Source organism: Shewanella japonica, assembly GCF_002075795.1.
Lineage (GTDB): Bacteria > Pseudomonadota > Gammaproteobacteria > Enterobacterales > Shewanellaceae > Shewanella > Shewanella japonica.
On sequence record NZ_CP020472.1, the window covers coordinates 737,057 to 852,399 of the forward strand.

Here is a 115,343-nt window from a genome sequence, read left to right on the forward strand (position 1 = left end):
AGTCGAGCCATCAGTGACTTTATAGTCAATTTCAGCAGGGCCATGGTAATTAGGGTTTGGAGTAAAATCATATCCTCCAGAAGCATTTGCTGTGACTGCACCATGTGCCGATGTCGGTAAGCCACTGACATGCAATGGGCCATCAACATCAGATAAATGTTCCAATAATTGTGCTTCTGTAAAGTGGGTGGAGGTATCTTCATCCGTTACACCTAAGTCACGAACTCCACTATCGATCAATAGATCTTCAACTGAAGCAATATTTAAAGAGCCTGTTGCAGGGGCTGAATCGACATGGCCATCGTTTACGGTGTAACTGAAATGAACATCGCCATGAAAATCTTTAGCTGGGATAAATTGAAGCTTACTGATATCTCCAACATCGATAATCTGATTTACTGATACATCATGACCATCAAGTACAAATTTACCTTCCGCTAAACTCGGCAGATTGGTTAAGCTTATAGAATGAAGTGTGTCGCCTGAATCAACATCGCTAAAACCAAACTGGCTTGCCTGCATTTGGTAACTGACATCTTCAGTACCATGGTTAAGAGTTTGCATGGTGACAGTAGGGGCGTCATTGCTCCCGGTCACTGTTAAGGTGGTGGTTTGTTGTACGCTGCCGCCTTTACCATCTGATATGTTATAAGAGACAACTATGTTTTGTGTTTGCCCTTGAGCTAAATGCTGAAAGCTTTGGCTAGTCGCATCGATATTGAGTGTATGGCCATCAGTACCAAGGTATAAGCCGTTTGGTGCCAGAGCAGTCTTTGATTGTCCTTCAATCTGATACTCGATATGAGTCAGGGTTAGGCTATCACCATCAGGATCGCTGGCTCCTGCGAGTAAATTTATTTGGTGAACGTTAAGCTGATCTTCTGTAACCGAATCAGTAACAGCAGAAGCGACAATTGGGGCATCGTTAGTGCCTGAAACTGTAATAGTTGTAGTTTGTTGTACACTGCCGCCTTTGCCATCTGATATGGTGTAAGAGACAATAATATTTTGTGTTTGCCCTTGAGCTAAGTGTTGAAAAGTTTGACTTGTTGCATCGATATTTAACGTATGACCATCGGTACCAAGGTATAAGCCAGTTGGCGCTGTTGCAGTTTTGAGTTGCCCTTCAATCTGATATTCAATATTAGACAAATTTAGATTGTCACCATCAATATCGCTTGCTCCTGTTAGCAAACTTATCTGGTGGACGCTAAGCTGACCTTCCGTTACTGAGCTTGTTATCGGGGAGCTGACAGTAGGGGCGTCATTGCTCCCGGTCACTGTTAAGGTGCTGGTTTGTTGTACGCTGCCGCCTTTGCCATCTGATATGTTATAAGAGACAACTATGTTTTGTGTTTGTCCTTGAGCTAAATGTTGAAAGCTTTGGCTTGTGGCATCGATATTGAGTGTATGGCCATCAGCACCAAGGTATAGGCCGTTTGGTGCCAGAGCAGTCTTTGATTGTCCTTCAATTTGATACTCGATATGAGTCAGGGTTAGGCTATCACCATCAGGATCGCTGGCGCCAGCGAGTAAGTTTACTTGGTGAACGTTAAGCAGATCTTCGGTAACCGAATCGGTAATAGCAGAAGCGACAATTGGGGCATCGTTTACTGGTGCAAAATACAGATTATTGGTTGATTCTGTTGAATTCGTAATGCCATCGTTAACAGTAAATTTAAATTGCACGTCACCGTTAAAATCTTTAGCGGGAATAAATTGAAGCTTACTGATATCTCCAACATCGATAATCTGATTTACTGATACATCATGTCCATCAAGTACAAATTTACCTTCCGCTAAACTCGGCAGATTGGTTAAGCTTATAGAATGAAGTGTGTCGCCTGAATCAACATCGCTAAAACCAAACTGGCTTGCCTGCATTTGATAACTGACATCTTCAGTACCATTGGTTAGATGCACTTGGTTTACAGTGGGTGCATCATTAGTCCCCGTGACATTAATATGAAGATCGTAGGGTGTACCATCTTTACTATGTACGCGATATATAACAACTTCAGTTTGACCTTGTGCTAGATGCTGCAGGTTGGCGTTATCAACGCAGTAGGCCCAACTACCAGCACTGTCAATGCGTAGCTGACCACCAAACGGGTCATGAATTTTTGTTTCTCCAAATTGACTGTATCTAAACGCGTTTTCACCACTATCTGGGTCTGTAACATTCAGTGTACCTGTGGCTATCTCATTTACTGTGCCATTAGTATTGCTGCCATGAGGCCCGTCTTCAATGATGCTACCTGTATTAACTTCTGTGATAACTGCGCTATCTTGAACTGCCGTTAATACTGTCGTTGCGCTGGTGTGGGTGGTACCTCCATGAGCATCTAAGACGTCATAGGTGAAATGTACTTGGCCGTTATAGTCTTTTTCCGGTGTGAATGAAAAGCTACCGTCTTGATTGTGTTTAATTGAGCCATGGTCTGCATGCAGATTCTCAATGGTCAGTTGTCCTGCGTCATTATTATCGACATCAATTGTATTGGATAGGAGTTGTGCTGCAGTGATGGTTTGGCGAGTATCTTCTGTGCCAGCATTGAGAGTCACCTCAGATGAACAGTAAGGGCGATCATTACTACCGTGAATGGTGATCACTATATCGTGAGCTGTACCATCTTTTGAATAGATAGTTACTGTGTCGGTGAGTGTTTCTCCTTTACCAAGTTGATCAATTGCTGTGCCTCTATTAGTCGCATGTCCACCTTTAATTCGGATGTTGCCAGCATCTGCATAATATGACCATGTTCCATCTTCTCGCAGCATTAAGTCACCGTATTTACCGGCATAATTAAATCCTAGGCCGCGAGAGTCAAAGGTTGCCTCACCTGCATCAAGATCGGTAATGGTCAGTGCACCACTGACATAAAGCGGACTGCGTCCAAGAAGGCTCATACCTGGTTGAGCTTGATCTGGTGACATATCAAGCCCTGCGGTGCCTTCGGTGACATCACCAGTATCAACGCCACCAATAATCGCTTTATCATCACTGCCATTAATTGTAACTGTAATGGATTTTTCTGTGCCATCTACGGTGCGGACGATGATGGTATCTGTGAGCGCATCTTTGCTGGTGAGCGCCTGAATATTAGGGCTATTATTATCAACAACGTATTGCCAATGGCCGTCATTATTTATTGAAAATTGACCGTAAGCAGCGTGATTAACATCCACAATAAATTGGGATTCACCGTGATCGATATCAGTGGCGACTAGCTGGCCTTGTGCGACTAGATTTCCTCGGTGGCTATGAATGTCTTCTTGAAGCACTGCAGAGGTATCGCCGGTGATCTTAGCGATGTCATTGCTGCCATGTATATTGACTTCAATTTTGTGGCTGGTGCCATCAATTGAGTGGACCACGAATACTTCTTTAAGCGCTTCTGTTTGAGACAGTTGCTGTATCTGAGGTTGATTGTTGTTAGCAATGTACTGCCATTGACCATTATTACTGATAACAAGTTGACCGAATTGCCCTTGCTGTAGTCCTGAAGGGAATAAATCTTGGCCATTATCTATATCGGTAATGGTCAATTGACCTTTGGTTATCAGTAGGCCTGAACTCAGTTTGTCTTCAACGACAACACCCGCATCTACCCCATTTATATTGGCTAAGTCATTGGTTCCAAGTATTTGTATTTGAATACCATGTGGAGTGCCATCGTGACCTTTAATAAAGAACAAGTCATCAACGGTTTCGCCACTTTTAAGACTTTGAACTGCTACACCTTGATTATTGAGCGCATAATGCCATAGCCCTTTGTCGTCGATGTGTAATTCGCCATATTTGCCTTGTAGCGTTTCAGGCTTGAAATGCTCATCGCCAGTATTAGGGTCGAGAATGTTCAATTGTCCTGTCGCTGTTTGTTTAGTGCCGTCTTCTTTAAATAGCGCAACATCAGTACCTGTGATGATCGCTGGCGTGTTATCACCGACAATGGTGGTTGAGATAGTATGCTCGGTACCGTCTAAGGATTTTACGGTAAAGCTTTCGGTTAGCTGCTGCCCATGGGGTAACTTGATCACATTAGCATTGTAATGATCGACTGCATATTGCCATTCACCATTTGGCTTAATCGTTAAAAAGCTCCCATAAGCACCTGCTATTACTTGTGATTGAAAATGTGCTTCTCCTGTATCAACATCAGTGATGTGAAGTTGACCATTAGCGTACAAAATATTTGGTGCGCCAGAAGCATTTGAAATTACCCCAGTATTTGTGCCTGAAATAACTGCATTATCATTGGTACCATGAATATGAACACAGAGAGTTTGTTCGGTGCCATCAGCAGTTTTGATTATCACCGTATCGGTAATTTCATGCCCTGCATTAAGAGATTGTATTGCCGCTTGTTTGTTGTTTGAGGTGTATGTCCAAGCGCCAGAAGGGTCGATAGTAAAATGGCCATACTGACCAGTGAGAGTACCAGCGATAAATTGGGCTTCACCTAAGTCGGGATCTAAAACATTTAGCTGACCATCTGCTCTCAACTGTCCTTGGAAAAGGTTTTTATCTTCAGTGACATCTAATGTGGATGAACCTGAGATAACTGCTTTATCATCTTGACCTTTGATGATGACTTTTATTTGATGTTCGCTGCCATCGATAGATTTAACAACTATCGTATCAATTAACGACTCACCTGTTTTGAGTTGATTAATTGCAGGTTGATTATTATCAGCGGTATAAGTCCAATGACCATTATTATTGATGGTTAATTCGCCAAATAAACCTTGTGAAGCATTGGCCTGAAACTGGTTATCTCCAATATCAGCATCTTTTACTGCCAACATACCGTCTGCATGTAAAAAGCCAGCGTGTAGGTTTTTATCTTCAACAAGTGAAACGCTTGATACACCACTGATGAGGGCTTTATCTTCGGTTCCATTAATATTTATCTTAAGAACTTTCTCTGTGCCATCAATCGCATGCACATATAATGTTTCAGTTAGCGTGGTCCCAGCTTTTAAGCCTTGAATGGCGGCGCTGTTATTATTAGCAGTATAGACCCAATGGCCAAGCTGATTAATCGATAAGTAGCCGTAATTACCTTGATAGCTATCGGCAACAAATTGGTTTTGGCCGTTATCACTATCAGTAATGGTTAACGCACCATCAACCCTTAATAATCCTGAGTGAACGTCTTTATCTTCAGTGAGTGTTGCAGTTGAAGTGCCTGCAATCACTGCTTTATCTTCACTACCGTTAATGGTGACGGTGACTTTTTGTGATGTACCATCAATGCTGTGAACGATGAAGGTATCGGTGAGTGACTCACCAGAATTAAGACTTTGAACAGCCAGTTGGGAGTTATCAGCAGTATAAACCCAATGACCCAACTCATTGATACTCAGTTGACCAAACTGGCCTTGCAGTGATGCCGCTTGGAATTGATTTTGACCACTATCAACATCGGTCACAGTCAATGCACCATCGACCCTTAATAATCCCGAGTGAACGTCTTTATCTTCAGTGAGTGTTGCTGTTGAAGTGCCAGCAATCACGGCTTTATCGTCAGTACCGTTAATGGTGACGGTGACTTGTTGTTCAGTGCCATCGACGGAATGCACCAGCAATGTGTCAGTTAATGATTCACCCGTTTTTAGACCTTGAATGGTCGCTTGTGAGTTATCAGCGGTGTAAACCCAATGGCCTAAATTGTTGATACTCAAGGTACCAAACTGGCCTTGAATCGGTTCGGCGTTAAATTGTGCTTGGCCGTTATCACTATCAGTAATGGTTAACGCACCATCTACCCTTAATAATCCCGAGTGAACATCTTTATCTTCGGTGAGGCTGGCCGTTGCAGCGCCCGCAATCACGGCTTTATCGTCAGTACCGTTAATGGTGACGGTGACTTGTTGTTCAGTGCCATCGACGGAATGCACCAGCAATGTGTCAGTTAATGATTCACCCGTTTTTAGACCTTGAATGGTCGCTTGTGAGTTATCAGCGGTGTAAACCCAATGGCCTAAATTGTTGATACTCAAGGTACCAAACTGGCCTTGAATCGGTTCGGCGTTAAATTGTGCTTGGCCGTTATCACTATCAGTAATGGTCAACGCACCATCGACCCTTAATAATCCCGAGTGAACGTCTTTATCTTCAATGAGTGAGGCCGTTGCTGTACCAGAGATAATAGCTTTGTCATCAGTGCCACTAATAGACACAATAATTTTATGGTCGGTACCGTCTGCGGAGTGAACGATCAAAGTGTCAGTTAATGATTCACCTGTTTTCAATCCTTGAATCACAGTTTGGGAGTTATCGGCTGCATAGGCCCAGTGACCTTGCTCGTTAATTGATAAAGTACCAAACTGACCTTGCACAGTATTGCCTATGAAGTGAGCTTGATTTTTATCTAAGTCAGCAACAGAAAGCATCCCCTCGACGTGTAAATCACCTTGATTGAGGTCGTAATCTTCTTTCAGGAAAGCGAAAGTTTCTCCCCCCGGTGTTGGTGCTGTTAACGTATTGGCATTACCTGAAGAGTAGATGATGTTTGCGATTACAGCTTTGTCATCAGTACCATTAATCGTGATGGTAACCTGTTGCTCGGTACCGTCTATTGTTCGAACGAATAAGGTATCAGTCAGTGACTCGCCTGTCTTTAGCTCTTGAATTGCCGTCTGTAAATTGTCAGCAGTGTATGTCCAATAGCCACTGGAATCGATACTGAGCTGACCAAATTGTCCTTGTAGCATACTCGCCGTAAATTGGTTTTCACCTGAGTCAGGGTCGGTAACAGTAAGCTGCCCTTGGGTATGCAGCATACCTTGGCTATCTTGGTGGCGATCTTCAGTGAGACTGGCACTGTCTACCCCTTGAATTTGCGCAATCTGGTTGCTGCCATGGATATCAATAGTGACTTGCTGGCTAACACTTTGACCAGAGCTGTCGGTGACATTGACGATGAATTGTTCTGTCGCTTTGTCGCCTTGATTCAATGCTTGAGTGCTGGCTGACTGGTTGTCTAATCGATATAGCCATTGGCCTGTGTTTGGATTAATCGTTAATTGTCCGAATTGACCTTGTCCATTTAAAATTGACCAGCTTGCATTGTCATTATGGTCAACATCGGTGGCCACCAATTGACCTACGACAGAGTCAAGAGTGCCTTGTTCATTGAGCGAGCCGTGATGGTTACCGGTTACGGTTGGGAGATCATTAGTACCTTCTACATTGATGATTACCAGACTATCGACTTGATGACCTTCTTTGTCTGTTGCAGTCACGACAAATTGTTCAGTGTGTCTTTCGCCCTCACTCAATGAGTTGGTATTAACTGACGAGTTATCGAGATGGTATTGCCATTGCCCAGTGGCAGCATTGATTTGCAAACTGCCAAATTGACCTTGGTTTTTTGCTGATGACCAAGTCACTGTTTGGCTATTATCACCATGAGCACTCAACATACCTTGAGCCGTATCTGTTGAGCCATCTTCTTTGACTTGTGGAATTTGCTGTTGACCATCTACCGTAAGTGGCTTTTCATGAGTGCCAGTGCCAGTGCCAGTGCCAGTGCCAGTGCCAGTGCCAGTGCCAGTGCCAGTGCCAGTGCCAGTGCCAGTGCCAGTGCCAGTGCCAGTGCCAGTAATTGGTGGTTGGCCATGGGTACTTGGAGTTTGTGATCCTGGATGGAGTGGCGTTGGCTGAGTGACTTGGGCGTACGTTGTAGGGTTGGGAGTAGTTGAATCTTGATCGGGCTGCTGATCATTCTTCTGAGTAATATTCGCTTGGGCTGCTCGAAATTGACTGATATCTTCTGTTGCAGTATTGCCTGCTTTAAACGGCTCAGCATTGCCAATTCCTGTTGTTTCGGTTGAACCTGTCTCTTTGATTAGTTTATTTTCAGGCGTTGCTTGGGTAACCTCTAAAGCGTCATCTGACTGTTCTGACGATGCAATTTGGCGAGTGGCAGTGTTAGTCTTTGTCGCTTCGGTGGTTTGATTGGTTACTGGCGATTCAACACTCTGTGGGATTTGATCAGAGGGTAAGTTTGGTTTTGTTTTACCATGCGCCAGTGAAGAGCTAACCGATTTATCGGCAACAAGATCCTGATTAATACCTACAGTTGTTTGTGGGGTATCTCGAACTTCTTTTGCTAGGAGTTTTTTGGCTTCAACGTCAATTTTATTGGCCGCAACCTTTGCTTTTTTATCTCGTTTAATTTGTTCAGTTTGCTTAGCCGTGTTGGGCTTATTGACCTGTTTAGTATCCGTTTTTTGCTCACTATTAGGTGGAGTCTTGCCTTGGTTGTCTTGAGTCATGCTAACCTCTACCTCTCACCGAATGCTTCATTAATATTAGTAAACACGGGTTTCCATAAATATTGGAAAACACTTTTATCCCCAGTCACTATGTCTGCTTCTCCTGTCATGCCTGGGATTAATTCAAATTGACCAGGCGTGTCAAAAAAGTAGGGCTTTTCGATGGACAGTTGCACCTTGTAAAAAACGCCGCCTTTTTCATCTGAGTCAGTGCTGGGTGAGATGCGTTTGACAATGCCATCAAGCGCGCCGTATCGACTGTAATCAAAGGCATCAATTTTGATACGAGCACTTTGACCCACTCGAACAAAGCCGATATCTCGTGGGGACAGTTTAATTTCCATTAACCCTGTTTTAGTCATAGGAACTATCACTGCAACAGTGCCTCCTGGTTGAATTACACTACCAGTAGAACTTGTAGGAATGGATTGGATAATACCGTCAACAGGCGCTGTCACTGTATTTTGAGACACCAAAGAATCAGAAGATTTAAGCCTTGCGATAACCCCCAATAACTCTGCTTGAGTGTCTGTTCGTTTTTCTCCGACATCTTTAAACAGTGAGGCTTGTTTTTGCTTGAGTTGACGTTCTAAGTTAACTAGATTTTTGGAGAGTACTTGCTGTTTACTTTCCATTGATTTTAGCTCACGCATGTAGGAATCAAGCTTTTGTTGTGACTCTAAAATACGCAACTTAGATACCGCTTGTTCAGCAGTAACGGACAGCATCATTTTAAGAGTTTGTTCAGCTGTTTGTATTTGATCACTCAATGGCGGGATTTCTGCTTTAAGACCGTCAAGTTCAGCTTGGGTTTTGGCAATATCGGATTCTGATAATTGCTCCATTGCAACACGCTCTTCATTCATACGTCTTAAAGCGGAAGTATGAAGTCGTAGTAACTCAGGGTACTCGATAGCAAATTCGCTAAAGTCGGCCTCTCTTTGCTCCGTAAAGGCATCATAACGCTCAATTCGCATGATTAAATTGGCACGTTTACTGGTGAGTTCTTCTTCTGCTGATAAGCTATCAATAGAGACAAAGCTTGCTAAAATATCGCCTTTTTTGACGACATCACCCTCTTCAACAACGACAGAGGCAATGGTGCCACCAGTACGGCTTTGGATCACTTGTCGATGACCTAGTGGCACGACTTGTCCTTTAGATTTTGATATTTCTTCAACATCAGTAAAAACAGACCAAATAAGCATACATAATATTGATCCTGTGATGATTAAAATGACATTGCGGATCATTTTTCGTTCAGCAGGTGCTTCAATCGCTTCAGCAAATTCATGCTTAGGCCATATTCGATTAGCTAATTGACGATTATCCATTGATTGAAGACTCCTGTTCGGCACTTGAGGTGGGCTGCTCTTGGGGCGTTTTATCTGGAATAGGGCCCGCGTAAACCACTGCACCTTTATCTAAAATGATGACTTTATCTGCTTGTTGAATTAAGTCTTGATCGTGGCTAGTAAATAAGACGGTTGAATGTCCTTTTAGGTTGGTTAACGTATTAATCAGGGTGGCTTTTGATGTCGGGTTTCGGTGTGGTAATGGTTCATCAAGCAGCAAAAGTGGAGACTGTTTGACTAGCGCTCTAGCGAGATTAATATAGCTGCCTTCAATGGCCGAAAGCATGGCATTGTTTTCGCCCAAAAGGTCAACAGATAAATCATTATTGATGCTGTTAAAAAAGCTTTGTCCGCCAGCATCAATTAGAGCTTGAATAATTTCTTGGTCTGTAGCGTTAGGTTTAGCAATACGAATATTTTCGGCCAAGGTGCCAGGGAAAATATCCGGTTGTGAGGGACTATAACCAGCCCATTGTCTAAAAATGGCAGTATCATATTGTTTTAAATTTTTACCGTTGATGGTTACAAAGCCTGCTTGGGCATCTAATACGCCTAATGCACTGAGTAGTAAAGTGGATTTACCACAAGCGTTTGGTCCAATAATAGCCACTAATTCACCCGGTTCAATCTCTACATTTACCCCTGCTAGTGCAGGTTCACCTTCTGCGCTGTATCGAAGCGTGACATGCTGAAAAGCAACTGCTGGTGGCTTGCTATTATCTGGTGTATCCAACCTAAGTTCTGACTGCTCGGTATTGGCCTGCATGAACCGATCAAACTGTTTGACCGCAATATCCATCATGGTGAATTTTTGTTTAGAGGAAAATGCTAATTGAGCAGGACCGGTAATACGCCAAATCATCATCACGCAGGCAATTAATGCCCCCGGAGAGATGCTCTGATCTAACACTAAAAATATGCCAGTAAATACCGTAATTAATGCGGTAAAAAGACTAAGTGAATGAGCAACTGCTGCATTTAAGCCATTTCGTTTAGCGTATAAAAAATTCTGTCGGCTATTTTCTCTTGCTTGGCGAATAAACTTTGTTTGCCAGCCTTCGGTGTCACCAGCGGCCTTTAATTGCAGTAAGTTTTTAGATAATTCGCTCATAGCATTTTGATATTCGCCACTGATTGTCGGAGAAGCAGCCTGGACATAACGAGTTAATAGTTTCATCACAAGGTAATAGAGCAGCAACATACCAATAGGCACTAAAACTAACCAACCGCTTAAAAACATGATGGCGAGTAAGGCGATGAGGGTGAATGGTAAATCCACCAAGCCTCCACCGCCGGGGCCTGACAGTAACATCCTGACCTTTTCAGCATTTCGCATTCGGGCAATATGATTGGAAATACCGACTCGTGATAGCACCATAAGAGGCATGTGCAACAAACGATAAAAGGTTATTTCAGATAAGTCCCTGGCAAAGCGGTTGCTGGTTGTAGCCAGTATTTGTGCCCGTACTAAACGAGTGCTGACTAAAACACCAATTGCCAAGACACTGCCTAATGCGATGCTAGGTAGTATTGACGGTGTTTGCCCGCCAATGACTCGATCATATACGGCCATGGTAAATAATGGCACGGCCAGACCTGTAATACTTGAAAGTAAACTGAGCCAAAATACAGGTCGGTACCATTTTGTCCGTTTACTCATTTGCGCGGCAAAAGCTTGCACGTTTTTTTTACTGCTCGGTAATGATTCAACCAGAAAAACATTAGCTTTGTCATTGAGTTGGGTTAAGTCTATTGGTTGCCATGTATTCTCACCTTGCAGTTTCTCGAAAACATTTCCTTGGCGCCTGACAATGAACCCAGCTTCGTTTTCTGGAATCACAAGAAATGGATGAATCGCAAGGTGAAGATTTTTAGCTGAAGGGTGAATGACTGAAAAGCTAATTTGGTGCTTTTTAAGCAAGCGAGAGACTTCAAGAGTGTTAAAGTCATTGTGGCTATTATCACTGGCGATATTACTGGCCTGTGTATATAAGCCAAGCTGCTTGAACAGGGTGATAATGAGTGGTTTTAATTCTAATGATGCTTGGCTCATGAGCGGTTCTCCTTATTAGCTTGGCTAACCGCTTGGGAAGGCGTTTGCTCTGAAGAAGGTTCGCTATGGCCGATGATATCAATGTTTTGATCGCATATTTGGCTAAGCGCTACATAATGTGATGCGGTCACTATAGTCATGTGCTGTTTTAGCTCTTTGAGTAAAGCTATTAAACGATTTTGCGCATCGGCATCTAATGAAATCATCGGTTCATCTAGAAGCAGTATTGAAGGTTGCTGAACCACAGCTCGCACTATGGCGATAAGTTTTATCGCCCCTTTGTTGAGCATTTGGCTATCACTGTCTGCGACGAGCGTTTGATAACCGTTAGGCAGTTGGGCAATGGCATTAGTTAAACCTAGGCTATCTGCAACAGCCATGGCTTGTGGTTCATACTCAGCCCGAAACATGGTCATGTTTTCTAATAAGCTTCCCGCAAATAGTGTCGGCCAAGGCGCAACGTAAGTGACTGATTGTCTAAATTCTGTGGCATTATGCTGATAGATTGGTGTGCCATCAATTGTCACCGCACCTGAAGTAATCTGCTGAAATCCTGCAATCATGCTTAAAATATGGCTTGCATGACTTAGCGGATTAGATTGAAGATTCACCAAGTTATTAGGTTCAATTTTCGTGGAAAAATTATCAATTACAGTCCCGAGGTTTTGACTACACACGGTCGTAAATTGGATTGGGCCAAAAGGAAGCTTTTGATGATATAGGGTTTCGCCTGTAAAAGGCTCAGCGGGAATTTCAGTTAAGTCATTAACGTGTGACATCGCCGTTTGAGCACTAACAAGTCTTGAGCGTAAACTAATGATGGCACTTAATGGGGCAATAGCTCTACCTGCTAAAATCGAACAAGCGGCAAGCCCACCCGTTGTGAGAGAGCCATTTAACACTTCCAGACAACCAAGCATGACAAGTATCAACGTGGTTCCCTGAGATGCACCTTGAATGACTTCTTGGAGTTTTGCTGATAGCCAGTCTACCCGTTGTTGGTTATCTAATCGTTGATAATTGATATTGTTATAAATACCAGACAGTCGGTCTTCAAGAGATAAAGCTTTGGCTGTAGTTAAGCCAGACAGCACTAAAATCAGCATTCGAGTTCGCTCAGCATCTGACAGTGCTAAATCATGGGTGGCTAAGGCTAATTGCTTGCCTATGTAATAAACTAATGCGCCTACAACAACCCATACGGCTATTGGAATAAAGACTAAAGGGCCGCCTATATAGGCGACTAAGGCAAGGAAAATCAGGACGAAAGGGAAGTCCATCAAAGCAACAATAGCTTGTCCAGAGTAAAGTTCTCGCATACTAGAAATACTGGCGAGGCCGTTGGCAATACGACCAGTACCCATGGCTTCAACATGGCGATAATTAGCTTTCATGAGCTTATCAACGACATCAGATGTTGTTGATAACTCGAAGTTGGCTGCTGATGCTGCAAGAATCCAACTACGACCATACCTAAGTAACAGTTCAAGCAAAATAGCGACGGCGACTCCTGATACTAAAATAGTCGCAGTCCCGTAACCTTGATTAGGTAAAATTCGGTCATAAATTTGTAGCATGGTGAAAGGCAAGGCGAGCGACAATAAATTAATAAAAGTCGACGATAAAAAAAGCTCTGGAAAGGCTTTATTTTTGGAAAGTAAACTGAAGTTTTCCCGCATTTATTCAACTTCCTTATAAACACTAACTGTTATCCATAAAGCGTAGTTCACTTTGTGAGAATTACCTCCAAGTTAAATGCTAAAGGTTATTAATTCAACAATTAACGTTTGTTATAGTTCGAAAGTTGAACGTTGGGAAAAGGGCGTGTTTGATTGGGAATAATTATGTTGGTTGTTCGGTTTATAGAGTTATAGATTGAGATAAAGGTGGAAGGGGCAATGGAAAGGAATATTTGTAGCACTCTATATAAAAAACTGCCCTCTTTGCATTGGGCAGTTTTCAAGTTTAGACCTTCTTTATTCCTCAAGTCGAGTTATTTAGTCTGTTGTTGCATGTTTCTTAATCGACTTATTTTTCATTGGATCGCCTTCATAGCCTAATGCTTTCCAATCCATGCGAGTGCCTTTATTGTGACAATCATTGCAGTTTAAAGCTTGCTCTGTTGGGGCAACCATATGATTGATACGCCACCACATCTCAGTTTCAGCAAAGCCATATTCGCCACTGTATTTTATGCCTTTATCTAACATCGCTTGATTGGCCTGCATACCAAGTTCAGCAGCTTTATTCCAATCAAAGGTTTTCCAATAACCGCCTTTACCAAAGACCTTAGCTGTGATGAAAATGTTTTGTTTGCTGTCATAAATCTGCTTACCAGAATGCACTTTAAATGGATATATCTTGGCTTTTTCATCATTGATATCACCGAGAGGGTAAGTCAATTTAGTGACCACCTTAGGATCCATTTTATCGCCAGCCATATAGGCATCAGCCTTACCGTTATACCAAGCATATTGAGGTTGAACATTTTTAGCCCAAACAAAGTTACCTTTCTTTTTCATGTAGGTATGTTTGCCGTACTCATCTTTAGTTTGCTCAATATCTTGTCCTGCCGTTGACCAATCCCAGCTCATTTTGGTGGGTTCATTTTTAGCAAATTCAGGAATATGACAGGTTTGACATGCGATGCTGCTGGTATGGCTATTGAGTCGTTTATTGTCATGTGGAGCGGCTTCATGGCAATTTTCACAACCAATATCACTCATGCCTCCTGGTGATACTCCCATGGCATTACCTGTGATTTGATGACTCTCAGTTGTATGACAAGTTTGGCATTGGAAGTCATTTCCATCAGTATCCATATGCACATCAGTGACTTTATCAGGGTAAGACATAGAAGAGTCTAAATCGCCATGTTTAACCCCATCGCCACCGCCGCCATAGAAGTGACAACTACCGCAATTATCTCGAACTGGGGCGCCGACATTTTGGGCCACTCGTTCAAGATTAACTTTGGCGAGCACTTCGCCTGCACCTGCAGGATCTTTAACATAAGTACCTGTTGTGTCGTGACAAATTAAACAGTCTACTTTGGTCATGTCATTGAAATCAAAGCTATCATCTTTCCAGCCGTAACCGGCATGACAACTAGTGCATCGAGGCTCATTGCCTGAGACGGCGATACAAAAGTTATTAATGGCATTTTTTTTGCCACGTTTGACGGTGCGCCCTGGCAGTTGTTGCTCAAGCTCCCATGTCCAATGAGAAGATTTCATCACGTCTTTAGCATGATCTTCATGACATTCGATACATTGACTTGTGACTTCACTGCCTTGAGTAAAAGGCCCTTCTATATAGTCTTTATGTGGATTAGCAGCACTGGCAAATAAGCTAAAGCAACATAATCCACCTGAAATTAAGCTGATTAAGAGTGTTTTCATATAGGACTCCAACCCTCAGTGATCGCTGAGGGAAGTTAATAGCATTAGAAATTAACGGTAAGAGATGCATTAACGTCGTAAGCGGTATCGACGACTGGCAGCATTGAGTAGGCTGTGCCTGCAACAACATCATCCACTTTTTGTGGTTTGCCAACAGGCGTGCCGCTGCCTGTATATTCAAAGTCGTAATAGAGCCCTGCGAGTTTAATAAACATTCTCGGATTGATATCAAACATGTAATAGGCTTCAGCCACATGTCCTCTGGTAGCCAGTTTGCTGCCAATAGGGTCATCTTGAGCTTGGGTGAAAGGAGTCCAATATTCAGAACCATAGTTATATTCAAGGCCAACTTTACCGTAAGGTGCTGGGATTTGTACGCCGACATAAATTCCGTAGCCGTCTTTGGCATCATTTTCTTCAGCGGCTGAAGGCATCATGATAATTTCACTAGAATCTGCATTTAATTGAGCTTCAAAAACAGCATCAGTTAGCATGCCGCCAAACATACCAGCATTGCCATTACCATCGGCGCGGGTCCATCCTCCAGATACGAACCACTTCACGTCATTATCTTCTTCGCGAGCGAAGCCAATGCCACCTAAGAACATATCGCCAATGACATCACTAGGCTGCACTCGAGTAACGAAGTTGAAGTCCTCAAACTTTTGCATGTCTTGATACATGGTTGGGGCAAATATTTCAGCCAATTGAGTTGGAAAAGCCATAGTGCCTTTAAAGCCATCATTGACATCTTTTGCGCCAAACAAGGTGAGTTGAAGGAAGTTTTTACCGTCGTTAACGACATCAATATTAAAGCCACCTAAGTGAGTGTCTTTAGTGACGATATCGCCAAACATTTCGCCATTTCCCCATTGGGATTCGAATCCTTGACCGTAACAAAAGCGAACCACTTGGCCTTCAACACCAGTGATATCACTTAGGTGATAACCCATAGTGGCGCCATCAAAATTAAAGTTAACTAAATGACCAGAAGGTGTGCCGCCGCGTTTTTCATTTTCCCGGTACTGGGTTGGTGGGCCATAAGTTGAAGGTCGACGTCCTATGGATAAATACAGTGGTGAACCATTAATATTTTTCCAATCAAAATAGGCGCGTTCAACTCTTAGCCAGTCGCCGCTTGGGTTGCCGCTATTGGTGCCATCCATAGTAAACGACCGCCAAGAGTCAAACACTTGTACTCCTGTTGAATCTCCCCAGTTCTTAAACATACTCAGACGACCAGCAAAGCTGACGTTGTCCCATACTTTGGCTTTAAGGTTCAGTCTTAAACGAGTGGTGTAATATAGGTCGTTATCAATATCTTGTACGGACTTGGGCGACAATACGTAAGGCAAGTTGCCTTGAAGCTGTCCATTTTGAAAAGCCGTCGCTAAGTTGGGGTTAGCCGCCATCATTTTTGCCAATGGTGAGTTAGCATCATCGGGCATTCCAAACTCGCCGGACATCGCCTTGGCACCAAAATCGTTAAAGTCGACATTAATGGCAGGGTTCCAAGTGACATCTTGGTAGTGAAGTGAATGAACTTTAGTTCTAAAGTCGCCAGTGATTTCTATTCTATCTAATGCTGTGTGACGCTCATTTTTATCGACTCGGTTGTTGATATCATCAAGTTCATCATTGATATCGACAAGCTGTTGTTTAAGCTCTGCTATTTTTTGTGCATCGGTTTTATTAAGGCTATCTCTTTGTATATCAACATCATTAGCATAAGCGCTTGCTGATAACATCAAAGCATTAGCAACTAATAGTGAAATTAGAGTACGCATAACATCTCTCCTTTCGAATGAGCAGCTCTTACATAAACTGCCTTCGATTGATGTTGGAAATCCTCTGTTTTGCTGAATTTAGGCAGCATTAAGCCCTGAGAAAATTCCCACCTTTCATTAATTTATTGAATTAAAAGTGTTTTATAGTATAACTGGGTTACCTAACCACAGGTTTGTGGTTGGTCTGAATCCGCTGCATGGTCATATAGGAACTGTTGGATATCTAATAGTTCTTGTTCATCCAAGGCATTGAATACTTCAGCTTTTGCTTTGTGTTTATTACGCTTAAAAAAACGGTCCCATTGGCTCATTGTTTTGCTCATTGGGGTTATCTCTCCACCTTCATCGCCTACGCCATGACAAGCCTTGCACTCTTTTTTATAGAGGTGTTTGCCTTTTTTAGGATTACCTCCATCAGCAGCTTGAACTTGTGCTCCAAAACATAAAGCGAGGGTGACGCATACGAGTATTTTATTTATTGTTTTCATCATCATTTCCTTTGTCTTACCTTGTACTGAGTTAATGGGCTTGGATATTTATGTATCTGGCTTGTTATTAAATTTAACAGTTGTCAAAAAAGGAATTGTTGAGTTCGATCAAGTAAATTAAAAAATCTAATTGATAAAAATATAATTGATAAAAATCTAATGCTTTGAGGTGTATATTGTTTGTTATTGATAAATAATGGTATTTTTCTTTTTGTTAAGAGGGGGAGTATTGTTTAATGCTTGCAATCGCTTTTGAAGGCAGGTTTTAGATCACACTTTTAATATTTAACTATCTCTAAAGTGATATTTGGTGGTTGCATAAAAGTAAATATGGAGAAGGATACAGCAGAAAGTGTGCACTGTTTTAGTTACAGTGCACATTGATCAATGTGTCTATTGATGTTGTCGGTAAGCTCTTATGGTTGCTGACGTGTTGCGGCAAGCGCGATTTCACGAACACAAACGCTTTGTGGCATTTCGTAGGCAAATACAGCCGTTTCAGCAATGACTTCTGGTGCGACTACGCCGCCCATGTCTTCTTTCCAGTCTGCGTAGCCATCTTTAATCGCTTGATCTGTTGTGTGGCTTAATAATTCAGTTTCTACCGCTCCTGGTGCAATGGTCACCATGCGAACATCGTCCATAGCAACTTCTTCACGGATATTTTCCGTTAATGCATGTACAGCAAATTTAGTTGCACAATAAGCCGCATGATTTGGAAAGGTTTTACGGCCAGCAATTGAACTTACGTTGATGATAGTACCTGTTTTACGGGCTTTCATACTGGCTAAAACAGCATGAATACCATTCAGTACGCCCATTACGTTGATGTTGAGCATCTTGCTCCATTCTTGTGGATCTTGCACATCTGCTTGACCTAGTAACATCACACCAGCGTTATTGATTAAACAGCCAACAGGGCCGTATTGTGTTTCAGCTTCAGTAATGGCTGCTTTCATCGCTTCAGTATCTGTCACATCAACGCTAATTGCTAAGCTATTTTCAAGTTGCAATGCCTGCATGGGTTCAAGACGGCGAGCCAATAATAGTAATGGATGTCCCTTAGCGCTGAATGCTTTGGCCATTGCTGCACCAATACCTGAAGATGCACCAGTAATTACGATAAGTTCTTTCATGATTTCGACCTCTCTTTGTTAATGAGAGAATTATAGAGCGCGATTTATTGTTGATATATAATCGATAAAGAACATAATTGTTTACGTATGACTTCTAATGAGCCAGCGCTAGCGATGACTCATTGACGTATATAGGCGGTGGTTACTGCAGAACTGATACCATCTTATCTGCAAATGGATATTGAGAGTTAAATGAATACAGAAATAAATTTAGTGGATATCCGTGCTTTTGTGGTGATTGCAGAACAAGGTAACTTTACTCAAGCTGCGGAAGTATTGGGCTGTTCACGCTCGCACTTATCTAAACAATTATTGAGTTTAGAAACATTTCTAGGTGTCAGTTTGATTATTCGCACCACCAGGACGCAGCGCTTGACAGATCAAGGCGCGATGTTTTTACAGCAATGCCAGCAAGCATTACATCAAATTGAGCAAGCTGTGGCCACCACAGTAGATAGTGCGGAAAAATTATCAGGTAATATTTATATCAATTGTGTGGGTGGTTTTTTAGGGGAAGACATTATCGTTCCCTTAGTGAATGACTTTATCCAACTATATCCCGATATCACTATAGATCTCGATTTCAGTAGCCAACGAGTCGACTTAATTGAAGATCATTTTGATGTGGTATTTAGAATGGGGGATTTATCGGATTCAGGATTAATAGCACGAAAGCTTATTGATATTAAAAACTGTACCTTGGCGTCACCTGCCTACCTTGAAAGATTTGGACAGCCGACACATCCGAGCCAACTCAATAAGTATGCTTGTATCGTTGGTTCGATTAATCATTGGCGTTTTAGTCAACAGGGAGCTGTGAAAGAGCATATTGATGTTGCGATTAAAGGTAAGTTTCGGTGTAAAAATGGCCGAGCAATGAAGATTAGCGCATTAGCTGGTAATGGTATCGTCAGGTTGCCATATTTATATTGCCATCAAGAGATACAAACTGAGAAATTAGTCGAAGTATTTACTGATTGGCAAATACCCGATACACCGTTTTATGTGCTTTATCACAAGGACAAATTTCAACCTGAGCGCCTGAAAAAATTTATACAGTTTACCCATGAAGGTTTCAAATCTTATCTGCCTGATTTATAAAAATTTAGTCAATGCAGTTAGTTGAAACAAGGTAAAAATGAAAATTTAGTTTGCTGATATGACATCCTTTTTTGATTATTTCTACTATCTTTATTAAACAATAAAAATAGGAAAACTTGGATGCTATCAAGACTAGCGCTACCTTTCTGTTTACTCTTGCTTGCCAACAATGTGCAAGCTAGCGGGCTTTATTTTGAAGCTCGCAGCGACAGTATGGGCGGTACTGGTGTTGCTGTCTCTAATCGAGTTGGCGCTAGTTTCATTAATCCTGCTTTATTGGCCATTCTTACTCCACATAACACCTATACCAATGATGAAATCAACAAGACCCAAGCATTTTCTTTATTACTGCCAACAGTTGGCGCGGAAGGTTCTGATAGCGATAATATGATTGATAAGTTTGATTCGTTACAGGACTCTTATGATGGCCTTGAAACGGCAATCAATAACGGTGACTCCGCCGAGGTTGAAGCCTTTCGAGACGACTTAGTGTTAGATTTAGAATCACTCAAAGGCAATGTGGCGAATGTATCAGCAGGAATTGGTGCAGCTTTGGTGATACCAAATCGACGTATGCCGATGGCGGTTTTTTATAAAAGTTATATTGACGCAGTGGGTGTGGCCGATATTGCCCAGTCAGACATTGATACTTTGAACGTGCTTGACCCTAATAACCCGCCAACTGAAATCACTGACCTAGATTCTCAAGGCGTCGTGCTAGCTGGTAGTGTGACTGATTTTGGTGTGGCACTCAGCTTTCCTTTGTCGATTGTAAATATGCCTGTCAGGGTAGGGGTTTCACCGAAGTTTCAACGAATTGATACTTACCATTACTCAGTTAATGCTAACAATTTCGACGCTGATGATTTTGATGACGACAAATATCGTAACGATGAAAATCTCTTTAATTTGGACGTTGGTGTCGCATTTGAACCTATTGAAAAATTAACTATTGGGCTATCTGCCAGAAACTTATTCAGTCAAACCGTCAAAACGGTTGAAGCGCAAGGACGAGAGTTTCACTACCAAGTGGAACCATTAATTACCGCAGGCGCTGCCTACGATTGGTCATCGGTAACCTTGACCACAGATATTGATTTAGTCGACCAAACCCGATTTAAAGAGTTTGATCCTGTGCAGTATTGGCGTGTAGGCGGTGAGCTAAAAGCCACTGATTGGCTCTCGTTGAGAATGGGTTATCGACATGACTTAAAAGACAACAGTGTTGATATATATTCATTTGGTACAGGTTTTGCGATTGGGCAAGCATTTAAGTTAGACATGAGTGGTAGCTATGGTGAAGATGACGCCGTAGGGGCAGTATTACAAACCTCTTACCACTTTTGAGTGCTGACTTAGCAGATCGTCAGCGACTTTAATTATGGCGTGATTAACTGATAGATAAAGCTAACGTTGACTTAATTGTTAGCACGATAGCACTCAGACCACACAGCACTAATGTTGCCATTCTGGTTTTTTCTTTGTCGACTTTATTGGTTAGCTTTCCTGCCACTAGGCTACCCAAAAACACCGACGGCAATAACATCAATGAAAGCCAAACATGTTTTAGCTCAACGAGTCCCGCCACAATGAGTATTAACATCGCAATCATAGAACTAAAGACAAAAAATATAGATAAGGCTGCACGAAACTGTGGTGCGTCTTTTCCGGCAAGTAATATTGCTAGAGGTGGGCCACCAATTGCAGCGATATTGCCAAATACTCCTGATAAAACCCCTGCTATAAACAAAGTGATCTTATTTACTGGTGCGGTAATTTTATAGATGCTAAGAATGACTGCAGCAGCCACAATAAAGGCTATCGCTAGCCCTAATACTGCTTGTGGGGCAAAAATTAATAATCCAGCACCAAGAAAACCACCAGGGACTCGACCGAGCAAGGCGTATTGTAAGCCATTAAACTTGAGCGGGGTTCGCTCTCGCAATAACGTTATTAATGCAATGGAAAATCCACATGCAATAACTGGAACAGGAACAAGTTGAGGGTCAATAATGTAAAGCAGTGGACTGGCGACCACAGCTAAGCCAAAACCTATTAGCCCCTGAGTTAGTGCGCCCAGAAATATGATAACCGATGCAAGCATCAAGGTTTGCGGATCGATAAATGCCATTCTGTGCTCGTTGACTTAATTAAGGTCGGTGCAAATTTGGTACGACAAATTTTATGCGAATAGAAATGCAGAATAAAATTGAGCTTACATAAAAGTAAGCTCAATAGTGATTATTCGTCTAAATCTTCCCACTCGATGCCCATTTTATCCATGAGAGCTTTAGCCTCACTTGGAATGCTATCTGGGCCTTCTTTAGATAAATCTTCATCGTTAGGGAGTGGTTGACCAGTATATGCGTGCAAAAATGCTTCACATAATAGTTCACTGTTAGTGGCATGGCGCAAGTTATTCACCTGACGACGAGTACGTTCATCAGTTAGTACTTTAAGCACTTTTAACGGAATGGATACCGTAATTTTTTTAACTTGTTCGTTTTTTTTGCCATGTTCGGCATATGGGCTGATATAGTCGCCATTCCATTCAGTCATTAACTCACCTTTATACGATAGATTCGTGGCAGATTTTAACTGCTTATTTATTACAGTCAAATTATTGCTGCTATTCTATAACGAATGCAAATAGATTTCTTTATGTTTAGACGTCTAAACGTCTAATATGTGTTGACGATCTAACTTTGCTTAGGTACATTTAGCCATCTAGACATCTCTACGGTGTGTACTCTATAGTGTGTCAATCTTGAGGAGCTTACAATGAAAAAACATCGCGCAGCTACATTAGCAGTTCGCCAAGGTATCGAATCTGATACTCAGTATGGCGCGGTAGTCCCGCCGATTTACCTTTCAACAAATTATTCATTTGATGGACACACCAACCCTAGGGAATTCGACTATAGCCGCTCAGGTAATCCGACTCGTTGTGTACTAGGAGAGGCAATCGCTAAACTAGAAAATGGCGCGACAGGGATTGTAACTTGTACAGGAATGGCCGCGATTACCTTAGTGACCAGTTTACTTGGGCCTGATGACTTAATCGTGGTACCGCATGACTGTTATGGTGGTAGTTACCGACTGTTCACAAATCTTGCCAACAAAGGCCAGTTTAAATTATTGGTTGTTGATCAAACTGACGAGAAAGCACTCACTGAAGCGATAGCGCAAAAGCCTAAAATGGTCTGGTTAGAAACACCTTCGAACCCACTTTTGCGGGTTGTGGATATTAAAGCCATCGTTGAAGCTAGCCATGCTGTTGATGCACTTGTTGTAGTCGACAATACTTTTTTATCTCCAATTTTACAGCAGCCATTAGAACTTGGTGCTGATATCGTGATGCACTCAACGACTAAATACATTAATGGCCACAGTGATGTTGTTGGCGGCGCCGTTGTCGCTAAAGATGCAGAGCTTGGTGAGCTATTACATTGGTGGTCAAATACCTTAGGGCTAACAGGTTCTGCATTTGACAGTTACTTAACACTGCGTGGTATTAGAACTTTAGCCGTGCGGATCCGTGAGCATCAAACTAATGCTCAGCGTGTGATTGACGTGCTGCAATCTAGTGATGTCGTTGAAAAAGTGTACTATCCCGGTTTAAAAGACCATCCAGGTCACGATATTGCTGCCAAACAGCAAAAAGGCTTTGGTGCTATGTTAAGTTTTGAGCTTAAAGGTGGCGAAGCGGAAGTGGTTGCCTTTTTAAATGCATTATCGATTTTCAGTGTTGCTGAAAGCTTAGGCGGGGTGGAAAGCTTAGTTGCCGTCCCAGCAACAATGACCCACAGAGCAATGGTGCCTGAAGCACGTTATGAAGCTGGTATTAAAGATACATTACTGAGACTATCTGTCGGGATTGAAGACGCAGAAGATTTAGTGAATGACATCAATGCCGGGCTCGCAGCAGTTGCCGCATTATAGTTCCGTGTCAGTCAGCGTTTTGCACAAAAGTTTAGTGGTTTAAGGAGTACAAAATGACCCGCAGTCATTTACATAAGTTTGGTGGTTCAAGTCTTGCTGATGCAGATTGTTATCGCCGTGTCGCCCATATTTTGTTGACTCATGGAAACTGCGACGATCTTGTCGTCGTGTCAGCTGCGGGAAAAAGCACTAACTTTTTATACAAGCTGTTGTCGCTTCGGGAAACGGGCGAATTATGGCAAGAAGAATTACAAGTTCTCATCAGCTACCAGCAAAACTTAATTGAGCAGCTGCTCTCTAACGAACAAGCCCGAGATTTACGTGAGCGTCTATCAACGGATAAGGCGCAACTCATCAGCCTGTTATCACTTGAACAGCGCAATGAATTCGAATTAAACCAAGTGCTCAGCTTTGGTGAACGTTGGTCTGCGCGCTTAATGGCTGCGCTTTTACGTGAATCAGGCGTTGCTGCAATCAATGTTGATGCTTGTTCAATTCTCGTTGCTGACGAAGGCTTAGTTCCTAATATTCGATTAGCGCAATCACGTGAAAAAGTGCAAGCACTGCTTGAAGCGCACCCCAATGAGCGATTAGTCATTACTGGTTTTATTTGCGCTAACCAGCAAGGTGATACTCTGTTACTTGGACGAAATGGCTCTGATTACAGCGCAACCTTAATTGCGAGCTTAGCAGATATAGAACGAGTAACTATTTGGACTGATGTTGAAGGGGTGTTTAATGCAGACCCTAATAAAATCAATGATGCCAAGTTACTCAATAGTATGTCATTAGCGGAAGCGGATAGATTGGCTCATTTAGGTTCTCCTGTCCTTCACAGCAGGACATTACAACCTTTATTTGATACCAATGTCAGTTTGGCTGTTCGTTCTAGCTATGCATCTCATACTGATTTTACCTTGATTGCGCCGCAAAGCTCTTCGGCAAGTGCGCCGGTTGTAACGAGTTTAAATGAGGTCGTACTGTTTAAAATTAAGCTGCAATCACCAACAGAAAACCTGATTGAATTATTAGCGCAACAGGGGATCCTTCCTTTAGCTCATTGGACATCTGCCCACCATAAAGTTGAACTTGCTTTTACTGTTGAAAATCAAAAGCAAGTGCACACCTTACTTGAATTACACGCCCAAGCGCTTAATGTCAGTGATATTCATGTGAGCGATGAACTTGGATTAGTCGCCTTGGTTAGCGCTGATGCCGAGCACTATCGTCGCAGTTTTGCTCGCTTACTAAGTCGCGATGCAAAACCGCTTTATCAAGATGATTTAAGCTTAGTGACCTTAGTGCCAAAATCTCAGGTGAGCTTACTCACTCAAAAAGTACATCGCCGCTGCGCAGGTCCACGCATGCGTATTGGCGTGCTGCTGTTGGGAGTCGGTAATATCGGTGAAGCTTGGATTGATTTATTCCAACGATCTTCAACAGCACTTAATCGTGAGCTTGAAGCCACTGTGCAATTAGTGGGATTACTGAGCTCTAAAGAAGCGCTTATCTGCCCTGACGGAATTGATCTTACTCAATGGCAAGATAAGTTTGATACGACTGCTAAACCTTGGGATTATACGAGTCTATTTGATCAACTAGAGCATCTCGATTGTGATGAGTTAGTCGTGCTAGACATCAGTGCCAGCGCCAGCTTAACTTTACAATACCCTGAATTATTTGCCCGTGGAATTCATGTTGTTAGTGCTAATAAACTTGCAGGTTCAGGGCCATTACCATTTTACCGAGAGTTGAAACAACAGCTGAGTAACCGCAGACTATTTTGGCGTTATAACGCAAGTTGTGGTGCAGGTTTACCAATACAACACGCCCTGAATGATTTGCGTAATAGTGGTGATAGTATTGAGGCGGTTGGCGGTATTTTCTCAGGCACTTTGTGTTGGTTGTTTGAGCATTATGATGGTCAAAAATCTTTTTCAGAATTGGTGATTGAGGCAAGAGGGTTAGGGATTACCGAGCCCGATCCACGTGACGATCTTTCTGGTCGTGACATGCAACGTAAGCTATTGATTTTAGCTCGTGAGATTGGCTTTGAAATTGAATTAGAGGATATTGTCTTAAACTCACTGGTGCCTGCTGCATTGGCAGACTTATCTTTAGATGATTTTTTAGCACGTATCACGGAACTTGATCAGAGTATGTTGCAGCAGTTCACTACAGCGGCAGAGCAAAATAAAGTGCTTCGTTATGTCGCCTCTTTGGACAAGGTTGATGGCAAAATGCATGCTGAAGTAGGTATCCAATGGGTCGATGCAAATCATCCTTATGCCAATTTAACCCCTGGTGATAACGTTTTTGTTATACGAAGTGCATTTTATCAAGGTAATCCTCTAATTATTCGTGGTCCTGGTGCTGGCAGAGAAGTCACAGCGGCAGCCGTTCAATCCGATCTGGTACAGATTTGTAAGGATTTACTGCAAGAGTAACTTTTAATTGCTTGTTCACCTTATGGTTAGTGTAAATGAAAGGCTTATTTCTAAATGAAGTAAGCCTTTTTTGTTGGGGACAGTAATGCAGTGGTTGGACCTTGTGCTACCCAAGTGCGTTATTTTCTTTAATGTTTTTGAGATATCGCAGTAAACCAAGTCATTATTAATGAAAAAATTCAGCAGTATGAACTTAATTATCTGCATCTTGCTTTTGTATAAAAAACATCCTATCTAACTGTCCCGTCCTGAGATAAGTTGACACTTTGGAGACTTATCTATGAAACCTTCAAGCGCAATCAGCGTTAAACGAACACAGCGTGATTACACATTAGGCTTTAAATTAGCCGTCGTCAGCCAAGTAGAAAAAGGCGAGCTAACCTATAAGCAAGCTCAAGAGCACTACGGTATCCAAGGTCGAAGCACCGTCCTTACATGGTTGAGAAAGCATGGTAGATTAGACTGGACACTCCCTACTGAGCACTCTCTTATGTCTAAAAGTAAAGAAACCCGCGCCCAGAAAATTAAACGATTAGAGAAGCAAGTTTCTAACCTAGAAATGAAAAATATGATTTATGGCGATATGGTTGAACTGTTAAAAAATGAATATGGTATCGATTTAGAAAAAAAGTACTTAGCCGAGCGCTCTGGATTGCCAAAGAAAAAGGCACGGTAAAGCTAGCGGCAGCGAGTCGGCAATTTAATTTATCAAGACAAGCGATTTACCAGTGGAAACAACGTGCTGAAACAAGAACCGAAAGGCTTAAACCCGTTGTGTCGATGGTGAAGTATTGGCGCCAGTTTATGCCAAGATTGGGGACACGTAAGCTCTACCAGCTCATCAAGCCACAGTTGGTTGAGCAAGGCATAAAACTCGGTCGGGATGGGCTATTTCAATACTTGAAACAGCGAGATATGTTGGTGAAGCCGAGAAAAAACTACACCAAAACAACGAATAGTCATCACTGGCTTAGAAAGCATCCTAATTTGCTTAAAGACAAGATTGTTGAACGAGTAGAAGAAGTGCTAGTTAGCGACATCACCTACGTGAAATCAGATGAAGGAACACATTACTTATCGCTGGTGACAGACGCATATTCTAGAAAAATAATGGGGTACGAGTTAAGTCATGAGATGAAAGCGAGCGATGTCGTCAAAGCGCTGGATATGACGGTAAAGAGTCGTCAAACAACAGGTCATATCATTCATCACTCAGACAGAGGGATGCAGTATTGCTCAGAGGAATACCAAATGGCATTAGCAGTGAACGGTATGACGCCATCAATGACGGATGGGTATGACTGCTACCAAAATGCACTGGCTGAGCGTGTGAATGGTATTTTAAAGCATGAGTTTTTGCTTTATCGCTGCCGAACGATGGAGGAGCTCAGGACCTTGGTCAAGGAATCGGTAGCAATTTACAATGAATTACGACCGCATCTTAGTTTAGGGATGAAAACCCCAAACGAGGTGCATGAAAAAGCCAGTAGGGAGTACCAACTGGCTTAACAAAAACCGTCAACCTATTTTAGGACTAGACAAACTGTTCTTTTATTGACTATATTGAGTAAAGCATAGGAAATGGATTATTCACAAAAGGCTGATATATGAATAAAAATCTCTGGTTTTCCAAAGTTCACTCATGGCGTTCCACCAATAAAGTTACTTCGCAATGGGCACAAAGTGCAAACTTTAGTGTATCTAGGCTTTGGACGGCGCTAATTGGCAGTACGTTAAGCCTTAGTGTTTCAGCCAGTATTCCTGAAGCGTCACCTAAAGAGCTCCTTGAAACCGTACCAGCAGCGGCTCAAGTATGCCTAAGTTGTCATGGCGTAAACGGTGAAGGTTTGGGGGTAGCAGGCCCTAGATTAGCAGGCCTTTCTAGTGAGTATATGGCCCAGCAACTTTCTCATTTTCAGTCTGGTAAACGTCAAAATTCGACGATGATGGCAATGGCTATGACGGTGCAGGGCGATACCATTAAATTAGTCTCAGATTTTTTTGCTGCAAAACCAGTCGCTGCAATTAGTTTGCAGTATCGAGGCGATAAAGTTGTCATTAGCGATATAGGCGAGAAACTGGCTTTTCAAGGTGATTGGGAGCGAGAGATCCCAGCATGTACCAGTTGCCACGGTCCGTCAGGTATTGGTGCAGGTCAATTTCCGCGGTTAGCTGGCCAAGAACCCTCCTACTTTAAAAATCAATTATTGGCATGGCAAAAAGGCACCCGTACAGGGGATGTCGACAACATGATGGGCAATATTGCTAAAAAGCTCACCGCTGCAGAAATTGATGCATTAACTCAATACTTTTCGGCTCAGAAATAAGGACATACTATGAAGCTATATTACTTTTCGGTGGCTGGTGTGTTGCTCAGTATGGGATTATCAGCGACGGAGTTACCCGATAGACAAGCTCAACTTCCTTCTGTTCCAAAAGATGCTAATGCCCAATATTTAACACCGAGTGCGTTATCTACGATTCCTAAAGGGGAGTTTGGAGACAAAGTCACAAAGGGGTATCAGTTGTTTGTGAATAGTCAGCAGATGCGCAATCAGTATGTTGGCAATGAATTGAACTGTGTAAATTGCCATATGAACGCCGGAAATAAAGCGAATGCTTCGCCACTTTGGGCGGCTTATATGGCCTATCCTGCCTATCGTAAAAAAAATGACAAAGTGAATAGTTATCAGGAGCGTATTCAAGGTTGTTTTACTTACTCAATGAATGGAAAAGCCCCTGAATCAGGTAGCGATGTGTTAGTTGCTCTGTCGGCTTATTCATATTGGTTAGCGATGAGTGGCTTGATGAATCAATTTAATCTTACTGGTGATGTACCAGTATTGTCAGATGCTGAGTTGCTAAAAGGAGGTAATCGTCCTGAGTTTCCATTACCTGAGGTTATTAGCGCGAAGCTTGATCAAAAAGCGTTAACGATGCTGCCTGGTCGTGGCTTTCCTAAGTTAGATAAGCCGGAAAAGCCCTACTCAATAGAGCGAGGTAACTCAATCTATCTTGCACATTGTCAGGCTTGCCATGGTCAAGATGGTCAAGGAGTAAAGATGGCAAAAGTAAGTGCTCTTCCGCCATTATGGGGGCCGCAGAGCTATAACTGGGGAGCAGGTATGCATCGAGTGAATACAGCGGCTAACTTTATTTATGAGAATATGCCATTAGGAAAGAGTATTCAGCTTTCAGTCCAAGATGCTTGGGATGTAGCAGCATACATTAATGCCCAGGAACGACCTCAAGATCCGCGTTTTAAAGGAAAGATAGAGCAAACGAAAGCCGGTTTTCATCAACATGATGGTTATTATGGCAAAAAGCCTCAAAATGTACTTTTAGGCGAAAAGGCTTATCCTAATTTCCCTGAGGCTAGTCAGTAAGCCTGATTGGAAAAGTCATTGGGAAAGTCATTGGGAAAGTAGAAACGCTGAATAAATGGCAACGCAGTACAGTAGCATAATAAAACGTATTTGGTTGAGGCATCACCTTTACTCAAGGCAAAGGATTATATGAGCTGCATTATTATCTACTGTGCTATTTTTATAGTGTAGTGTCACACTCTATTTCGTCATCAATCATAAAATGAATATCATAGAAAGTTGTATCGTATTATCCTTGCTTATACATCTAGCGTTGCCTGCGAACCAATCGTTACTATTCCTACTACCGAGTTAATCCTGTGAAGACACAAATTGTTGAAATCTATCATCCTCAAGAACAAGTAACTCAAGAGGGGATATCACTGAATCAAGCTAATGTTGTTGAACCTTTAATTTGTCCTATCTGCAATAAGCCAAATGCTTGTGCAGTCAGCAAAGGTTTATCTATTGAGGCGTGTTGGTGTCTTTCTCTTTCAGCTCGTGGCACCATTTCTGCTGCTGTTAAAGCGCAATTGAGGGGAAAAGCTTGTGTGTGTCAGTCTTGCTATGAGTCTCTTTGCAAAAAGTAGTGTTGCTATTTTGTTAAAATAAAATTGTGGTGTCAGGAATGATTGATATACTTAATCATTACTTTAATTAGGAAAAACACCATGATAAAAAAAATACTCCTAGTTGTTGCTATCATAATTGCAATCCCATTTATCGCGGCGATCTTTATCAAAAAAGATTACTCAGTTGAGCGAACAATTGTGATTAACCAACCTAAAGCGATTGTGTTTGATTATGTAAAACACCTCAAGAATCAAAATAATTTTAGTAAATGGGCGCAAATGGATCCCGATATGGAAAAAACCTATCGTGGGGCAGATGCAACGGTTGGATTTGTGTCAGCTTGGGCAAGTGATAATCCAGATGTTGGCGTCGGTGAACAAGAGATCATGGCGATTGTTGAGGGAGAGAGGATTGATTTCGAACTTAGATTTTTAAGCCCTTTTGAAGCAACAGAGCCTGCATATATGATCACTGAAGCCTTGTCAGACAATCAAACTCGACTTAATTGGGGGTTTAAAGGGCATCTCGATTATCCGATGAATTTGATGTTTTTGTTCATGGATTTTGAAACGATTATAGGCAATGACTTACAGCAAGGCTTAGATAGCTTAAAGTTGATTTTGGATTGAATGGGCTTAAGTTTTATTGCATTGCTTGATATTTCTAGGGTGATATAAACACCAAACTGTGAAGGCACTACAATATTAGTAGTGCCTTTTTTATTTATTTAGCCTAATCAATTGACTGATTTATTGAGATTATTGCATTTAATACCTTTGCTTTTAATGATGATGTTTCCAATTTGTGTGTAATGCAGGTAATCTTAATTTTTCTTTAAATGACTTAGCCCTATTGAGTGAAATAGCGGATGAATCAAAAGAGAAACAGCTAAAAATAATAACAAGAAATAATTAACGCATTATGAGGTTTTCAATGGAACAAGTGACGGCATTTGTAAATACAGTTAATGGCATAGTGTGGGGCGTTCCCATGTTAGTGATGATTTTAGGAGTGGGATTATTTCTGTCTATCGGACTGAAATTAATGCCAATCCTAAAATTAGGCACAGGCTTTAAGTTATTGTGGTCTGGTCGAGATTCATCCGACGATAAACATAAAGGTGAAATTAGTCCGTTTAACGCTTTAATGACTTCACTTTCGGCAACTATTGGTACAGGTAATATTGCCGGTGTTGCAACCGCGATATTTCTTGGTGGACCAGGCGCGTTATTTTGGATGTGGTGTACGGCGTTAGTCGGTATGGCTACCAAGTTTGCAGAAGCTGTCTTAGCGGTTAAATTTCGTGAAAAAGATGGAAATGGTAATCATGTGGGCGGTCCCATGTATTACATCAAGAATGGTTTAGGCAGCAAATGGGCTTGGTTAGGCACGTTATTTGCGCTTTTAGGCTCTCTTGCCGGTTTTGGTATAGGTAATACTGTGCAAACCAACTCAGTTGCTGACGCAATGAGCAGCAACTTTGGTGTGCCTAACTGGATTACTGGTTTAGTGCTGATGGTGCTTGTGGGTGCTGTATTGATGGGTGGTATCAAACGCATCGCAGACGTTGCCGGTAAACTTGTCCCTTTAATGACCCTATTTTATATTACAGCTGGCTTAGCCGTGTTAGTTGTTTATGCTGACCAAGTACCAGCCGCATTTCAGTTGATTATTCATAGTGCATTTAACCCGGTTGCTGCCCAAGGTGGTTTTGCTGGTGCCGCTGTGTGGGCTGCTATTCGTTTTGGTGTCGCTCGTGGTGTGTTCTCAAATGAAGCAGGCTTAGGTAGTGCGCCTATTGCCCATGCTGCTGCGCAAACCAATGAGCCTGTTAAACAAGGCTTAGTGGCGATGTTAGGTACGTTTATCGACACGATTATTGTTTGTTCGATTACTGGTTTGGCTATTATTGTATCGGGAGCATGGACTTCGGGTGAAACAGGCGCTGCGTTAACATCTTTTGCGTTTTCACATGCACTGCCTATGGGTAATTATATTGTTGCCGTTGCATTAGCTGTATTTGCTTTTACGACCATCCTAGGTTGGAGCTTTTACAGTGAAAAATGCATGCAGTATTTATTTGGTGATAAAGTCGTTAAGCCATTTAGATTAATTTGGACCTTAGTGGTACCGATTGGTGCTGTGAGTTCGCTTGAGTTTATTTGGTTACTTGCAGATACATTAAATGCCATGATGGCTATTCCAAACTTGATTGCATTAGCATTGTTAAGCCCTGTGGTATTTGCACTAACCCGTGAATACTTTGCTAAACAAAAGCAGTTAAATGCGCAAGGATAAAAAATGGATAAGGCATACACTGGGATGTGTATGCCAACAAAAAGGGATTTTATGAAGATAGATAACATTATAAGCGTATATACAATCTGTTTGCTGAGTGTCGTGCTTGCTGGTTGTAATGGCGTTAAATTTCGCACCAATGCAGAAGAATATGTAGTCGCTAAGGTTGAGGCTTCAACCGTTGATTTGTATTCACCAAGTGAACTTTATAATCACGAAAATGACCCATTAGGTGAAGTTTTTACTTCTTTTTGCAGTGTGTCGGCAGATCATTTGCGTTACCCGATTCCAAGTCTAAGCGCATTGAAAAACGATTTAAGAGGTCAAACGGCTGATAGGGGCGGCAATGCACTGGTTATCACTGAATGTGGTGAGCAGAAGTATCCGACTTGCACAGTATATCTGGAGTGCGCAGGCTTAGCTTATTACCTTAAGTCGTGGGATTAATTTGGCAAGCTGAGTAAGGTTAAGTGAAGTTTAAAAATCATCTTCTAAGTCGTCACCTAAACTTTTACGTAACTCTGCTTGTTCAAGATAGTCATCTAAGCGTCGTTTAACTTGACGTTTTCGTTCAATAATTTCAGCTGAACGTTTATTTCTTGGTGATACCATTGCGTCGATTTCTGTATCGTTAGGAATGCTTTCAGTAATATTAGCCATTATTCTACCCTCTATTTCATGCTTATTTGTTGTGTCCCTGTGTGACAAATAAGCTGTAAATATCAAAGGTAGCCTTTAGCCGTGCTTTGATATCATGGGTATTGAGCGCTGAAGCTTGCGATATTCTTGTAAAACAACCACGAAGAATATGCATTCAAATTGCACCCAAAGGTTTACTTACTCCTATAAATTCAATGTAGCAGTTATTTATTTTTTTGCTTAACGCAGTTATCAAAAAGTTTCTTTGACACACAAAAAACGCCACTCATTAGAGTGGCGTTTGAGGTGTAACAATTGGCACGATGCCGACCTAAGCTAGTTCGCATTGGTGCCAGATTGAATGACTATGGCTTATAAACCAAAGCTGTACGAGTAGCCTAGTACAATTTTTGCGTCGTCATCATCTAAATCTGTATCAGATGCAGTAAATGAAACAGTACCGTAATCAGTATCAGAGCTTAACGATACATTGTATTCTGAGTAGCTATCAGTACCATACCAGCTAGTAATGATATCGCCATCTGAATAACCGTAATGCACGCCTAAAGACAGTGATTCAGTTAGTGGGAATGTGAGGTTAGCTTGTGCATACATCATGTCTTTTGAATCAAGTGGATCAGAAGCAATATCATCGCCGCCATTGACAGTGTGTGAATAAGAAACATCTAACCATTTCCATGCTAAACCAACAGTGACTTCACCAAAATCAACACTACCAGGAGAATCTGGGTAGGCATAGTAAAGGTAGTTAATATCGTAGCTTAAATCTTCAGTGATATTACCGCCGTAACCTGCGTAAATATCTAACTCGTAACTTGTGCCATCACCAAAATCAACGTTTGAAGCCCAACCACCGACATAAAAGCCAGAATCAGCGGCATAATCAATACCACCCTGTACAGCTGCACCGTTATCAGTTTGGCTTACACCACGCCATAGGTAGTTTGACGTCGCGCCGATATTACCGGTGACTTCTGCTAATGCAGAACCAGATAATAATAAGCCTGTAGATAGCGCAATAGCTTTATATAAGGTTTTTTTCATTTTCATTCCCTCAAAGTTTTTATTATTCATTTCACCTGTTGCTTGATTATCGGGCAGCAAGGTTCAATGTTGATTTCATCTGTATGAGTTATTGCTAATGATGTGCCATGTTTATAAATGCTTTACTATTAATGGTTTATGTTCTCTCGCACTATGATGCAGCAAAAATGTTGCATGGTATTGAGGCAGAGGTGCACTTTTTTTGTGCAGTTTTGAGGCGAATTTCTAATAGAAAGGTGATCAATAGACATAAAAAAACCTCCGAAGTGGAGGTTTTATTTTCAAGCAGTTAATCTTAGTTAACGCTATCTTTTAATGTTTTACCCGCTTTGAACTTTGGTACAGTCGCTTCAGCAATTTGAATTTCTTTGCCAGTCTGTGGGTTGCGGCCAGTACGAGCTGCGCGTACAGAGGTTTCAAAAGAACCAAAACCTACGATAGAAATTTTGTCACCATTTTTCATGGCTTCAGTAACAGCTTCTTCAAAAGACTTTAGTGCGCGGCCAGCTTCTGCTTTAGTTAACTCAGCATTTTCTGCAATTTTTGCAATTAATTCACTTTTGTTCATGTTGATATTCTCTGCTTTCCATAGATGTGTTTATTTAAAACTAGATTAACATGCCATAAGCCATGGGGCTTTGAAAGCATTTTATCTGATAAATGTGTAGCAATAGGGCATTTTGGTGACATTTACGACGTAAATGACCCCTTTGCCCAGCTTTTGGGGCGAAAATGACGAGTGCCACAGTAAAATTAATCTTCTAATAGTTGATACAGCAGCTGCTTAACCAGTTTAGGCTCAAAAGGTTTATCGCAAAGTGCATTCACTCCTGCACTTGATACATTACTAAGATGTGTATCATTGGCTTCAGATGAGACCATTAATATTGGGATATGGGATTGCTGACTTTCGTTGCGAATATATTGGGTCAGTGCTAGACCGTCGACACTCGGCATGTTGTAGTCTGTGATGACTAGGTCAAACATCTGTTGCTGCATGAGTTCTATTGCTTGCGCCCCATCTTCAGCTTCGCTAATGATTCTAATGCCTAAGTTGCCAATGGTTCGCTTAATGACATTACGTGCCATTCGGCTATCATCGACCACCAATGTACGAATATCTTGTACATCAAAATGACTTAAATCCAGTTCATCGTTGCTGATTAAATCGATGGTTGAATTGAGCGCAGTCGCTAGGTGATCGGCATCGAATGGTTTCGGTAGAATGGCGACGACCCCTGATTGCCTGAACACTTCAAGTTGTTCGCGTCGGCACTCACTAGAAACCAACATAAATTGAATGTCATTAAATTGAGTGCTTTGCTTGATGAAACTGAGCAAGTCGGTTGCTTCGCCATCTGAAAAGTGTAAAGCGCTGATGACTAAATCTGGAGTGTGTCTTGAGATAATGTCTTTTGCATCAGTGATACTTGATGCAGTTTGAATGCTATTTACACCTTCTTGTTGTAGGCGTGCGGTGATAATTTTACGCTGAGTATCTGAAGGCTCTAGCAATAAAATTGATAGTTCACTGGGGGATAGGTGGCCCATAAATGACTTCTTCTTATTTATTATAAATGCGTCTTATGGGCGCATTTTACCTTAAGCTTCTACGTGAATATAGCTATTCTTGCACAAGACATTAACAATCAGGTTTCAAATACTGCGTGGTTTTTTGGCTAAACGCGACCCAATATTGGTACCCCAAAATGAGCACCGCACTCAATGCAATAGCTGGTACAGGTATACTCACTCCGTTGAATTCTACTTTTACATCTTCAGGGGTGATTTGATAGGCAATAATAGCTGTTGTGGATAAAGCTAACATCGCCAATGTTTGGATTGCGAGGTATATTTTTAACACTAAACTGGCCCAGTGAGTGCGTTTAACGAGTCCAAATAGCACTGGTATTACGCCAATCGTAAACAGATCGATTCCTTGAATGGCGTATGAACGTAGCAAAGCCAGAATAGACAAAAAGATGTAAAACGCCATCAATATGATAAGTCTGCGAGGGAGCGGATTGTTAACGGTACTGAATTTAGTCATGAAGTATTGTTATTGATAGTAAAGCAATGAGTTCGTTGTGGTGTAGAATAACGCGAGTTGAGATATTTTGGTGAATAGTTTCCAAAAAGTTTAGGAAAAGTGACATGACAGAAGCTGAATTTTGGGACTTAGTGACACGTACTGAGCCGCAACAATCAGAGCAGCAGTGCCACAGTGAACTGACGGCTAAGCTAACCGAGCTTGATGATGACGCATTAGCCGCATTTGATAAAATGTTCGGACAGCAGATGCGCCGAAGTTATCATTGGAATATATGGGGAGCGGCGTACATTATCACTGGTTGTGATTCTGATTATGCTTTCGCAGAGTTTAGAGGCTTTTTACTTTCTCTGGGTGAAGACTGGTATAACAAGGTAATTGCTGATCCCGATTGTTTAGGAGAACTGACTTTGTGGCCAACAAAAGATGATTATGCATACCCTTTTATTGAGGACTTTGACTTGATAGCAGGGCAACTCTATGAAGACAGAACAGGTAATGAATTACCTTTTGTTCCTTCCGGGCAGCATACTCCCCAGGGTAAAAAGTTTAGTACCAAGAAGAAAGATCTTAAAAAGAACTATCCAAAACTCAGTGCATTATTTCCATTTTAACGTTCAGAAAACCTAAAATGCAGCCATTAGGCTGCATTTTCATATCGGTAACTAACCTTTAAGGTTTAGCCTTCACACACTTCAGATTCGTCATCAAAGTCTAATCCACGATTAGCGCATTTTTTTTCCATGAAGTTATGCTCTGCAGTTTCAAGCTGCTGATTAAAGTCTTGTTCAAGTTCAGCGGTATACTCTTGTTCTGCCGAAGCCATGTGCTGGTTCATTAACTGGTGATGTTCTTGAATCGCTTGTTGGCCTTCTGCATCGACATCAAATTGATGAGCAAAGCTTGAAGAAGATAATGCCATTGTGACGAAAAAGGTCGCAGCAAGGGTTATTTTCTTAGTCATAGTTACTTTAGCGTTGTTCATAGTGATGTTGTTCATAGTATTACTCCAGTTAAAACTCGTAGGTTTATTGTTGCGCTAATTCCTTGAGCGTTAATGGCAGTGACGCAATCATCTAATGGGGTTGATATGATGCAGTACGTTTGCTTGGGATGTATATTAGCAATCACTGACTGAACAAAAGCTGAACAAAAAAGCAGCTAATAATATTTATCCCTATTTTACTTGCTTGTATAAAGGTGAATGTCTTACAGCAAAGGAAGTCGCTTTGCGTTAAGCTTATATACAGGTTGGGCTTATTATATTGAGATGCAATGAATACATTGCGACAAATTCACTGCCAGGAGACTATATATGAAAGTTAAACATTTACTTATTGCAGGCGCACTAATGTGTAATGTTGCTATCGCTGATGAAGAAGTGATTGAAAACCCAGTCACAGAAGAGGGCATCGTTAAAGTTGAATGGCAAGAGCCTAAAAATTATCGTGATTTAAAAACGGCTACAGAAGTTAAGTCGCGCTTTGAACAACGCTTTTTTGATACCATGACTAAAAATATCAATAAAGAAGCTGAGAAGATACTCAAGCCAAATCAGAAACTCGAAATGGTAGTTTCAGATGTGGACTTAGCAGGCGACTTAAGACCAACGTTCGGGGCTACCTCTGCTAATGAATTACGAATCGTTAAAGATTTGTACCCACCTAGAATGACGTTTACTTACCGTATCACTGAAGGCGATAACGTTGTTATTGCCGGAGATGAAAAGCTAGTTGATATGAACTTCATGTACGGTGCTAATTCTACAAGAAATCAACGACCATTTGAGTATGAAACTCGTATGTTGAAAGATTGGTTAAAGAAAACCGTAGAGCCAGTGCTATAAATCGCGCCATTGAGATAGCTTCAATCAATACAATAAAAACGGCTTATTAAGCCGTTTTTTGTCGCCTATCATCTAAGATGAAAACCTTACTTTGTACATATTTAGCCTGTTTTTTGGCTTCAGCACTGAGCATTGATAATTCATGATCCGTTGTATCATGGGTCATAGCAGGTGGTAGTACACCAACACATAATGAAATTAAAGGGTGATCGACCATATTACCTTGGCGATCTTTTGCATGCATCGTTTGAGTTTGCCAATGTTCTGCTGAATAAAAAGTGCGTTTACTTTGTTCAAAGTGTTCTACGATAGCTTTACCGTGAGTGAGTGCATCTTGGCAAGTGCAAATCATCACGAAGTCATCTCCGCCTATGTGGCCGACAAAGCAGCGTTCATTTTGATGATGACTTAGTAAGTTAGCCACTTGCATGATGACTTCATCACCTCGTGAGAAACCATAAATATCGTTATAAGGTTTAAAGTGGCATAAATCGAAATACGCTAAGTAAAATGGCTTTTTCTGGGATCGTAAGCGTTTTAACTCTTCTTGAATAGGAACATTTCCAGGTAAGTTGCTAAGCGGGTTAGCATGTCTAGCGACTTTAATTCTATGTTCGGTTATGCGTTGTAATAGATCTTTGGTGTGGCCAATCCCGATTAATTTATCATGTCGTAATATAATAAATTGTTGTGCAACGGTAGTGGCGGTTTCAGAGGTAAGCAGTTGGCTTACCGCTGACAAAGGTTCACTTGCATCAATCTGCAATACTTGTCTGTCCATTACTGCACTCGCCGGATGGTTTTCATGCAGAGCTCGGCCATAGGGGGTGCTAAATAATTCCAGAATATGATTGCGACTGACGATGCCTTCAGGATGGCCATTTTGAGCGATGACAATTGCTTGCAGTGCTGGTTGAGCAATAAATTGCTCACTGAGTTGCTTCAGTTTTGTCTCAGGTGGCGCGATATTGGCTGATGAACATAAACTTTCTGCTGTTTCGCAATAACGTGTTTGCGGCGGCAAAGGCATGCTCACCAAGTTTGAGTCCATGTGTGTATTGGGTTTAATGTTGGGTCTACCCAATAAATAACCTTGGCAATAAGTCACCCCTAACTGCTTTAACATGGTTAACTCTTCTGGGGTTTCGATTCCCTCTGCAATGACTTTGCAAGTCAGATTTTGGCATAGCTCCACAATCGAGCGCACAAATTCTTGCTTTACTGCCGTGCTGTCAATTTGATGAATAAAATGGCGATCGATTTTGACATAATCAGGAGACAGTTCAGACCATAAGCGTAATCCTGAGTACCCTGCGCCTAAGTCATCAATTGCTGTGAGAAAACCCTGATTTCGATAGTGGTTCAAACAGTCTTTTAATAAATCAATATCATCGGCTGGGTATTGCTCTGAAAGTTCGATAACCACATCTTCAGGCTTTAGCCCCATTTGTTTAATCAGCTGCAGGGTTAGCCCTTTAGGATGGTCAGGATCGAGTAGCGCTTTTGGCGAGATGTTGATAAACAACTTACCTTTAAGCTGACACGCTTTAAAAGCATTAATAGAAATACTGCGGCAGAGTGTTTCTAATTCACTGAGTTTATTAAGATGTTCTGCAGTTTTAAATAAAGGTACTGGAGAATAAAGCGGGCTATGTTCTGGCCCTCGGCTTAACGCTTCAAAACCATGAACCTTTTGAGTTGATATGTTGAAAATAGGCTGAAAGATAGCATTGATAGATTGTTTATATATTATTTTTTCGAGTTCTTTTTCTAAATCTATAACACTCATTACATCAGTTCCATTGCATTTTTTTCCATCAGTCTATGGCAGAAAAATGACAAAAATATGTCTTTGATAACAAATGTATGCACAAAACTAACAGATAAACTTGAAATCGATTCAAGCTCATTTTTCAAAGGAGTGGATTGTTTAAATGTGAAAATACCAAAGCGGAGTTGATTGATGCTAAAACGCAGCCCGTGGGCTGCGTTTTTAACAAATGGTAGGTGCTACTTAGTATTTTGTTTAAACAAATGCAAAGTTTGCAGTAATGCCCCAATTTTTTTTACATGAGCTTCTAACATTTCTGGAGGTATATGGCTGAGACCTTGAAGCTCTTCAAGTTCATTTGCGAGCTCTTGAACATAAGGTAAAAAGCGATTACTTTTTTGGGTAAAGCCTTGTTCTTCAGTGAAGATTGCAACAAACTTACCATGGCCAGCTTGACGCAGTTCGTCGAGTCTTTTATCGGCATCAATGGCTTGACGATATCCTGTTTGCAGACTTTCTTTTAATTGCTGGATAACTTGGGTATACGGCATGATAGCCTCATTACATCATAAAAATTAAGTTAAATTATAAGGGGCTGGCATGGGACTAACAAGTGAATTACCGTTAAAAATCACCGCAACATTATTAACGAGGCTTAGATTCATTTTCGTTGGGGTTGTACTTGCGTTAGCTTTAGCTGTTAATGCGAGTGCAGCAGAAACTGATAAACCACCTTTCTTCAAAGCCAGTTATCAAAATAAACAAATATACTTATTGGGCTCTATTCATATTGGCAAAGCCGACTTTTATCCTTTACCTTTGCAAATAGAACAAAGTTTTGTCGAGTCAGATGCATTAGTGATTGAAGCGGATGTGACTAAAGCCAATATACAACAACTATTGCAGCAGTATGGTTTTGCGAAAGGAAAACAAGCCGATATTGCGAGTTTATATCCGGCTTTTTGTGGTAAAAACCAAACCATGTGCGACGGTTTAAAGCCGCTTGCTACTTGGCTTCAGGCAAACCAAATCGGTGTTGGGCGCTTTGCTGAATTGGGGTTTTCACCTGAAGCAGGCGTCGATGTGACTTTTGTGGCTCGTGATCCGGCTAAGCCATTACTTGAGCTTGAAAGTGTTGAATTTCAGTTCGACCTCATTTCTTCTTTTTCAGATAAAACTCAAGCGCAATTATTGGATGAAGCGATTAACGCAACCGATGACGAGATGCTTGAGCTGATATCAGCATGGCGTTCGGGCGATCATCAAGCACTCGCAGATATTATGGAGCATCAAGCAGAAGAATCTGATGAGCTATTAACTAAATTGCTTTGGCAAAGAAACCACACGATGACGCAAAGAATCATCGAGATTTTACAAGATAGTCATTATCAACGCTTGTTCGTCATTGTTGGCGCTGGGCATGTCGTAGGCCAACAAGCCTTGCCCGAGTTGTTACGAAATGCAGGTGCCGATGTGATCGATTGTTGGAAAATGATCTGTAATGAGTATCGATAATGTAATGTTGTTTTCCATTTGAAGAGTAAAAATTGGCATTTTTTGACTGATGTTATCAATCTAGATGTATAATAGCAGCATTGAAACATTTAATGACGCAGTGTTTAGGTTTGCTAAATACTGCGTTTTTCAGTTAATAAACAAAAGGTAACTCTCTTGAGTCACGACTACTCTATAGAATTAGCTTCGATGCCATCGTTGCTGTCTCTGTATCGAAAGATATTATTATCGCGCAAGCCTGGTTGGGATCAGCAACCGTTGCCAAACATCAATGTGCAGGTCAGTAATATTCACCTCAGTGATAAAAAAATTCAGCAATATGCTGATGTTTGCCAATTTGGTTTTGATGGCAAAGTGTTACCTCCTACGTTTTTATACGTGTTAGCTTTTAGACTTCATGCCAGCATTTTTACCCATAAAGCGATCACCTTTCCATTGCTAGGTATGATCCACCTCAAGAACAGCATTAGCTTATACAGACCCATTAATGCCGATGAAACGTTTGATGTGCAATGTGAGCTGACAAGCAGCCAGACCACAGATGCAGGCCTTGAGTTTGAGCTTGTGTCAAAGGTGTATGTAGGACAGGAATTGGTGTGGGAAGCATTATCAACTTACTTATATCGCATTGAGTCCAAAGGGCGCAGAGCAAGACCGCCTAGAGCTTCAGATATGACATGGGAAGATGTGCAAACTTGGGCATTACCTGAAGATTTAGGGCGTAAATATGCTAAAGCCTCTGGGGATTATAATCTGATTCACCTTCATCCTATCGTGTCTAAACGTTTCGGTTTTGAGCGCGTATTAGCTCACGGCATGTGGTCAAAAGCTCGTTCATTAGCGGCATTAATGCAGTTTATTGGTGAGAGGCCGTTTAAAGTCGATGTTGAATTCAAGTTACCTGTCTTTATGCCATCAGAAGTCACTTTTGCTTTTGAAAGTATGGAAAATGGTAAACGATTTGAAATGCGTGATATTAAAGGTCGTCGTCCGCATTTGCTTGGTAATATGACTTACCTAGATTAATGCTTGTGGTACACCTGTATATGCGCAAAGAAAAAGCCCGAGTTATTCACTCGGGCTTTTTGTATCAATAAAATAGGCTTAATCAGCCGCTTTTTCATGGTAAATATGTACATCCCGTTGTGGGAATGGAATGCTAACCCCTTGAGCGTCAAACTGCATTTTCACTTCACGGGTAATATCCCAGTATACATCCCAGTAATCGATAGGATCTGCTCAAGGGCGCACCACAAAGTCGACTGATGATTCACCTAAGGTGTGAAGCTTAATCGTAGGCTCAGGAAATTGCTTGACCTTTGGGTGAGCCATAACAATGTCGGTAAGGATTTTTTCAGCTTTAGGGATATCATCGCCATAGCCAATACCAAACGTCATATCAACACGGCGTTCTTGTTCAACAGTAATATTGTTAATGGTGTCACCCCAAATTTTATTATTTGGAATGATTAATCGTTGGTTATCTAGGGTTTTAACCGTTGTTGATACCAAGCTCATATGACTAACACGACCTGTTACTCCAGCTGCATTGATCAAGTCACCAACATCATACGGACGGTAGATTAAGATCATCATACCCGATGCAAAGTTAGATAATGTGTCTTGCAAAGCAAAACCAATAATCACACCCGCAATACCAAAACCTGCCAATAATGGTGCCAATTCAAAGCCAAGTTGTGACAGTGCAATTAATAAACCTAAGGCAAAAATCACATTACCTGAAATGGATGTGAAGAAGTCTTGCAACAGCATGCTGAAGTTAAGTTTTGATGAGTTAACGGCTTTGCGCACCACTTTTCGAACGAGCTTAGCAACTAAGCTTGTTAGGAATAAAATGATCAAGAAAATAATCACTTTAAATGTTACGCCTGCACCGTTTTCCAAAGCTTGGTTTTTCGCAATCGTCATCCATTCTTCAATGAGACTAGAAGCCACATCAAAATTCAGAACATCTTGAGTAATATCGCCAGAGACACTGAATAATGTTTGTTTAATCTGTGTGGTGTCTTGGCCGAGTGATTCAAGCATTTCGATGGCAATATTCAAGCTTGCGGTGTGCATTGCCAAACGATCTTTTAAAGATGACACTTTGCTCTTTTGCTCAGCAGTAATGTCAGCGCCAGCATCAGAAGCTTCAGCAACCGCTTCTTGAAGCTGTACTTGAGTATAGGTAACTAAGCTTTCGAAATAATCAGCTCTTAGTAAGACTTCTGCAGTTAACGCAGCTTCGGCATTATCAACGTTAATGTTAAGCGTCTTACCCCAGTTAATCGTTTCTAATTCTGCTTGCAAGTAATGGTCACGATCTTCTTCACGCTTGATAATATCACGCATGATTTCTACATCATTATCACCGCCTAAAGCGAGCTTTAACTCACCCGTTCTTGCATCTAGGTATTGACCGACTTTATCAAGAAACACCAGCTGCTTATTCACTTGTGGAACCAAGTAAGCTAAATCAGGGGCTGGTTGATTGATTAGCGTTGCTAACTCTTCTCTTAATAAGTTGGTTTTATTGCGGATGCGATATTCGCTGACATCTTTAAGTTCACCTTTAGCAGTTTTAAGCCAAATAATGTCGGTATCGATGGTTTTTTGTAGTTGTTGAATTTTTTTGTCAGTCTCAGGGCTAACTTGCGCCGCATAACTGGTACCAGAAAAGCAAATTACACTGAGTAAACAGCAAATAATAAACAGAATTCTTGGCATGGTAAAACTTCCTGTCAGTATAGTAGAAAGCTAATGATAAGTTATTGCGGGAAGTTTGACGATAATTTGATAGACTTACGCACTTTTTATTTTCAGGTAAATTTAATATGGCAAGAATAGCCTGCCCACATTGTCATCAACCTATTTCGTTGGCGAAAGTGACAGCGAGCCGTGGCAATGGGTTTTCAGCGCAAATACAATGCTACCATTGTCGAGCATGGTTAGGCCGTCATGTGATATTAACTGTACTGAAAGTATTGGGATTTTATGCAGCAGTTATAGCGGGTTTCGTTGGGTATTTTGTCGATGGTGTTGCTAATATCGTTACCCCTATTATCATGATTTCACTGATTCTTACAGGGGTAACGCATTTAATGGATCATCTCATTGTGATTGATGCGCCAGATGATGACGCAACAATAGAAGATTAATCTACAACTTGAACTTGATTTTCTAATACTGCTTCAACGTAATAAATACCGCCAAGCACAACGACACCAATAATGACCATAGTTAATATAATACCGATGTTATCTTTGAGTAAATTCATCATAGTTAAATCCTCTGTCTTGGCTGACTTTGCAGCAATATATGACTAATATTTTAGCTTTGACAGCTTAAGCTAATCTTAAATAGCTTAACGAGGATTTGTATAAGTTGCTATGTTAAGTCACAAAAATTTAGAAAAAGTGATTTGTAACATTCTTCTGGTTGCTTTTTTTTCAAATTTTTTTAAGATAGTCGCGATTTTTGTTAAACAGAGAACACTTCTTTGCCTCATTCAATGCGAACAAGACAATTAATAGCGATCTGGCTGTCAGCCATGCTCGTGTTATTGTCGTTTGCGGCTTCTGCACATAATTCTGTGCATTTGCATGATGGAGCAAGTACACAATGTACGCTTTGTTTTCATCAACACCAATTGCAAAAAACGCTTCCAAGCACGGATGTCAATATTGCCGTAGTTCGTCAAACTTTCGAACCGGCTATTGAATCCATTGTTGCTTCATATTTTGCCCATCAAACGGTTTACCATAGCCGAGCACCACCCGTTTTCTCCTAGTTCTATACATACCCAACAAATTTTTACGGATAAATTATTTTTCGACTATTCAAGATGATGGTCGACTACTTGTTGTATTTTGGAGAAAAAATGTCTTACTCAAACAAACGTCTTTCATTGGTTGCAGCTGCTTGTGCCTTGGTTTCTACTCATGCTTTTGCTGAAGATTCTAGCCTAACAAATCCTAATATAAGTGCCGTTTTAGATGGTTTTTATCAAACAGGCGATCGTGGCTTAGGTGGCCGCAATGAAGGGTTTGGTTTAGGCGAAACAGAGCTTGCTATCAGTGCCAATATCGATGACATGTTCTACGGTAAAGTGACTGCCATTTTAGAGTCTCATGACGGTGAAACTGAAATTGAACTAGAAGAAGCCTTCATTCAAACCATGGGATTACCGGGTGGTCTAGGGATTCGTGCTGGTCGCTTTTTATCTGATGTCGGTTACTTAAATAACCAACATTTACACACAGATGCATTCGTTGATCGTCCAGGTGCTTATCGTGCATTTATGGGCGGCCATTATTTTGATGATGGTGTTCGTTTAACGTATGTAGCACCAACTGATCTATATTGGACAATGGGTGTTGAAGCATTCAAAGGTGACAAAATGCGCGCCGAAGATGAGCATGGCGAGCGTGATTTCGATACGGTAGGGGTTTATTCAGCCTTTACTAAATTTGGTGGTGACATTGGCTTATCAAGTTCATGGCAAGTGGGCTTAAGCTATTTACGTAATTCAAATGGTCAAGGTGTTGTAGAAGGGGAAGATGAGCACGAACACGATGTGATTGCTGATGACGATCATGATCATGAAGGTCACACTCATAGTGCATCTTACACGGGCGAAAACACTTACATCGCCGACTTCGTTTACAAATGGGCTCCAAACGGCAACTATAAGTATCAACACTTAACAGTGAGCGGTGAGTACTTCCGTGTAAATGATATCTTCTCATTTGAAGAGGAACATGATCATGAAGAGCATGATGATCACGGTGAAGAAAGTCATAACGATTACCATGAAGGTTGGTACTTAAGCAGTGTTTACCAGTTCTCTCCTAACTGGTCAGCGGGTTTACGTTACGGTGAGGTTGATACATTCGAAGCTCATGGCGATCATTTAGATGCGCAAAAGCTAAAAGAAACCGAGCTTAGTTTAGCGTGGCATCACAGTCACTTCTCGACAGTGCGTCTACAATATACTAATCAGAAGGGTACCAACTTTGATGGTTTTGAAGACGATAATATCGTAACCCTACAGTATGTCATGACATTAGGAGCTCACGGTGCGCATCAATTCTAAAACGCTAATCGCCATAGGTGCTTTATTTAGTTCCTTTTTGGCGGGTTCAGCAAACGCACAATTGAATGTGTTTGCTTGTGAGCCTGAATATGCAGCCTTAAGCCAAGAGCTAGCACCTGATGCGAAAGTGTATTCGGCGACGAGTGCTTTACAAGACCCGCATCAAGTACAAGCTAGACCAAGCTTGATTGCCAAAATGCGTCAAGCAGACTTAGTGGTTTGTGCTGGTGCTGACCTTGAAATAGGTTGGCTGCCTATGCTGCAAATGAAAGCATCGAACAATAAGGTGCGTTCAACAGATAATGGTTTGTTTTATGCGGCTGAACATATTGAGACGCTAGATCAACTTGAGAATGTTGACCGCTCAATGGGAGATGTTCACGCCAAAGGTAACCCACATTTGCATTTTGACCCTAGCAGGTTGCTACAGGTAGCAGATGCCTTATCTGCCAAAATGACGCAGCTTGATCCTGACTCGGCGACGAGTTACCAAGCAAACCTTGCTGCATTTAGTGAAAAGTGGCAAAAAGCGATTCCTCAGTGGGAAGAAAAAGCAGCAGGGCTTAAAGGTAAGAAAGTGATTGCTTACCATTCAAGCTTTCGTTACTTGTTCAACTGGCTAGGAATGGAGCAAGTTGCTGATTTAGAGCCAAAGCCAGGGATCCCACCTAGCAGTAGTCATCTTGCTAAGCTGGTTAGTCGCAGCCAAGAAGGCGATGTCATGGCTATATTGTTCACTTCGTATCAGGATGATCGTGGTGCCAATTGGCTAGGAGAAAGAACGGATTTACCAGTGATAATGTTGCCTATGTCTGTTGGTGGTAATGATGATAGCAAGGATTTATTTAGCCTCTATGATAGCGTGATTTCGTTACTCACAGAGGTGCAATAGCCTATGCTTGATCTCGAGCTGCTACCAATACTGCTCCCCGCATTTGTTGCGGGGATATTGGTGCTGTCTACGCATGTGGTCTTAGGTCGTCAGGTACTAAAACGTGGCATCATCTTTATTGATTTAGCCATTGCACAAGTGGCGGCTTTAGGTGCCATTGTGTCGCATATGGATCATAGATTAGAAGAGCTGCCTTTTTCTCATGTATGGATGCCTGCTTTATTTGCGTTAGCGGGGGCGGGCTTTATTGCCTGGCTTTCAAAACGTTTTGCTGATGAGCTTGAAGCTATTATTGGTTGTTTTTATGTGTTGAGTGCTGTGGCCGCGATGTTGTTATTGTCTAACGATCCTCATGGCGCAGAGCTCTTAAAACAATTAATGTCAGGGCAAATATTATGGGTTAACTGGTCGCAACTCGTATTACCAGGTGTGGTGTCTGCTGCGATATTGTTACTGGTGGTCATTAGGCCACAAGTACTTGATGGTGCAGGGTTCTACTTCTTATTTGCGATAGTGATTACCTTGTCGGTTGAATTAGTTGGCGTTTACTTAGTCTTTAGCACGCTAATTTTACCCGCCTTAGCACTGAATAAATGCCATGGTAAAGGGCAACTTGTGCTGACGTATGTGGTTGGATTTGTTGGCTACTTAGCAGGGGTTATACTCTCTGCCAGTTATGATTTGCCTAGTGGTGCCGCAATAGTGGCAGCCTTAGCGTTCAGTGCTATTACTATGCGTGTTTTATTGTCTTTTAATCAAACTAACAATGTCTGATTAAAAGCGGTTTTTGAAGCGTATAAGACTAGCGATTGAAGTCACTAAGTACAGAATTAATGGTGCGTTAATGTTAACGCACCATTCTTTTATCTGGGCTAGTGTATAATTATTTTAGCTTACAAATGTAAACTGAAATTAAACAAACCATTGAGTCCAGCTACTGTGCTGGCTATACTGTCGCCACTTTCTTCGCAGGAGTCTGCTTGTGCTGTTAATTGCTCGTTCAATTATTCTTGCAGTGTTATTAACACTGGCGTTTTTTTTTCGCAATAATCCTTTGTCTTGTTAGACCTATGCATCGTGACAATGTACATGTTATTGCACGTATTTTTGCTTCAGTTGCTCCTATTTTAGGTATCAAGGTGATCACGCGTCACGCAGCAGAAGAAAACCCTAAAGAGCCTAAAATCTATTTAGCTAATCATCAAAATAACTTTGATTTATTTACCCACACTTCTGCTGTGCCTAAAGCAACGGTGAGTTTAGGTAAGAAAAGTTTGGCTTGGATGCCGCTATTTGGACAAATTTACTGGTTATCAGGCAATATTCTTATTGACCGTAAGAACCGTCATAGTGCATTTGATACTATGGCTAAAACGGTCGAGAAAATGAAAAACAAATTATTATCTGTATGGATTTTCCCTGAGGGAACACGTTCTCGTGGACGTGGCTTGTTACCTTTTAAGGTTGGGGCTTTTCATACTGCTATCGCAGCGAAAGCTTCAATCGTACCGGTCCTTGCCTCTTGTCAAAATCACATTAAATTAAATCGTTGGAACAATGGTGTGGTGATTGTTGAGATGATGGCTCCTATGTCGACTGCAGGTGTTGATAAAGCGGATGTGAAAAAGCTATGTGCTAAGGTACATGAAGCAATGTCGGCTCGATTGGCTGAATTAAATCAAGAAGCATCTGCATTAATGGCTAAACCTCAATAGGTTTATCAAGTATAATTGACCATTAGCCGCATAATTTTTGTTAACGGAGTTACTCCATGTCTATTGAAGGTCTACTAAAAGAGCAGTTTGCTGAGAACCGTGAAATCATTCAAGCATTACTTGATGATGGCTCGCAGGCTGATGCTGAATACACGATTGAGCATCACTTTTCTTCGACTAATTTTGATCGTTTAGAAAAAGCGGCTGTTGATGCATTTAAGCTTGGCTTTGAAGTTAATGATGCTGAAGAAATGCAACTTGAAGATGGTTCGTTGATTTTCTGCTTTGACGCGATTGCAAATCATGCTTTAGAGGCTGACTTACTGGATCAAGCATGTGAGCAGCTTATGATTTTAGCTCAAAAGCAAAAAGTAGATTACGACGGTTGGGGTACATTCTTTATTGGTGATGAAGGCGAACTTGATGAAGAGTACGACGAAGAATAACGACGACTATCTTCATCGTTGATTAAATATAAATCGCTGATTAAATATAAAAAACCACTCATTTGAGTGGTTTTTTATTGTCGGCTAGTTATCTAAAGAATGGTTTCATCATTGCAGGTCAATCATTAGCGATTCAATTAATCGCTAGCGAGGTGCTAAGACTCTTCTTTAAACACTGATGTTTGGTTACGGCCATTCTCTTTAGATTGGTATAAAGCTTTATCCGCACCAGCAAGCCAGCTAGCACTGTTTTTTGTTTGTTCTGATAGCGCGTTCACCCCAATACTAATGGTGACTTTAATAATTTGGTTTTTATACACCACTTGTGATGTTTCAACTTTTTTACGTAATCGCTCCGTAAAGTACTTAGACTCATCAGCATTAGTATTAGTGAGGACAACGGCAAACTCTTCTCCGCCATAGCGGCCTGCAAAGTCTGTTTCACGCAAAGACTGTTTAAGTATATGGGCAATACTTTGAATCACTTTATCGCCCGCAGGGTGGCCGTATTTATCATTGATTTGTTTAAAGTTATCAATGTCTATCATGATCATGCTGCCACTTTCACCGTAGCGCGCATAGCGTTCATACTCTTTTTCAAAACAAGCTTGCCAATGACGACGGTTAAATAACTGGGTTAAACTGTCAGTCTGACTCAGTTTCTCCAACTGTTCGTTAGCAGATTTAAGCTGTAATTTGTTTATAGCGACATCGGTAACATCATAAATAATAATACTGATGTGAGTAATATTCCCTGTGAGTGATGCCAGAGGCAGCAAGGTGATATTTTGGTACATATGATCAGCCCGGCCTGTAATTGGACGGTAGTTTTTAAACTCGAACACATATGGACGCTGTTCCCAGCTGATAAACGAACGATTCTTTAGTAGGAAAACCGATTCCATTTTTTGGGTTAACCACTCTTTTGGCAGGTCGCTAAATGTATCAAAAAGGTTTTTACCTTTGATGCCATTTGGCGAGACTCCACTGTGGTTTTCCATGAAACCATTCCAAAGTTGGATATTGTAATTACGATCTAATACGACTAGCCCAACTTCTATGGTTTGCACCATATCAATGAGCCAGTGAAGTTCGTTCATTGCATTTTGATCAGTAGACATGAGTAACATCCAACATTGTTATTATTTTAATGACTAGCGAATATGAATCGCTAAAGTCATGATTAATCAAGTAAATAGCCCAACTTAAAATTAAGTGTTGGGATGGAATCTTCGGTGAAAAGCAACAGCAAATCGCATTGAACATTATGATCTTCAATTTGATAGTTGATTTCCATTGCTAGGGTGCGTTGCCATTTTTCCGAATTATCATGAATCAATTCATTGACTGTGCAATGTCTGCCCAATACCACTGGATGTCCTTGGCTAAATTTCATATCCAGTTGTTCTGAGATGCCATTGAGAAATGCGCCGATCAGAACATTGCCAGTATCGATTAATACTTCGACTTCATTGGCTGCATCCTGAGGATCTTTATGGCCCATGAGTTTGGCCATATCGGTAAAACTAGAGTCATGGAATAACAATAACGCTTCACCAGCCACACCTGCGCCAATAAATCCTTGGCAGAGAGCTGAAATTTTTGAGCTTTCTTCTGTAGCTTTAAGCGCCATAGTGAGCTCACTGACTTCGAGAACATTCACATTTGGAATTGGCAGCATCACGAACACATCCAATAACGTGGCCAGTAGATCCGCAGCTCGGCCCATTGCTACGTTTGCAATCTCTTGGCAGGCATCACGTAAATCAACCTCAAACATCGGCGTGTCATCAGCAGCATCTTTAAGTGCTAAGGTCAAAATGCCGTACTCTTCAAGAATATTACTGATGGCATCAGCACTGACCGGTTTTTGGATGAAATCCAAAGCACCTAATGCTTTGACTCGCTCATGAGCTTTGATTTGGATATCGCCAGATACCACGATGACGAGGGCGGGTAAGTCCTCTCGCTGAATCGCTTCTAATACCTCGTAACCATCCATGACTGGCATATTGAGATCGAGAAAGACAATTTCCCCTTTCCCAGCACGGATAACCTCAAGACCTTCCGCTCCATTAGTGGCATAGCTGATTTCAACATCCCATTCTTTTGGGAGTGTACGCGCCATTTGCTTTCTAGCTAATCCTGAATCATCGCATATCAAAATAGGAATAGTCATAGAGACAGAGGATCCTTTTACAGGGTTATTATTATTTAAGTGTAGTCGTTGCAAAAAAAGACAGTTTTCATCTCTTTAATTCCTGCAGTTCAACATGGTGATATTGCGTTGCAGTGTCTTTCTACATTGTATTAAACAATATTTTACAACTTATTGTTGAGTATTAGCATTAAAAATCGACAGAATTTTGGCGTTTATCATAAAAATGTATCATTTATGGCATTTTAAAGGCTCTATGGCGTAACGTTTGTGTACTGACGGGGGTATTTGGGGGTGGATGTAAAAATTGTTGCTTTGCTCACCTTGGTTAACTATTCGCCAAATTGCTGGTTTATGATAACTTAAGATCTGGACTGACCAGTAAAGGATGAATCATGGAGAGTAAACTCGTTACGCTAAAGATAGACAATGGCATTGCCTATGTAACGTTAAATCGGCCTGAAAAATACAATGCATTGAATATTGAGTTGTTTCAAGCAATCGATAAAACCATCAAAAAACTACATAAAAACACTGCTGTTAGGGCGGTTATTCTGTCGGGAGCTGGCGGTAATTTCAGTTCTGGTTTGGACGTTAAAAGTGTTTCAAAATCAATGATGCCCGCATTAAAACTTCTTTTTAAGTGGTTGCCAGGTAATGCAAATTTAGCTCAGCGAGTTTCTTTAGGTTGGCAGCAGCTTCCTATTCCTGTGATATGTGTCATTGAAGGGTTTTGCTATGGCGGTGGCGTGCAAATCGCATTAGGTGCAGATTTTCGATTTGCCAGTAAAGACGCTCAGCTTTCAATCATGGAATCTAAGTGGGGCTTATTACCTGATATGGCTGGACTTGCAGGGTTAAGGCAAATCATGACTAAAGACAAAGCCATGCAATTGACCTATACCGCAGATATTATCACTGCTGACAAAGCGCTTGAATTTGGTTTAGTCACAGAGGTGCATGATAAACCGCTAGAGATGGCGACACGTTATGCAGAAAAGCTAATGCAGCGTTCGCCAGATACTAATGCGGCTATTAAGCTGAGTATCAATAAGAACTGGTCGGGGACGTTACGCAGTTTATTGAGCCGAGAGTCATTGAGTCAGATTCGATTACTTTTAGGTAAGAATCGTTTGATTGCCAGTCATCGTGAAATTAAGCAGTCAGGTAAACCCTATCAAGATAGGCAGTCGGGTTGGTAAATTCCAAGTCTCATACTGTGTACTAGATTAAGTCGATTATTTACTTCACTATCATAGAGTAACAATTCTCAAATGATGGGTGCCGACGGAACTAAAAGCTTGCTATTATCAGCGCCAAAATTGATTGTGCAACTTGAGATTGTCTTATGCGTGAAACGTTTGAAAAATTGTTATGGAGCAGCCGATTATCAGTGATGGTTGGCGTGCTTGCTTGTGTTGTCGGGGCGCTGGTTATCTTTACTGTAGGGATCAAGGATGTGGTGCATTTATTGGCACTGCTTTGGAGTTACATCGTTTCTGGCAGCCACGAAATAAGAAACGACATTATTATGGTCGTGGTTGAGATTTTAGATACTTTCTTACTCGGCGCTGTCATGCTTATTTTTGCTTTTGGTCTGTATGAGTTGTTTATCAGTGATTTAAAAAATGCCGATGACACCAAAAGCGGTGGCCGCATTTTAGTGATTAGCAGCATTGATTCGCTCAAAAGTAAGCTAGGTAAAGTGATTTTGATGATGCTTATCATCAAGGTGTTTTCTTATTTTACTGAAATGAAGCCTCAGTCGATGCTCGACTTACTCTACATGGGAATTATTGTGGTGTTAGTCGCACTGTCTTTGATGTTGAGTAAAGATAAAAAAGACTAACCTCGCCAAGTGTTAGATTGCTGGTTATTGGCCAATAGTTATTGAAACTGTCAGTAACCAGCAATTTTTCTCGCAAAGCCTTCAATATGATCTAACGCTTCATCCCAGCCACCTTGATGGCTCAAATCTAATTGTAATAAATACTGTCGATATAAATTTGCTGATTTAACTAAATTACTATTTTTACGCTCTATGCTTTGCGCTAATGCGGCCTTATGTCCGTTAGCCGATTGCAAGTCCAATACGGGAATGTCTAACCCTGCTAGTTGCTTGGCAATACTCAAGCCTCGGTTTTGTTCATCAATCAATTGTTCAAATTCGCGATAAGGATTAATGATAACGAGCAAGTCAGGTTTAGTTAATATATCTTGATGAAGTAGATTAACGACCATACCCGCACTATCATCTGCTGCGATAATAATCCGTTTCCCAGGGTATTGCGCAGCCACTCCTTCTATCTGAGCAATAGATTCTTCAATCACTTTTTGTTGGAAATTATTGAGCTCTAATAACTGACTGGAGGTGTACTTAGGCGTCATTTGATGCGCATCAAGCGTTAGCTGCTTTTCACCTGCCTTGTTAATTTGATCTGCATCAGTTGCGAAATTAGGACGATATAAGCCTTCGGTTGGCTTGATGCTGATTGTTGCCCAGCCTGAGAGTGGTAATTGCAAGCGCATATAACGGCTGCTTTCCAGTCCTGTAGCGTCTGATTCAGTTGGCCCAAGAATGATAGCGCTGCCACGCTGTTTTCTGCCTTGCCAAGGCTTAACTATGACATCAATGGGTTTATCTTGAACAATGATTTGCTGCTTTTGCTCGTCACTGACGGGGGCGAATAATGACTCGGCAAAGGTATTCGTGCCAATGCTGAAAGTGAGGATGAAGGTAAATAGGATCTGCTTGATGAGTGTCATTGCCGCTTTCTTACCGGTTGGATGAAAATCGCCTACAAAAAAGCCCTGAAGTTCAGGGCTTTTGCTTCATCTATGCAGTGTATTATACGTGACTGACTAATACCATTCTAATTGCGTCTAGCTGGAATTGGCTGTCGTCAATATAGCTGTTTAACTCAGCCATTTGATTACGGATATAATCGAGTTCAGAATCGCGAATATTTGGATTCACCGCTTTTAAAGACTCTAAACGGGTGAGCTCGCCATTTAATTGTGTGGTCATTTTTTCACGAGCTTGCTCAACCAAGTTGGCTAATGCTGCCTGTGCTTGCTCTTCCCCTTTTGCTAATAGCGGGTGAAGAATAGGCTGAGATGCATTAACGAGCTTGCTGGCAATATGGCGATTAACAGCACTGAGTTGTTTATCAAAGCTACTGTAGTCGACTTTTTCTGCCAAGTTTTGACCATTTTTGTCCAGTAACACACGGATAGGTGTTGGTGGCATATAGCGGTATAGCTGCGATGATTTAGGGGCTGAAACATCTGCCATATAAATCAATTCTAAGAACAGGGTTCCCGCTGGTAGCGCTTTATTCTTTAACACCGCAACACTGGTAGTGCCGGTTTCTGAATCGGTGATCATATCAAGAGCCGTTTGCACTAATGGATGCTCTTGAGAAATAAACGCAATATCGTCACGAGAAAGTGCGGTTTCACGGTCAAATGTCACTGAAATTCCATCTTCAGGTAACCCAGGATATGACGGGAATAACATGTGCTCACTCGGGCGCAATACAATCGAGTTTTCGCCACGATCTTCTTGATCGACACCAATAATGTCCCATAAACGAATTACAGAACCAATTAAGTGAGTATCAGCATCTCGCTCGGCTAAACGCTCCACTAACTGTTTTGATTGTTCGCCACCATGAGAGTTAATTTCTAATAACTTATCACGTCCTTTTTCCATGGCTTGTTTAAGCTCTTGGTATCTGGCTTGGGTGTGGTTAAGCAGTTGCGTCATTAATTCAGGGTCATCATCATTGAGCACTGCTGTTAATTCATCGGCAAACTCTGAATAAAGAATATGCCCACTTGGGCAAGTCAGCTCAAAAGAATTAAGCCCTTGGTGGTACCAATTCATTAAGCGCTCTTGCGCAGTATCTTGCAAATACGGTAAATGAATTTGGATATCATTTTGCTGACCGATACGGTCTAAACGACCGATACGCTGCTCCAATAAATCTGGGTTTAGTGGCAAATCAAATAACACTAAGTGGCTAGCAAATTGGAAGTTACGTCCTTCTGAGCCAATTTCTGAACAAATAAGCGCTTGGGCGCCGCCTTCTTCTTGGGCAAAATACGCACCCGCTTTATCACGTTCAATAATCGACATGCCTTCATGGAAAACAGTGGCCTGAATACCTTCACGAGTACGTAATGCTTCCTCAAGGCTCAGCGCAGTTTCTGCTTGGCTGGCAATGATGAGTACTTTTTTGCTGCGGTGTTCTTTAAGGAAATCAATTAACCAGTCAACACGAGGATCGAACTTCCACCAACTTGCACTATCAGTTTCAAATGCTTGATAAAGTTTCTCAGGGCTTAATGATTGCTTAGCTTGATCTTGTGGTGATTTTTTCGATCCCATCATTGCATTAACACGTTCAGCAGTAATGTATTCCTGCGGCATGGCTAATGGTTGCGGATTGAAAAAGCGTTTCGGAAATCCGCTGACTGAAGCACGGCTATTGCGGTATAAAATACGGCCAGTACCATGTCGGTCGAGTAATTCTTGTAATAACTCTTCTCGAGCAGATTGTTTAGTATCATCTTCAATATCATCTGCTTGGATAATATTGATGCTTGGCATGATATCTTTTTCACTCAAAAGCTCAGTTAAGCTATTAATGGCGCTATCGGCCAGTTTAGTGTTGGCGGTCAGTGCTTCAGCAGCTTCAGCAACACTTTGATAGCTTTTCTCTTCTTCTAGAAATGCGTTGTAGTCGTAGAAACGATCAGGATCGAGTAAACGTAAACGTGCAAAATGACTTTGGTGGCCAAGTTGATCAGGGGTTGCAGTAAGTAGCAATACGCCTGGCACTTCTTCACTTAAGGCTTCAACGATTTGATAAGCACGGCTTGGAGCTGTTTCGCTCCACTCCAGATGATGTGCCTCATCAACCACCATTAAATCCCAATCGGCATCAATGGCTTGTTCTAAACGACGTTTTTTACGAAGTAACTCAAGTGAGCATATGACTAATTGCTCAGTGTAAAATGGGTTGTCATTATCCGCATAAGCTTCAACACAGCGGTCTTCATCAAAGATTGAAAACTTTAAGTTAAAGCGGCGTAGCATTTCGACCAACCACTGATGGCGTAATGTGTCAGGCACAATCACTAATATACGCTCAGCACGGCCAGTAAGTAGCTGCTGGTGAATAATCAAACCTGCTTCAATGGTTTTACCTAAACCCACTTCATCGGCCAGTAAAACACGTGGAGCATAGCGGCGGCCAACTTCATGAGCAATCCATTGTTGGTGTGGAATTAAGCCTACCCGTGGTCCTTGTTGCCCCAATAAATCAGATGTTGCTAACTTATGGCGCAGTAACTGACTTTGGTAACGCATACCAAAGCGGTCTAAGCGATCAATTTGCCCTGCAAATAAACGGTCTTGAGGTTTATTAAAACGGATATTGTGATTGAGTAAAGTCTCACGTAAACGTACCGTTTCTTCAGATTCACTGTGGATACCGATATAGGTAACTAGCCCATCTTTTTCTTCGACTTCGCTGACAGTGAGTTTCCAGCCTTCGTGGCTTTCAATTGAGTCACCTGGATTAAAGATTACACGTGTTAATGGTGCTTCATCGCGTGAAAAAAGACGGTTCTCATCGGCGGCAGGAAATAACACTGTTACCATGCGACCTTCAACGGCGACGACAGTACCTAAACCAAGCTCTGACTCGGTATCACTAATCCAACGTTGACCTAAAGCAAACGGCATTTTTGACTCTCATTTGGGGCTGATTAAAACAAAGGGCGCGTATGTTATAACAAACGCTAGTAGATTTAAATTCTAGCAGCGATTTAAATATTCATGATCGGCAATTTTATGTAATCAAGGCTAACTTTGACACAGTTCTGTCATCTCAATGTCATCTTCTTTCTCGTAAACTGACACAGTGAACATCTGATTAACTATTGAGCGTCGATAAATTTACTGGCATAGTTTAATTGTGCAATTTACGAAATTGTTTACCTATAATTATATGTAAGTTTATTTATTTCAGGAGTTTATATTGGATTAATCCCTTAGTTTACCCTTTGCATTGAGCACTCTGGAGGCGCCATGGAACATGACAACAGAAAGTTGTTTGTACTGGATACCAATGTGTTACTGCATGAACCTTTAGCGATATATTCGTTTAAGGAACATGACGTAACAATCCCAATGACAGTGTTAGAAGAGTTAGATAATATTAAGGACAGAAAGCACGATATCAGCCGCGATGCCCGGGTTGCTATTAGAGCGTTAGAAGATATCCTCGGAGGGAAAACCTCTCCAGAACAAATACTCAATGGTGTCGCTCTACCCAGTAGGGAAGGACACTCTGATGTATCCGGCAGTTTATCCATTTTCCCCGACCATCAAATCGATTTCACCACCGGGACGTTACCTGGCGACAATAACGATAACCGCATCATTAATACCGCACTACATTTACAAAACCTCAATCAAGCTCGCCAAGTTGTGTTGGTCACAAAAGATATCAATATGCGCCTTAAAGCCAAAGGGGCGGGGATTGAACGGGTTGAAGATTATCGAACTGACCAGCTGATTGACGATATTCGCTTTTTGGCAAAAGGTTTTTATCAGTTTGACGGTGACTTTTGGGCGAACGTGGAAAAAGTATCAACTGACCGAGTGGGTGGGAAAACCTTGCATCAAGTGAGCCTTGATGAGGTGGGTAATGAACCTTTTTACAAAAATCAGTACTTAATTGATCAAGAAACTGAGTTTTGTGGCAAGGTCGAAAGCCGAACTGATACTCATTTATCGATAATCGATTATGGCCGAGATCGACTTGAGCACCTGCAAGCATGGGGCATTAAGCCAAAGAACATTTATCAAGGCATGGCGCTTAATGCTTTATTAGATCCTGAGATTGATTTAGTGATTCTCACCGGTCCAGCTGGTTGCGGTAAAACCCTAATTGCTATGGCTGCAGCGCTTGAGCTTGTGGTAGAGAAAAAGCAATACGAAAAAGTCATTGTCACTCGAAACACGCCTGAGATAGCTGAATCTATTGGTTTTTTACCTGGCACCGAAGAAGAGAAAATGGCGCCATGGTTAGCGGCAATTACAGATACTTTGGAAGTGCTGCATAAAAATGATGTTAACCCAACTGGGAGCATGAATTACATCATGGAAAAAGCGAATGTGCAGTTTAAGTCAGTCAATTTTATGCGTGGGCGCTCAATTCAAAACTCAGTAGTCTTATTGGATGAATGCCAAAATCTAACGGCATCACAAATTAAAACCATGATCACCCGTATGGGAGAAGGCACTAAGTTGATTTGCTGCGGTAACTTAGCGCAGATTGACTCAACTTATCTGACTGCAGTCACGTCAGGGCTAACCTATATTGTGGAACGATTTAAGGATTTTGATGGCAGTGCCAACATTTATTTAAATGGTGTCGTGCGCTCAAGGTTAGCTGAATTTGCCGAGGAGCATTTATAGCTAATTGGCTTGATGAAGCATAATTAGGTCTGTTGCAAAAGCTACTGCAAAGTGGCTTTTTTATTGCGCCGATATTGAGCGATAACAATATTGAAAATTCCTTGTCTATTTGACTAAATGACCATGAATCTATGATGATAATTTGCTATGTTTTAGAGGCAGTTAATAAACACGATAAAATGACACAATTTATAACGATTGATGCAGGTTATTTATGTGATAAAGCATACCTTCCTGATAATATGCATCAATGAGCCATCATAGCGTTTCTCCTTATGTCTTTTATTAATCGACGCTATGAGTAAACAAAGGGATTTCAATGAAATCGACAGAGCCAGAATTACATTTAAAAGCACTGATCCAAAGAAAATATAACCGAGCCGTTTTTTATACATATATCGGTGTAATTGTGATGGCATTATTGTCGGCTTGGACGTTATTTGAACGCCAAAAAACACAATTGATCAAAGAGCGTGAAGAGCAAGTTCTTCGCCATGTATTGCAGATTGATTTATTACTCGAGTCGAGTATCCGTGCGGTTAAAAGCTTACGTAACGTGGCTGTCGATAATTTACGCTTGGGGGAGCTAGTTCGAAAAGACCGTTTACCTCAGTATGAAAAGTTCAATGAAGATGGTCAGTTTTTTACTCTAGAACCCAGTTATGCTCAAAGTGGTGAACCTTTTACCAATGTGGGACGGATCACTGGTATGGGGTCGTTAGATGGTCGAAGTGACACCTTTTATCAAGAATTAGAAATGCTGTTTGAGCTGTCATTATCTTTTCCGGTAGCGAAAGAAGCTGCGCCAAAAGCCTCATCTATTTATTACATTTCAAAGCAAAGGATCATGTCATCGTTTCCATGGTCTAACAACGAAACTCGCTTTAGAGAAGAGCTACTCAATAAAAAGCAATTCCAGTTGGCGACGCCAGCAATGAATCCACAGCGAAGTGTATTTTGGCGTGAAGCCTATGTAGACCTTGCTGAACGTGGTCTATTAACCACACTTGGTCTACCAGTGTATTTAGAAGATGACTTTATTGGCTCGATTAACTTGGATATGACCCTTGCGTCTTTAGCCAAGCAAATGCGCATGTATTTTAAGATGCCTGGGACAGTGATTCTATTAGACCAATACAACAATATTTTGTCTCACAGTGACTTTGAAGCTAGCGATATGAATCGGGTTTATCATATTAGCCAACGTATTCCTTCAGAGCTGCATTCCTTACCTGAGTCAGAACTGTTTGACGCACATGATGGTATCTTGCGAAACGGCTATTACATTCACTCAGTGGCATTACAAAATCCACCTTGGCGTTTACTGTACCTACAAGATGAAGATGTATTGTTCCAAGATGCGTGGGATAAGTTAAAGCTGACTTTCTTGCTAGTGGTTTTGGCTTTATCTGTGTTGGTGACTATTGTGCATTGGCAAACTCGCCGTTCATTCGTCAATCCAGCATCCCGCTTATTAACTCACTTAGAAGAGTGCTCACGCGATCCGATTTCACCGCCAAAGAAAATCACTGAAGGTTGGGAGCCTTGGTTCTTACTCGTTAGCCGTATTTTTGAAGAGAACAAGCAATATACCCGTCATTTGGCAGAGCAAAATAAACGATTGGATAACTTAGTGGCACGACGGACTCAACGTTTGCGTGATACTACAGAGCGACGTGAACGAGAGTTTGCATTATTGCGCTCTTTGATTGACTCCATTCCTGAGGCAATCGTTTATAAAGATAAAGAAGGTAAATATTTAGGCTGTAATAAATCTGCTGAGTATATGCTGGGCTGTAAAGAAAGCGAGATGATAGGGCAATACTCTTTAGCTAGCACCCATGAACAAGGGGAGCGGATCAGAGAGGAAGACCAAAAAGTCTTAAGTGATCGCTCACTGTTACGTTACCAAGAGAAAATGGACATTGGCGGGAAAACCGTCTTGCTCGATACCTTAAAACTGCCGTTTTATAACCGCCGTGGTGAGTTACTGGGGTTGATTTCTGTGTGGCGTGATGTCACTCGTGAATATGAATCTGCCGAGCAATTACGTCTTTCTGAAGAACGTTATCATTTAGCGATGGATGCGGTAGAAGATGGTCTGTGGGATTGGTACTTAGATTCTGAACAATTGATTTGTAATCCAGCGTTTTATTCTATGCTAGGTTATAAACCTAATGAATTCCCTGCACTTATTTCATCAACCGATGCACTCATTCATCCAGATGATCGTATGCGAGTTGAAGAGTACCGAAGTGGCTATGCTAAACAGCCAATTGGCACTTATGAAATTGAATATCGTATGCGGGCTAAATCGGGTGAATACCATTGGGTGTTATCACGAGGCCGAGCTGTTGAGTTTGCCGATGACGGCCAATCCAAACGTATGCTCGGCACCCATAAAGATATTACACGACAAAAAAGTAATGAAGTTGCCTTGCTAGAAGCTAAGCAAGATGCTGAATTAGCTAATATGTATAAGAGTGAATTCTTGGCCAACATGAGTCACGAAATTCGCACACCGATGAATGCAATTATTGGTATGTTGCAGCTTGCACAGCGCACTCAATTGAATCCGCAGCAACAGGATTATCTTAATAAGGCAGGTTTCTCTGCTCAGTCTTTATTGCGCATTATCAATGATATTTTGGACTTCTCTAAAATTGAGGCGGGTAAGCTAGAGCTCGAAAGAGTGTCGTTCCCGTTAGATAAAGTGCTTGATCATGTCATTGATATGAACGCTCAAAAAGCGCAAGAAAAAGGCGTTGAGCTGTTACTTTATGCACCAGTCACAGCTGGACTTATCCTCAATGGTGACCCATTACGTTTGGGCCAAGTGTTGGTGAACTTATTATCCAATGCGGTTAAGTTCACTCAAAATGGTGAAATTGAATTAGGTTGCGAAGATGTGGGTGAGCGAGACCACCGTATAACACTTAAATTCTGGGTGCGTGATACTGGTATTGGGATTAGCCAAGAGCAACAAGCTAAATTATTTGATGCTTTCTCGCAAGCTGATGGTTCTACCACCCGTAAATATGGCGGCACAGGCTTAGGCTTATCGATCAGTAAACACCTTGTGTCCTTGATGGGCGGTACCATGCAAGTGGAATCAGAGACCAATCAAGGCAGCACCTTTAGTTTTAATATTAGCTTTGAAATCGCTGAAGAGAATGTCGTTGAACCGCTCGTTGTTCCTGAACAACTGAATAACCTAACAACCTTAGTAGTGGATGATAATCCTAGCGCTTTACAAATATATTCAACAGTAATGCGTGACTTTAGCTTTGGTGTCAAAACAGCACAAAGTGGCGCAGAGGCATTAGAAGTATTAGCTCACAGTGACGTCGATTTATTGCTACTTGACTGGATGATGCCAGAAATGGATGGCGCAGATGTTATCGATATTATTGATGAAATGGTTGCTGATGGACGCCTTAAAAAACGTCCGGTGATTATTCTAATGACCGCCTATTCAGCTGAGCCACTTGAGGCTGAGTTTGATGAAAGCCGTGTATTTGCTATTTTGCAAAAGCCGTTTAAAGCGTCAGCCTTATTCGATGAGATTATTGGCGCATTTGCTGCCGAACCTAAATTGAATGTGGCGCCTGTCGTTGAAGAAGATCCTGAGCAAACCAAAGATGCTGGTTTAGTCTTATTAGTTGAAGATAATTTTATTAACCAGCAGGTTGCGACTGAGCTATTAAAAAGTGCAGGTTATGAAGTCGTGATGGCCGATAATGGTCAAATTGCGTTAGATATTATCGACAGTAAACCATTTGATGCCGTATTAATGGATATTCAAATGCCTGTAATGGATGGATTAACTGCGGCGAAAGAGCTGAGAAAACGCTTTAGCACCGAGCAGCTTCCTATTATTGCGATGACGGCTCATGCAATGTCAGGTGATAGAGAGAAGAGTCTACAAGCGGGCATGAACGCTCATATTACTAAGCCAATTGTGCTTAATGAGTTGTTTGATACCTTAGAACATTGGATTGATTATAAAAATAAACATAGCGCCTAGTAAGGTTAACGGCTCAAGACGAGCCGTTAAATTTGGCTGACTGACATAATGGAGAATGTTAAATGAACCGTCACAGCATTGCACTTGCATTGGCATTAAGTGCCATCCCCGTTATCGCATATGCGGCAACACCTGCCCAAACTGTGATTAAGCAAAGTGAAAAAGCGACCGGATTTATTAATTTCTATTATCAAAGTCAGTCTGGTGAATTGTATTTAGAGGCCAATAAACTTAACCAGCCATTTTTACTCATCACAAGCTTGCCACATGGTGTTGGTTCTAATGACATTGGCTTAGACCGTGGTCAACTTGGCGAAACTCGTATGGTTCAGTTTGAGCGTCAAGGTCCGTACATTTTATTAAAGCAATTAAATACTTTTTATAGAGCAAGCAGTGATAACCCTGCTGAGCAATTAGCGGTAAAAGAAGCCTTTGCAGAATCTGTATTATGGCGGGGTAAAGTGGTCGAAGGTAAAACGCCACTTGTGGCCGTTAATCAATTAGTGCTAAACGATCTTCATGGTGTGGGCCAGCGGTTAGCTGACACCAAACAAGGTAGCTATAATCTTGATAGTTCACGTTCTGTCATTTTACCTGAAGGGGTGAAGTCCTTCGAAAAAAATGCTGATGTTGATGTGTTACTGACTTTTAATAGTAGCAAGCCAGGCGAGCAAGTGAGACAAGTTACGCCTGATGGCAAGTTTGTATCAGTTAGGATGCGCTATTCGTTTGTAGCATTACCAGAGCCGGGCTATCAGCCTCGAGCTTATGAGCCGATGAGTGGTTACCTTTCGGGTGAATATTATGATTACTCAGCCCCAATAGACTCACCTGTCAGTAAACAATATCTACTGAGACATCGTTTAGAAAAGGTCACGCCTGGTATTGAACCAAGTGAAGTGATTAAACCAATAACCTATTATCTTGACCCTGGTGTACCAGAACCTATCCGCACTGCATTATTGGATGGTGCTCGTTGGTGGGAGGATGCATTCACTGCTGCTGGATTTATTGATGGCTTCAAAGTGGAAATGTTACCAGAGGATGCAGATCCTCAAGATATTCGCTATAACATGATCCAATGGGTGCATAGAGCAACAAGAGGCTGGTCTTATGGTGCATCCATTAAAGATCCTCGCACAGGTGAAATTATCAAAGGTCATGTGACCTTAGGTAGTTTGCGAGTAAAACAAGATCATTTAATTGCCAGAGGATTAACCGCAGGCTGGGAAGATAGAGATGCAGCTAAACAAGCATCGATGAACCTAGCATTGGCACGTATTCGCCAGTTATCAGCTCATGAGATTGGCCATACCATCGGGCTTGACCATAACTTTGCAGCTTCTACGAATGATAATGCCTCTGTCATGGATTACCCTCATCCGAAGGCGACGTTAAATGGCGACAAAATTGATATCTCAGCGCCTTATTCTGAAGGAATAGGGGAGTGGGATAAGTTTACCATTGCCTACGGTTACGGCAATGAAGCGAATTTAACAGAGTTGGTTCGCCAAGCTAGAACACAAGGTCTACGTTATATTGGAGAAGCTGATTCCCGTTCACCGGCTTCAAGCCATGCCTATGCGAGCTTATGGGACAATGGTGCATCTGCAGCAGATGAGCTTACTCGCTTAGAGCAAGTTCGTAGAGTGGCTATTGAGCAATTTAATGCTCAAGCACTGCTTAGCGAGCAACCTTTAGGTGAGCTAAGTGACGTGTTTGTGCCAGTATACTTTATGACTCGATACCAAATTGATGCCGCTGCTAAATGGATTGGCGGCAGTGATTATAGTTATCAACAGCAAGGCTCTGCTGAGCGATGGCATTATTTGTCGCCTAAATTACAACGCAGTGCATTAGATGCTTTATTGAATGTTATCTCAGCCCAAAGTTTGTCTGTACCTTCTGAGATTACCGATATCTTGGTGCCTAAAGCGGGTAACTATCGTAAGACTCGTGAAAGTTTCGATTCTGGTTTAGGCGTGCTGACTGATCCGATAGGTATGGCAGAAGTCTTAAGTCGACAAATTGCTAACCGTTTATTGGCTCCAGAGCGTTTAAATAGGGTTAATCAAGGGTTTATGACTGACTCAGAGCAATTATCAGTGGTGAACCTAGTCGATAAATTATTAGCGAAAACGGTATATCAAGATCTGCAGCGAGGCCAGTTATTAGCGGTACAAATGCGCGTTAATACTGTCGTGTTAGACGAAATTCTTGCTAGCTATCACCATGAAAAAACGGCCCCTGAGGTTAAAGCGCAATTGCTTGCAAGGCTGCAATATGTTGAAAAACAGTTGAAACGTCGTAGTAACCGAGCAAGTAATTATCAAGCTGCTCATTTTGACTGGCTTCTACAAGCGGTGGCTAAAGGCATCGCTTCAAACGAGTTTAGGTTTATTGAATCACCGCTTAACATGCCGCCTGGTTCACCTATCTAACATGCGAACGACCAAAAAGCCCAACGAACATCGTTGGGCTTTGTAATTTTCTAAGGTGCTTTATGGCGTCTAATTTTGAGCTGGACTTAACGCTGCTTGTTTTGGGTTTTTAGGATAAAAGTGGTCACTTTTACGATCGATATGTGAAAACTGACGAGTATTTTTATAAGGCAGCTTCATAAATCCTGATACGCCATGGCCTTGTATCTTAGTGGCGTGATGTAAAATACGATCTAAAGATGCCCTAAATGCAGCTTGCTTACGTGGGTTTAGTAAACGTAAATAGCTATGGATCTTTAAGTGATTGGGTAAGGCTTCAAAAATAATGCAGCCAGTATGATGAATTTGGTTGATCCAGCCCAGTTCAGTCATGATTTCGGTTGGCAGTTCTAAGTTTTCTTCAGGGTCTTTACCGTCTTCAAAGTAGGAGTGTAACCGTGAGCGACCTTCTGAGGCAGGAACATCTCCCACTTCGAAGCTTAGCTGGGCATCATTCACCATTTGATAGGGTTCTGATGCATGTTGGCGTTCAAGGTGTAAGGTATCCTTTGCGTTAAAAAAGCAGGCTTTAAACACCCCTATTCGTTTAATTCCCCTCGCCAAAGTCACCATATTATTGACTGCTTTAATGAGCACATCTTTGGTTTCAGGATCATAAATCGCAAGGTTTGAATCAATATATACACCACTCTTTCGCCAATGAATAGCCAGCCCGCCAACAATGGGATATTGAGCTAATTTTCCAACGGCAGCGACAAACCCTTTTTCTGTATCGCCCATGCCAGCGAGGAAGTTACGGTAATATTTTTCAAGCTGCACATCGTCCATTTTAGCGATGGGATCTTGAGTGTTATGCTCTTTAAGGAATGACTTCCTTGAGCTGTAACTTACCGTCTCTACTTGTTTTTGTTTAGGTAATACCCACAACGGAATGTCTTCATGTACCGGGTGGGTGGTAATGTTTGGTAGATGCATACGATGGTTATGCCGCATACTTTTTAAAAAGTAGTCGCCCGCAAGGTTGCGTCGCTCAAGATCGTCACTCAACATGCCATCCAAAGTGCGGGCAAGCTCAATGGGTAAACCAAGGCTACTGGCAGGAATCACTTTGCTTCCAAAGCGGCTAATCTGCCCTGATGCCAACGCATAAAGCGTTGCGGTAACACCCTGCTCATCAAAGCGTGGGCTGGAAAGAGCACCATTTAGCTGCTCCTCTCCGATAAAGTACACATCGCCCATTCTGGCGTTCGTGTGCTGTTGGTCGTTGGACATCAAAGACATCACATTATTTTCAACGGAATTATTGTTCTCATCACGCTGAGCAAAGACAGCAGAGCCCCAATCAATAAGCGATAAATGATCGTTTTTAATGTCATACACTAAATTAGACGGTTTAATGTCGCCGTGAACTAAGCATTTTCCGGTGCGAAGGTAATACAAGAGGTTGGCTAATTGACGGGCGATGCTGACAATCATCGCAACCGGTAACACCCCCATTCGGTGACATATTTTATCTAAATCTTCTCCTTGAGCGCGCTCCATGACCATGATGCCTTGCTTACCGACTCGCTCAAACTTTATCGCATTAGGCACATTAGGGTGCATGAGTTGACTGAGCATGAAGGCTTCTTCTTCAAGCCTATCCTGCACACTACGCGGAAGGGTAATTCGGGAGAACTTAAATACATGCGATTCACCAATATCGTTTGTACCAGCAAACACAAACCCATAAGCTCCTTTCCCGATAAATTCGATATCAGCATAACCAAGTTTACTTAACTGCTGATTACATAATCTTATCCAAGCACGGTGCTTTCGAGTATCTTCTGCTTTTAATAAATAAACCGATTGTTCTTCATTAATATAAAAGTGCTGTAGCTGAGGTGTTTGCAAACGCTGCTCCTATTATTACACCCATTGTTATTCATCGAGTGCTTGCTACATCAACGCATATTTCGAATTGTCAGGCAAGTCTTGTGCTTGCATTTAAGGTGTTTTTTGCAGAGCAAGTTCAATGCAGAAACCAGTTTGATTTCAAATAAAATACGGTAAATGACAAGTTGTTCAGCAAAAACGAATGAAACTGCCTAGCTTAAATATTGGGAGTTGTAAACTTTGACGTGAATCAAGTTGTTTTGGGCTATACACAGGTACTATTTAAGTGAATCAACGGATTCGGGTTAATCAAGGAGGGCTTATGCCTAACATTAAAAAAGCTGACTTAATTCCACTGTTTTCTTTTCCACGCCAGCGTATTTTACAGTCAATGGAAGTGACTCACTGTCCTCATGCGGTGTTTTACAATGCCAGCGATGAACAATGTACGACTTGCCATCAAGGAGAAGAGTGCATATGGATGAATCACAATGATGAACTAGTTGCGATTGAAAAAAAATCCGTTGATGAACTGAAACAACAGCTACTGATTGCAGTCGATTTTATTGACTCAAATTTAAGTCCACATCATTTATCACGTCGCAACTGTCAATGTGATAACTGTAAATGGCTTAAAAAGGTGCAACAAGTTCTAGATGGTGAAGGGCAGTAAGCTTGCTGTGTTGGCGAGTTGAGTCAATAACATGAGTAAGCGTTTTTACTGATTACCTGTTGTGTCGCTAATCAATTTGCATCCTATGTTCATTGTATTTAGAGTAAAGCTCATTTACATGACATGGACCTTAGATATGGAAGCAAGTTTTTGGCACAGTAAGTGGCAGCAACAGCAAATTGGTTTTCACCAGCCGCAAATAAATGAATTTCTAATTAAATATTGGTCGCAACTGGCTATACCGTCCGCTGCTGAGGTATTTGTTCCATTGTGTGGCAAGTCGTTAGACATGTGTTACCTCGCAGAGAAAGGCCACAATGTTTTAGGTTGCGAGCTAAATCAAATTGCAGTTGAAGACTTTTTTAAAGAAAATACTTTGCCAGTTACACAACAAGCGCAAGGTGAGCATCAAGAGTACACCACAGATCAAATCACGCTTATACAAGGTGATATCTTTACGCTATCAGCGACGACCACACAAAAAATTGGCGCTTTTTATGATCGTGCAGCATTGATTGCATGGCCAGAGGCAATGCGTCAGCAGTATGCCAAGAAATTAGCAGAGCTGATCCCATCAGGCGTCAAGGGCTTACTCATTACCTTAGATTATGATCAAGACACACTTAATGGCCCCCCATTTGCTGTTAGCCCATCTTGGATAGAGTCATACCTAGCTGAAACTTTTGACGTTGAGTTATTAGAGTGTGCTGATGTGTTGCGTGATAATCCAAGGTTTATTAATAAACAGGTTCCTTGGTTGAATGAAGCTGCGTATATCTTAACTAAAAAGTAATGGCTAAATTTAACAGTAAAAATTGATATAAAAAAAGCGACCATCAGGTCGCTTTTTTATTAACTAAAGGCTCTAAAGAGGCATTAATTAGAAGTCGTAGCGCATACCAACAGTAAATACGTTGTCATCTTCTAGATCGATGGTTGGGCCACCGTCAAGTTGGTAATCACCTTCGTACATAGCGTAGTGGCCATATACTAGAGTCGATTTAGAGATGCGGTAGTCAGCACCTACAGTGATTTGTGTAATGCTAGCATCAGTAACAACACCATCTGCTGCTTTTTGCTTAGTTAGGTAACGACCGAAACCACCTTCGTCAACACCGTACTCAGCTTTTAAGTTAACGCCGTTTAGGTTGTAAACCACGTTTAAGAAGTAAGAATCACCTTCTTGATCAGTCGTTTGGCTTTCAGTGCTTTGGTATAAACCACCTACTTTAAAATCACCTAGTTTAACTTGAGCAACGCCACGGTATGCATCGATGCCACCGATTGTGTTGTAAGCAGCAGCTACATAGTAGTTTTGCGCTTTAAGTTTTTTATCACCGATTGTTGCACTTAATGCGTACTGACTTTCGTAAGACTCATCACCGTTTGCATCAGTGTAGTTATCTTCCATTAAGTAAGTTGCGTTTAACGTGATTAAATCAGCGATTTTTGGAGAGTAGTACCAGATACCGTCAGCAGAACGAGTTTGACCTGCTACTAAACGGTCGATATCAGCATTGCTGTTACCGAAAACGTCAACGCCGCCTTCAGATTGCTTGAATACTGTGTCGTTACGGCCCACTAAAACAGTACCGAAGTTAGATTTTAAACCTAAGAAAGTGTTACGAGCTTTGAACACATCAGAGCTAGATGAAGTGTTTTCAACTTGGAATTCCATTTGGTATAGCACTTCGAAAGCATCAGAGATTTTTTCGCTGCCTTTAACACCTAAGTGAGAGAAGTTGTTTTCGAATACAGTGCCAGCTTTACCTTCTTGGGTAGTCACACCTAGATCTGAATCTGTTATTGCTAAGTCTAAACGACCGTAGAAATTTGGACCTTCAGCTGCTGCGCCGAAAGAAGTTAATGCAATCACAGAGGCCACAGATGCTGAAATTAGCGTCTTTTTCATCTTCATACTCCCTTTAGAGCCTAAGGTTCTATTCCCATTTTATGGGTTGTTTTAGTGAATTTCAGTCACAGCGGCAATGAGTTTACATAGCACTGTGATATGAACTTGACAGAATTTTTGCAGGTTTGAGCTGCTTAAGTTGTGGGCTATGTCAAACTTTTTGGGATAACGTAATGATTTGATGAAAAAATGTGACAAGTTCGAGACTTTTGGCTATTAGTTAACAGTGATTTAGCAAACTACCCCTTTGTGGAGGTTCACATAATTGGCGATATGGTGTAAGTGGCGCTGTAATAGGGTTTAAGCATAGTTAAGGTGTTGCTTAATTGTTAACTCTTTGGCGGTATTTGCATATGCGTTATGCATTTTTGCATAGGAAAAAGTGCGTTTGATATATTGAGCCCAAAAAAAAGCGACCTATTGAGGTCGCTTTAGCATTTGCTTAACAATTCGCTGTTAATTAATTCAACAGCTTATCAGTGTATTTAGAAATCTAAACGTACACCAACAGTGAAGATATCATCACTTAAATCTTCAACAACACCATTTAGCTTCATGTCGCCGTCGTATTTCGCGTAGTGACCGTATACTAAAGTGTTGTTGCTTAAACGGTAATCTGCACCGATGCTGAATTGTTGAATTTCAACGTCAGATACATCTTTACGTGCATCTAATACGTTTGCACCTTCGTCATTTTCAAGCTGACCAGTACGACGGTCTACAATTTTACCTAGACCTGAATCATCGTAACCGTACATTGCTTTAATTTTAAGGTTACCCATCACGTATGCAGCGTTGATGAAGTAACTGTCACCTTCAAGGTGTGCTAATTCGCTTTTTAGGCTTTCAGTGTTTTGGTATAAACCGCCAACAATGAAGTTGCCAAATTTAGCTTGAACCACACCACGGTATGCTTCGATGTCTGTAATGCCGTCTTGGTAAGCGGCAGCTGCATAGAAGTTGTGAGATTTAAGCGCTCTATCACCAATCGTTGCACTTAATGCGTACATAGAGTCACTTTGTGATTCGTAGTTATCATCCATTAAGTAAGTCGCGTTAAGTGTTAGCATGTCAGCTAACTTTGGTGAGTAATAGCTAATGCCGTCACCAGAACGAGTTTGACCAGCTGCTAATAAGTCGATGTCTGAGTTGCTGTTACCGAATAAGTCAAAGCCGCTTTCAGATTGCTTAAATACAGTGTCATTACGACCAACTAATGCAGTACCAGCGTTGGTTTTAAGACCGATGAAGGTGTTACGAGCAGCGAATGTGTTACCTGAATTATCAAAGTTGCTTACGCCGAATTCCATTTGGTAAAGAATTTCGAAGTCATCGTTGATTTTCTCTGTGCCTTTCACACCTAACCAAGAGAAATTGTTTTCAATGACTGTACCGTCTTTTTGGTTTTGAGTTGCGACACCCAAGTCAGAGTTCGTAAGTGCAAGATCAGCACGACCGTAGAAATTTGGACCATCAGCTAAAGCAGTAAATGAAGTCATAGCAGTACAAGATAAAATAGCTGCAGTGATCAGGTTTTTTTTCATCATCTTAATCTTCCTTTGGTAAGGGCTTGATTTTGTTGGCACTCATCAGGTGTGCTCAACATTGATAGAAATAGTGACTCATAACGGATACGCTAAAGGCACTATTATTCTGGATCCTTTATTTGCGCCCGATATTGACATAAAAGCTTCACTGAAAAGTGTGACAGTTATCACTAATGATGTTTTTTATTTGATTTGTATCATATTGGTTTACAAGGCTTACATTGCTTTTTAACAAGCAGGCTGCAACCGTTAACTGCACTTATCACAAAATGATGTGGTTAGTTAATGTTTGCAACAGGTGTGTCGAGAAATGTGTCTATCTCAATCTGCTGTATTTATTGCAATGGCAGAGTTTTATTTCGCTCCTCAGCGAATTCGTATAAAATACCGCCCCCGAATAAGTCAGTAGCAAGAGCATCACATGTTGTCAGAATCATATTTAAATCGTTTTGGTGGAATTGGCCGTTTATATGGTCAACATGCACTTGAAAACTTTGCCAAGGCACATGTGGTCATTATTGGGATTGGCGGTGTAGGCACTTGGGTTGCAGAGTCGTTAGCTCGTAGTGGGATCGGGCAAATCACATTAGTTGATTTAGATGACATTTGCGTGACTAATACTAATCGTCAATCTCATGCATTAGCGTCAACCATTGGCGAGTCAAAGGTTGAGGTGATGGCAAAGCGTTTACGTGAAATTAATCCAAAATGCGTTGTTAATGAAGTCGAAGATTTTATAACAGCAGATAACTTGGCTGAATACTTGGGCACTAAGCAAGAGCCTCTTGCCATTGATTATGTGGTTGATTGTATTGACGCAGTAAAGCAGAAAGCGGCTTTAATTGCCTGGTGTAAGCGTAATAAACTGAAAATAGTGACCGTGGGTGGAGCGGGTGGTCAAACTGATCCAACCCAAATTCAGTTAACTGACTTAGCTAAAACCATTCAAGATCCTTTACTCGCAAAAGTGAGGGGGATTTTAAGACGTGAATATAATTTCACTAAAAATACGCAAAGACGGTTTGCTGTTGACGCGGTATTTTCAACTCAACATCTAGTTTATCCGCAAAATGATGGCAGTGTATGTAGTACCAAGGCTGCATCTGACGGTAGCATGAGAATGGATTGTGCTTCAGGCTTTGGCGCGGTCACTATGGTCACAGGTACATTTGGTTTTATTGCCGCGAGCAGAGTCTTAGCAAGACTTGCAGAAAAGTAACTAAAGTTATCGCCCCCATTTCAGTGTTGCAACATTTTTTGGTGTAATCCAATAAGGTTACGCCATCTATATTAAGACTTTTCTGTATAGCAATGAACGATTTGCCATCTTCACATAGCGTAAGAGAAGCGTAATAATTAGCGGTCGAAATAGTTCTATTTCACATGGCCCACATCATCAGCCACGTCCCTGTGCATCTTAAGTCCTATTAAACATTTATTTTTTACTTACGGATAATCTCTTGGCACCAAAATTGCTTTTGAAGTGATAGATTCAAAAATCTGACACTTTGGACGTAACATGATGAAATTTAAATTAGATACCTTAAAGTTAGCCAATATTAAGCGTGTATTGGTAAGCGTGATGCTTTGGTGGGTGGTAGCGTGTGCAGTATTATTATTTGCACCGAACCATGTGTTACAAACTTTGTCCCTTGACGGTTTTGTGTCTAACTATGGGCACTTTATTGGTTTAGGTTTAATTGTTGGTGCCGCTTTCTTTTTGAGTCAGTTATTCACATTTGTTGTTGATGAGTCGATTAGTTACTTACGTGAAAAACGTGCCATAGAAACCATTGAAGCGAAAGTGAAGCTATTGGATCCGGCTGAACGTGCCTTATTACGAGAGTTCTTTCTGCAAGGAGCCACTATTTTGGCACTACCGCAAAACGAGTTAGCCGTTAAAGGACTCGTTGCAACAAGTATTCTTGAGCTTGTCGGTAATGAAAGACATTACGCTATCCAAGGGCCTACTGCTGAATATAAGATTTCAATGAAGGCGCGCGTATACCTCAATCGGGAAGTGCTGCGTTTACCCGCTGGCGAACCAAGTAAAGAAGAGTTAACTCATCTAATCAAAGCAAGGCCGCAGTTTATTAATGGATTAGTGCAGCCAAGAAAACATGCCGCTTAATTGACTATGTCGACTTATGTCACTGCTGTATTTTTCAATACGAATTTTTGACACAAAAATGGGGGCTAAACGCCCCCTAATAATTTGCTAAGAAACACAAAAACTGACTTAAATCTAAATAAGTATTACCTATTTTTTTGGAGCCGACTTCACAATAAACATCCACATCATGTACGACATAATTCCCATGGTGCAGAAGATAACAATCATTGATAGCAAACCTATTGCATTACCAAACATCAAATCTAACCAGAATGCCATTTCATAATCCTCTTTATCGTGAAGTCATAAGTAACATATCGCATACATCTGTTAACAATTATGATCTCGATCAATTAACCTTTCGGTTATTGCTTAATCGCTAATGTAATGTATTAGAAAGGAGTCAATTATATGCTTCATCACACAAATGCTGGCTAATCCAAGCAAGCTGAGACGTTTAAAGTAGTGTTTAACGTAACTGAATACTTGCTTTGAATGAGATTTGAGCTATTGAAATGAAAACTTCGATTAAGGTGCTGAAAGGGCTTGCCATTGCCATTGGCCTAGGTATAATTCTGATTCTCGATTGAGCCTAGCTCTTTTGAAACATCAATATGATGCCGGTGTGGTGAAATTGGTATACACGACGGATTCAAAATCCGTTGCTTTCGAGCGTGGCGGTTCAAGTCCGCCCACCGGTACCATCTCCTCTTTGAGGAATAAACCGACTTAATGTCGGTTTTTTTGTGCCTGCTTTTGTTGAGATATGCCAATCTAACGCTTTAAGTTCTAATAACACCTATCGAAAATATTGCTTAACTAATTGCTTTTATATGTATTATTTCTTATTTGACGTTTTTCGAATCCAGCGACAATACCGAGTTCATAAAAGGGTATTTGACGTGTTAACGAATCTTGCAGTAGCGCGTAGCCGCTGTCATCGATAGAGAGTTCATCAGCAAGACTTTCGCCTTTAATCCAGCCTAGTCCATACAACAGAACAGCGGTCATGCAGGTGTATTGAATTATGCCTGAAAAATAATGCTTCATAAAAATCTCATATTTATCATGGTCTAAGTAAGAGTTGACCGGTTTTTTAACGACTCTATAGTATTACTTTTTTATTAAGCTATTGAATATGCTCAAAGTTAATAATGAGCGAATAGTAAAGGTAAGGGATGACATTTTTATGAAAGCTTAGCAAGGTTTATCAATAAGCAATCGTACCAATGAAACTGTTTAAGTAGGGGATTTGGCTAATGCATTAAGTGCTAGAGGCTTAAATACTTTTGCTGGCCACATAAAAATAGTTTTTTAATTGAATTGTTATTAACCAAGTAACGGTTATTAACTGCTGAATAAAGCACCATTATTGATTATTACTCTAGAGACTAAAGCTATTGTGAATAATTAAAGTACTTTTATGTCTGGCTAGATATAATTTTCTGATGAATATCATTTTAGGTATTGATGGTTTTATATGTTAATTGGTTAACTAATTGAGTCTCATGCAAATAATATAGGACACATTAAGTGTCCTATATTATTAGTATGTTAGTTATTTAACTAGAACTTATAATCAATAGCTAAATAGACCTGCTGGGTATCATTTAATGAGAAGGTACCAGTATTCGCACCATTACCCACATCTTTTTCATAATCTTGCTTTAGGTATTGATAACCAATTTCTGTAGACCAGTTGTCATTGATATTGTACATAAAGCCAGTTTGACCACCCCAAACGAAGTTATTGCCAGAGCTTAAATCAGCATCTTTAATACTCGTGTGTGTCATACCAGCAGTGGCGCCGACAAACCAATTCATTTTATTACTAGCACCGAGAGGAACAAGGTAATCGTAAGACAGTAAGAAGTTTTGCTGCTTGCCTATATCTTCAGAGTTGTAGCCATAAGTACCATATACACGGCTGTTGTCATTGATATAGGTACCAACACGAAGTTGATAAGCCATATCTTTTTCTTTTTCTTTAGTTCCATCTACTGAAGAATCTAATTTATAGGTATTTTTTTGGTAGCCAGCTGCGCCACCAATAAACCAATCAGATGCCATTGCAGGTACAGACATCATTGAGGTGATCACACCTGCTAAAATAAGTTGCTTTGTTTTCATAATCCACTCCAAGTAAAAAATGTAAGTCAGTTCGTTTTGATGGATTCACTATAATCTCGAGATGCTGAATAAAAACTGAATGAAAACATTAAGGTTTATTTTCGGCTAATTATTATTTGTTTAAGAATTAAACTTGGCTTGGTTTTCAATATTTATAATTAGTTATTTTTAATATGGCTAATTTGATGTTATTTAGACGAAATTATTTGGTTCATCTTATTGTTGGTGAATGCCTTTTTTGTATATTCGAGTTGATTAAAGATTAGATGATCACAGTTTTACAATTAACTTTGTTTTTTACATGAGCAAGGTCACTGTATCGTTTTTAACTGATATTGAGTGCTGGGTTATTGATGTATAAACAAGGTGTAAGGCTGTCAAAAAACATAACCAGTCTATAGCCTTAAAAACGATTTCAGCATCATGGATACAGCGAGCTCCCTACATTAACTCTGCTGTTGACTCTGAAATCAATCTGTTATGACGCAGGAAGTCATACATAAATTAATGTTTGCTAAGGAGATTTAGCTAATGTTCTATATTCATATGCTGTTGCTGCTAGCGGTGATATTCGTTGGTATCCGTCACGGTGGTGTTGCGTTTGGTTTGCTTGGCGGTTTAGGTGTTTCGGTTTTGGCATTTGTGTTCGGTATTGCCCCAGGATCGCCGCCAGTCAGTGTTATGCTGATTATTCTCGCTGTAGTGGCTGCTTCAGCTACCCTTGAGGCCACGGGTGGCCTTAAGTTATTAGTTAAATATGCTGAAAAATTACTTAGAAAACATCCTAGCCAAATTACTTTTTTAGGCCCGTTATGTACTTATTCGTTAACTGTTTTAGTGGGAACCGGCCATTCAGTTTACCCACTATTGCCAGTTATTTATGATGTTGCTTATAAAAAAGGTATTCGTCCTGAGCGTCCATTAGCTATGGCAACAGTGGCATCTCAAATGGGGATTACTGCAAGCCCTATTGCTGCTGCGGCGGCAGTAGTCATGGCCACTGCGATGGATAACAATCTTGATATCAGTTTAATTAATGTGTTGTCGGTAACGATTCCGGCTACGTTAGTTGGTGTGCTTGCAGGTTGCGCTTGGAGTTTACATCGCGGGAAAGATTTAGATAAAGATGAGGCATTTCAAGAACGCCTTAAAGATGACGAGTTTCGTCAGAATCTGATTGATCCTGAAGTTGAAACTGACGATCAGGCACATACCGATAGCATTGCCAAAAGAGGTTTAGCATTATTTTTGGCCGGGATTTTATCTGTTATTGTGTTAGCTATGTTCAGTAAAGAATTGCTACCAGAAGGCGTAAAAATGTCTGTAGCGATACAGTTCATGATGTTGTCTGTTGGTGCGGTTATATTACTGGCAACCAAGGTTTCGCCACAAAAGATTGTTAATAGTAATGTCTTTACTGCCGGTATGACGGCTGTGGTGATTATTTTTGGTATTGCATGGTTGAGTGACACTATTATTGGACATCATAAAAGCTACTTAGTGAGTTCATTAAGTGACTTAGTGAGCGCCTACCCTTGGTCATTTGCGATAGCCATGTTTATGGCATCTATTTTTCTTAAAAGCCAAGCGGCAGTATTAACGATTATGTTCCCGTTGGGATTTGCATTAGGTATACCCGCACCTGTGTTAATTGGTGTTATACCTGCTTGTTATGCTTACTTCTTTTTCCCATTCTACCCAAGTGATTTAGCGGCAATTAGCTTTGACCGCTCAGGTACGACAAATATTGGTAAGTATGTGTTAAATCATAGCTTTTTAGTGCCAGGATTTATCGGTGTCACCACGGCAACCGTATTGGGCTACTTTATCTCGACATTGGTTATTAATCATTAACTGATAAGTCAATCGACATAAAAAAGCCCAGCATATGCTGGGCTTTTTACGTTAAGTGTTAAATAACGATTATGACTTCATTTTACGACGACGGAACATCGCTAAAGGAAGAAGAAGCGTAGTTAACCAGCCCATAGAGCCGCTGTCATCCTTAAGGTCAGGAGCAGAAAGAATATCTATTGAAACTTGTTCAGTAGTACTATCTGCTTCGCCATCATTTGCTGTGACAGTGAAGGTATAGACACCAGTCTTAGTAGAAACAAAGCTAATATCTTTGGCTGTACTATCGAAAGATACATCTACAGGTCCAGCTGTTTGAGTCCAAGCATATGTTAGCGAGTCACCATCAACATCAGCAGCACCAGAACTAACCGTTGCTTCCAGACCTACTAAGATCTTGCTGGCTGAAGGGGATACAGTCGGTGCATCATTAACATTGGTTACATCAACCACCACTTCAGTTGGAGTGCTTACAGTACCTGCAGCGTCTGTAGCTGAGTAGGTAAACATATCCTTACCGAAGAAATCTTTATTAGGCGTGTAAGTTGCTTCGCCAGACTCTGTGATTGTCACTGTACCATTTGCTGGCTCATCAACAATTTTCACCATACCAAGATCACCTGTAGCGGCAATATTGATAATGCGTTGAGCAGAGGCAGTTATACCATCACCAGTCACTTTAGAGCGAGCCACTTTTTGAGCTGGCATTGTATCATTCTCTAAAACGTTGAATGTAACAGCTGTTTCTTCAACTGTAGTTGAGCTGTCCATATACCCAAGATCGAAATCTTCCGCTGTTGCTTTATAGTCAATTTTGACTTGTCCAGCAGCTGATGAAACAACTTGAAGGTAGTCATCGTTAGTTACCGCAGTTCCTTCGCCATTGTAGTAATAAGTAGAACCAATCGTGCCACCTATATTTTCTGCACCAATAGATACATTCGCAGGCATATTTGGAATATCTAGGTAGTTAAATGAAACATCTTCAACATCGCCAATCTTAATCCAAACACTAAATGAATATGCCGTACCAGATGGGTCGGCATATAATTGGCCATCGTTCCATTCAACAACAATGAAGGTTCCTGATGCAAGTTCGATAATGTTTAAGCCTAATTGACCGCCACCAGTATCAGTTGCAGTTCCATCACTTAAATCAAAATCTGACCAGAAAGGAGCAAGAATGTTATTAGGGTTAGCACTATCAGGTAATTCTTTATTATTCCAAGTACCGCCTGTATTACCGCCACCAACTAAAACAATACCATTGTCTGAAATCGTAATCGTATCGTAAGTTGAACCATTATATTTGAATGATGGAAGACCTTCATAAGTGAATGACTTTTCATCACACCCTTCGTCACATGTTGGAATAAATGCTAAATCTGCATCAAAAATACTTGGATAAGTACCAGTGAAGGCTTCGATAGACATTTCAGATTGCTCTAAACTTCCAACCCAAGTAATTACACCAGTTTCTTCGTTTACACTAAAGCCATTTTGAGAAGCATTGGTTAAAGTAACTGATACATCATCTTCTGAAGTTAGCATGGAACCTTCAGGTGCCATTGCTGTGAAGGTAACAGTATTCTCAAACATGGTGTTGTTGAGCACTGCTGAAATTTCCATATCATCTGAAGTCGTCAAATCTGCATCATCAGAAGTTACAGAAATCAATGAAGAGTCGCTAGACTCTTGCGCTAACACTGCAAGAGGTAAATGAGCATCTTGCATGCCTGATGCACTCGAAAGCATCACATTACCGAATATCCAATCACCATATTCTGCAAAAGTAGAATCGACTGTGACCATAAAGGTCGCAGAGCCGCCAGCTGGGGTATCTAAAGTACTTGGAGAAACCATGATGCCTGCAGAATCAGAGCTTGCGGCTAATGACCATGAGGTGTCTTCTTCACTCTTATTGTAAACCGTGCGAGTGAAAGTACATGGACCAACACATGAATCAGCAGCAATTGAAGGCTTATCGAAAGTTAATACCGCTTTAGCTGCAGCATCTAAATCCATACGACCCGCACCCATTGCAAACGGTGAAGCTGCAGTAGTTGCATCATCATCTAGGATGCCATCAACAGTTGAAGTTGATGTTAGCGCGGTCTTAATATCATTTGCAGACCAATCAGGATGTAATTGACGCATCATTGCTGCAGCGCCAGCAACATGAGGGCTTGCCATACTGGTCCCAGAGATCATATTGAAATCTAGTCCACCATCATCAGGCGAGTAAGCTGATAAGATATTAGTACCTGGAGCAGCAATATCCGGCTTTAAGATATTTTGGTTACCGTTTGGACCGCGTGAGCTAGAACTATTAATGGTATCGGCTAGTTCAGGTACCATTAAACGCTTAATTTCTGAACCAACAGTACCTTCGGTTGCCGTTTCGCCCATAGTATCGATAATATCTAATCCGTCACCATTTGAAATCATCACCGATGGGAATGTAACGCCAGGCATAGACATGGTAATCGGTGCACCAGGATTACTGTTATATACTACAAGTGCACTTGCACCAGCATTCATCGCATTTTCAGCTTTCGACGAAAATGCACAAGCACCTCGAGATATTAATGCGATACTGTCTTTAAAGCTATCAACTGGGAAAGCATCACACCCTTCAAAATTAGCTTCATCGATATTTATTGCAGCAACAACAGGTGCTGTAACATCCATTTCGATAACCGTATCAGAACCAGGGATTGCGAGTAAGTCTTCACCACCAGCATTGAAACTGTTGGCAAAGTAGCGGCCTGTTGTGCTGTTGGCTACAGCAATACCAGACTCAATACATGCAGGGCAACCAATAGTGCTTGCGCCATTACCGTCGTTACCCGCTGCAGAAACAACGACAACACCCGCCGCTTCAGCTGCTTCAAACATGGTTTTATATGGGCTACTGGCAGGATCCGCACCAGCGCCACCACCCCAAGAGTTGTTGATAACATCAGCGCCATCATTAACTGCATGCTCTAACGCTTCCATTAACATGATGTTAGAGCCACTACCACCTGAACAGTCTGCTTTAGAATATAACGCCTTGTATGACATTAAGTATGCTGCTGGAGCTACACCTGATAATTCAACATCAATGTCATTAAATTGGGTAGAGACTAAATTACCTACAGCTGTACCTGCAACGTGTGTACCGTGACCGCCGTAACCTAGTGGACTCATGTATTCATCAGGACAGACTTCAAAAGTCGGTTGAGACCAACGTGCTACAATCAGTTTGTTATTACAGAATGACTCATCTGTTGTTGAACAGTAATCATCAGTTGGCATGGCGCCCATAGGTGCTTCAAAACCTTCATCGGCAAACATTGGGTTTTCTGGTCGAATACCACCATCGATAACTGCAACTCGAATGCCTTTACCTGCATTTGCCATTCCATTCACAGTTGTCCACATCGCTTCAGTATTAATAACTTGAAGTGATGCATCCATGCTGATGTCATACATAGTTTCAGGGTAAACAGATTTAACCCCAGGAATAGCCATTAACTGCTCAACAGTTAAATTTTGACCTGCGACTGTTACGCCATTGAAAAGAGTTTTGAATTGGCGCTCTACTTTACTGTTGGCAGAGATTTTATTGAGTGCACTTGAAAATGCTTTCTGTTCATTAGCAAGATGTGATGCGTAATTTTGAACTGCAGCAGATTGTATATCTAATTTGGTTTCCTTTGCTGTTACTGCTGTTGCAGCAAGATTTTGAGTACCGCCTTGGTATGATGCTACCGCAGGAGAAGATAGTTCAACGATAAATCGTTTTGGTGCAGTTACATTGATAGGGCTGACAGCTGGCTTGCTGTATTGATTACTAGACAATATTTCTAACTCATATTTATTGCCTGTCATTTCGGTGTTTGCAAAGCTAGCACTTGATAGTAGTGCTGCTGATATAGCTATTGATAATTTAGTCTTCACAACTTCTTCCTTGGTTAAAGCATTGACCACGTCCAAGCATGTGTAGGGTAGAGACTAGGTCGGTGGTAATGCTGTTTTATAATTTTGTTTATAATGCGTATGGCGCATTCTTCGATGCACTCTACGACTTTTTAACACAAAACTTTAACAAAGGTAACCAAAGGTGTTACAAATTTGCAAAATTATTATGAATTTTAACTATCTCTTAAGTGGTATATCATTATTAAGTAAGTTATAAGCCATTATTTTTTGGACTAAGGCTTAACACCACGAACAATAGGGTTTTGTAGGCTGATTAATGTTTCTGTTGATTGAATTTCATCAATTGACTGGATGCGATTGATTAAAACATGCTGTAATCCATCGATAGACTGGCACATTACCTTTACAAAAACACTGTAATTACCAGTGGTATAATATGCCTCAACAACTTCCTCAAGGGCATTTAACTTTGATATGGCAGCAGGATAATCACCTGCACTTTTTAAATTGATACCAATAAAACAGCAAACGTCATAGCCTAAAGCTTTAGGATCTACTGTTATCCTTGCTCCAGTAATAATGCCTGCTTGTTTCATTTTTTCTACTCGGACATGAATCGTCCCTGCACTGACGGCAAATCGTTTCGCCAGTTCAGCAAAAGGGGTGCGGGCTTCTTCCATCAATGCTTCAAGAATTTGATTATCGAGCTGATCTCTTTGAAATGGGGTTTCCATATTAAAATGCCTAATTTAGTTACAATTAATTATTAATTTAAGGCTAAATATACATAAATGCCATCAAAAACTTCTCATGAAGTCATTTTGATGAATACCCCTCCTATGATTAAGTGGCTTCCGAGGAGGTGAGTTTGAATATGACTATCGACAACTATCTAGACATAAGTTTTTAAGATAACGACGTAGAGTAAGTCATTAAGATAAGTAAGCTGGAAAACTAAGTATGAGAACTCAGTAATAGACCTAAGTAAAAGAAACAAGCAAGTAACAATAAGGGGAACCATAGCAATAGCAAGTGCAACAATCTATGATTGAGTACTCGATAATATCTCGGTTTTATCGCTAATTAAGCCCTAATTATTGATCATTAATAGGTTCTATAAATGGCACTTCGGCTTTAAAGGTTAATGCTTGCTGATGATACGGATGATTAAACGAAAGTTCTGCAGCATGCAGTAGTAATCGTGTTGATAATCTTTTGGCGAGTGGATCAGCGTAAAAACCATCACCTAAAATGACATGGCCTATTGCCATCATATGAATTCTTAGTTGATGAGAGCGACCTGTAATGGGCGTGAGTTTAACTAAGGTAGATTGTTTGGCGTAACTGATGACTTCTACATAGGTTAATGAGGGCTTACCTAACTTATGGTCCACTTTTTGTTTCGGGCGATTTGGCCAGTCGCAAATCAGCGGGTAATCCACTTGCTTAATCGCAGGATTCACATGGCCCGCAACTCTTGCGTAATAGGTTTTGGCCGTTTCTCTATCTCGAAACTGACGTTTTAACTCACGCTCTGCATTACGGCGCAGTGCAACGACAATAACCCCAGATGTGGCCATATCTAAGCGATGTACAATTTGTGCATTGGGGTGCTTCTCAAGCACACGGCTATATATGCTGTCATGGTATTGAGCTTCTCTTCCAGGAATAGATAACAATCCTGAAGGCTTATTCAGTACGATAATGTCTTTATCTTCGTGAATGATATCAAGCCAAGGATCGGTTGGAGGAAGGTAAATGAAATCTGCCATGGTAAGCCTTTAACGTAAATGCGCGGCAAAGATACCTTTGCCGCCATATTTGTGCAAGTTGTTCTCGCTACCTTTGTGGCTAAATGACAATTTCAGCCTTTACTTAAATCAAATCGTTAAATTTTGTATTAAGAAAAAGCGTTGCCATTAACGTGCATAATGGTAAAAGTCCAAACAACAAAAGCGAGAGGAACATGAACCAAGGCATAAAAGCTTTGATCTAATCGAGACATACCTTGAGCATTCCAGATTAAATACACATGCGCGATGAGTACTAAAGGAAATAATGACAGTAGCGGATAGAGGGCAAACGGGCTCGCATCAGCAAAAATACTGTGACTAAACAGTGCCCAAAAAACCATAAAACTGGTGGTTAGCGGCGGTGCAGCTAACCGATATTGTTCTGGATAAGGAAACATCCTATAACCTTAATAGTAACAAAAGATACTACTAGATTAACCTTTAATTTCCTTTTTGCCATGTATTACTTTTCGATGGACCACAGAATAATGTCTAAGCCCAGCAGGTCCATGAGATACCACAACTGATAACAGCACAATAAAGATAGTGATCTCAGGCTTCCAATTTGCCATTGGGATAAATAGCAACAAGAGTAAAATTTTACAGATGGTTAATACGCCTTTTAATTGAATTAACCAGCGCCAATCGCGAATAACTTCCCAAGCAAACAGGGCAGCACCACTGGACATTGCTATGATCCAATAGTTAAGCCACTCACTTTGCTCTATACCCAGTAGCAGACCGCCACCGGCACCGACGACACCAACAATATGCAAGGCGCGTAAACTGGTTTTTCCGAGGCGTTGGATCCAAAATTGAAATTCTGATACTTCTTGTTGCTGCTTTTTAGACATAGAAAATACGTAATTGGTCAGTTATTGACGTATCAGCTTAACAAATTCATTTCGAATGAATAGCGATCTATAGCAAACTCTAAATTATTGCTATGCTGATGTGATAAAAATGCGCAACCTTGATATCCGATTTACTTATTTGATTTCAAGTATAAGCCGTTGTAACGCTTTCTATTAAGGACAATGACATGAAAATTGGCTTCTTCAGTGCCAAAAATTACGATATTCAGCACTTTGATGCAATCAACCAAGATTTTGGTGCAACCATTGAATATTTCGATTATCGACTTTGCATGCAAAACGTTAAATTGGCTGATGGTTTTGAAGTGGTGTGCGCATTTGTTAACGACTCATTGTGCGAAGAAGTGTTAGTAGAGCTGGCTAAAGGTGGCACAAAAATTATCGCAATGCGCTGCGCCGGATTTAATAATGTGGATTTAGATGCAGCGCATCGATTAGGGATCACTGTCGTCAACGTACCAGCTTATTCTCCCGAGTCGGTTGCAGAGCATACTATTGCGATTATGCTGACATTGAACCGGAAAATACATAAAGCATACCAACGCACTCGTGACGCCAACTTTGCCCTATCGGGTTTGGTGGGTTTTAACATGCATGGCAAAACCGTCGGTGTTATTGGCACAGGGAAAATAGGCATTGCTACGATTAAGATTTTGCTTGGTTTTGGCTGTAAGGTGATTGCTTACGATCCATATCCTAATCAGCAAGTGATTGATTTAGGAGTTAACTATACCAGTCTCGATGAATTGTACCCTCAATGTGACATCATCAGTTTGCACTGCCCATTGACTGAAGATAATCATCATATGCTGTGTACTCAAAGTTTTCATAAAATGAAAACTGGGGTCATGGTGGTTAATACTTCACGTGGTGGATTGTTAAATGCAATCGATGCCATGGAAGCGCTAAAAGAGGGGCAACTTGGTGCATTAGGTTTGGATGTTTATGAAAATGAAAAAGAACTCTTTTTTCAAGATAAGTCCAACGAAATAATTCAAGATGATGTTTTTAGACGGCTGTCAGCCTGTCACAATGTTATCTTCACTGGTCATCAAGCGTTTTTAACTGATGAGGCGCTTAATGCAATTGCCTCGACAACCTTAAAAAATGTCACCGACTTACTCTCAGGGCAGCATTCAGCAAACGAGTTAAATTAGATCGTAAGCAAACATGGTGAGGCTCATTATTTTAGGTAATGCTCAACGTTTACACATGTTAATAAAACCAGCACTCAGACTGACTAAAAAGAGGGAATATGATAATCACCAAGGAAGTTCATGATATTGACACTCCAACAGGCGTGATGCGCACCTACGTTTATCGCCCAGATGTCGCAGGACAGTTCTCGACAATTATTTTTTACTCTGAAATTTTTCAGCAAACAGCACCTATAGCTCGCAGTGCAGCAATACTTGCTGGGCACGGATTTGTCGTGCTAGTTCCTGAGGTTTTTCACGAGTTAAACCCGATTGGTACCGTGCTCGATTATGATGATATTGGTAAAGATAAAGGCAATGCGGATAAATTTGCAAAGCCCTTAGAACATCATGATAGTGATACGCAAGCAATGGTGGATTTTGCTCGTAGCCAAGCCTATTGCACCAGTAAAGTCGCTGCTATGGGAGTGTGTATCGGAGGGCATTTAGCATATAGAGCAGCGCTGAATGCGGATATCAGTGGCGCTTTTTGCTTGTATCCCACAGACATACATTCCAATACCTTACCGTGTGAAGCATTGAATGATTCACTTACCCGCACGGGGGATATTGCTGGTGAGGTGGCCTTGGTGTTTGGCAAGCAAGATCCTCACGTGTCTAGTGAAGGGCGTAAAGTGATTTACCAAAAGCTTGAGCAAGAAGGCGTGAGTTTTAGCTGGCAAGAAGTCAATGCTCAGCATGCGTTTATGCGTGATGAAGGTGAACGTTATGATGCGGCACTGGCATTGCAAATGTATTTACAAGCTGTGGCATTTTTTCAGCGCTTATTAAATTAACCCGATACACAGATGCGATAGCACTCGTGAAGTTAGCTTAATTAATGAATGCGCTATGGGAGCTCCCCCATGTGGCGCATTTTTTATTAGGGCAATGTGTAAAGCTAATCAGGCGTGATATCTTCATCGACATATTGAGAGGCGTTTTTCTCTGTAGATGAGTTTGATTCCTTCACTGTTTTAGGTATTTTTATGACTGCCTTTTGTAGCATAAGGTTATTCGGGTAAGTCATCATATCGCCTTGATCGCGTTTAATTATCACATGAAATAAACTGATTTCGACAATCACCCCTGTCATATCTTCATCTTTATCCACGATTTTTATCTTATCGCCAATTCGATACGGAAATGCAAAGAAAATCAGTACCCCTGCAGTAATGTTGCTTAACATTGACCATTGGGCAAATAACGCAACCCCCAAAACGGCAAAGGCAGATGAAACAAATAACGAGACTTCTTGGTACCCCAATCCTAATGACACAGCCATAATGGATGCAGTAATAAAAAAGAGTAGGTAAGTTAATAGTCTTGTCACTAAACGGCTGCGTACTTCATTGACCTGTTTTTTCTTGGCTTGTTGGCTGATAAATTGCTTCAGCTGTTGCTGTATAAAGATAAATACAGCAATGCAAATAGCGCAAATTAGGATTTGAATTGTCATAGTGGCTCACTTTAATGCGTCAAGTTCCGACTTATTTAAGCTAAGTTTGAAGTCAAGATGATGTGAGTTTGAATTTATCCTGTAAACTGTCTTTCTTGCAACCAAATTCGTCAGGTTGAAATTAGCTGACGGTATACCAGAGTCAGTTCCATGTCAGATTATCAGCAGTTACATCATATTAGTGATGAGATCGGCCCTATCTATGTCTTAGAAGACAATGAATGTCGAATTTTGTCCTTTGGTGACAATGACGAACAAAGTAAAATCCTTAAAGCCCAGCCCCATATTCCACAGCATACCTATATTCAAGCGATGTTAGCAGTATTGCTTTTTAGCCAACCTAAAAGTGCAATCATATTAGGTTTAGGTGGCGGTGGGTTAATTCATGCTTTACGCCGTTATGATGCAGCCATAAAATTGACCGCTGTTGAACTGCGTTCACCTGTTATTGATATTGCTAAACGATTTTTCCAGTTGCCAATTGGCAAAAAGTTGAATTTGGTTCATCAAGATGGCACCGCATTTCTTGCTGAAGGTAATCATAAACGTGTAGATATTATTTTCGCGGATATGTACATAGAGCAAGGAGTCGATGAAAAACAACTTACAGTGGAGTTTATTGCCCATTGTCATCAAAGCTTAAAAACTGACGGGTTTTTGGTACTCAATTGCTGGAAAGAGCATAGCAAAAGTGAACTATTAAAGCAGACATTGTCTATGCACTTTGCAAATGTTTATGCCACATTAACCGGTGGTGGCAATTGGGTTGTGTATGCTAGTAAGCAGCCACACTCTTTTGGTAGTGCAGTCAATAAGCAACATGTGCAGCAATTATCCAAACAGCTTGATTATCCAGTTGGACGGGCGCTAACACGTTTTACCCAATGGGAATAAGCAAGTTTAATATCAGTGATTCGGAAAATCCGATAACCCAAGTCTTTTATCTGTCTTTGTTCTAAAAAACCGATTAGGGTGATAGTTTTTACCCGTTATATTTAATTTTAAAGACTCGCTATTATCTATTCCATCAAACGGATACAGCGACACACTTAATTAAATTATCGGAGTAACACAATGACTCAATCAATTATCAATTCTACAATCAAGCCATTTTCAGCTACTGCATTTCACAATGGCGAATTTGTACCAGTGACTGAGCAAGACCTACTAGGTAAATGGTCAGTAGTATTCTTTTACCCTGCTGATTTTACTTTCGTATGTCCTACTGAATTAGGCGACATGGCAGACCATTACGCTAAGCTACAAGAAATGGGCGTTGAAGTTTACTCAGTATCTACTGACACTCACTTCACTCACAAAGCATGGCACGCAAGCTCAGACACTATCGGCAAAATCAACTACCCAATGATTGGTGACCCAACTGGTGCAATCACGCGTAATTTCGGTGTGATGATTGAAGAAGACGGTTTAGCACTTCGCGGTACATTCGTAATGAACCCAGAAGGCGAAATCAAAGTTGCTGAAGTACATGACCTAGGTATTGGTCGTAGCGCATCAGAGCTAGTACGTAAAATTCAAGCTGCTCAGTACGTAGCAACACACGACGGCGAAGTTTGTCCAGCAGCATGGCAGCCAGGTGAAGAAACACTTGCTCCATCAATTGACTTAGTCGGTAAAATCTAAGCTTACAGACTTAATACGTCACAATGGCTTACTCATCTCATCATCTGAGTAAGCCATATTGCTAACAAAGGTTAGCAAGCCTGTTTCAAATCATCTCCGGTCAATCTTAGGCATCCCGATTTCTGTGTGATTCATCACCATGCAGAGATACTAAGATTGACAATTTTTTTGCTCAATCTCATTTTATTTTCCAGGAGCACACGTATGTTAGATACGAATATTAAAAATCAACTGAATACCTACCTGCAAAACCTCAAGCGCCCAGTTGAACTTGTCGTGTCAGCAGATGCAAGCTCTAAGTCTCAAGAGTTGTTATCACTTGCTCAAGATATTGAAGGTTTATCATCTTTAGTGAGTTTACAGCAGCAAACGTCGGATAGAACGCCGTCAATGAGCATTAAAAATCCACAAAATGGATCAAATATTACCTTTGCTGGTTTACCAATGGGGCATGAATTTACCTCTTTAGTGCTTGCGTTACTGCACTCTGGTGGTCATCCGATCAAATTAGATGCGGATGTGATCGAACAGATCCGAAACTTACCTGGTGAATTCCATTTCGAAACCTATGTGTCGTTGAGCTGTCAGACTTGTCCTGAAGTGGTGCAAGCGTTGAATATGATGGCTGCGATCAACCCAAATATTACTAATGTGATGATTGATGGCGCATTATTTCAAGATGAAATTAATGACCGCAATATCATGTCTGTGCCCACAGTGTATATGAATGGAGAGCCGTTCTCTGTTGGCGCGATTTCTGTTGTAGAAATCTTAAACAAGTTAGATGTAAATGCAGTAGCAAGAAAAGCTGAACAGTTAAATAACAAAGAATCGTTTGATGTTTTAGTTGTTGGTGGTGGCCCTGCTGGCGCGTCAGCTGCGATATATGCAGCGCGCAAAGGACTTCGCACTGGCGTAGTTGCTGATAAGTTTGGTGGTCAAGTGGCTGAAACTGTTGGCATTGAAAACTTTATTTCAGTGTCTAAAACAGAAGGCCCTAAGCTGGTGGCTAACCTTGAAGCACACGTTAAAGATTATGATGTCGATATCATGGATAATCAACGTGCTTTGTCATTAAAGTCGGGTAAACAATTTGAACTAGAACTTGAAAGTGGCGCTAAGCTAACAAGTAAAACCATTTTATTAGCAACGGGTGCACGCTGGCGTGAAATGAATGTACCTGGTGAGCAAGAATATCGCGGTAGTGGTGTAGCTTATTGTCCACATTGTGATGGCCCATTATTTAAAGGTAAGCGTGTTGCAGTGATTGGCGGTGGTAATTCCGGCATTGAAGCCGCTATTGACTTAGCTGGCATCGTTGAACATGTCACCGTACTTGAATTTGACGCTAGTTTACGTGCTGATGAAGTCTTGCAGCGTAAAGCTAATTCAATGGGCAACATTGACATTATTACTCAAGCAATGACCACTGAAGTTTTGGGTGACGGTAAGCGTGTAACGGGTCTTACGTATACTGACCGCAGCACAAACGAATCTCATAATGTTGAACTCGCGGGTATTTTTGTTCAAATTGGTTTAGTACCCAATACAGAGTGGCTAACCGATACCGTAGACTTAACTCCGCGTGGTGAGATTATTGTTGATGGTAAAGGTGAGACATCTATTCCCGGAGTATTTGCAGCTGGCGATGTGACTAACTCAGCTTACAAGCAAATTATCATTGCGATGGGAAGTGGTGCAACAGCATCATTAGGGGCATTCGATTACTTGATTCGTCATAGTGATGAAGCAGGTAACGCAACTGATGATACTGTTGAGAAAGCATTGAACTCTGATACCGTTGCTGCATAAGTCACCTCCACAAACCAGGCGATAGCCTTTAGGTTACTTTAGCAAATATCGAAAAAGTAAAAGCAGCTAACTTTGTTAGCTGTTTTTTTGTTTGGCGAGCAAATTTAGCGTTAACAGTGAAGTGACTAAACCAAGTGGCAATACTATGTAAGCTATTGTTGTTTAAGTTCAAGTGCTGGTTGAATTAAAAGCAAAAAGCATGTCGCAACAGGTGTGAAAGTCGCTATAATCAATTGAGATATCCTCATGCATAAGTGAAAGATGCAAAAAACAACCCCGACATTTGAGCAACAGTTACACTTTGAAACCCAGCAATACCTTGCCAAAGGGTGCCGTTGGTTAAGTGTACTGAGCTTTATTTTAGCGGTTGTGATTGGCATTACTCGATTGTTGAATATTCCAGAGCTAAATTTCACCTTCACACTGATTAGTATCCTGCCATTAGCATTGGTATCGCTTTACGGCGCAATGCGCGATTTTTCTCTTCCTTCGTCGCAAAAGATAAATGACTACGGCCGCTTCTATCGTTATATATTGGCGTTAATTTTATGTTGGATCACAGTCTGTAACTGGTTGATATTATCAGCACCATTTGCTCAGGGAAAAGTAGAATCAATATTGCATTTAATGATGTTTGCTTTATCTATCGCATTTTTCCCCGTCCGTCGTTTATTGCTTTTTGCTGTACTCATCATGTCGACTTATATGGCATCGGTGAGAATTTTCTTTTTTGCTGATGAGTTGTTTTTCCCAATCATGAAAATGTTGAGCTTTCTTGGGATTGTCATTTCAGGTCAGCAAGTCATTGAAAAATGGTTTAGGAAGTCGATTTTTAAAGATGTTGAAAATCAACGTTTAGTGAATGAACTCAATCAATTAGCGTTAACAGACAGTTTGACCAAGCTGAGTAATCGACGTTATTTTGATGCGATGTTAACCAAAGAAATTCAGCATTGCGAGCGAAGTGGCTCGGCCATGTCAATCATTCTAATGGATATAGACTTCTTTAAAAAACTCAATGACTACTCAGGCCATCAGCGTGGTGACGAATGCTTGATTGAGCTGGCAAAGTTATTAAAACATCAGATTAAAAGGCCGAGAGATGTTTGTGCTCGTTATGGCGGAGAAGAGTTTATTGTGTTGCTTCCAGAAACCGATATAGCAGGCGCAGTTGAAGTCGCTAATAATATTAAGTTACGCCTTAACCAATTAGCATTTCAGCACCCAGACTCTTTGGTGAGCGAGTATGTCACTGTCTCTCAAGGGGCTGCGCAATGGCAACCAGGGATCAATGCAGAACAATTAATCAAGCAAGCTGATGATAAGCTTTACGAAGTTAAAGCGACGACTCGAAATAATATTGCTTATTAACTTTAGCAATTTGCCGAGTGGCCGATATACAAATTGTAACGTATTTGTCGTTAATAGCAGTATAAAAGGATTTTAACGCGTTTTAGCAAGGTAAGCTGCGATAAATAATATGGTCACTTTAAAGTGTCAGCGCAGTTTATTTATACGTGTTTTATTAAGGCAAATATCCTTTTACGAGTGCTTTGGGGGCAATAAATGAATTGGTTTAGCAACATGTCAATCTTCAAGAAAGTCGGCTTGATTTTCGTACTTTCTGTCATCATCTTTGCCGTCAATTTAACGATCAGTATTATTTCGATTAATAAGAACAACGATGCAATGACGTTCATGCAAGACAAAGTCTCGCAGCGTGTTGAGCTTGCCAATCAAAATGTTATTTATGTTCAAAGGCTTGATGAACTTTATACTCAAGCGGTGTCATTTTCTGATGAAGACTTGATTGATAACGCCAATAAAACATACCAATCTCTGCAAAAAAACATTAATAGCCTTATTAGTCTCGACAGTGAACAGTCGAGTAATTTGTCATTACTTAATAAAGAACTAAATCAATATAATGAGGTGACCTTTGACCTTGCTAAAGGCATGGTTGATAACACGATTGACATGAGCAAAGTCGGCCAGATTATTGCTACTAAAACCCAAGTTTATGACAAATTAATGGTAGGTATTCAGCAATATAAAGCGGACAAAGTTACCGAGTTTAATTATACGATTCAAGAGTCGGTTAGCCATTCAGAAACCGGTTTAATGCTGACGTTATCTATTGGTTTGTCTTTACTATTATTAATGGCTATTGCAACTATCTCTATTGCTAAATCGTTAAGTAGCTCTGCGGGTAATTTAGCTAACTCGCTTGGTGAATTAGCCGATGGTAAAGGTGATTTACGTCATCAACTTGATGTCACAGGGCGCGATGAACTAGGCCAAGTCTCGACCAACTTTAACCGTTTTTTACGTTTACTTGCCGATGCGATTCAGCAAGTGGTAAGCGTTACAGCGCCATTACTACAAAGCGCAGAGTCATTAAAAGAGCGAATGGGTATTGCGACTCAAGCAACAGAAAAGCAAAGTCTAGATGCCAAAACAGTGCAGCACTCAATGGAAGAAATGGGCTTATCTGTTAATGAAATTTCTCAAAGCGCCCAACAGGCAGCAGAAGCGGCTGATAGTGCAGAGCGTGAAGCCACAAACGGCCTAGCTGTGGTGGCAAGTACGATTAATATTTCTCAAGAGCTTAATGCAGAAATTGAAATCGCTTCAGAGTCGATTAATGAATTAGCCAAAGACACTGAAAGTGTAAATTCAATTCTCAATGTCATTACCTCCATTGCAGAACAAACAAACTTATTGGCGCTTAATGCCGCGATTGAAGCTGCACGAGCGGGTGAGCAAGGCCGAGGTTTTGCGGTTGTAGCGGATGAAGTTCGGGCTTTAGCCTCTAAAACTGCAGATGCCACTAAAGAAATTCGTGAAGTTCTGTCTCGCTTAAAAGGCGCGGCAGAATCATCAGTTACAACGATGGATGTTGCTATTGGTAAAGCGTCTGATAATGAAAAACATGCCCGTGAAACCGGTGATGTTTTAAAGTCTATTCAAGAACAGATTGTGAATATCAATACCATGAATACACACATAGCAGCGGCAACAGAGCAGCAATCTGCAGTAGCAGCGCAAGTTAGCCATAACGTTGTTGAAATGAATGCTTCATTTGTTCAAACATTAGAGATTTTAGCCGAAGTACAAGATGTGTCTGATGGGTTGTTAGATTTCTCTGACGAGCTGAATAATGCCACCTCTCAGTTTAAGCTTTAATGTGCTTTCTAAGTTTATGTCTGAGGTATGTGACTTAGCCTTATACCTTAAGGGTGTTTCTTAGCCTTTTTCACTGGATATGTTCAAACTTTAACTAAACATTGGCACATTAAATTAATGAAAAAACCACCTCTTAGGTGGTTTTTTTGTGGCTGTAGTTAGCGGTTTTTCGGTTGCAGCTTTTACTTGGTAGTGAGTTAACACCTTAAAACGCCAAAACCTGCTCACAATTGTATGTTGATTAAGCAAATTATACTTCAACTGCTGCTTTGTTAAGCGCTGTTTTGAGTTATGTTAGCGTATCATTTAGGCCAATTTAATCAGCGAAATTGCTTCACGCATCGCTTTGATTTAACTTATTAGCATAAGAAAATTGCTCACAACAATAACCGTGATAAAACGAGTTTTTGCTTTCGCAGATAGTGCGTAAAAGGATCCCAATGCCAAGCTTGATCAGAATCGTATTAATCAATACCCATTTACCGGGTGTCGTTGAATTGCAACTTGCTGGACATGCCAATATTTGTGGTACCAATGCATCAGGTAAAACGACATTACAACGACTGGTACCTGTATTTTATGGTGAGTACCCAAGTCGGGTCGTTCCGTCGACTAGGGATAGCTTTGAGCGTTGGTATTTGCCTCATGATTCAAGCTACATCATTTACGAATATCAAAAGAGCGATGGCAAGCTATACCAAGCGATTATGGCTTCTGCTGGTGATGGTAAAGGGGTTAATTACCGGTTTATTGCCAAAGGCTTTGAGTTAGATGATTACGTAAAATCACGTAATGGCGACACCATTATTTGTCATACCATGGCTGAACTTGGTCGTGAAATGAAGCGTGCCCAAGTGACTCACACTCATTTGCTAAATACCCGAGAGTATCGAGCCATTATTCAACATGATCGTAGCTTACTCACCACAGGCGGCAATAAAGGCGAGCTGCGCACTTATGGGCATCAATTCTCCTTATGTGATAGCGAATACTCACTACGTCATATTGAAAAACTCGCTAAAGCGGTGCATTCCAAAGAAGGAAAAATGGAAACCGTTAAGTCGATGGTAGCGGCGATTCTAGAGGAAGATGGCGTTAACCCGCCCACATCACGTTTAAACCCTCAGCGAGTTGAAAGTTGGATCCGTGAAAGCCAGTTAGTACAAGGTTTTGAACAAATTCGCCCAGAGTTTGAAAAACTAGAGCAAGAGTTTAATCAATTACTCAGTGCTGAACTTCGTTTAGGCAGTTTAGCCAAAGGTTATCGCGCAGATGAAACCTTTGAGGCAGAAAGACAAGAGTTAAGTCAAAACGAGTCTAAAGATGCCAGCTTACAACTACGCATGTTAGATGAAGAGTGGAAAGAAGCAAGGGACGAAATAAGCCAAGAGTTATCATTTGCACAAGGTGATACTCGCAAGTATGAGGCTGAGCTTGATGCAATTGAGGATCAATATGAAGGTTTCTTAAATGCCAATATTGAACAAGCTAAAGCCGATTTAGACAGTTTAGATAATTGGCGTAGTGATTTAGAAAATCTAACAGAGCGTCATAAACTGCAAACTGAAAAGCATCAAGATATTGAAGCAGCTTACAGTAGTCGACGTAGCAAGATAGCAGAGCAGCTTCATCGTGAGCTTGAAACGCTCCACGAAGAACAAGATGAACTGCGTGAAAACCGTGATGCTCAACGTGAGGCCGCTTCAGAAGATTTAGCTAATCTTGAAAATGTTTGGCGTGAAAAAACTGATGCGGGTAAAGCGACATTTGCGGAACAAGAATATCAACTTAAATTGACTCGTGGTGAACTTAGCCATCAAGTTGACGGTGTGACGTACACTGAAGAAGAAAAAACCACGTTAGCCATTTTTGATGAGCGCATTAGCCGTGCAGATGAAGAACAAGAAATCTGTAATCAAAAGGTCGATCGCTTATCCATAGACGAACGTAAATTACGTGCTAAACGCGATCAAGTGAGTGAAGCGCTGCGGATTGCGAGTGTCAGAGTGAATGAACGTTTAGCTGATGTTGATGATGTTAAAGGGATATTATTCCCGCAGTCACACACGTTACTTGAGTTTTTACGTAAAGAGTCTCCAGGTTGGGAGCAAAGCTTTGGTAAAGTGATAGCACCTGAGTTGCTTCATCGCACCGACTTACATCCTACTGTGGCAGGCAGTAGCGATGACGCGCTATTTGGTATTGGGCTTGATTTAAAGGCGATAGATGTCCCTGATTATGCCGCGTCCGAGCAAGATTTACGCTTACGGTTAACCAAAGCAGAAGAGGCTTTATCTCAAGCTGAAGAGCTAAAGGTTGAACATGAAGATCAGCTTGTTATGATTAATGATGAGTTAGATAACCTCAGCAAAGAACTGACTTTTGCACGAACGGCTTATAAAAATAGCCGTGAAGATGTCAGACGTTTATTTGATGAAAAACGTAGCACTCAGACTCAAATTAACCAAGCGTTAGCAGATAGAAAAGCCCATGCAGCCAAACGATTAGTGCAGCTTGATAATGAGCTCAAGCAGCAACATAACCAGCATCTAGAGTGGCTAGATGAGCAAAAAGACCAAGCGCTTGAAGCTCGAATGGAAAAAAATGCTTATTGGCAAGATGTTATCGGAGCATTAGACAATCAGCTCGCACAAATCAAAACCAATATTGAAACCCGTCGCAGCAATGCTAAACAAGAGCAAAAAGCCTGTGATACTTGGTATAAAAATGAGCTTAAATCTCGTGGGGTTGATGAAGCTGCAATTGTGGCGCTTAAAGGGAAAATACGAGAACTAGAAGCGCAAATCAGCCATGCTGAAAAACGTCGCAGTGATGTATTGCGTTACGATCATTGGTATCAAAATGCCTGGCTTGTCAGCAAGCCAAAGTTGCAAACAGACTTATCTAAAGTAAAACAAGCCGTGCTTGAACTCGAGCAACAACTTGCGAATAAAACGGCTGAAGTTAAACAGCGCAAACAGCAGCTAGAGACGGTTAAAAAAGCCTCTGATGCAGCACAAGTTGACGCATCAGAGAACTTAACGAAATTGCGTGCAGTGATGCGTAAACTCGCTGAGCTTAAATTACCTAAAAGTAAAGAAGAAGCTGATGGCAGCATTGGTGAACGTTTAAGACAAGGTGAAGAGTTACTTTTACAACGTGACTATCTTCTAGGTTCAGTGAAGCAATATGTTGAACATTTTGATTCCGTTATTGCCAGTAAATCTGGTTCAAGCCTCGCTGAGTTTTGGGAGCGTGCTCGTGATGAGTCTAGCTTTACCAACGATAAAGGTATTCGATTACTGGATTACCGTAAGTTAGTGCCCCAACTTGAACAATTATTAAATGTGATGGTACCGCAATCACTTATGGCGATTCGTGAACAAGGACGAATTTTTGGTATCGACTTAACCGCTTACTACGATGTATTAGCTGATATCGATAGACGTATTGCTTCACAAAGTGCTCGCATTACCCGTGAAGTCGGTGAAGAGTTATTCCTTGATGGGGTATCTGAATCGGCAGTTAAGATTCGTTCTCGCATTAGTGAGTTAGAGTTCTGGCCTGAACTGGAAGTGTTTGTGAAAGCCTTTAAGCAATGGAAAGCAGATGGTTTCAGTCAATTACCTGATGAGCACTACACATCAAGCATGCGTCGTGCGCTAGATATTATTGGTCGTGCAGCGCTTTCGGGCGGTATTGCCAAGCTATTAGAAATTGAGCTGCGCTTAAAAGAAGGTAACAGCGATTTAGTTATACGTACTGATAGACAGCTTAATGAGTCTTCTAGTCACGGTATGGCGTATCTCATTCTGTGTAAGTTCCTGCTCGCATTTACTCGCTTATTACGTGGTAAAGCGGATGTCACGATTCATTGGCCTATTGATGAGCTGGGTACTCTGCATCATACCAATGTGAAAAAAATCTTTGATGCCTGTGTGAATAACAATATTAGCGTATTAGGGGCTTTCCCGAATCCGGAGTCTGAAGTACTTAATCTGTTTGCTAACCGATACATCATTAATAAACAAACCCGCAAATTGCAGGTGGTGAAACCGAAAAGCAATCCACTGGCTGAGCGATTAAGTCAGCGTGCCAATAATAAGGAGGCGATCTAATGTCTGAATCAATGCAATCACCTTTGTCTTCTAAAAGCGTAGCGCCTTCAGAAACCACCTTGGTCGGAACCGGCATGCTTATCGAGCAATTATTGCGTGGTGAGTTTATCTGTCGCACCACAAATGAAGATGGTTGGCGTGCTTTAAAAAGCCCGCATACCTTTGAGAAAATTGAACAGTATTTAAATCAAATTAATCGTACGATTTCTTCGGCAGCTGAAGGAGATGTCTTTTTTTGTGGTTATCAGCAGTTAGGCGAGCAAGAAAAGAAAGTGATTTCTAGCCAATTTAAGGATATTTGCTCAGCGCTGGTGCCATTAGTTGAGTGGCTGGTTTTAGTTCAAGAAAGCAGTGGTCAAGATGCTCCTTTAAGTGAAGGTGCACCGATCCGTTTGACTGAGCTTCAAGCGCGTATTGAAGACACCCCAGCTTTTATGGAGCAATTGGCTAAGCTAAGTCATTATCGATTGTTTGGCTCCACCAGTCACAATGTTGATAATCAAATAAAGCTGGTATTTAAGCGTTTAGTTGAACTAGGTTATTTAGTTAAACCCAACAGTGAAAAGCAAATTTACATTGCCACAGGTAAGCTTGATTATTTATACGAAGTGATCCGCTTTATTGATGAAACAGAAGGATTAAGCCTTGAAGCTCAAGCTGAAACTGCGACACAAAGGGATTTAGTATGAGTAATAATTTACATCAAGCAGGGGTTAAGCTGCTAAAACAGTTAAGCCGTCATGCTGATGTGGTTATGGATGCCTATTTAGCGGGTTCTGTCAGTGAAACAACGCATGACGTTGCTGTGATAGAAAAGCTAAAAAAGAGTGGTATTTTATGGCGACCAGAACCCGATGAGGCCTTACGCCTTAAGCGTTCAGTGAGAGCATTACTGGAAGAAGCGTTGAGCGATGAGCGCAATCGTCAGATTGATGCCAATGTTGGCTCAGCGTTTAGTACGATTAAAACGTTAGCCGATCATTATAAAGAAGCACGGCATAATATTGATTATAGTGCTGCTGAGGCTTACTTAGCCGATTTAAGTGAACATGTTTATAGCTTCACCGATAGCCTAAGATATTCTATTAGGGTGCTGTGGAGCCGCATTAATAACGAGTTCGGTTATGTTGGCAGTATTAGTGCAAAAATTCGTGAGAATGAACTTGCACAAAGCCAAGTGTCTGAGTTGCTTAATGGATTGGAAATGTTCCAGTTCAGTGAATTGAGTGACATTGCAGGTGATATTCGAGAGTTAAGACGACTGCTTGTCACTAACTTGCAAGAAACACTGAGCCAATGCACTCAAGAAATTAGCGCTGTTCAAGGGCGATTACTTGAATTGCTAGGTCGGTTTAGGCAAATTCAGGGTCGTACTCGTCTGCTTAAAGGCTTTTTGTTACATACTGATCTGCATCCAGATTACCAGCCTGAAAACCACGTCGCTCATAAGCACGTGCCAAACTTATTCAACTGCGCCGACGCAATGATTAAGCCTGCCAGTGTTGACGTTAATAACAGTCAGCACGAACTTGTGTTATTAGATGTGGTATCTAAAGTAAAAGCCATTAGTCGTGACTTATTGCCAACAAAAGTACGTGAGCACAATGTGGCAACGACCATGAGTGATGTAGAAGATTTCGACATCCCTGATAACCCGCTTAAACTGGCTGTGGATCAATACTTTTGTGAAGTCATCGATTCAGGTCTGCGACAGTCAGCGCTAGAGTATCTTCATGTCAATAAGCTCGAATGGGAAGCTGAAAACTGGTTATATCAGGTGATTGGCGGTTATGAAGGTTTACCAGATGAGCATAAGGTTTACTTTGAACTTGAACCGATTGGTGAGCCTGACCCAATCTATAACGGTAACTTTATGATCCATGATGTAGAGCTGTGGCTGGCCTAATCCCGTTATCGGCTCGTTTGATAACATGTTTTTGTATTTAGTGTATGCCTATCGAGTGTGTTAGATAGCCTAGAAAGCGATCATTGAATTAAAGCAGTTGACTAACCTCAACTGCTTTTTTGTTTTCATGTATTTCCAAAGAGAAATGTAACTAGAGTCTACCTGGTTGTTACAACTTGACCTCTTTTCGTTTTCTTTGTGTTAACTTATATTTCGATTTGATTTAGCAACATATATTACCCATGTGATGCACTATGGGGTGAAGTCGAAATATTAACCCGTATACTAGTGACTTTAACTTTTCAGTCTTTTAAACACGATATGTTTAGCTGTTAAAGGGATGTGTTTTGGTGAGCAAAACTGGCTTTGACTCTTAAATGATTAATTTTTTAGTGTAAGGCCTTTAAAATCAGCTGGTTAATTATAGTTGTAAATCTGCCGTTTCAATGGGAGTAACAACTTATTGATCTCTAACATTGAAATGTATTGCAACTTGTTTCAGTATCGTGGTCGCTAAAATAATTAAAACAATTTTATTGTCGTTTTTAGGTGTTTGCTTCTGAAGTCGGCTTGAACTAGGAATACAACAATCATGGTTAAATCATTATCAACTCGAATTTTTATCGGGTTATTCTTAGGGGTATTTCTCGGAAGTATCGTCCAATTTGCGCTAAATGATGTAGCGTTCTTTTCTGGGACATTAGTCGACATTGCATCGGGCATCGGAAAGATGTTCGTCAATATGATCATGATGCTTGTTGTGCCTTTGGTGTTTGTGAGTATTGTTTGCGGTGTCTGTGAACTGCAAGATTTAAAAAGCTTTGGCAGGCTTGGTGGTAAAACATTTGGTTTTTATATCATCAATACCCTAGTGGCTATCACAGCAGCATTTGCCGTTGCTATGCTCATAGAGCCTGGTAAAGGGATCGACATGACAAGCAATGTCGATGTGGCCATTACAGCGACTGAATTACCCAACTTAATGACGCTTATCGTGAATATCGTGCCGAATAACCCGTTCTCGGCATTTACTTCGGGCAATATGCTTCAGGTTATCTTTATGGCGCTGCTACTTGGCGGCGTGATTAAATCATTAGGTGAAATTGCCAAAGGTGCTGTAAAAGGCTTTCAAACTGCAAATATTATTATGATGCGTTTGATTTCTGTTGTGATGAACTTGGCTCCTATTGGTGTGTTTGCGTTGATGTTCAAGTTAGGGGCAACGTTAGAGCCAGAAATTTTCTTCAGTGTTGTGCAGTATTTATTACTCATTTTAGGGCTATTGTTGCTGTGGATTTTTGTGGTTTACCCATTCGCAGTCAGCTTCTTCACGCAAGTGACTGCCAAGCAGTTTCGTGAGAAAACCCGCGAGCAAATCTTATTCTCGTTATCAACCGCAAGCTCAAATGCCACGATTCCGGTTACTATGCGAACCTTGACTGATAAGCTTGGTGTTAATCGTGCCGTTGCTGGTTTTGGCGTGCCGCTTGGTGCAACGATGAATATGGGCGGCGTATCGATTTATATTACTATCGCGATTTTCTTTGTGGCGAATGCCTTTGGCATGCCAATCAGTGGCGAGCAAATCCCAGCATTATTGTTCAGTGTGTTTTTACTGTCAGTGGGCGCTGGTGGTGTTCCAGGTGGCGGGATGGTCATGATTGGTGTGCTTATTCATCAGATGGGCTTACCTGTTGAAGCCTTTGCGATTGTTGCTGCTCTTGACCGTATCATTGATATGGTACTGACTTCATGTAACGTAGTAGGTGATACTGCGGTATTAACTATCGTTGATCAAACTGAGAAGCCGCATCAATTAGAAGCTGAAAAAGCTTAATGTGATGAGTCGATTCACTATTAAATGAATTAGTTCTTTTAATAAGCTAGATAAGGGTCTGCATTTGCAGGCCTTTTTTGTATATGCTGATAAGGTAAATCAGTATCACTGACCAAAAGGGAGCGTTAAGTGAGATTAGCAATTGGAATATTATTAATACCATTGATGTTATTGATGGGCTGTCAGTCAACAGAGCACCATGCTGAAGCATTGCCGCAATATACATTTATCGCACACGATAATGATCTGCAAAGAGTTGAGTTAGCTCAGTCAAAGGCTTTAGAGCAAGGAAAGTTATTGTTAGTTGTGATGGGAGCACAGTGGTGTCATGACAGCAGAGGTCTGGCGGGTAACTTTTCAGACCAAACAATGCAGCCTATTTTAATCTCACGTTTTGAAACCGTATTCGTCGATGTGGCATATTTTGACGATATGCATAGCTTACCGCAAAAGTATGGTTATCCCGCTTACTTTGGCACACCAACTGTGATGGTTATTGAACCGAAAACGGGGCAGTTGCTTAATGAGGCAGGTTTATCAAAATGGCAAAGCGCTGACAGTGTTCCGTTAGATGAATATATCGATTTTTTCTCAACCATCGGCACTCAGCCTGTTGAATCATTACCAACATCACCGCAACTAGATGAGTTCATTGATGCTAATGTGGCCCACTTAAAGCAAGGTTTTGATTATCTACGTCCAATATGGGCTGCGGTGAGAAATGGTAACGCTGGCGATTCAAAAGAGCTTCAAGCGGTTGCGACAGAAGTGTGGCAATACAGAACGCAGTTGCAAAAAGATATTATAGCAATGAAGCAAGAGCTGGCAGCTAACCCGCAAACAGCGCTGGCTTTTCCTGAATATGGTAAATTCAGTTGGGAATAGGGAATCGTTGAGTCAACGTATAAGTTTGAGTCGATGGCTTAATAAAAAAACCGCCAATTGGCGGTTTTTTTATTAAGTGTGCACGATTATGCAATATCTGGTTCGTTACTATAATCAAGTCCATGATAGCTTAAGCAAGCATCGACTTCGTTTGCACTACCTAAGATAACCGCAACACGCTGATGAATTTCTTCAGGGGCAATATCCAAAATATCACCATAGCCAGTAGATGCCTTACCACCGGCCTGTTCTACTAATAGTGCCATAGGGTTTGCTTCGTACATTAAACGCAGCTTGTATGGCTTCTCTGGGTTCTTATTGTCAGTTGGGTACATGAAGATACCGCCACGACATAATACGCGATGAACATCGCCCACCATCGCAGCAATCCAGCGCATGTTAAATGACTTTTCTCGAGGACCAATGTTACCCAGCAATAATTCACTGATGTAAGTTTGCATTGGTGCTTCCCAAAAGCGCTGGTTTGACATATTGATGGCAAATTCTGCAGTGTCTTTACTGATGTTAACCGCTTCATCAGTCAGTAAAAACTCATTGGTATCAGGATTTAGGGTGTATAACTGAGTACCTTGGCCAGTGGTTAATGCCATCATGGTTGATGGTCCATAAAGCACGTAACCTGCAGTAAGTTGCTGACGACCATTTTGTAAAAAGCTGGCTTCTGTTAATTCGCCATCTTGTGCTGGCAAGATTGAAAAAATAGTGCCAACAAGCGAATTGATATCAATGTTTGATGAACCATCTAAGGGATCAAAACACACAAGGAATTCGCCTTGTTTATTGACTTCAACGACATAATCTTCTTCTTCTGATGCGAGTCCACGCACGTTTCCTTCGGCTTTTAACGCATCTTTAAGCATGTCATTAGTGATAACGTCGAGCTTTTTCTGAGTTTCACCTTGAACATTTTCTTGCTCTGTTGCGCCCAAGACGCCAGCAAGTGCGCCGTGGCGAACCGCTTGACTGATGTCTTTCGAACAGTCAGCTAAGCGCAAAATGAGTTGTGAAAGTGAGTCGGGTACTGCTTGTTTTGTAAGGGTTTGTGTCAAAGTTTGCATGCTTGTTCCTAAGACAGTAGAGGTTAAGGTCGGTAACCAGTGGTTAATGTTTTAATTTATTGGCAACGATAATACCTCAGATTGACGCACAATACAGCGTGAAAAAGTTGAGCAAGTTAGGACGGGATACCGATTTGTTATAAACTCAGGCAAAATAACGAATTCTAGTAGGCATTAGGTTAAATAAATAATTCAAATAATGAAATTTGCCTCGGTTTACAGCAAGGAATAACAATGACAAATAAATGGAAAGCGACATGGTCAGCTGTGTCGGTAATGTCGTTAGCATTGGCTGGCGCACTGGTTTCTTCACAAGCAATAGCGGCGACGAAAATGACAGGAAATTCTACCCCACTCACTATCGAACGTATTCATGCATCACCTGCCTTAGCAGGAGCAAGCCCAAGAGGGTTAAAGCTGTCACCTGATGGCAGTCGAGTAACTTATCTTGCGAGCCGTGAGGATAACCAATATTTGTTTGATTTATGGCAGATGGACATTAACACGGCAAAGCGCAGTATTTTAGTGAATGCTGATCAACTTGCTGCAGGCGAGCTTTCTGACGAAGAAAAAGCTCGCCGTGAACGTCAGCGTATTTATGGTCAAGGTATCATGGAATATTTTTGGGCTGATAACAGCCAAGCTATTCTGATCCCAGCAGCGGGGCAACTCTATTACTTTACTCTCGAAAACAACAAGGCGACGGCATTAAACACTGGCGAAGGTTTTGTAACCGATGCGCGTTTATCGCCTAAAGGCGATTTCGTGTCATTTGTGCGAGAGCAAAATATTTATGTCCTTAACCTTGCTAATGAAGCCGTTACGCAACTGACTTTTGATGGAAAAGGCCCTATAAAAAATGGGATGGCTGAATTCGTTGCCCAGGAAGAAATGGGACGTATGACCGGGTGCTGGTGGTCGCCTGATGAGTCTGCTATTGCTTTTACTCGGATTGATGAGTCAGGCGTTGAGTTGGTGACTCGAAATGAAATTTATGCAGATGGCATCAAACTGACTGAGCAGCGATATCCATATGCTGGAAAAGCCAATGTTGAGATTGAGCTTGGTGTTATTCAATTAAGCGATGATTTATCTGACAACCTTGTGTCTTGGGTCGATTTAGGCAGTGAAAAAGACATGTATTTACCACGAGTAAAATGGTTACCAGATAGTCAGCATTTGTCTTTTCAATGGCAAAGCCGAGATCAGCAAGCATTAGATTTACGTATTGTGAATGTCACAAAAAAAGCCGCAGCCAAAACCTTAGTTGCTGAACTCAGTGAAGCTTGGGTGAATTTAAATGATGATTTACATTTTTTAAAACAACAAGATTCATTTATTTGGGCCTCTGAGCGAGATGGATTTAATCATCTTTATGTCGTGGATTTAAATGGCAAGGTACAAAGACAGCTAACCCAAGGCGACTGGGTGGTGGATGCGCTTGAACTGGTAGATGAAAAAGCAGGTTGGGTTTATTTCTCTGGTCGAAAAGATAGCGTGGTTGAGCGTCATTTATACCGCGTGCCATTAGCTGGTGGTAAAATTGAGAAGTTATCATCTCGTAGTGGCATGCATTCAGCAGTGTTTGCAGATAATAAGCCTGTGTACTTAGATTATTTTAGTAGCTTAAGTCAGCCACCACAGGTGAGTTTACATGATGAAACGGGTGAACAATTAGCTTGGGTTGAACAAAACGAAGTCACTAAAAGCCATCCTCTATATGACTTTGCTGGTTTGTGGGAAATGCCTGAGTTTGGCGAGCTTAAAGCTGAAGATGGCCAAGCATTACAGTATCGCTTATTTAAGCCTGTACCATTTGATGACAGTAAAAAGTATCCAGTAGTGGTTCGTGTTTATGGTGGTCCACATGCGCAATTAGTCGTTAATAGCTGGAGTGAGGCGGATTACTTTACTCAGTATTTACTTCAACAAGGCTTTGCAGTATTTCAGCTTGATAATCGTGGCTCTGCCCATCGCGGCACAAAATTTGAGTATGTAATTTATCAAAATATGGGCGATGCGGAAGTTGAGGATCAAAAAGTCGGGGTTGATTACCTGAGAAGCTTACCGTTTGTTGATGGTGATAATATTGGTATTTATGGACATAGTTATGGCGGGTACATGGCGCTTATGGCGCAGTTTAAAGCGCCTGATTATTTTAAAGCGGCAATCTCTGGGGCTCCGGTAACGGATTGGCGTTTATATGATACCCATTACACAGAACGTTACATGGGTCACCCAGAAAAAAATAAAAAAGGGTATGATGCAGCGAGCGTTTTACCATATGTGAAAAATTATCAATCAGGTTTGATGATGTATCACGGCATGGCCGATGACAATGTATTGTTTGAAAACAGTACGCGTGTTTATAAGGCATTGCAGGACGAAGGTAAATTATTTCAGATGATGGATTATCCAGGTTCGAAACATTCAATGCGTGGTGAGAAAGTGAGAAATCACCTTTACAAATCATTGGCTGCTTTCTTGGAAAATGAGTTGAAGTAAATGGCTGTAGTGGTACTCATTGCCCTCAATTTGATTGTGGGGGCATTGTGTTTAAAGAATTTGATAGAGTTGCTCAACAATAATCGTCGCCATTAAAGGGGTGTTAGGTTTAAGGATAAACAAGTAAGTGCGTAATGCACTTTGGCGAGATGTCATATGCTGATCATTGTAGAAACGTGACTGATACAAAGTCATAAAAAAAGCCAAGTCAATGACTTGGCTTTTTTGTATCACTATTAGTGATTAGTCTTCTAAGTTACCGCAAAAACGATAGCCTTCACCGTGGATAGTCGCGATGATTTCTGGCGTATCAGGTAAGCTTTCGAAGTGCTTACGAATACGACGGATAGTAACGTCAACAGTACGGTCATGTGGCTTAAGCTCACGGCCAGTCATTTTCATTAACAGGTCTGCACGAGTTAAGATTTTGCCTGGGTTTTCAACAAAGTGAAGCATTGCACGGAATTCACTACGTGGTAGCTCGTAAGACTCACCTTGTGGGCTAACTAGAGAACGACTGTTGATTTCTAAGCTCCAACCATTGAAACGGTAGAATTCAACTGAACCTTTCTCTTCTACTTCTGCGCCAGTGCTATTAACACGAGTTAATAAGTTACGAGCACGGATAGTTAATTCGCGTGGGTTAAATGGCTTAGTGATGTAGTCATCAGCGCCAATTTCTAAACCAAGAATTTTGTCAACTTCGTTATCACGACCAGTCAAGAAAATAAGACCGATGTTGTTGATTTCACGAAGTTCACGAGCTAACAATAAACCGTTTTTACCAGGAAGATTGATATCCATAACAACAAGATTAATCTTATTATCCTGCATGGCAGTGTGCATTTCTGCGCCATCGTTTGCTTCAGTTACTACATACCCTTCTGCTTCAAAAATACTGCGCAGAGTATTACGGGTTACAGCTTCATCTTCAACAATAAGAATGTGTGGGTTTTGCATGTTATTTACCTAAATTAAAAACAATTCGATTCTAGTCATGTTGCACTAGGGCGGTGGCACTGCTTATTTATGAAAGTGCCGATAATTTTTCAATTTCACGATAGGTGTTTATCTATGTCTGCCCTGAACAAAACACGCTTCATGACTAACTACATTATATACATTCAGCTTAATACATCATTAAAGTGACATACGTGACATAAATGTGATCATAAAAAATCAATACTTAGATTGTATGCTGAGTATTAATTGACTCACAATCAGTCGAAAGATCTATTAAAACAATGATTCATAAAACTATGAGATTAGATTGCTCGTTAAAGTTCCTTGGCAAACTAATTATTGTTCTATATTTATATCATCTAAAATGTAGAACAAAATGTACAAGCTTGAAAATTTAGTAGCAATTAAACTACTGAAGTATGTAACTGCTTGTATCACTGTTAATAGTTATGTAGCAAAATCTAGCTAGTGATGATTATTGTACTCGTTTTAGGCATTTGTTAACAAATGAAATGTTAACAAATTTGCTCTCTAGAATTGTTACAAAATTGGTTTTTTAGGTAAGCTCCTGATTTAAAAGGTTAATATAATTATGGTTCTTGTGACTTGTATCACATGGGCTGTCACTGTAATAAAGGGTTTGCTACTGTAAACTGGGTTCAACAGAGAAAATGAAATAATGGAAAATGCAATTGAGTGCCTTTGGCACAAATATCAAGGGACACAATTCTTACTAACGCAGAGACTTGCGAATGATATTCCTTTTGCAATCGTCACTGCTCATAACCCGTTAGGGAGTATCTTAACTCCTTGTCAAAACCGTTTGCTCGACCGCAAATTACAAACCAAAATCGAACAATATAAGCGTCCATATCGCTCGCTTATTGGAGCCGCTCCCGATTTATCTCATATGGAAAAAAGCTGGGCTATTTTTATTGATAAAGAACAAGCTTTGGAGCTTGGACGCGAGTTTAAACAGCATGCAATCTATTATGTCAATCAAGGTCGTTTGTCATTAGTTGCTTGTGGCGATGCACCTGATAAAGAAGTGATGATAGGCGATTTTATGACTCGCACTCAGGTGGTCAATGAGTTGCCTGACCTTCATGAGTAATTTATTGATTGATAAAGCAGTTCCGTCAAGCTGATACTGCTAGTCATCTATTATATCAACGCATTAGGGCAGCTGATAAACCCACTTTATATAGACAAAGTGTGCTGTATTGATTTGAACTAGAAATGGCTTATGGAAGGCCGACCTATCTAAAAATGCCTTTATTCAGAGTTTGAAACTAAAACTTCCCTTATGGTCTATTTAATATAGCTAAATACTGAATTGTTAGCATTTTACGTTAAAGTTAATGCTTGCTTTCATATCTTTAGTGTCTGTAAATAAAGCTATTTTTATCCAAACTATTTAAATATCTAAGCTGATGTGATGACAGCGAGTATGAATGTCGTATATTCAGTATTCAGTTATTTAGTAATTTTATTACATTCCATAATTGACTTAGGTGGTTATTTATTGGTATTTTTCAATTTCTTCCTGAGGGAAGAAACAGAAGAGGAGCGTTAGCTAGGTAGTAAGTGCGAGGAAAACCAATTCCTAAAACCACTTATGAGGGAGATTAGCGCCGAGGTATGTCAAATGGTTGGTTTCATTTCATATCGGTCGATTAGGCTGAATCCTAACGATTGTCACCTATTCATTGGTGGAGAGCTTCTGGTGAAGATTGCTGTTTCCCTTCTTATAAGGGTGCGTTATCACTGCACCAGGCTCTTCGAACGAAGTAAGTTCGGAGTGTAATCATGTTTTTTAATCTAAGTAGTCAATTCGCATTTGTATGTCAGCCTTCAAGCGTGGAGGTGTCAGTATGAGCTTAGTTGTAGCTAAATTCGGTGGAACCTCTGTGGCAGATTACGCTGCAATGAACCGCTGCGCCGATATTATCTTAGCGAACAGACATACTCGAGTCGTTGTTGTTAGTGCATCCAGCGGCGTAACTAATTTATTGGTGGAGCTTACGCAAGCTAATGTGAATGACAAGCGTCGTTTAGCATTACTGACGCAAATTGGCCAAATTCAATATGACATTGTTGATCAGCTCGATCGTCCTCAAGATGTTGCCGCAGGTATTGATAAGTTACTTAGCCGTATGTCAGTGCTAAGTGATGCGCTTGTATTAGATCGCAGTAAAGCAATCATTGATGAATTACTTTCAATGGGAGAGCAATGTTCTTCATTGCTATTTTCTGCTGTTATTCGTGAAAAGGGCACTCCTTCAAGTGCATTTGATGTCAGACAAGTATTACGTACAGACAGCCATTTTGGCCGCGCAGAGCCGCAAATAGAGCAAATAGCATCGTTAGGTGCTGAGCATTTAGCACCACTATTAGTCAATGAAGTTATTGTTACGCAAGGTTTCATTGGCGCTGATGACCAAGGGCGCACCACCACTCTTGGCCGTGGTGGTAGTGATTATTCAGCAGCACTGTTGGCAGAGGGCTTAAAAGCTGATGCGGTAGAAATCTGGACCGATGTAGCAGGTATTTATACAACCGATCCTCGTCTTGCTCCCAATGCTAGACCAATCCCTGAAATCAGTTTTAATGAAGCCGCTGAAATGGCAACATTTGGTGCTAAAGTATTGCATCCTGCGACGATTCTTCCTGCCGTTCGTCAACAAATTCAAGTGTTTGTTGGTTCAAGTAAAGCTCCAGAGCAAGGCGGTACTTGGATTCGACATCAAGTAGAAAACGCTCCCGTTTACCGTGCTGTTGCATTAAGACGTGATCAAACCCTGCTTAATTTGCACAGCCTGCAAATGTTGCATGCACAAGGCTTCCTTGCTGAAACATTTGCGACATTAGCCAAGCACAAAATCTCAGTTGATCTGATTACTACTTCAGAAGTGAATGTTTCATTAACGCTCGATAAAACAGGATCAGACTCTAGCGGTCAGGGGTTATTGAGTGAGTCATTACTGCAGGAGTTATCACAGCATTGTCGAGTTCGTGTTGAAGATAAATTGGCGTTAGTGGCTATTATTGGTAATAAAATTGCCTCAACAGCAGGGATTTGTAGCCGTGTTTTCTCAGTATTAGAAAAGCATAATGTGCGAATGATTTGTCAAGGCGCAAGCCCGCATAACTTATGTGTATTAGTGGCAGAGTCTGAAGCGGCAGATGTGGTCAACTCATTGCACCAAAATTTATTTGAATAATAGGAAGTGTTCACCAAGTAACAATGCTTGGAACATATGAGGCTAAAGAATATATGACAGAAGCGAATCGCACCTCCAACGCTCACGTATCTACAGTTCAATTAGGTGAATTGGCTACTGGCCAAGCGCTAACAGCTCCTATTTATACGTTTAAAGGAAGTGATAGTGCTGCACCATCTGTCTATATTCAAGCCAATGTTCATGGCGCAGAAGTGCAAGGTAACGCGGTAATTCATCAGTTGATGACGCTATTGGAAGGTCATCAAATCTTAGGTGATATACATTGTGTTCCTCTTGCTAACCCATTGGGGATTAATCAAAAAAGTGGTGAGTTTACTCTTGGGCGATTTGATCCTATTACGGGAGTGAATTGGAATAGAGAATATTTTGAACATGCCGCAATAGTGGCAGACATTCCTAATTGGTATCAAGCAAACAAGGCTTTATCAAATAATGAGTTGTTCGCCGCATTTAGAGTGTTATTAGCACAAAGCTGTCAGCAACGTTTAAATAACTCTTGGGGAATTAGCACGGGGCATCAACTCGCGGTGACACTACAATCGATGGCGCATCAAGCGGATATTGTATTGGATTTACATACCGGCCCTAAGTCTGCAAAACATCTATATTGCCCAGAGTATGATGTCGCATCTGCGGCATATTTCTCAATTCCTTATTCATTGGTTATTCCTAATGAGTTTGGCGGTGCTATGGATGAGGCTGCATTTTACCCGTGGTGGCAGCTCCAACGCTTTTGTGCGCGTCAAGGGAGGCATTTTGACGTCCCCGTAGCGGCGTTTACGCTTGAATTGGCGAGTCAAGAGCGTGTCGATATGGCTGATGCAGAACTCGATGCGATGGGGATCTTGGCGTACTTAAGTCATAGAGGTGTGATCGCAGAAAAAGTGCAACCTGCACCAATGAAGCGTTGGGGATGTGATTTAGCTAACTATAAAAAATTCCATGCACCAAAAGCTGGATTAGTGGAGTATTGCGCAGAGGTAGGACACCCTTTGAAAGCTGGCGAGCCGTTAGTGACCCTTTTACGACTTGATCAATACGGAACAGAGAATGCCATGACGACAATCAGTTTACCTTGTGATTGCGTGCCTGTTTTACACTTTGCATCAGCATCAGTTCACCAAGGCACAGAGCTTTATAAGGTAATGACCAAGGTTTTTGAGATCAGTTAATGGTGAGTCGCTGGCATTAGCAATGATATTGCAAACTGCCAGCGATAGCATATTGAAGTATTAACTCTTTAAAATTTCAAGCGGCATAGCCAGCATCTCGTCGCCTGAAGCTGCAAAATACCAAATAATAGCGATAAGTAGACCAACCGTTAAAAAGTACCAAACCGTAGAGAAAATTTGCCCATACCTATCTAAGGGTAACAGGTGACTTTGGTGTCGAGTTTTCCACTCAAATACAATCTCTAAACTACCAATTAGCAACAAGAACCCTAATAAAGCCAGCCCCAAGCTGTAACTGATAAATACGCCTATTGCCGCTCCAGCGATACAGGCTATTAGCCCTACCATGCTGTTCATCGAAAACGTGATGCTTTTAAGAATATGGCCGCCATCTAAGGGTAAAATTGGCAGTAGATTAAACAGATTTAGTAAGGCGTTAAAACTGGCTAAACCTGCAAAAAAGATATTGCCGGTGATCCAATAAGCGACCATGCAGGCTATTGACATCAAGAGGCCAAATGTTGGCCCCATGATAGAGATGACGACATTTTGCCATCGAGTATTTATTCGCTCATCGCTGACAGCTAAACCGCCCATGAATGGGATAAGGTAAATCCCTTTGGTTTTCATACCAAAGTGCTTCATGGCTTTAATATGGCCATATTCGTGAACAACCAGACAGGCAATTAATGCTAGTGCAAATTCAATTGAAAATAGCCATGAATAGGCCGCGACACTTGCCGCAGCGAGCATAGCTTTGACAACTTTGGCACTTTTTAATAGCTTGAACCCAAGTGAGGCTAAGCCAATCATACTGAATTTTTGCGTTTTAACAGGAGCGACTTCAGGCACTTGTTGCTCGATATCTTTAGTATTTCTCTGCCCTTGAGCTACTGTGTCATTATCAACCAAAATCGTGTAGTTAATGATAAAAGGCTGCCACTGGACATCAGCCTCTACTCTTACTTTTACAATGGTTTTACTGGTTTCAGTAATAATGTCATCAGTCGTTGCTCCCGCCATTGAAGCCGGGCGCGATAATTCGAATTCGTGCACATTGAAAGCCTGGTTATCTGCTGATGCCGATTTTTGAGAGACTAATTGATTATCCCAGTAAAGTTGTTGCCAACCGGCCATAGAGCCTTCTAATCGTAGACGTTTGCCAAGGCATTCTATATTCAGCAGTTCCATATTTTTTGCTGTTCCATTGTTGTGTGATGAGTCATGATGAGTGAAGTAGCGATGGTGAAATTGCTAGGCATTTTGCCCGATAGGTTGCAGTGACTCAAGCTAAATAGATTCAAGATATGCCACAGTGTCGATACCTTGCTTGATATCCGTAAACACCAGTTTGGCACTGCAGCAATGATCATTAAGGGTCGCATGTGTGCGTACGTATTGAATAAAGGTCACTAAATCTATGGGGTGCTGGCTTGCTCTAAGTTGTGGTAATTCCGCTGTTGGGTGATTAGCCTGATGTTGTTGAGGGTGAGCTTGCGCCTCGATAACAATATCGAATGTAGAGCCCTCGCTATCTAATAACCTATCGTTACTACTTATGAGGTGCAGTTGTAAACAACAATACTCTAGCCAGTCAGTCTGATTAGCGAGGTAAATGAGCTCTTCACTTGTTTGCTGTTTTATAATTGCTGGCCAACAAATCGATAGCATCGAATTCTTCTCTAATGGTCAATAAATTCAGTCAACTTGTTAACTGTTTCCTAAGTACGATTTTTAGTAAAAAAGCGATTAGGTTTCTCACGTTGAGTGTTTTAAAAGTTGCTGTTTGATAGCAACAATTATCATGCTAATTGCAGCATTAGCTGATCGCAATCGGCCAAGTTAGAAATTAATGGCTACCATAATCGAAACTGATTTCATTATGGAGGTTTTTAACATGACAAGGGCCATGTTCACGCTGGGTGCGATTTTGCGCTGGGCCAATATGAATCTCTACATTGGCAAAGATGTGTTTCTCTGCTTGCACAAAATATTTACTGTAATAGCCATCCACTTCTTGCTGAAGTTGCTTACATTCTGCTTCAGCTTTCGCACGGCGATTGGCGATTTCTTTTTTCTCATCAAGCATCATTTTCACTTGCTCAATCATTCCCGCATCTGTTTGCCACTCCGTTTTAGGAGGCAGCTTTCTTAAGCGAGACTCGATATCTAATCCTGCGACAACAAGCTGCTTAGCTTGGTCATCACTGGCTTTAGCCTCAGCTTTGAGCTCAGTTTGATCCATGGCGCAATAAAGCTCAGTCTTAGTGCCAGCCGTTGCGCCAAAGGCTACAGCCTTAATGCCTTTTTTAGCGGTCGCTCGCCCGCCGACAAGATCGCCTCTTCTGGCATTAGGATCGCTAACGGTAATGACATTGTCTGAAACTGAATGGCTATGAAGCAGTTGTTTAGTGACTAAGATGTCACTTTTGGCGGTTAAATTGGAATATTGCACAAATTGAGCACAGATTTGGCCACGGGCAGTAATATGGGTACTTAACTCATGCTCTTTAATTTGTCGGCCAATGACTCCTTTACTGACAATTACATCGCCTTGGGCTTCAAGGCTAGCTGAGTCTACAAACCCCATAACAGTAATGTCACCAGTGCTTTTTACTTTCATCCCCTCGTGGACATCGCCTGTGATTAAGACACTACCTTCAAAATCAACATGGCCGTATTTTACGTCAACATCTTTAATTTGCAGCACATCATCTACTTGCATACCTTTTGGTGTTTCAACAGGTTGACCAGATACTGTTGCGACAAGTTGGTTGGTATCGCTACTTAATAATTCAGTGCCATTACCAGGCTTCATTTGCAGATCTTTGCCCTCAATCTGCATGATAGGTTCCCCGTGTACGTTATAGCCTGGAGTACCGGTAGTCGCAGGCGTTTTTATCATTAAAACGTCGCCTGGCTTCACCATAATCATTGCGCCCAGATTTCGCATGTCGACAGAGCCATCTTCACGTTCTTGAGGTTGTAATAACCGTTCACGAGCAAGGGGGACTTGTCTTGTTAATGTTGCATTAATGCCATTTACTGCCAATTTGCCAATGGCGATTTGGCTACTGCAACTTTCACCCGGCGGTAAAATCGCTAATTGCTGGATCAGAGATTGAATTTTAGGTTTGCTTAATCCCATTTTGACTTTATGGGATTTTAGGGTGTTAAGGATCATTGGCAGTGAAGGGTCTTTTTCACCCCATGCTGATTCTAATGTCATAGAGGCCGACATTTTATCTTCGCTGATTTCTATGGTCACACTGCCATCAGCTCGTTCACCAATGATAAAAAATAACTCATGCTTACCATTGTCATGAGTGCTGAGGGCATTAACTTCAGCGACACAATTATGAATATTGTGGGTTAACGGTTTCAGCATGGCAAACTCTGCCTGTGTAAGTAGCTGTTTTACGTCATCTTCAGAAATTGGCCCATGAATATTGGGCGTAACACGAAACTCTACTTGGGTTTGAGTTTCATTAAAAACAGCCATGCTCCAATCTAGCATAAAAACCCTTATTAGCCATGAGACTTAAATGCGTGTTAGCTCATGTATTGTTTTTCATAATGTGTGATGTTGATATCAAAATGTAGCTGTTTTTATGAATAAAGACTAGATAATTATCAAGCTTATGAGCGCAAATTGAGAATTAGCACTCATCTTTCTTTAGTTGTTAATTTGTTGTTACTTATGGAAAAAGTACAATTTGTACTTATTATTTTCAGCAGGAACATTAACTTGGCCAAATTCAGCTGCAATTGTGTCTGCGTACGGAAGGTTACGGTTAGCCACAATTTGCCATACACCATTGGCAGATAAACTGCTGGCGCTTTGTTTGACGAAATCTTTGGCAATATGTGTGGTGGCGGCTAATCCATCGTGAAACGGCGGATTAGAAATTATACCGTTAAATTGCCCTTGTATTTGTTTAAAGCCATCTGATGGATAAACTTTAGCAGTCATCTGATTGGCAGCTAAGGTCAGCTCGCAGGCTTTGAGCGCCATTGCATTAATATCAATACATTCAACGTTAAGTTGTGGGTTTACTTTAAGCATTGCTGCACTAATAACGCCAGCTCCACAGCCGAAATCTAGAACTCTTCCCGATAATTCTGGCAGGTTTGACAGCAGTAATTCAGTACCTTGATCGAGCTTTTTCTCACTGAATACGCCAACAAGGTTACAAATAGTAATGTCTCCTTGTGGTGTCGATAATGAATAGTGGCTGACCCAATCT

Annotated in this window: 90 protein-coding genes, 1 tRNA gene, 1 pseudogene and 1 riboswitch (2 of these 93 running past the window's edge); of the genes and pseudogenes, 49 read left to right on the plus strand and 43 right to left on the minus strand. The window is 41.1% G+C overall.

What is annotated here, in order from left to right:
• The 8 genes from SJ2017_RS21385 to SJ2017_RS03270 all read right to left on the minus strand — a co-directional run.
• Window positions 1-8,286 carry the 5' portion of a VCBS domain-containing protein gene (locus tag SJ2017_RS21385; RefSeq protein WP_156003123.1) on the minus strand. The gene continues 7,047 nt to the left of window position 1, outside the view, so only the first 8,286 of its 15,333 coding nucleotides appear in the window; it begins with the start codon at window positions 8,284-8,286; its stop codon lies beyond the left edge, outside the window.
• Between the two features lie 8 nt (window positions 8,287-8,294).
• Window positions 8,295-9,620: an HlyD family type I secretion periplasmic adaptor subunit gene (locus SJ2017_RS03240; protein ID WP_080914854.1), complete on the minus strand. Its 1,326-nt coding sequence runs from the start codon at window positions 9,618-9,620 to the stop codon at window positions 8,295-8,297.
• Complete coding sequence (locus tag SJ2017_RS03245; RefSeq protein ID WP_080914855.1) at window positions 9,613-11,694, minus strand: ATP-binding cassette domain-containing protein; 2,082 nt, start codon at window positions 11,692-11,694, stop codon at window positions 9,613-9,615. Before SJ2017_RS03245 ends, SJ2017_RS03240 begins: the two co-directional genes overlap by 8 nt.
• Window positions 11,691-13,373: an ABC transporter transmembrane domain-containing protein gene (locus SJ2017_RS03250; RefSeq protein WP_080914856.1), complete on the minus strand. Its 1,683-nt coding sequence runs from the start codon at window positions 13,371-13,373 to the stop codon at window positions 11,691-11,693. Before SJ2017_RS03250 ends, SJ2017_RS03245 begins: the two co-directional genes overlap by 4 nt.
• Before the next feature lie 318 nt (window positions 13,374-13,691).
• Window positions 13,692-15,095 carry a tetrathionate reductase family octaheme c-type cytochrome gene (locus SJ2017_RS03255; protein WP_080914857.1) on the minus strand — a complete coding sequence of 468 codons (1,404 nt, stop codon included), beginning with the start codon at window positions 15,093-15,095 and terminating at the stop codon, window positions 13,692-13,694.
• A gap of 44 nt (window positions 15,096-15,139) precedes the next feature.
• The gene (locus SJ2017_RS03260; RefSeq protein ID WP_055022734.1) at window positions 15,140-16,882 is read right to left on the minus strand and encodes a DUF3373 domain-containing protein; all 1,743 of its coding nucleotides are present in this window, start codon (window positions 16,880-16,882) and stop codon (window positions 15,140-15,142) included.
• Window positions 16,883-17,043: 161 nt separating this feature from the next.
• Complete coding sequence (locus tag SJ2017_RS03265) at window positions 17,044-17,373, minus strand: c-type cytochrome (RefSeq protein WP_055022733.1); 330 nt, start codon at window positions 17,371-17,373, stop codon at window positions 17,044-17,046.
• A gap of 413 nt (window positions 17,374-17,786) precedes the next feature.
• The gene (locus SJ2017_RS03270; RefSeq protein WP_055022732.1) at window positions 17,787-18,506 is read right to left on the minus strand and encodes an SDR family oxidoreductase; all 720 of its coding nucleotides are present in this window, start codon (window positions 18,504-18,506) and stop codon (window positions 17,787-17,789) included.
• 192 nt (window positions 18,507-18,698) lie between these two features.
• Here SJ2017_RS03270 and SJ2017_RS03275 point away from each other — a divergent pair, with 192 nt between their 5' ends.
• Together SJ2017_RS03275 and SJ2017_RS03280 are read left to right on the plus strand one after the other, a co-directional pair.
• The gene (locus SJ2017_RS03275; RefSeq protein ID WP_080914858.1) at window positions 18,699-19,607 is read left to right on the plus strand and encodes a LysR family transcriptional regulator; all 909 of its coding nucleotides are present in this window, start codon (window positions 18,699-18,701) and stop codon (window positions 19,605-19,607) included.
• Between the two features lie 120 nt (window positions 19,608-19,727).
• Complete coding sequence (locus SJ2017_RS03280; RefSeq protein ID WP_080914859.1) at window positions 19,728-20,954, plus strand: conjugal transfer protein TraF; 1,227 nt, start codon at window positions 19,728-19,730, stop codon at window positions 20,952-20,954.
• A gap of 43 nt (window positions 20,955-20,997) precedes the next feature.
• On the opposite strand, the gene SJ2017_RS03285 is transcribed toward SJ2017_RS03280, so the two are convergent.
• Entirely contained in the window at window positions 20,998-21,738 is a 741-nt protein-coding gene (locus SJ2017_RS03285; RefSeq protein ID WP_080914860.1) for a sulfite exporter TauE/SafE family protein, read from the minus strand.
• A 110-nt stretch (window positions 21,739-21,848) separates the two neighbouring features.
• Entirely contained in the window at window positions 21,849-22,166 is a 318-nt protein-coding gene (gene metJ, locus SJ2017_RS03290) for a met regulon transcriptional regulator MetJ (protein WP_055022728.1), read from the minus strand.
• Between the two features lie 222 nt (window positions 22,167-22,388).
• On the opposite strand from metJ, the gene metB reads away from it, so the two are divergent.
• The 9 genes from metB to SJ2017_RS03335 all read left to right on the plus strand — a co-directional run bounded on the left by metB (window position 22,389) and on the right by SJ2017_RS03335 (window position 32,679).
• Window positions 22,389-23,549 (plus strand): cystathionine gamma-synthase, encoded by a 1,161-nt coding sequence (metB, locus tag SJ2017_RS03295; RefSeq protein WP_055022727.1) that lies wholly within the window; start codon window positions 22,389-22,391, stop codon window positions 23,547-23,549.
• A 53-nt stretch (window positions 23,550-23,602) separates the two neighbouring features.
• Window positions 23,603-25,996, plus strand: a complete 2,394-nt coding sequence (locus tag SJ2017_RS03300; RefSeq protein ID WP_080914861.1) for a bifunctional aspartate kinase/homoserine dehydrogenase II — start codon at window positions 23,603-23,605, stop codon at window positions 25,994-25,996.
• Between the two features lie 280 nt (window positions 25,997-26,276).
• A protein-coding gene (locus SJ2017_RS03305) for an IS3 family transposase (protein ID WP_156003126.1) occupies window positions 26,277-27,505 on the plus strand; the annotation gives its coding sequence in 2 pieces (ribosomal slippage) (window positions 26,277-26,628 and window positions 26,628-27,505; 1,230 coding nt in all).
• Window positions 27,506-27,603: 98 nt separating this feature from the next.
• Window positions 27,604-28,323: a c-type cytochrome gene (locus tag SJ2017_RS03310; protein ID WP_080914862.1), complete on the plus strand. Its 720-nt coding sequence runs from the start codon at window positions 27,604-27,606 to the stop codon at window positions 28,321-28,323.
• Between the two features lie 9 nt (window positions 28,324-28,332).
• On the plus strand, window positions 28,333-29,382 hold the full coding sequence (locus SJ2017_RS03315) for a c-type cytochrome (RefSeq protein ID WP_080914863.1): 1,050 nt from the start codon (window positions 28,333-28,335) through the stop codon (window positions 29,380-29,382).
• Between the two features lie 299 nt (window positions 29,383-29,681).
• Window positions 29,682-29,951 carry a cysteine-rich CWC family protein gene (locus SJ2017_RS03320; RefSeq protein ID WP_119967698.1) on the plus strand — a complete coding sequence of 90 codons (270 nt, stop codon included), beginning with the start codon at window positions 29,682-29,684 and terminating at the stop codon, window positions 29,949-29,951.
• Between the two features lie 81 nt (window positions 29,952-30,032).
• Window positions 30,033-30,563 carry an SRPBCC family protein gene (locus SJ2017_RS03325; RefSeq protein WP_080914865.1) on the plus strand — a complete coding sequence of 177 codons (531 nt, stop codon included), beginning with the start codon at window positions 30,033-30,035 and terminating at the stop codon, window positions 30,561-30,563.
• 304 nt (window positions 30,564-30,867) lie between these two features.
• On the plus strand, window positions 30,868-32,232 hold the full coding sequence (locus tag SJ2017_RS03330; protein WP_055022722.1) for an alanine/glycine:cation symporter family protein: 1,365 nt from the start codon (window positions 30,868-30,870) through the stop codon (window positions 32,230-32,232).
• Between the two features lie 3 nt (window positions 32,233-32,235).
• Complete coding sequence (locus tag SJ2017_RS03335; RefSeq protein WP_080914866.1) at window positions 32,236-32,679, plus strand: hypothetical protein; 444 nt, start codon at window positions 32,236-32,238, stop codon at window positions 32,677-32,679.
• A 30-nt stretch (window positions 32,680-32,709) separates the two neighbouring features.
• Here the strand turns inward: SJ2017_RS03335 and SJ2017_RS03340 are convergent, their stop codons facing one another.
• The 5 genes from SJ2017_RS03340 to SJ2017_RS03365 all read right to left on the minus strand — a co-directional run bounded on the left by SJ2017_RS03340 (window position 32,710) and on the right by SJ2017_RS03365 (window position 35,986).
• A complete protein-coding gene (locus tag SJ2017_RS03340) occupies window positions 32,710-32,892 on the minus strand; it encodes a hypothetical protein (RefSeq protein WP_055022720.1) in 183 nt (60 codons plus the stop codon).
• Window positions 32,893-33,243: 351 nt separating this feature from the next.
• The gene (locus tag SJ2017_RS03345; protein WP_055022719.1) at window positions 33,244-33,936 is read right to left on the minus strand and encodes a TorF family putative porin; all 693 of its coding nucleotides are present in this window, start codon (window positions 33,934-33,936) and stop codon (window positions 33,244-33,246) included.
• Window positions 33,937-34,231: 295 nt separating this feature from the next.
• Window positions 34,232-34,504 carry an HU family DNA-binding protein gene (locus SJ2017_RS03355; protein WP_055022718.1) on the minus strand — a complete coding sequence of 91 codons (273 nt, stop codon included), beginning with the start codon at window positions 34,502-34,504 and terminating at the stop codon, window positions 34,232-34,234.
• 185 nt (window positions 34,505-34,689) lie between these two features.
• On the minus strand, window positions 34,690-35,487 hold the full coding sequence (locus SJ2017_RS03360; RefSeq protein WP_055022717.1) for a response regulator transcription factor: 798 nt from the start codon (window positions 35,485-35,487) through the stop codon (window positions 34,690-34,692).
• Between the two features lie 91 nt (window positions 35,488-35,578).
• Window positions 35,579-35,986 carry a hypothetical protein gene (locus SJ2017_RS03365; RefSeq protein ID WP_080914868.1) on the minus strand — a complete coding sequence of 136 codons (408 nt, stop codon included), beginning with the start codon at window positions 35,984-35,986 and terminating at the stop codon, window positions 35,579-35,581.
• Between the two features lie 104 nt (window positions 35,987-36,090).
• On the opposite strand from SJ2017_RS03365, the gene SJ2017_RS03370 reads away from it, so the two are divergent.
• Window positions 36,091-36,600, plus strand: a complete 510-nt coding sequence (locus tag SJ2017_RS03370; RefSeq protein WP_055022715.1) for a DUF4240 domain-containing protein — start codon at window positions 36,091-36,093, stop codon at window positions 36,598-36,600.
• A gap of 65 nt (window positions 36,601-36,665) precedes the next feature.
• Here SJ2017_RS03370 and SJ2017_RS03375 read toward each other — a convergent pair whose 3' ends face one another.
• Window positions 36,666-36,986: a hypothetical protein gene (locus SJ2017_RS03375; protein WP_065109765.1), complete on the minus strand. Its 321-nt coding sequence runs from the start codon at window positions 36,984-36,986 to the stop codon at window positions 36,666-36,668.
• A 315-nt stretch (window positions 36,987-37,301) separates the two neighbouring features.
• Between SJ2017_RS03375 and SJ2017_RS03380 the strand changes: the two genes are divergently transcribed.
• The gene (locus tag SJ2017_RS03380) at window positions 37,302-37,832 is read left to right on the plus strand and encodes a DUF3016 domain-containing protein (protein WP_065109766.1); all 531 of its coding nucleotides are present in this window, start codon (window positions 37,302-37,304) and stop codon (window positions 37,830-37,832) included.
• 46 nt (window positions 37,833-37,878) lie between these two features.
• Here SJ2017_RS03380 and SJ2017_RS03385 read toward each other — a convergent pair whose 3' ends face one another.
• Both SJ2017_RS03385 and SJ2017_RS03390 read right to left on the minus strand, forming a co-directional pair.
• Window positions 37,879-39,621 (minus strand): GGDEF domain-containing protein, encoded by a 1,743-nt coding sequence (locus tag SJ2017_RS03385; RefSeq protein ID WP_080914869.1) that lies wholly within the window; start codon window positions 39,619-39,621, stop codon window positions 37,879-37,881.
• Between the two features lie 221 nt (window positions 39,622-39,842).
• Entirely contained in the window at window positions 39,843-40,154 is a 312-nt protein-coding gene (locus SJ2017_RS03390; RefSeq protein ID WP_055022711.1) for a hypothetical protein, read from the minus strand.
• 49 nt (window positions 40,155-40,203) lie between these two features.
• Between SJ2017_RS03390 and SJ2017_RS03395 the strand changes: the two genes are divergently transcribed.
• Window positions 40,204-41,118, plus strand: a complete 915-nt coding sequence (locus SJ2017_RS03395) for a TraB/GumN family protein (RefSeq protein WP_080914870.1) — start codon at window positions 40,204-40,206, stop codon at window positions 41,116-41,118.
• 156 nt (window positions 41,119-41,274) lie between these two features.
• Window positions 41,275-42,144 (plus strand): MaoC family dehydratase, encoded by an 870-nt coding sequence (locus tag SJ2017_RS03400; RefSeq protein ID WP_055022709.1) that lies wholly within the window; start codon window positions 41,275-41,277, stop codon window positions 42,142-42,144.
• A gap of 78 nt (window positions 42,145-42,222) precedes the next feature.
• Here SJ2017_RS03400 and SJ2017_RS03405 read toward each other — a convergent pair.
• Window positions 42,223-43,848: pseudogene (locus tag SJ2017_RS03405) on the minus strand (mechanosensitive ion channel domain-containing protein).
• Window positions 43,849-43,955: 107 nt separating this feature from the next.
• On the opposite strand from SJ2017_RS03405, the gene SJ2017_RS03410 reads away from it, so the two are divergent.
• The gene (locus SJ2017_RS03410) at window positions 43,956-44,279 is read left to right on the plus strand and encodes a hypothetical protein (RefSeq protein ID WP_055022707.1); all 324 of its coding nucleotides are present in this window, start codon (window positions 43,956-43,958) and stop codon (window positions 44,277-44,279) included.
• Here the strand turns inward: SJ2017_RS03410 and SJ2017_RS21835 are convergent.
• Entirely contained in the window at window positions 44,276-44,401 is a 126-nt protein-coding gene (locus SJ2017_RS21835) for a hypothetical protein (protein ID WP_276328888.1), read from the minus strand. The genes SJ2017_RS03410 and SJ2017_RS21835 overlap by 4 nt on opposite strands.
• A gap of 231 nt (window positions 44,402-44,632) precedes the next feature.
• Between SJ2017_RS21835 and SJ2017_RS03415 the strand changes: the two genes are divergently transcribed.
• From SJ2017_RS03415 to rraB, 6 genes are all read left to right on the plus strand, one after another.
• Window positions 44,633-44,911 (plus strand): hypothetical protein, encoded by a 279-nt coding sequence (locus tag SJ2017_RS03415; RefSeq protein ID WP_080914871.1) that lies wholly within the window; start codon window positions 44,633-44,635, stop codon window positions 44,909-44,911.
• A gap of 90 nt (window positions 44,912-45,001) precedes the next feature.
• Window positions 45,002-46,216, plus strand: coding sequence for a hypothetical protein (locus SJ2017_RS03420; protein ID WP_080914872.1), 1,215 nt, complete (start codon window positions 45,002-45,004; stop codon window positions 46,214-46,216).
• A complete protein-coding gene (locus SJ2017_RS03425) occupies window positions 46,200-47,108 on the plus strand; it encodes a metal ABC transporter solute-binding protein, Zn/Mn family (protein WP_080914873.1) in 909 nt (302 codons plus the stop codon). The genes SJ2017_RS03420 and SJ2017_RS03425 overlap by 17 nt, the downstream gene beginning before the upstream one ends.
• A 3-nt stretch (window positions 47,109-47,111) precedes the next feature.
• Complete coding sequence (locus SJ2017_RS03430) at window positions 47,112-47,882, plus strand: metal ABC transporter permease (protein WP_080914874.1); 771 nt, start codon at window positions 47,112-47,114, stop codon at window positions 47,880-47,882.
• 296 nt (window positions 47,883-48,178) lie between these two features.
• Window positions 48,179-48,823 carry a 1-acylglycerol-3-phosphate O-acyltransferase gene (locus SJ2017_RS03435; protein WP_156003129.1) on the plus strand — a complete coding sequence of 215 codons (645 nt, stop codon included), beginning with the start codon at window positions 48,179-48,181 and terminating at the stop codon, window positions 48,821-48,823.
• Between the two features lie 56 nt (window positions 48,824-48,879).
• Window positions 48,880-49,269 (plus strand): ribonuclease E inhibitor RraB, encoded by a 390-nt coding sequence (gene rraB, locus SJ2017_RS03440; protein WP_080914875.1) that lies wholly within the window; start codon window positions 48,880-48,882, stop codon window positions 49,267-49,269.
• A gap of 155 nt (window positions 49,270-49,424) precedes the next feature.
• On the opposite strand, the gene SJ2017_RS03445 is transcribed toward rraB, so the two are convergent.
• Both SJ2017_RS03445 and SJ2017_RS03450 read right to left on the minus strand, forming a co-directional pair.
• Window positions 49,425-50,390, minus strand: coding sequence for a GGDEF domain-containing protein (locus SJ2017_RS03445; protein WP_080914876.1), 966 nt, complete (start codon window positions 50,388-50,390; stop codon window positions 49,425-49,427).
• 62 nt (window positions 50,391-50,452) lie between these two features.
• A complete protein-coding gene (locus SJ2017_RS03450) occupies window positions 50,453-51,448 on the minus strand; it encodes a response regulator (RefSeq protein ID WP_055022700.1) in 996 nt (331 codons plus the stop codon).
• Between the two features lie 374 nt (window positions 51,449-51,822).
• Here SJ2017_RS03450 and SJ2017_RS03455 point away from each other — a divergent pair, with 374 nt between their 5' ends.
• A complete protein-coding gene (locus SJ2017_RS03455; RefSeq protein ID WP_065109775.1) occupies window positions 51,823-52,629 on the plus strand; it encodes a crotonase/enoyl-CoA hydratase family protein in 807 nt (268 codons plus the stop codon).
• A gap of 146 nt (window positions 52,630-52,775) precedes the next feature.
• Window positions 52,776-53,276, plus strand: a complete 501-nt coding sequence (locus SJ2017_RS03460; RefSeq protein WP_055022698.1) for a YqhA family protein — start codon at window positions 52,776-52,778, stop codon at window positions 53,274-53,276.
• 50 nt (window positions 53,277-53,326) lie between these two features.
• Here SJ2017_RS03460 and SJ2017_RS03465 read toward each other — a convergent pair whose 3' ends face one another.
• Together SJ2017_RS03465 and rapA are read right to left on the minus strand one after the other, a co-directional pair.
• Window positions 53,327-54,193 carry a DUF3530 family protein gene (locus tag SJ2017_RS03465; RefSeq protein ID WP_080914877.1) on the minus strand — a complete coding sequence of 289 codons (867 nt, stop codon included), beginning with the start codon at window positions 54,191-54,193 and terminating at the stop codon, window positions 53,327-53,329.
• An 82-nt stretch (window positions 54,194-54,275) separates the two neighbouring features.
• A complete protein-coding gene (gene rapA / locus SJ2017_RS03470; protein ID WP_080914878.1) occupies window positions 54,276-57,182 on the minus strand; it encodes an RNA polymerase-associated protein RapA in 2,907 nt (968 codons plus the stop codon).
• Between the two features lie 345 nt (window positions 57,183-57,527).
• Here rapA and SJ2017_RS03475 point away from each other — a divergent pair, with 345 nt between their 5' ends.
• The 3 genes from SJ2017_RS03475 to SJ2017_RS03485 all read left to right on the plus strand — a co-directional run bounded on the left by SJ2017_RS03475 (window position 57,528) and on the right by SJ2017_RS03485 (window position 65,390).
• Window positions 57,528-58,922, plus strand: coding sequence for a PhoH family protein (locus SJ2017_RS03475; protein WP_080914879.1), 1,395 nt, complete (start codon window positions 57,528-57,530; stop codon window positions 58,920-58,922).
• A 319-nt stretch (window positions 58,923-59,241) separates the two neighbouring features.
• Window positions 59,242-62,949 carry a response regulator gene (locus SJ2017_RS03480; RefSeq protein ID WP_080914880.1) on the plus strand — a complete coding sequence of 1,236 codons (3,708 nt, stop codon included), beginning with the start codon at window positions 59,242-59,244 and terminating at the stop codon, window positions 62,947-62,949.
• Between the two features lie 62 nt (window positions 62,950-63,011).
• Entirely contained in the window at window positions 63,012-65,390 is a 2,379-nt protein-coding gene (locus tag SJ2017_RS03485) for a zinc-dependent metalloprotease (RefSeq protein WP_080914881.1), read from the plus strand.
• A 69-nt stretch (window positions 65,391-65,459) separates the two neighbouring features.
• On the opposite strand, the gene SJ2017_RS03490 is transcribed toward SJ2017_RS03485, so the two are convergent.
• Window positions 65,460-67,283: a protein kinase domain-containing protein gene (locus SJ2017_RS03490; RefSeq protein WP_080914882.1), complete on the minus strand. Its 1,824-nt coding sequence runs from the start codon at window positions 67,281-67,283 to the stop codon at window positions 65,460-65,462.
• A gap of 304 nt (window positions 67,284-67,587) precedes the next feature.
• Between SJ2017_RS03490 and SJ2017_RS03495 the strand changes: the two genes are divergently transcribed.
• Together SJ2017_RS03495 and SJ2017_RS03500 are read left to right on the plus strand one after the other, a co-directional pair.
• Window positions 67,588-67,938 (plus strand): hypothetical protein, encoded by a 351-nt coding sequence (locus SJ2017_RS03495; protein WP_055022691.1) that lies wholly within the window; start codon window positions 67,588-67,590, stop codon window positions 67,936-67,938.
• Window positions 67,939-68,074: 136 nt separating this feature from the next.
• Entirely contained in the window at window positions 68,075-68,731 is a 657-nt protein-coding gene (locus tag SJ2017_RS03500) for a thiopurine S-methyltransferase (RefSeq protein WP_080914883.1), read from the plus strand.
• A gap of 87 nt (window positions 68,732-68,818) precedes the next feature.
• Here the strand turns inward: SJ2017_RS03500 and SJ2017_RS03505 are convergent, their stop codons facing one another.
• Window positions 68,819-69,850 (minus strand): porin, encoded by a 1,032-nt coding sequence (locus tag SJ2017_RS03505; protein ID WP_080914884.1) that lies wholly within the window; start codon window positions 69,848-69,850, stop codon window positions 68,819-68,821.
• Window positions 69,851-70,335: 485 nt separating this feature from the next.
• Complete coding sequence (locus SJ2017_RS03510) at window positions 70,336-71,394, minus strand: porin (RefSeq protein WP_080917380.1); 1,059 nt, start codon at window positions 71,392-71,394, stop codon at window positions 70,336-70,338.
• Between the two features lie 427 nt (window positions 71,395-71,821).
• On the opposite strand from SJ2017_RS03510, the gene tcdA reads away from it, so the two are divergent.
• Together tcdA and SJ2017_RS03520 are read left to right on the plus strand one after the other, a co-directional pair.
• Window positions 71,822-72,616, plus strand: a complete 795-nt coding sequence (gene tcdA / locus SJ2017_RS03515; protein WP_080917381.1) for a tRNA cyclic N6-threonylcarbamoyladenosine(37) synthase TcdA — start codon at window positions 71,822-71,824, stop codon at window positions 72,614-72,616.
• A gap of 300 nt (window positions 72,617-72,916) precedes the next feature.
• Window positions 72,917-73,528 carry a superinfection exclusion B family protein gene (locus SJ2017_RS03520; RefSeq protein WP_080914885.1) on the plus strand — a complete coding sequence of 204 codons (612 nt, stop codon included), beginning with the start codon at window positions 72,917-72,919 and terminating at the stop codon, window positions 73,526-73,528.
• 129 nt (window positions 73,529-73,657) lie between these two features.
• On the opposite strand, the gene SJ2017_RS03525 is transcribed toward SJ2017_RS03520, so the two are convergent.
• Window positions 73,658-73,789 carry a DUF3149 domain-containing protein gene (locus SJ2017_RS03525; protein ID WP_065109785.1) on the minus strand — a complete coding sequence of 44 codons (132 nt, stop codon included), beginning with the start codon at window positions 73,787-73,789 and terminating at the stop codon, window positions 73,658-73,660.
• A gap of 340 nt (window positions 73,790-74,129) precedes the next feature.
• Here SJ2017_RS03525 and SJ2017_RS03530 point away from each other — a divergent pair.
• A tRNA-Leu gene (locus SJ2017_RS03530) sits at window positions 74,130-74,214 on the plus strand.
• 115 nt (window positions 74,215-74,329) lie between these two features.
• On the opposite strand, the gene SJ2017_RS03535 is transcribed toward SJ2017_RS03530, so the two are convergent.
• Together SJ2017_RS03535 and SJ2017_RS03540 are read right to left on the minus strand one after the other, a co-directional pair.
• On the minus strand, window positions 74,330-74,560 hold the full coding sequence (locus SJ2017_RS03535) for a hypothetical protein (RefSeq protein ID WP_055022687.1): 231 nt from the start codon (window positions 74,558-74,560) through the stop codon (window positions 74,330-74,332).
• A gap of 516 nt (window positions 74,561-75,076) precedes the next feature.
• Window positions 75,077-75,640 carry an outer membrane beta-barrel protein gene (locus SJ2017_RS03540; RefSeq protein WP_055022686.1) on the minus strand — a complete coding sequence of 188 codons (564 nt, stop codon included), beginning with the start codon at window positions 75,638-75,640 and terminating at the stop codon, window positions 75,077-75,079.
• 531 nt (window positions 75,641-76,171) lie between these two features.
• Between SJ2017_RS03540 and SJ2017_RS03545 the strand changes: the two genes are divergently transcribed.
• The gene (locus tag SJ2017_RS03545) at window positions 76,172-77,494 is read left to right on the plus strand and encodes an anaerobic C4-dicarboxylate transporter (RefSeq protein ID WP_055022685.1); all 1,323 of its coding nucleotides are present in this window, start codon (window positions 76,172-76,174) and stop codon (window positions 77,492-77,494) included.
• 69 nt (window positions 77,495-77,563) lie between these two features.
• On the opposite strand, the gene SJ2017_RS03550 is transcribed toward SJ2017_RS03545, so the two are convergent.
• The 5 genes from SJ2017_RS03550 to SJ2017_RS03570 form a co-directional block, all read right to left on the minus strand.
• Window positions 77,564-81,439 (minus strand): S8 family serine peptidase, encoded by a 3,876-nt coding sequence (locus tag SJ2017_RS03550; RefSeq protein ID WP_080914886.1) that lies wholly within the window; start codon window positions 81,437-81,439, stop codon window positions 77,564-77,566.
• Window positions 81,440-81,693: 254 nt separating this feature from the next.
• Window positions 81,694-82,155, minus strand: coding sequence for a transcriptional regulator AsnC (gene asnC, locus SJ2017_RS03555; RefSeq protein WP_055022683.1), 462 nt, complete (start codon window positions 82,153-82,155; stop codon window positions 81,694-81,696).
• Window positions 82,156-82,515: 360 nt separating this feature from the next.
• Window positions 82,516-83,193, minus strand: coding sequence for a bifunctional tRNA pseudouridine(32) synthase/23S rRNA pseudouridine(746) synthase RluA (rluA, locus tag SJ2017_RS03560; RefSeq protein ID WP_055022682.1), 678 nt, complete (start codon window positions 83,191-83,193; stop codon window positions 82,516-82,518).
• 128 nt (window positions 83,194-83,321) lie between these two features.
• The gene (locus SJ2017_RS03565) at window positions 83,322-83,612 is read right to left on the minus strand and encodes a hypothetical protein (RefSeq protein ID WP_055022681.1); all 291 of its coding nucleotides are present in this window, start codon (window positions 83,610-83,612) and stop codon (window positions 83,322-83,324) included.
• 36 nt (window positions 83,613-83,648) lie between these two features.
• Window positions 83,649-84,068, minus strand: coding sequence for a hypothetical protein (locus SJ2017_RS03570; protein ID WP_080914887.1), 420 nt, complete (start codon window positions 84,066-84,068; stop codon window positions 83,649-83,651).
• A 188-nt stretch (window positions 84,069-84,256) separates the two neighbouring features.
• Between SJ2017_RS03570 and SJ2017_RS03575 the strand changes: the two genes are divergently transcribed.
• Both SJ2017_RS03575 and SJ2017_RS03580 read left to right on the plus strand, forming a co-directional pair.
• Complete coding sequence (locus tag SJ2017_RS03575; protein ID WP_055022679.1) at window positions 84,257-85,246, plus strand: 2-hydroxyacid dehydrogenase; 990 nt, start codon at window positions 84,257-84,259, stop codon at window positions 85,244-85,246.
• A gap of 98 nt (window positions 85,247-85,344) precedes the next feature.
• Entirely contained in the window at window positions 85,345-86,082 is a 738-nt protein-coding gene (locus SJ2017_RS03580; protein ID WP_055022678.1) for a dienelactone hydrolase family protein, read from the plus strand.
• A gap of 104 nt (window positions 86,083-86,186) precedes the next feature.
• Here the strand turns inward: SJ2017_RS03580 and SJ2017_RS03585 are convergent, their stop codons facing one another.
• The gene (locus tag SJ2017_RS03585; RefSeq protein ID WP_080914888.1) at window positions 86,187-86,744 is read right to left on the minus strand and encodes a mechanosensitive ion channel domain-containing protein; all 558 of its coding nucleotides are present in this window, start codon (window positions 86,742-86,744) and stop codon (window positions 86,187-86,189) included.
• 150 nt (window positions 86,745-86,894) lie between these two features.
• Between SJ2017_RS03585 and SJ2017_RS03590 the strand changes: the two genes are divergently transcribed.
• The 10 genes from SJ2017_RS03590 (at window position 86,895) to SJ2017_RS03635 (ending at window position 102,132) form a co-directional block, all read left to right on the plus strand.
• Window positions 86,895-87,638 (plus strand): spermidine synthase, encoded by a 744-nt coding sequence (locus tag SJ2017_RS03590; protein ID WP_055022676.1) that lies wholly within the window; start codon window positions 86,895-86,897, stop codon window positions 87,636-87,638.
• 180 nt (window positions 87,639-87,818) lie between these two features.
• Window positions 87,819-88,388 carry an alkyl hydroperoxide reductase subunit C gene (gene ahpC / locus SJ2017_RS03595; protein ID WP_055022675.1) on the plus strand — a complete coding sequence of 190 codons (570 nt, stop codon included), beginning with the start codon at window positions 87,819-87,821 and terminating at the stop codon, window positions 88,386-88,388.
• Between the two features lie 204 nt (window positions 88,389-88,592).
• Window positions 88,593-90,200: an alkyl hydroperoxide reductase subunit F gene (gene ahpF, locus SJ2017_RS03600; protein WP_080914889.1), complete on the plus strand. Its 1,608-nt coding sequence runs from the start codon at window positions 88,593-88,595 to the stop codon at window positions 90,198-90,200.
• 261 nt (window positions 90,201-90,461) lie between these two features.
• Complete coding sequence (locus tag SJ2017_RS03605) at window positions 90,462-91,571, plus strand: GGDEF domain-containing protein (protein WP_080914890.1); 1,110 nt, start codon at window positions 90,462-90,464, stop codon at window positions 91,569-91,571.
• A gap of 195 nt (window positions 91,572-91,766) precedes the next feature.
• Window positions 91,767-93,386 (plus strand): methyl-accepting chemotaxis protein, encoded by a 1,620-nt coding sequence (locus SJ2017_RS03610; RefSeq protein ID WP_065109794.1) that lies wholly within the window; start codon window positions 91,767-91,769, stop codon window positions 93,384-93,386.
• 440 nt (window positions 93,387-93,826) lie between these two features.
• A complete protein-coding gene (locus SJ2017_RS03615) occupies window positions 93,827-97,504 on the plus strand; it encodes an ATP-binding protein (protein WP_080914891.1) in 3,678 nt (1,225 codons plus the stop codon).
• Window positions 97,504-98,193, plus strand: coding sequence for a hypothetical protein (locus SJ2017_RS03620; protein WP_225442170.1), 690 nt, complete (start codon window positions 97,504-97,506; stop codon window positions 98,191-98,193). The genes SJ2017_RS03615 and SJ2017_RS03620 overlap by 1 nt, the downstream gene beginning before the upstream one ends.
• Window positions 98,190-99,410, plus strand: coding sequence for a phosphoenolpyruvate carboxylase (locus SJ2017_RS03625; protein ID WP_080914892.1), 1,221 nt, complete (start codon window positions 98,190-98,192; stop codon window positions 99,408-99,410). The genes SJ2017_RS03620 and SJ2017_RS03625 overlap by 4 nt, the downstream gene beginning before the upstream one ends.
• A 592-nt stretch (window positions 99,411-100,002) precedes the next feature.
• Window positions 100,003-101,247 carry a dicarboxylate/amino acid:cation symporter gene (locus SJ2017_RS03630; RefSeq protein WP_080914893.1) on the plus strand — a complete coding sequence of 415 codons (1,245 nt, stop codon included), beginning with the start codon at window positions 100,003-100,005 and terminating at the stop codon, window positions 101,245-101,247.
• Between the two features lie 129 nt (window positions 101,248-101,376).
• The gene (locus SJ2017_RS03635) at window positions 101,377-102,132 is read left to right on the plus strand and encodes a thioredoxin family protein (protein WP_080914894.1); all 756 of its coding nucleotides are present in this window, start codon (window positions 101,377-101,379) and stop codon (window positions 102,130-102,132) included.
• Window positions 102,133-102,218: 86 nt separating this feature from the next.
• Here SJ2017_RS03635 and SJ2017_RS03640 read toward each other — a convergent pair whose 3' ends face one another.
• A complete protein-coding gene (locus SJ2017_RS03640; protein WP_080914895.1) occupies window positions 102,219-103,211 on the minus strand; it encodes a class 1 fructose-bisphosphatase in 993 nt (330 codons plus the stop codon).
• 234 nt (window positions 103,212-103,445) lie between these two features.
• On the opposite strand from SJ2017_RS03640, the gene SJ2017_RS03645 reads away from it, so the two are divergent.
• Window positions 103,446-105,716, plus strand: a complete 2,271-nt coding sequence (locus SJ2017_RS03645) for a S9 family peptidase (protein ID WP_080914896.1) — start codon at window positions 103,446-103,448, stop codon at window positions 105,714-105,716.
• Between the two features lie 51 nt (window positions 105,717-105,767).
• On the opposite strand, the gene SJ2017_RS21390 is transcribed toward SJ2017_RS03645, so the two are convergent.
• Together SJ2017_RS21390 and arcA are read right to left on the minus strand one after the other, a co-directional pair.
• Window positions 105,768-105,911, minus strand: coding sequence for a hypothetical protein (locus SJ2017_RS21390; RefSeq protein WP_156003132.1), 144 nt, complete (start codon window positions 105,909-105,911; stop codon window positions 105,768-105,770).
• Window positions 105,912-105,959: 48 nt separating this feature from the next.
• Window positions 105,960-106,676: a two-component system response regulator ArcA gene (gene arcA, locus SJ2017_RS03650; RefSeq protein ID WP_080914897.1), complete on the minus strand. Its 717-nt coding sequence runs from the start codon at window positions 106,674-106,676 to the stop codon at window positions 105,960-105,962.
• 682 nt (window positions 106,677-107,358) lie between these two features.
• On the opposite strand from arcA, the gene SJ2017_RS03655 reads away from it, so the two are divergent.
• From SJ2017_RS03655 to SJ2017_RS03665, 3 genes are all read left to right on the plus strand, one after another.
• Window positions 107,359-107,793, plus strand: a complete 435-nt coding sequence (locus SJ2017_RS03655) for a DUF3293 domain-containing protein (protein WP_080914898.1) — start codon at window positions 107,359-107,361, stop codon at window positions 107,791-107,793.
• A 440-nt stretch (window positions 107,794-108,233) separates the two neighbouring features.
• Window positions 108,234-108,410, plus strand: a riboswitch (Lysine riboswitch).
• A 143-nt stretch (window positions 108,411-108,553) separates the two neighbouring features.
• Window positions 108,554-109,903, plus strand: coding sequence for a lysine-sensitive aspartokinase 3 (lysC, locus tag SJ2017_RS03660; RefSeq protein ID WP_080914899.1), 1,350 nt, complete (start codon window positions 108,554-108,556; stop codon window positions 109,901-109,903).
• A gap of 53 nt (window positions 109,904-109,956) precedes the next feature.
• Window positions 109,957-111,096 carry a succinylglutamate desuccinylase/aspartoacylase family protein gene (locus SJ2017_RS03665; RefSeq protein WP_080917383.1) on the plus strand — a complete coding sequence of 380 codons (1,140 nt, stop codon included), beginning with the start codon at window positions 109,957-109,959 and terminating at the stop codon, window positions 111,094-111,096.
• Window positions 111,097-111,156: 60 nt separating this feature from the next.
• Here SJ2017_RS03665 and SJ2017_RS03670 read toward each other — a convergent pair whose 3' ends face one another.
• The 4 genes from SJ2017_RS03670 to SJ2017_RS03685 all read right to left on the minus strand — a co-directional run.
• Window positions 111,157-112,287, minus strand: coding sequence for a site-2 protease family protein (locus tag SJ2017_RS03670; protein ID WP_055022663.1), 1,131 nt, complete (start codon window positions 112,285-112,287; stop codon window positions 111,157-111,159).
• Window positions 112,288-112,386: 99 nt separating this feature from the next.
• On the minus strand, window positions 112,387-112,767 hold the full coding sequence (locus SJ2017_RS03675) for a DUF4144 family protein (protein WP_080914900.1): 381 nt from the start codon (window positions 112,765-112,767) through the stop codon (window positions 112,387-112,389).
• A gap of 178 nt (window positions 112,768-112,945) precedes the next feature.
• Window positions 112,946-114,613, minus strand: a complete 1,668-nt coding sequence (locus tag SJ2017_RS03680; protein ID WP_080914901.1) for a DUF342 domain-containing protein — start codon at window positions 114,611-114,613, stop codon at window positions 112,946-112,948.
• A 177-nt stretch (window positions 114,614-114,790) separates the two neighbouring features.
• A protein-coding gene (locus SJ2017_RS03685; protein ID WP_080914902.1) for a class I SAM-dependent methyltransferase crosses the window boundary here: on the minus strand, window positions 114,791-115,343 show its 3' portion. Its footprint extends 479 nt past the window's final position; 553 of the gene's 1,032 nt are visible here — the last part of the coding sequence; its start codon lies off the right edge, out of view; the stop codon is at window positions 114,791-114,793.

Coding starts and splice junctions, on each gene's coding strand:
- SJ2017_RS21835 (WP_276328888.1), bottom strand. CDS start 44,401: ATGATGAATTTACTCAAAGATAACATCGGTATTATATTAACTATGGTC.
- SJ2017_RS03240 (WP_080914854.1), bottom strand. CDS start 9,620: ATGGATAATCGTCAATTAGCTAATCGAATATGGCCTAAGCATGAATTT.
- ahpC (WP_055022675.1), top strand. CDS start 87,819: ATGACTCAATCAATTATCAATTCTACAATCAAGCCATTTTCAGCTACT.
- SJ2017_RS03505 (WP_080914884.1), bottom strand. CDS start 69,850: ATGAAAAAGACGCTAATTTCAGCATCTGTGGCCTCTGTGATTGCATTA.
- SJ2017_RS03485 (WP_080914881.1), top strand. CDS start 63,012: ATGAACCGTCACAGCATTGCACTTGCATTGGCATTAAGTGCCATCCCC.
- SJ2017_RS03415 (WP_080914871.1), top strand. CDS start 44,633: ATGCGAACAAGACAATTAATAGCGATCTGGCTGTCAGCCATGCTCGTG.
- SJ2017_RS03355 (WP_055022718.1), bottom strand. CDS start 34,504: ATGAACAAAAGTGAATTAATTGCAAAAATTGCAGAAAATGCTGAGTTA.
- SJ2017_RS03280 (WP_080914859.1), top strand. CDS start 19,728: ATGCTATCAAGACTAGCGCTACCTTTCTGTTTACTCTTGCTTGCCAAC.
- SJ2017_RS03445 (WP_080914876.1), bottom strand. CDS start 50,390: ATGTCTACTGATCAAAATGCAATGAACGAACTTCACTGGCTCATTGAT.
- SJ2017_RS03630 (WP_080914893.1), top strand. CDS start 100,003: ATGGTTAAATCATTATCAACTCGAATTTTTATCGGGTTATTCTTAGGG.
- SJ2017_RS03255 (WP_080914857.1), bottom strand. CDS start 15,095: ATGAAAACACTCTTAATCAGCTTAATTTCAGGTGGATTATGTTGCTTT.
- SJ2017_RS03585 (WP_080914888.1), bottom strand. CDS start 86,744: ATGACAATTCAAATCCTAATTTGCGCTATTTGCATTGCTGTATTTATC.
- SJ2017_RS03535 (WP_055022687.1), bottom strand. CDS start 74,560: ATGAAGCATTATTTTTCAGGCATAATTCAATACACCTGCATGACCGCT.
- SJ2017_RS03500 (WP_080914883.1), top strand. CDS start 68,075: ATGGAAGCAAGTTTTTGGCACAGTAAGTGGCAGCAACAGCAAATTGGT.
- SJ2017_RS03665 (WP_080917383.1), top strand. CDS start 109,957: ATGACAGAAGCGAATCGCACCTCCAACGCTCACGTATCTACAGTTCAA.
- SJ2017_RS03430 (WP_080914874.1), top strand. CDS start 47,112: ATGCTTGATCTCGAGCTGCTACCAATACTGCTCCCCGCATTTGTTGCG.
- SJ2017_RS03680 (WP_080914901.1), bottom strand. CDS start 114,613: ATGCTAGATTGGAGCATGGCTGTTTTTAATGAAACTCAAACCCAAGTA.
- SJ2017_RS03495 (WP_055022691.1), top strand. CDS start 67,588: ATGCCTAACATTAAAAAAGCTGACTTAATTCCACTGTTTTCTTTTCCA.
- rraB (WP_080914875.1), top strand. CDS start 48,880: ATGTCTATTGAAGGTCTACTAAAAGAGCAGTTTGCTGAGAACCGTGAA.
- lysC (WP_080914899.1), top strand. CDS start 108,554: ATGAGCTTAGTTGTAGCTAAATTCGGTGGAACCTCTGTGGCAGATTAC.
- SJ2017_RS03580 (WP_055022678.1), top strand. CDS start 85,345: ATGATAATCACCAAGGAAGTTCATGATATTGACACTCCAACAGGCGTG.
- SJ2017_RS03655 (WP_080914898.1), top strand. CDS start 107,359: ATGGAAAATGCAATTGAGTGCCTTTGGCACAAATATCAAGGGACACAA.
- SJ2017_RS03310 (WP_080914862.1), top strand. CDS start 27,604: ATGAATAAAAATCTCTGGTTTTCCAAAGTTCACTCATGGCGTTCCACC.
- SJ2017_RS03605 (WP_080914890.1), top strand. CDS start 90,462: ATGCAAAAAACAACCCCGACATTTGAGCAACAGTTACACTTTGAAACC.
- SJ2017_RS03385 (WP_080914869.1), bottom strand. CDS start 39,621: ATGAGTGTTATAGATTTAGAAAAAGAACTCGAAAAAATAATATATAAA.
- SJ2017_RS03335 (WP_080914866.1), top strand. CDS start 32,236: ATGGATAAGGCATACACTGGGATGTGTATGCCAACAAAAAGGGATTTT.
- SJ2017_RS03570 (WP_080914887.1), bottom strand. CDS start 84,068: ATGTCTAAAAAGCAGCAACAAGAAGTATCAGAATTTCAATTTTGGATC.
- SJ2017_RS03340 (WP_055022720.1), bottom strand. CDS start 32,892: ATGGCTAATATTACTGAAAGCATTCCTAACGATACAGAAATCGACGCA.
- SJ2017_RS03525 (WP_065109785.1), bottom strand. CDS start 73,789: ATGGCATTCTGGTTAGATTTGATGTTTGGTAATGCAATAGGTTTGCTA.
- SJ2017_RS03395 (WP_080914870.1), top strand. CDS start 40,204: ATGGGACTAACAAGTGAATTACCGTTAAAAATCACCGCAACATTATTA.
- SJ2017_RS03620 (WP_225442170.1), top strand. CDS start 97,504: ATGTCTGAATCAATGCAATCACCTTTGTCTTCTAAAAGCGTAGCGCCT.
- rapA (WP_080914878.1), bottom strand. CDS start 57,182: ATGCCGTTTGCTTTAGGTCAACGTTGGATTAGTGATACCGAGTCAGAG.
- SJ2017_RS03540 (WP_055022686.1), bottom strand. CDS start 75,640: ATGAAAACAAAGCAACTTATTTTAGCAGGTGTGATCACCTCAATGATG.
- SJ2017_RS03410 (WP_055022707.1), top strand. CDS start 43,956: ATGGCAAGAATAGCCTGCCCACATTGTCATCAACCTATTTCGTTGGCG.
- SJ2017_RS03360 (WP_055022717.1), bottom strand. CDS start 35,487: ATGGGCCACCTATCCCCCAGTGAACTATCAATTTTATTGCTAGAGCCT.
- SJ2017_RS03345 (WP_055022719.1), bottom strand. CDS start 33,936: ATGAAAAAAACCTTATATAAAGCTATTGCGCTATCTACAGGCTTATTA.
- SJ2017_RS03465 (WP_080914877.1), bottom strand. CDS start 54,193: ATGACACTCATCAAGCAGATCCTATTTACCTTCATCCTCACTTTCAGC.
- SJ2017_RS03325 (WP_080914865.1), top strand. CDS start 30,033: ATGATAAAAAAAATACTCCTAGTTGTTGCTATCATAATTGCAATCCCA.
- SJ2017_RS03250 (WP_080914856.1), bottom strand. CDS start 13,373: ATGCGGGAAAACTTCAGTTTACTTTCCAAAAATAAAGCCTTTCCAGAG.
- SJ2017_RS03565 (WP_055022681.1), bottom strand. CDS start 83,612: ATGTTTCCTTATCCAGAACAATATCGGTTAGCTGCACCGCCGCTAACC.
- SJ2017_RS03475 (WP_080914879.1), top strand. CDS start 57,528: ATGGAACATGACAACAGAAAGTTGTTTGTACTGGATACCAATGTGTTA.
- SJ2017_RS03420 (WP_080914872.1), top strand. CDS start 45,002: ATGTCTTACTCAAACAAACGTCTTTCATTGGTTGCAGCTGCTTGTGCC.
- SJ2017_RS03640 (WP_080914895.1), bottom strand. CDS start 103,211: ATGCAAACTTTGACACAAACCCTTACAAAACAAGCAGTACCCGACTCA.
- SJ2017_RS03480 (WP_080914880.1), top strand. CDS start 59,242: ATGAAATCGACAGAGCCAGAATTACATTTAAAAGCACTGATCCAAAGA.
- SJ2017_RS03670 (WP_055022663.1), bottom strand. CDS start 112,287: ATGGAACTGCTGAATATAGAATGCCTTGGCAAACGTCTACGATTAGAA.
- SJ2017_RS03450 (WP_055022700.1), bottom strand. CDS start 51,448: ATGACTATTCCTATTTTGATATGCGATGATTCAGGATTAGCTAGAAAG.
- SJ2017_RS03365 (WP_080914868.1), bottom strand. CDS start 35,986: ATGACTAAATTCAGTACCGTTAACAATCCGCTCCCTCGCAGACTTATC.
- SJ2017_RS03285 (WP_080914860.1), bottom strand. CDS start 21,738: ATGGCATTTATCGATCCGCAAACCTTGATGCTTGCATCGGTTATCATA.
- SJ2017_RS03520 (WP_080914885.1), top strand. CDS start 72,917: ATGATGAAATTTAAATTAGATACCTTAAAGTTAGCCAATATTAAGCGT.
- SJ2017_RS03275 (WP_080914858.1), top strand. CDS start 18,699: ATGAATACAGAAATAAATTTAGTGGATATCCGTGCTTTTGTGGTGATT.
- metB (WP_055022727.1), top strand. CDS start 22,389: ATGAAAAAACATCGCGCAGCTACATTAGCAGTTCGCCAAGGTATCGAA.
- SJ2017_RS03370 (WP_055022715.1), top strand. CDS start 36,091: ATGACAGAAGCTGAATTTTGGGACTTAGTGACACGTACTGAGCCGCAA.
- SJ2017_RS03575 (WP_055022679.1), top strand. CDS start 84,257: ATGAAAATTGGCTTCTTCAGTGCCAAAAATTACGATATTCAGCACTTT.
- SJ2017_RS03315 (WP_080914863.1), top strand. CDS start 28,333: ATGAAGCTATATTACTTTTCGGTGGCTGGTGTGTTGCTCAGTATGGGA.
- ahpF (WP_080914889.1), top strand. CDS start 88,593: ATGTTAGATACGAATATTAAAAATCAACTGAATACCTACCTGCAAAAC.
- SJ2017_RS03455 (WP_065109775.1), top strand. CDS start 51,823: ATGGAGAGTAAACTCGTTACGCTAAAGATAGACAATGGCATTGCCTAT.
- SJ2017_RS03645 (WP_080914896.1), top strand. CDS start 103,446: ATGACAAATAAATGGAAAGCGACATGGTCAGCTGTGTCGGTAATGTCG.
- SJ2017_RS03390 (WP_055022711.1), bottom strand. CDS start 40,154: ATGCCGTATACCCAAGTTATCCAGCAATTAAAAGAAAGTCTGCAAACA.
- SJ2017_RS03545 (WP_055022685.1), top strand. CDS start 76,172: ATGTTCTATATTCATATGCTGTTGCTGCTAGCGGTGATATTCGTTGGT.
- SJ2017_RS21390 (WP_156003132.1), bottom strand. CDS start 105,911: ATGACTTTGTATCAGTCACGTTTCTACAATGATCAGCATATGACATCT.
- metJ (WP_055022728.1), bottom strand. CDS start 22,166: ATGACTGAATGGAATGGCGACTATATCAGCCCATATGCCGAACATGGC.
- SJ2017_RS03615 (WP_080914891.1), top strand. CDS start 93,827: ATGCCAAGCTTGATCAGAATCGTATTAATCAATACCCATTTACCGGGT.
- SJ2017_RS03265 (WP_055022733.1), bottom strand. CDS start 17,373: ATGATGAAAACAATAAATAAAATACTCGTATGCGTCACCCTCGCTTTA.
- arcA (WP_080914897.1), bottom strand. CDS start 106,676: ATGCAAAACCCACACATTCTTATTGTTGAAGATGAAGCTGTAACCCGT.
- asnC (WP_055022683.1), bottom strand. CDS start 82,155: ATGGAAACCCCATTTCAAAGAGATCAGCTCGATAATCAAATTCTTGAA.
- SJ2017_RS03590 (WP_055022676.1), top strand. CDS start 86,895: ATGTCAGATTATCAGCAGTTACATCATATTAGTGATGAGATCGGCCCT.
- SJ2017_RS03375 (WP_065109765.1), bottom strand. CDS start 36,986: ATGAACAACATCACTATGAACAACGCTAAAGTAACTATGACTAAGAAA.
- rluA (WP_055022682.1), bottom strand. CDS start 83,193: ATGGCAGATTTCATTTACCTTCCTCCAACCGATCCTTGGCTTGATATC.
- SJ2017_RS03260 (WP_055022734.1), bottom strand. CDS start 16,882: ATGCGTACTCTAATTTCACTATTAGTTGCTAATGCTTTGATGTTATCA.
- SJ2017_RS03675 (WP_080914900.1), bottom strand. CDS start 112,767: ATGCTATCGATTTGTTGGCCAGCAATTATAAAACAGCAAACAAGTGAA.
- SJ2017_RS03435 (WP_156003129.1), top strand. CDS start 48,179: ATGCATCGTGACAATGTACATGTTATTGCACGTATTTTTGCTTCAGTT.
- SJ2017_RS03380 (WP_065109766.1), top strand. CDS start 37,302: ATGAAAGTTAAACATTTACTTATTGCAGGCGCACTAATGTGTAATGTT.
- SJ2017_RS03625 (WP_080914892.1), top strand. CDS start 98,190: ATGAGTAATAATTTACATCAAGCAGGGGTTAAGCTGCTAAAACAGTTA.
- SJ2017_RS03610 (WP_065109794.1), top strand. CDS start 91,767: ATGAATTGGTTTAGCAACATGTCAATCTTCAAGAAAGTCGGCTTGATT.
- SJ2017_RS03270 (WP_055022732.1), bottom strand. CDS start 18,506: ATGAAAGAACTTATCGTAATTACTGGTGCATCTTCAGGTATTGGTGCA.
- SJ2017_RS03330 (WP_055022722.1), top strand. CDS start 30,868: ATGGAACAAGTGACGGCATTTGTAAATACAGTTAATGGCATAGTGTGG.
- SJ2017_RS03460 (WP_055022698.1), top strand. CDS start 52,776: ATGCGTGAAACGTTTGAAAAATTGTTATGGAGCAGCCGATTATCAGTG.
- SJ2017_RS03245 (WP_080914855.1), bottom strand. CDS start 11,694: ATGAGCCAAGCATCATTAGAATTAAAACCACTCATTATCACCCTGTTC.
- SJ2017_RS03300 (WP_080914861.1), top strand. CDS start 23,603: ATGACCCGCAGTCATTTACATAAGTTTGGTGGTTCAAGTCTTGCTGAT.
- SJ2017_RS03510 (WP_080917380.1), bottom strand. CDS start 71,394: ATGAAAAAAAACCTGATCACTGCAGCTATTTTATCTTGTACTGCTATG.